At 45.2% G+C, this 115,343-nt stretch carries 108 protein-coding genes (2 of these 108 running past the window's edge); 36 read left to right on the top strand and 72 right to left on the bottom strand.

Going from position 1 to position 115,343, the window contains the following annotated elements:
- Positions 1-520 carry the 3' portion of a M23 family metallopeptidase gene (locus GVN20_RS16405; RefSeq protein WP_229599086.1) on the top strand. Its footprint begins 176 nt before the window's first position, so 520 of the gene's 696 nt are visible here — the last part of the coding sequence; its start codon lies beyond the left edge, outside the window; the stop codon is at positions 518-520.
- Positions 521-559: 39 nt separating this feature from the next.
- Here the strand turns inward: GVN20_RS16405 and GVN20_RS16400 are convergent, their stop codons facing one another.
- The 3 genes from GVN20_RS16400 to GVN20_RS16390 all read right to left on the bottom strand — a co-directional run bounded on the left by GVN20_RS16400 (position 560) and on the right by GVN20_RS16390 (position 6,090).
- On the bottom strand, positions 560-2,041 hold the full coding sequence (locus GVN20_RS16400) for a hypothetical protein (RefSeq protein ID WP_166559377.1): 1,482 nt from the start codon (positions 2,039-2,041) through the stop codon (positions 560-562).
- Between the two features lie 142 nt (positions 2,042-2,183).
- Positions 2,184-3,221 carry an AI-2E family transporter gene (locus tag GVN20_RS16395; RefSeq protein WP_166559376.1) on the bottom strand — a complete coding sequence of 346 codons (1,038 nt, stop codon included), beginning with the start codon at positions 3,219-3,221 and terminating at the stop codon, positions 2,184-2,186.
- Between the two features lie 148 nt (positions 3,222-3,369).
- Positions 3,370-6,090 carry a PQQ-dependent sugar dehydrogenase gene (locus GVN20_RS16390; protein WP_166559375.1) on the bottom strand — a complete coding sequence of 907 codons (2,721 nt, stop codon included), beginning with the start codon at positions 6,088-6,090 and terminating at the stop codon, positions 3,370-3,372.
- A gap of 499 nt (positions 6,091-6,589) precedes the next feature.
- On the opposite strand from GVN20_RS16390, the gene GVN20_RS16385 reads away from it, so the two are divergent.
- The 5 genes from GVN20_RS16385 to folD all read left to right on the top strand — a co-directional run bounded on the left by GVN20_RS16385 (position 6,590) and on the right by folD (position 11,473).
- Positions 6,590-7,300, top strand: coding sequence for a GNAT family N-acetyltransferase (locus GVN20_RS16385; RefSeq protein WP_166559374.1), 711 nt, complete (start codon positions 6,590-6,592; stop codon positions 7,298-7,300).
- A 213-nt stretch (positions 7,301-7,513) separates the two neighbouring features.
- A complete protein-coding gene (gene argG, locus GVN20_RS16380; protein WP_166559373.1) occupies positions 7,514-8,713 on the top strand; it encodes an argininosuccinate synthase in 1,200 nt (399 codons plus the stop codon).
- A gap of 80 nt (positions 8,714-8,793) precedes the next feature.
- The gene (locus GVN20_RS16375) at positions 8,794-9,819 is read left to right on the top strand and encodes an alpha/beta fold hydrolase (protein WP_166559372.1); all 1,026 of its coding nucleotides are present in this window, start codon (positions 8,794-8,796) and stop codon (positions 9,817-9,819) included.
- Positions 9,755-10,459, top strand: a complete 705-nt coding sequence (locus GVN20_RS16370; protein WP_166559371.1) for an NAD-dependent deacylase — start codon at positions 9,755-9,757, stop codon at positions 10,457-10,459. Before GVN20_RS16375 ends, GVN20_RS16370 begins: the two co-directional genes overlap by 65 nt.
- 132 nt (positions 10,460-10,591) lie before the next feature.
- Positions 10,592-11,473: a bifunctional methylenetetrahydrofolate dehydrogenase/methenyltetrahydrofolate cyclohydrolase FolD gene (gene folD / locus GVN20_RS16365; protein ID WP_166559370.1), complete on the top strand. Its 882-nt coding sequence runs from the start codon at positions 10,592-10,594 to the stop codon at positions 11,471-11,473.
- A gap of 92 nt (positions 11,474-11,565) precedes the next feature.
- Here the strand turns inward: folD and GVN20_RS16360 are convergent, their stop codons facing one another.
- Positions 11,566-12,318: an acyl-CoA desaturase gene (locus tag GVN20_RS16360; protein WP_166559369.1), complete on the bottom strand. Its 753-nt coding sequence runs from the start codon at positions 12,316-12,318 to the stop codon at positions 11,566-11,568.
- 118 nt (positions 12,319-12,436) lie between these two features.
- Between GVN20_RS16360 and GVN20_RS16355 the strand changes: the two genes are divergently transcribed.
- Entirely contained in the window at positions 12,437-12,724 is a 288-nt protein-coding gene (locus tag GVN20_RS16355; RefSeq protein ID WP_166559368.1) for a hypothetical protein, read from the top strand.
- Between the two features lie 49 nt (positions 12,725-12,773).
- Here the strand turns inward: GVN20_RS16355 and GVN20_RS16350 are convergent, their stop codons facing one another.
- The 5 genes from GVN20_RS16350 to GVN20_RS16330 form a co-directional block, all read right to left on the bottom strand.
- Positions 12,774-13,658 carry a PE-PGRS family protein gene (locus GVN20_RS16350; RefSeq protein ID WP_166559367.1) on the bottom strand — a complete coding sequence of 295 codons (885 nt, stop codon included), beginning with the start codon at positions 13,656-13,658 and terminating at the stop codon, positions 12,774-12,776.
- Positions 13,655-15,067: an OmpA family protein gene (locus GVN20_RS16345; protein ID WP_166559366.1), complete on the bottom strand. Its 1,413-nt coding sequence runs from the start codon at positions 15,065-15,067 to the stop codon at positions 13,655-13,657. The genes GVN20_RS16350 and GVN20_RS16345 overlap by 4 nt, the downstream gene beginning before the upstream one ends.
- 166 nt (positions 15,068-15,233) lie before the next feature.
- Positions 15,234-15,617, bottom strand: a complete 384-nt coding sequence (locus GVN20_RS16340) for a hypothetical protein (protein ID WP_166559365.1) — start codon at positions 15,615-15,617, stop codon at positions 15,234-15,236.
- Between the two features lie 19 nt (positions 15,618-15,636).
- A complete protein-coding gene (locus GVN20_RS16335) occupies positions 15,637-16,212 on the bottom strand; it encodes a hypothetical protein (protein WP_166559364.1) in 576 nt (191 codons plus the stop codon).
- A gap of 412 nt (positions 16,213-16,624) precedes the next feature.
- Positions 16,625-17,599: a rhodanese-related sulfurtransferase gene (locus tag GVN20_RS16330; protein ID WP_166559363.1), complete on the bottom strand. Its 975-nt coding sequence runs from the start codon at positions 17,597-17,599 to the stop codon at positions 16,625-16,627.
- Positions 17,600-17,854: 255 nt separating this feature from the next.
- On the opposite strand from GVN20_RS16330, the gene GVN20_RS16325 reads away from it, so the two are divergent.
- A complete protein-coding gene (locus GVN20_RS16325; RefSeq protein ID WP_166559362.1) occupies positions 17,855-18,469 on the top strand; it encodes a deoxynucleoside kinase in 615 nt (204 codons plus the stop codon).
- Positions 18,470-18,559: 90 nt separating this feature from the next.
- Here the strand turns inward: GVN20_RS16325 and GVN20_RS16320 are convergent, their stop codons facing one another.
- Positions 18,560-19,555 carry a ribonucleotide-diphosphate reductase subunit beta gene (locus tag GVN20_RS16320; RefSeq protein ID WP_114069460.1) on the bottom strand — a complete coding sequence of 332 codons (996 nt, stop codon included), beginning with the start codon at positions 19,553-19,555 and terminating at the stop codon, positions 18,560-18,562.
- A gap of 445 nt (positions 19,556-20,000) precedes the next feature.
- Here GVN20_RS16320 and GVN20_RS16315 point away from each other — a divergent pair, with 445 nt between their 5' ends.
- Positions 20,001-21,116: a D-TA family PLP-dependent enzyme gene (locus tag GVN20_RS16315; protein WP_166559361.1), complete on the top strand. Its 1,116-nt coding sequence runs from the start codon at positions 20,001-20,003 to the stop codon at positions 21,114-21,116.
- Positions 21,117-21,211: 95 nt separating this feature from the next.
- On the opposite strand, the gene GVN20_RS16310 is transcribed toward GVN20_RS16315, so the two are convergent.
- The 5 genes from GVN20_RS16310 to GVN20_RS16290 form a co-directional block, all read right to left on the bottom strand.
- Positions 21,212-21,628, bottom strand: a complete 417-nt coding sequence (locus tag GVN20_RS16310; protein WP_166559360.1) for an Hsp20/alpha crystallin family protein — start codon at positions 21,626-21,628, stop codon at positions 21,212-21,214.
- Positions 21,629-21,647: 19 nt separating this feature from the next.
- The gene (locus tag GVN20_RS16305; protein WP_166559359.1) at positions 21,648-21,851 is read right to left on the bottom strand and encodes a hypothetical protein; all 204 of its coding nucleotides are present in this window, start codon (positions 21,849-21,851) and stop codon (positions 21,648-21,650) included.
- Positions 21,852-21,877: 26 nt separating this feature from the next.
- Positions 21,878-22,132 carry a hypothetical protein gene (locus GVN20_RS16300; protein ID WP_166559126.1) on the bottom strand — a complete coding sequence of 85 codons (255 nt, stop codon included), beginning with the start codon at positions 22,130-22,132 and terminating at the stop codon, positions 21,878-21,880.
- 238 nt (positions 22,133-22,370) lie between these two features.
- Complete coding sequence (locus GVN20_RS16295; protein ID WP_166559358.1) at positions 22,371-22,712, bottom strand: hypothetical protein; 342 nt, start codon at positions 22,710-22,712, stop codon at positions 22,371-22,373.
- A 45-nt stretch (positions 22,713-22,757) separates the two neighbouring features.
- A complete protein-coding gene (locus GVN20_RS16290) occupies positions 22,758-23,309 on the bottom strand; it encodes an RNA polymerase sigma factor (RefSeq protein ID WP_166559357.1) in 552 nt (183 codons plus the stop codon).
- Positions 23,310-23,508: 199 nt separating this feature from the next.
- On the opposite strand from GVN20_RS16290, the gene GVN20_RS16285 reads away from it, so the two are divergent.
- Together GVN20_RS16285 and GVN20_RS16280 are read left to right on the top strand one after the other, a co-directional pair.
- Positions 23,509-25,221 carry an AMP-binding protein gene (locus tag GVN20_RS16285; RefSeq protein ID WP_166559356.1) on the top strand — a complete coding sequence of 571 codons (1,713 nt, stop codon included), beginning with the start codon at positions 23,509-23,511 and terminating at the stop codon, positions 25,219-25,221.
- Between the two features lie 54 nt (positions 25,222-25,275).
- The gene (locus GVN20_RS16280; RefSeq protein ID WP_166559355.1) at positions 25,276-27,075 is read left to right on the top strand and encodes an acyl-CoA dehydrogenase; all 1,800 of its coding nucleotides are present in this window, start codon (positions 25,276-25,278) and stop codon (positions 27,073-27,075) included.
- A gap of 511 nt (positions 27,076-27,586) precedes the next feature.
- Here GVN20_RS16280 and ald read toward each other — a convergent pair.
- Positions 27,587-28,717 (bottom strand): alanine dehydrogenase, encoded by a 1,131-nt coding sequence (ald, locus tag GVN20_RS16275; RefSeq protein WP_166559354.1) that lies wholly within the window; start codon positions 28,715-28,717, stop codon positions 27,587-27,589.
- Between the two features lie 240 nt (positions 28,718-28,957).
- Between ald and GVN20_RS16270 the strand changes: the two genes are divergently transcribed.
- Positions 28,958-29,416 carry an Lrp/AsnC family transcriptional regulator gene (locus GVN20_RS16270; RefSeq protein ID WP_166559353.1) on the top strand — a complete coding sequence of 153 codons (459 nt, stop codon included), beginning with the start codon at positions 28,958-28,960 and terminating at the stop codon, positions 29,414-29,416.
- A 116-nt stretch (positions 29,417-29,532) separates the two neighbouring features.
- Positions 29,533-31,257 (top strand): 2-succinyl-5-enolpyruvyl-6-hydroxy-3-cyclohexene-1-carboxylic-acid synthase, encoded by a 1,725-nt coding sequence (gene menD / locus GVN20_RS16265; protein WP_166559352.1) that lies wholly within the window; start codon positions 29,533-29,535, stop codon positions 31,255-31,257.
- Positions 31,258-31,259: 2 nt separating this feature from the next.
- Here menD and GVN20_RS16260 read toward each other — a convergent pair whose 3' ends face one another.
- From GVN20_RS16260 to GVN20_RS16235, 6 genes are all read right to left on the bottom strand, one after another.
- A complete protein-coding gene (locus tag GVN20_RS16260) occupies positions 31,260-31,907 on the bottom strand; it encodes a class I SAM-dependent methyltransferase (protein WP_166559351.1) in 648 nt (215 codons plus the stop codon).
- A gap of 18 nt (positions 31,908-31,925) precedes the next feature.
- Positions 31,926-33,449, bottom strand: a complete 1,524-nt coding sequence (locus GVN20_RS16255; RefSeq protein WP_166559350.1) for a sorbosone dehydrogenase family protein — start codon at positions 33,447-33,449, stop codon at positions 31,926-31,928.
- A 151-nt stretch (positions 33,450-33,600) separates the two neighbouring features.
- The gene (locus GVN20_RS16250) at positions 33,601-34,299 is read right to left on the bottom strand and encodes a DUF4097 domain-containing protein (RefSeq protein WP_166559349.1); all 699 of its coding nucleotides are present in this window, start codon (positions 34,297-34,299) and stop codon (positions 33,601-33,603) included.
- A 22-nt stretch (positions 34,300-34,321) separates the two neighbouring features.
- Positions 34,322-35,098 carry a DUF4097 family beta strand repeat-containing protein gene (locus GVN20_RS16245; RefSeq protein ID WP_166559348.1) on the bottom strand — a complete coding sequence of 259 codons (777 nt, stop codon included), beginning with the start codon at positions 35,096-35,098 and terminating at the stop codon, positions 34,322-34,324.
- Positions 35,099-35,223: 125 nt separating this feature from the next.
- Entirely contained in the window at positions 35,224-35,988 is a 765-nt protein-coding gene (locus GVN20_RS16240; protein ID WP_166559347.1) for a HEAT repeat domain-containing protein, read from the bottom strand.
- Entirely contained in the window at positions 35,972-36,490 is a 519-nt protein-coding gene (locus tag GVN20_RS16235) for an RNA polymerase sigma factor (protein ID WP_166559346.1), read from the bottom strand. Before GVN20_RS16235 ends, GVN20_RS16240 begins: the two co-directional genes overlap by 17 nt.
- Positions 36,491-36,718: 228 nt before the next feature.
- Between GVN20_RS16235 and GVN20_RS16230 the strand changes: the two genes are divergently transcribed.
- From GVN20_RS16230 to GVN20_RS16215, 5 genes are all read left to right on the top strand, one after another.
- Positions 36,719-37,231, top strand: coding sequence for an RNA polymerase sigma factor (locus GVN20_RS16230; protein WP_166559393.1), 513 nt, complete (start codon positions 36,719-36,721; stop codon positions 37,229-37,231).
- 9 nt (positions 37,232-37,240) lie between these two features.
- Positions 37,241-38,062, top strand: coding sequence for a zf-HC2 domain-containing protein (locus tag GVN20_RS16225; RefSeq protein ID WP_166559345.1), 822 nt, complete (start codon positions 37,241-37,243; stop codon positions 38,060-38,062).
- A 25-nt stretch (positions 38,063-38,087) separates the two neighbouring features.
- Entirely contained in the window at positions 38,088-38,321 is a 234-nt protein-coding gene (locus tag GVN20_RS30020) for a hypothetical protein (protein ID WP_310586827.1), read from the top strand.
- Positions 38,322-38,504: 183 nt separating this feature from the next.
- Positions 38,505-38,960: a DUF4097 family beta strand repeat-containing protein gene (locus tag GVN20_RS30015; RefSeq protein WP_310586826.1), complete on the top strand. Its 456-nt coding sequence runs from the start codon at positions 38,505-38,507 to the stop codon at positions 38,958-38,960.
- 4 nt (positions 38,961-38,964) lie between these two features.
- Positions 38,965-39,813, top strand: coding sequence for a DUF4097 family beta strand repeat-containing protein (locus tag GVN20_RS16215; RefSeq protein WP_166559344.1), 849 nt, complete (start codon positions 38,965-38,967; stop codon positions 39,811-39,813).
- 186 nt (positions 39,814-39,999) lie between these two features.
- Here GVN20_RS16215 and GVN20_RS16210 read toward each other — a convergent pair whose 3' ends face one another.
- The 4 genes from GVN20_RS16210 to GVN20_RS16195 all read right to left on the bottom strand — a co-directional run bounded on the left by GVN20_RS16210 (position 40,000) and on the right by GVN20_RS16195 (position 45,599).
- Complete coding sequence (locus tag GVN20_RS16210; RefSeq protein WP_166559343.1) at positions 40,000-41,514, bottom strand: sulfatase; 1,515 nt, start codon at positions 41,512-41,514, stop codon at positions 40,000-40,002.
- A gap of 105 nt (positions 41,515-41,619) precedes the next feature.
- Positions 41,620-42,792 carry an exo-alpha-sialidase gene (locus tag GVN20_RS16205; protein ID WP_166559342.1) on the bottom strand — a complete coding sequence of 391 codons (1,173 nt, stop codon included), beginning with the start codon at positions 42,790-42,792 and terminating at the stop codon, positions 41,620-41,622.
- A 256-nt stretch (positions 42,793-43,048) separates the two neighbouring features.
- A complete protein-coding gene (locus tag GVN20_RS16200) occupies positions 43,049-43,258 on the bottom strand; it encodes a heavy-metal-associated domain-containing protein (RefSeq protein ID WP_166559341.1) in 210 nt (69 codons plus the stop codon).
- 124 nt (positions 43,259-43,382) lie between these two features.
- Entirely contained in the window at positions 43,383-45,599 is a 2,217-nt protein-coding gene (locus GVN20_RS16195; RefSeq protein WP_166559340.1) for a cation-translocating P-type ATPase, read from the bottom strand.
- Positions 45,600-45,941: 342 nt separating this feature from the next.
- Between GVN20_RS16195 and GVN20_RS16190 the strand changes: the two genes are divergently transcribed.
- The 6 genes from GVN20_RS16190 to GVN20_RS16165 all read left to right on the top strand — a co-directional run bounded on the left by GVN20_RS16190 (position 45,942) and on the right by GVN20_RS16165 (position 53,673).
- Positions 45,942-48,230 (top strand): glycosyl hydrolase family 95 catalytic domain-containing protein, encoded by a 2,289-nt coding sequence (locus GVN20_RS16190; protein WP_166559339.1) that lies wholly within the window; start codon positions 45,942-45,944, stop codon positions 48,228-48,230.
- Positions 48,231-48,418: 188 nt separating this feature from the next.
- Positions 48,419-49,210: a 5'/3'-nucleotidase SurE gene (gene surE, locus GVN20_RS16185; RefSeq protein WP_166559338.1), complete on the top strand. Its 792-nt coding sequence runs from the start codon at positions 48,419-48,421 to the stop codon at positions 49,208-49,210.
- Between the two features lie 111 nt (positions 49,211-49,321).
- Positions 49,322-50,899, top strand: a complete 1,578-nt coding sequence (locus GVN20_RS16180) for a GH3 auxin-responsive promoter family protein (RefSeq protein ID WP_166559337.1) — start codon at positions 49,322-49,324, stop codon at positions 50,897-50,899.
- Between the two features lie 198 nt (positions 50,900-51,097).
- A complete protein-coding gene (locus tag GVN20_RS16175) occupies positions 51,098-51,589 on the top strand; it encodes a hypothetical protein (protein WP_166559336.1) in 492 nt (163 codons plus the stop codon).
- 90 nt (positions 51,590-51,679) lie between these two features.
- Positions 51,680-52,771, top strand: coding sequence for a sensor histidine kinase (locus GVN20_RS16170; protein ID WP_229599085.1), 1,092 nt, complete (start codon positions 51,680-51,682; stop codon positions 52,769-52,771).
- 92 nt (positions 52,772-52,863) lie between these two features.
- Positions 52,864-53,673, top strand: coding sequence for a LytTR family DNA-binding domain-containing protein (locus tag GVN20_RS16165; RefSeq protein ID WP_166559335.1), 810 nt, complete (start codon positions 52,864-52,866; stop codon positions 53,671-53,673).
- Between the two features lie 15 nt (positions 53,674-53,688).
- On the opposite strand, the gene GVN20_RS16160 is transcribed toward GVN20_RS16165, so the two are convergent.
- The 4 genes from GVN20_RS16160 to GVN20_RS16145 form a co-directional block, all read right to left on the bottom strand.
- On the bottom strand, positions 53,689-54,123 hold the full coding sequence (locus GVN20_RS16160) for a DUF2147 domain-containing protein (protein WP_166559334.1): 435 nt from the start codon (positions 54,121-54,123) through the stop codon (positions 53,689-53,691).
- 91 nt (positions 54,124-54,214) lie between these two features.
- Positions 54,215-55,285 (bottom strand): asparaginase, encoded by a 1,071-nt coding sequence (locus tag GVN20_RS16155; RefSeq protein ID WP_166559333.1) that lies wholly within the window; start codon positions 55,283-55,285, stop codon positions 54,215-54,217.
- Between the two features lie 49 nt (positions 55,286-55,334).
- A complete protein-coding gene (locus tag GVN20_RS16150; protein WP_166559332.1) occupies positions 55,335-56,120 on the bottom strand; it encodes a TatD family hydrolase in 786 nt (261 codons plus the stop codon).
- 121 nt (positions 56,121-56,241) lie between these two features.
- Complete coding sequence (locus GVN20_RS16145) at positions 56,242-57,240, bottom strand: glycosyltransferase (RefSeq protein ID WP_166559331.1); 999 nt, start codon at positions 57,238-57,240, stop codon at positions 56,242-56,244.
- A gap of 211 nt (positions 57,241-57,451) precedes the next feature.
- On the opposite strand from GVN20_RS16145, the gene GVN20_RS16140 reads away from it, so the two are divergent.
- From GVN20_RS16140 to atpH, 7 genes are all read left to right on the top strand, one after another.
- Complete coding sequence (locus tag GVN20_RS16140) at positions 57,452-58,438, top strand: ion channel (protein WP_166559330.1); 987 nt, start codon at positions 57,452-57,454, stop codon at positions 58,436-58,438.
- Positions 58,439-58,459: 21 nt separating this feature from the next.
- Complete coding sequence (locus tag GVN20_RS16135; RefSeq protein WP_166559329.1) at positions 58,460-58,678, top strand: AtpZ/AtpI family protein; 219 nt, start codon at positions 58,460-58,462, stop codon at positions 58,676-58,678.
- A 90-nt stretch (positions 58,679-58,768) separates the two neighbouring features.
- Positions 58,769-59,134, top strand: a complete 366-nt coding sequence (locus tag GVN20_RS16130; protein WP_166559328.1) for a hypothetical protein — start codon at positions 58,769-58,771, stop codon at positions 59,132-59,134.
- 38 nt (positions 59,135-59,172) lie between these two features.
- A complete protein-coding gene (atpB, locus tag GVN20_RS16125; RefSeq protein WP_114069479.1) occupies positions 59,173-60,270 on the top strand; it encodes a F0F1 ATP synthase subunit A in 1,098 nt (365 codons plus the stop codon).
- Between the two features lie 58 nt (positions 60,271-60,328).
- On the top strand, positions 60,329-60,592 hold the full coding sequence (atpE, locus tag GVN20_RS16120; protein ID WP_114069480.1) for an ATP synthase F0 subunit C: 264 nt from the start codon (positions 60,329-60,331) through the stop codon (positions 60,590-60,592).
- Positions 60,593-60,706: 114 nt separating this feature from the next.
- Positions 60,707-61,201 (top strand): F0F1 ATP synthase subunit B, encoded by a 495-nt coding sequence (gene atpF / locus GVN20_RS16115; RefSeq protein WP_114069481.1) that lies wholly within the window; start codon positions 60,707-60,709, stop codon positions 61,199-61,201.
- Between the two features lie 56 nt (positions 61,202-61,257).
- Positions 61,258-61,794 (top strand): ATP synthase F1 subunit delta, encoded by a 537-nt coding sequence (gene atpH / locus GVN20_RS16110; RefSeq protein WP_114069482.1) that lies wholly within the window; start codon positions 61,258-61,260, stop codon positions 61,792-61,794.
- A gap of 129 nt (positions 61,795-61,923) precedes the next feature.
- Here the strand turns inward: atpH and GVN20_RS16105 are convergent, their stop codons facing one another.
- The 5 genes from GVN20_RS16105 to GVN20_RS16085 all read right to left on the bottom strand — a co-directional run bounded on the left by GVN20_RS16105 (position 61,924) and on the right by GVN20_RS16085 (position 66,965).
- Complete coding sequence (locus tag GVN20_RS16105; RefSeq protein ID WP_114462161.1) at positions 61,924-62,163, bottom strand: 4a-hydroxytetrahydrobiopterin dehydratase; 240 nt, start codon at positions 62,161-62,163, stop codon at positions 61,924-61,926.
- A 143-nt stretch (positions 62,164-62,306) separates the two neighbouring features.
- Positions 62,307-62,705 (bottom strand): Dabb family protein, encoded by a 399-nt coding sequence (locus GVN20_RS16100; RefSeq protein ID WP_166559327.1) that lies wholly within the window; start codon positions 62,703-62,705, stop codon positions 62,307-62,309.
- A gap of 61 nt (positions 62,706-62,766) precedes the next feature.
- Complete coding sequence (glmS, locus tag GVN20_RS16095) at positions 62,767-64,605, bottom strand: glutamine--fructose-6-phosphate transaminase (isomerizing) (protein ID WP_166559326.1); 1,839 nt, start codon at positions 64,603-64,605, stop codon at positions 62,767-62,769.
- 208 nt (positions 64,606-64,813) lie between these two features.
- Positions 64,814-66,172, bottom strand: coding sequence for a DUF4270 family protein (locus tag GVN20_RS16090; RefSeq protein ID WP_166559325.1), 1,359 nt, complete (start codon positions 66,170-66,172; stop codon positions 64,814-64,816).
- Entirely contained in the window at positions 66,156-66,965 is an 810-nt protein-coding gene (locus GVN20_RS16085; RefSeq protein ID WP_013925918.1) for a glycogen/starch synthase, read from the bottom strand. The genes GVN20_RS16090 and GVN20_RS16085 overlap by 17 nt, the downstream gene beginning before the upstream one ends.
- Positions 66,966-67,118: 153 nt before the next feature.
- Between GVN20_RS16085 and GVN20_RS16080 the strand changes: the two genes are divergently transcribed.
- On the top strand, positions 67,119-67,370 hold the full coding sequence (locus GVN20_RS16080; protein WP_166559324.1) for a hypothetical protein: 252 nt from the start codon (positions 67,119-67,121) through the stop codon (positions 67,368-67,370).
- Between the two features lie 29 nt (positions 67,371-67,399).
- Here GVN20_RS16080 and GVN20_RS16075 read toward each other — a convergent pair whose 3' ends face one another.
- The 11 genes from GVN20_RS16075 to GVN20_RS16025 form a co-directional block, all read right to left on the bottom strand.
- Positions 67,400-68,254, bottom strand: coding sequence for a hypothetical protein (locus tag GVN20_RS16075; protein ID WP_166559323.1), 855 nt, complete (start codon positions 68,252-68,254; stop codon positions 67,400-67,402).
- 51 nt (positions 68,255-68,305) lie between these two features.
- Positions 68,306-68,830, bottom strand: a complete 525-nt coding sequence (locus GVN20_RS16070; RefSeq protein WP_114069490.1) for a thioesterase family protein — start codon at positions 68,828-68,830, stop codon at positions 68,306-68,308.
- 115 nt (positions 68,831-68,945) lie between these two features.
- A complete protein-coding gene (locus tag GVN20_RS16065; protein WP_166559322.1) occupies positions 68,946-70,121 on the bottom strand; it encodes a class I SAM-dependent methyltransferase in 1,176 nt (391 codons plus the stop codon).
- On the bottom strand, positions 70,111-70,560 hold the full coding sequence (locus tag GVN20_RS16060; RefSeq protein ID WP_166559321.1) for a hypothetical protein: 450 nt from the start codon (positions 70,558-70,560) through the stop codon (positions 70,111-70,113). Before GVN20_RS16060 ends, GVN20_RS16065 begins: the two co-directional genes overlap by 11 nt.
- Positions 70,557-70,829, bottom strand: coding sequence for a hypothetical protein (locus GVN20_RS16055; protein ID WP_166559320.1), 273 nt, complete (start codon positions 70,827-70,829; stop codon positions 70,557-70,559). The genes GVN20_RS16060 and GVN20_RS16055 overlap by 4 nt, the downstream gene beginning before the upstream one ends.
- A gap of 174 nt (positions 70,830-71,003) precedes the next feature.
- Entirely contained in the window at positions 71,004-74,489 is a 3,486-nt protein-coding gene (locus GVN20_RS16050) for a DUF4175 family protein (RefSeq protein WP_166559319.1), read from the bottom strand.
- Between the two features lie 274 nt (positions 74,490-74,763).
- A complete protein-coding gene (locus tag GVN20_RS16045) occupies positions 74,764-76,965 on the bottom strand; it encodes a penicillin acylase family protein (protein WP_166559318.1) in 2,202 nt (733 codons plus the stop codon).
- Between the two features lie 169 nt (positions 76,966-77,134).
- Positions 77,135-77,287: a DUF2256 domain-containing protein gene (locus GVN20_RS16040; RefSeq protein WP_166559317.1), complete on the bottom strand. Its 153-nt coding sequence runs from the start codon at positions 77,285-77,287 to the stop codon at positions 77,135-77,137.
- A gap of 3 nt (positions 77,288-77,290) precedes the next feature.
- A complete protein-coding gene (locus GVN20_RS16035) occupies positions 77,291-77,902 on the bottom strand; it encodes a DUF429 domain-containing protein (protein ID WP_166559316.1) in 612 nt (203 codons plus the stop codon).
- Positions 77,902-78,174 carry a TIGR03643 family protein gene (locus tag GVN20_RS16030; RefSeq protein WP_206023284.1) on the bottom strand — a complete coding sequence of 91 codons (273 nt, stop codon included), beginning with the start codon at positions 78,172-78,174 and terminating at the stop codon, positions 77,902-77,904. The genes GVN20_RS16035 and GVN20_RS16030 overlap by 1 nt, the downstream gene beginning before the upstream one ends.
- Positions 78,175-78,238: 64 nt before the next feature.
- Positions 78,239-79,261, bottom strand: coding sequence for a formylglycine-generating enzyme family protein (locus tag GVN20_RS16025; protein ID WP_229599084.1), 1,023 nt, complete (start codon positions 79,259-79,261; stop codon positions 78,239-78,241).
- Between the two features lie 96 nt (positions 79,262-79,357).
- Between GVN20_RS16025 and GVN20_RS16020 the strand changes: the two genes are divergently transcribed.
- Positions 79,358-79,750, top strand: a complete 393-nt coding sequence (locus GVN20_RS16020; RefSeq protein WP_166559314.1) for a hypothetical protein — start codon at positions 79,358-79,360, stop codon at positions 79,748-79,750.
- 45 nt (positions 79,751-79,795) lie between these two features.
- On the opposite strand, the gene GVN20_RS16015 is transcribed toward GVN20_RS16020, so the two are convergent.
- From GVN20_RS16015 to GVN20_RS16005, 3 genes are all read right to left on the bottom strand, one after another.
- Complete coding sequence (locus tag GVN20_RS16015; RefSeq protein ID WP_166559313.1) at positions 79,796-80,872, bottom strand: glycosyltransferase family protein; 1,077 nt, start codon at positions 80,870-80,872, stop codon at positions 79,796-79,798.
- Positions 80,873-81,075: 203 nt separating this feature from the next.
- On the bottom strand, positions 81,076-81,624 hold the full coding sequence (locus tag GVN20_RS16010; RefSeq protein WP_166559312.1) for a DinB family protein: 549 nt from the start codon (positions 81,622-81,624) through the stop codon (positions 81,076-81,078).
- A gap of 123 nt (positions 81,625-81,747) precedes the next feature.
- Complete coding sequence (locus GVN20_RS16005; RefSeq protein ID WP_166559311.1) at positions 81,748-82,950, bottom strand: exo-alpha-sialidase; 1,203 nt, start codon at positions 82,948-82,950, stop codon at positions 81,748-81,750.
- Between the two features lie 56 nt (positions 82,951-83,006).
- Here GVN20_RS16005 and GVN20_RS16000 point away from each other — a divergent pair, with 56 nt between their 5' ends.
- Together GVN20_RS16000 and GVN20_RS15995 are read left to right on the top strand one after the other, a co-directional pair.
- Positions 83,007-83,285 (top strand): hypothetical protein, encoded by a 279-nt coding sequence (locus GVN20_RS16000; protein WP_166559310.1) that lies wholly within the window; start codon positions 83,007-83,009, stop codon positions 83,283-83,285.
- Positions 83,242-83,517, top strand: a complete 276-nt coding sequence (locus tag GVN20_RS15995; protein WP_166559309.1) for a Txe/YoeB family addiction module toxin — start codon at positions 83,242-83,244, stop codon at positions 83,515-83,517. The genes GVN20_RS16000 and GVN20_RS15995 overlap by 44 nt, the downstream gene beginning before the upstream one ends.
- 59 nt (positions 83,518-83,576) lie before the next feature.
- Here GVN20_RS15995 and GVN20_RS15990 read toward each other — a convergent pair whose 3' ends face one another.
- The 15 genes from GVN20_RS15990 to pfkA all read right to left on the bottom strand — a co-directional run bounded on the left by GVN20_RS15990 (position 83,577) and on the right by pfkA (position 100,522).
- Positions 83,577-85,943 carry a TonB-dependent receptor gene (locus GVN20_RS15990; RefSeq protein ID WP_166559308.1) on the bottom strand — a complete coding sequence of 789 codons (2,367 nt, stop codon included), beginning with the start codon at positions 85,941-85,943 and terminating at the stop codon, positions 83,577-83,579.
- Positions 85,940-86,380: a hypothetical protein gene (locus GVN20_RS15985; RefSeq protein WP_166559307.1), complete on the bottom strand. Its 441-nt coding sequence runs from the start codon at positions 86,378-86,380 to the stop codon at positions 85,940-85,942. The genes GVN20_RS15990 and GVN20_RS15985 overlap by 4 nt, the downstream gene beginning before the upstream one ends.
- A 78-nt stretch (positions 86,381-86,458) precedes the next feature.
- On the bottom strand, positions 86,459-86,848 hold the full coding sequence (locus GVN20_RS15980; protein WP_166559306.1) for a hypothetical protein: 390 nt from the start codon (positions 86,846-86,848) through the stop codon (positions 86,459-86,461).
- A gap of 78 nt (positions 86,849-86,926) precedes the next feature.
- Complete coding sequence (locus GVN20_RS15975; protein ID WP_114069506.1) at positions 86,927-87,217, bottom strand: cupin domain-containing protein; 291 nt, start codon at positions 87,215-87,217, stop codon at positions 86,927-86,929.
- A 10-nt stretch (positions 87,218-87,227) separates the two neighbouring features.
- Positions 87,228-87,776, bottom strand: a complete 549-nt coding sequence (locus GVN20_RS15970) for a fasciclin domain-containing protein (protein WP_166559305.1) — start codon at positions 87,774-87,776, stop codon at positions 87,228-87,230.
- Positions 87,777-87,885: 109 nt separating this feature from the next.
- A complete protein-coding gene (locus tag GVN20_RS15965; RefSeq protein ID WP_166559304.1) occupies positions 87,886-88,653 on the bottom strand; it encodes an ABC transporter permease subunit in 768 nt (255 codons plus the stop codon).
- 24 nt (positions 88,654-88,677) lie between these two features.
- Positions 88,678-89,424, bottom strand: a complete 747-nt coding sequence (locus tag GVN20_RS15960; protein WP_166559303.1) for an ABC transporter ATP-binding protein — start codon at positions 89,422-89,424, stop codon at positions 88,678-88,680.
- A gap of 72 nt (positions 89,425-89,496) precedes the next feature.
- Entirely contained in the window at positions 89,497-90,768 is a 1,272-nt protein-coding gene (locus tag GVN20_RS15955) for a nitrous oxide reductase family maturation protein NosD (RefSeq protein ID WP_166559302.1), read from the bottom strand.
- A 161-nt stretch (positions 90,769-90,929) separates the two neighbouring features.
- Positions 90,930-91,964 (bottom strand): nitrous oxide reductase accessory protein NosL, encoded by a 1,035-nt coding sequence (locus tag GVN20_RS15950; RefSeq protein WP_166559301.1) that lies wholly within the window; start codon positions 91,962-91,964, stop codon positions 90,930-90,932.
- Positions 91,965-92,020: 56 nt separating this feature from the next.
- The gene (gene nosZ, locus GVN20_RS15945; RefSeq protein WP_166559300.1) at positions 92,021-94,024 is read right to left on the bottom strand and encodes a Sec-dependent nitrous-oxide reductase; all 2,004 of its coding nucleotides are present in this window, start codon (positions 94,022-94,024) and stop codon (positions 92,021-92,023) included.
- A gap of 110 nt (positions 94,025-94,134) precedes the next feature.
- Positions 94,135-94,602, bottom strand: coding sequence for a c-type cytochrome (locus GVN20_RS15940; protein ID WP_166559299.1), 468 nt, complete (start codon positions 94,600-94,602; stop codon positions 94,135-94,137).
- Between the two features lie 337 nt (positions 94,603-94,939).
- Positions 94,940-95,536, bottom strand: coding sequence for a Crp/Fnr family transcriptional regulator (locus tag GVN20_RS15935; RefSeq protein WP_166559298.1), 597 nt, complete (start codon positions 95,534-95,536; stop codon positions 94,940-94,942).
- Positions 95,537-95,807: 271 nt separating this feature from the next.
- Positions 95,808-98,237 (bottom strand): TonB-dependent receptor, encoded by a 2,430-nt coding sequence (locus tag GVN20_RS15930; protein WP_166559297.1) that lies wholly within the window; start codon positions 98,235-98,237, stop codon positions 95,808-95,810.
- A 436-nt stretch (positions 98,238-98,673) separates the two neighbouring features.
- The gene (locus GVN20_RS15925; RefSeq protein WP_166559296.1) at positions 98,674-99,072 is read right to left on the bottom strand and encodes a hypothetical protein; all 399 of its coding nucleotides are present in this window, start codon (positions 99,070-99,072) and stop codon (positions 98,674-98,676) included.
- Positions 99,073-99,547: 475 nt separating this feature from the next.
- On the bottom strand, positions 99,548-100,522 hold the full coding sequence (gene pfkA / locus GVN20_RS15920) for a 6-phosphofructokinase (protein WP_114070472.1): 975 nt from the start codon (positions 100,520-100,522) through the stop codon (positions 99,548-99,550).
- 613 nt (positions 100,523-101,135) lie between these two features.
- On the opposite strand from pfkA, the gene GVN20_RS15915 reads away from it, so the two are divergent.
- Positions 101,136-103,613, top strand: coding sequence for a YfhO family protein (locus GVN20_RS15915; protein WP_166559295.1), 2,478 nt, complete (start codon positions 101,136-101,138; stop codon positions 103,611-103,613).
- 34 nt (positions 103,614-103,647) lie between these two features.
- Here the strand turns inward: GVN20_RS15915 and GVN20_RS15910 are convergent, their stop codons facing one another.
- From GVN20_RS15910 to GVN20_RS15875, 8 genes are all read right to left on the bottom strand, one after another.
- Complete coding sequence (locus GVN20_RS15910) at positions 103,648-105,315, bottom strand: hypothetical protein (protein WP_166559294.1); 1,668 nt, start codon at positions 105,313-105,315, stop codon at positions 103,648-103,650.
- A 99-nt stretch (positions 105,316-105,414) separates the two neighbouring features.
- Positions 105,415-107,076 carry a hypothetical protein gene (locus tag GVN20_RS15905; RefSeq protein ID WP_166559293.1) on the bottom strand — a complete coding sequence of 554 codons (1,662 nt, stop codon included), beginning with the start codon at positions 107,074-107,076 and terminating at the stop codon, positions 105,415-105,417.
- Positions 107,077-107,305: 229 nt separating this feature from the next.
- Positions 107,306-108,859 carry a DUF4394 domain-containing protein gene (locus GVN20_RS15900; protein WP_166559292.1) on the bottom strand — a complete coding sequence of 518 codons (1,554 nt, stop codon included), beginning with the start codon at positions 108,857-108,859 and terminating at the stop codon, positions 107,306-107,308.
- A gap of 274 nt (positions 108,860-109,133) precedes the next feature.
- A complete protein-coding gene (locus tag GVN20_RS29700; protein WP_166559291.1) occupies positions 109,134-111,554 on the bottom strand; it encodes an exo-alpha-sialidase in 2,421 nt (806 codons plus the stop codon).
- 196 nt (positions 111,555-111,750) lie between these two features.
- A complete protein-coding gene (locus GVN20_RS15890) occupies positions 111,751-113,226 on the bottom strand; it encodes a capsule assembly Wzi family protein (protein WP_166559290.1) in 1,476 nt (491 codons plus the stop codon).
- A 149-nt stretch (positions 113,227-113,375) separates the two neighbouring features.
- Positions 113,376-114,272, bottom strand: a complete 897-nt coding sequence (locus GVN20_RS15885; RefSeq protein ID WP_166559289.1) for a pirin family protein — start codon at positions 114,270-114,272, stop codon at positions 113,376-113,378.
- 15 nt (positions 114,273-114,287) lie between these two features.
- Entirely contained in the window at positions 114,288-114,572 is a 285-nt protein-coding gene (locus tag GVN20_RS15880; RefSeq protein WP_166559288.1) for a GNAT family N-acetyltransferase, read from the bottom strand.
- 123 nt (positions 114,573-114,695) lie between these two features.
- Positions 114,696-115,343 carry the 3' portion of an NAD(P)/FAD-dependent oxidoreductase gene (locus GVN20_RS15875; RefSeq protein ID WP_166559287.1) on the bottom strand. It continues 261 nt past the right edge of the window, so the window shows 648 of its 909 coding nt (coding positions 262-909); the start codon falls outside the window, past its right edge — the gene reads right to left on this strand; it ends in the stop codon at positions 114,696-114,698.

Here is a 115,343-nt window from a genome sequence, read left to right as displayed (position 1 = left end):
TTCTATTCGTTTTGTTTTTCCCATAAAATCATACGATGCTGAGCAAATCGGTGGAAATGGTTCAGGATACCGTCCGTTTGGCTTTAATCTATTTGACCATTCGGTACAGGGTAGCCACCCAGCCCATGATATATTTGTTTATGATCGCAATCAGGATAATTTGGATGACCAAACCGAACAGCCCATTGATGTACTGGCGATGCGCCCTGGTATTGTAGTGGCCACCGAATCTAACTGGAGCCCCGAAAGCACCTATCGAGGCGGTAATTTCGTGTGGATTTATGATCCGTGTTTGGATGGGTTGTTTTATTATGCACATCACAGCAAGGTAACGGTTCAAGTAGGTGATCAGGTGACGGCAGGGCAAAAAATTGCGGAGGTAGGAAGAACGGGCTTCAATGCTGCCAAACGCCGTTCAGGAACTCATTTACACCTTATGTATCTTCAGCTTACGCCCGAAGCTTTGCCGATGCCGCTCAATACATACGATTGGCTGGCATCTGCCGAAGTGATAAAATAAAAGGAGTCAAAGTGAACCCTTAACTCCTTTTGCATTCCATTATTTTCTGATTAAATCTCTGAGTTCGACTTGTAAGGGTTTGTTGTCGGGGAACTCTTGTGGTATCCATCGCTCCACTATTTTTCCTTGCGCATCAATCAGTACAAAAGGGTAGCGCATAGTAGAAGCATAGGCTTCTTTAAGCATTCGTGCATCATCGTCGGAGGCCCATAGATGCAATACACCCGGGCGTTTTTCGGTGGTTGGCTGCCACATTTCATACGTTGTTGCTGGGGTTACGTTGAGGTAGACGAAATTCAAACGGCCACGGTATTTTTCTTCCAAAGGTTTAAAATCATTTTCGTGCTGTTTTAGATTATAGCAGAAAGCAATACAAACAGGCTTGCCCCGCAGACTTGACAAAGTTACGGTGTTGCCATCGCGGTCAATAAGCATAAACTCGGGTGCCAGTGCGGCTACCTCCATTTTCTCTTTTGCTTCGATAGTACGTTTAAAATAAGGTACCAGAGCTGATTCTGGATACGTTTGCTCGTACTTGGCCAACAATGCACGGGCCGTGCTCATATTGCTCCGAAATGTGGTAGAATAATTGAGCCAATGGGTCAACAAATATTCTTTTTGTTTGGGATAACTCTGGAGTTCGTCGCTGCTCAGTTGATACGCCATTTGCACCGCCTCCGGGGATAATACATACCGCTTCGCGGAGTCGGTAGGATATTTTTGGATGACGGGTACTTGAATAAAATTGCGCAGCTCGTTGCGATAAACCTCACTTAGCAGGGCCGCATCGGGCATAATTTTAAAATTCTGAAGTGCTAGCTCCTGAATTTCTTTTCGTTGATTGGGTTTTAACTGCACACCCTGACTCTCACGGATTTTTTTGTCGGAAACTACGAGTTTAAGCAGATAAGGTTCTGTATTTGTAATGGCCGTCACGTAGGTTTCAAATGCTTCGTCGATGGGTTGTTGGCCCTTCAAAGTTTGCAAGCGTTGTTGACGTGCACGTTGTAGGCTGTCAACCTTGGTGAGAATGTGGAAATTATCAATTTGGGAAGGATTATACCCAAATTGGGGCAAATAATCATACATATTTTCCCGAAAATAATCTCTAAGGTACTCTTGGTAGCGGGCATTGGTTCCCGTAAAAGTTAGTGTTTTGTTGGGAGAAATGCCGATTGTCAGGTTATCATTTGGGCTGATGAACAGCAAATAATTTACACTTTCTTGGCTTTTATTGGCATTTATCATGCGTTTGTTGACGATATTCAATCGAACAACCTGCGGTTCTTTCAGTTCAAATTCGGTCTTTGCCCATTGTTTTGTACTGTCATCAAATACACCGATGTTTAGAAATTCTACGTCGGTAAGACCGATGGAAGGCGCATCAAGATAACGGACTTTCTCGGCCGTTAAAGACACAATAAAATCATTGTTTTGGGGCAATTTGAGCAGAATTTGAGCTGTTTGGGCCTTTGCCGTTAAGCTTAAAAAAAGGCAAAAAGCGAACAATTTTTTCGTCATAAAGATTTTTGTTAGTTGTATAGTGAGTTATTTGTTAGTTGTATAGTGAGTTAAATGTAGATACTTGCCGAAGGTGTTAACCAAATGACCCAAGATAATAAAACGAATAAGTTGACTAAAACGTGTCTTTTTGTTGCGTCAATTAAGTTTCGGCAGGTCCTAAAAGAGTACTGATTGGTTTCCATGACGGAATGTGGTCGGCAATCACTTTCAGGATGGCTGCAAAAGGTAAGAACAAAACCATGCCAGACACTCCCCATATCACTCCCCCGATAAATAAAGCAATGATGGATGCGAGTGTATTTACTTTCAATTGGCTACCAACGACCATCGGAAAAATGACATTGGCTTCCAAATATTGCACGACCCCAAACACAGCTACCACCGCCAAAGGATACCAAAGTGAATCGTAAGAAATCCAAGCAATCGAAATAGGCAACAGCGCTCCAACCATAATACCCACGTAAGGAATGATGGTCAAAATGGAGGTAATGAACCCAAACAAAATGGCGTACTCAATCCCGATGATGGCCAGCCCGATGGAGTTTAGAATACCGACTGATAGATAAACCAGCAGCAGCCCTTTGATGTAATTATGATAAGTTTGGACCGTTTGATGTGTAACCGAGTAGACAAGCTTTTGGTTTGATTCGCCAAAAAGTTCGTATAAAAATTTCATGATTAAACCGCGATAGTACAGAAACAACGCCGTGAATAAAGGAATCATGAAGGCGTTGAAAAGCAGATTGGCTGTTACATTAAACGTTCCTACCAAAACAACCCCAATTTTGGAGCCTGCTTCTGAGCCTGTTTTAATCAACCAATTATCCAACATTTTTTCGGTGAGATGAAAACGGAATCTAAGCCATTCCTGTATTTGAGGCCAATTTTCTTTGAATTTGGTAGTGATTTTGGGTACTTCTTTTTGAAACTCGTCCAATTGCCAAACCAATAATGTCACCAATGCGGCTACAATCAGGAAGACGATGGCTAAGCAAGCAGTGATGGCTAAACTGCGGGGCCATTTCCACCTTTCTAACTTCTGACAAAAAGGTGCCATGACGATAGCAACCAATAAACCAAAAGTCATGGGTATGGTAATGGATTGCGTAAAGTACATAAAGACAGCTACAAAAAAGACGATTTGAAGATACCGGACGCTTTGTTGAGTAGTTGGCATAACGAATATTTTTTTGACAATATTGGTAAAAAATCAGCAGAAGCCCTCTGATGAATATCAATGTCAGGATTTGAAAGTACAAAAAACGAAACAGCCGTTCTGCAACGGCTGTTTCGTTTTTATAGCATGAAAAGAGCAAGAGAGACGATTACTTGCCTGTATTTACGACCCCTGTGGGATTAAATTGAATCCATTCTAAACCAAACAAGCCTTTGTTTTCGGGAACGGATTGGGCGGTGGTGAACACAAGATAAACGTTGTGAAGCTTTTCATCGGGTCGACGAATAGACGCATTTAATACCCCTACTTTATTGTCGGGTACTTCTACTTCACCAATCAAAGCGCCCGTTGGGCTATCGAGTCGTACTTCGATTTTGCCACCTACTGTACGGCTTGGCTCGGCATAGACCATAAATGAAAGCGTACTGATGTCGGTCAAATCTATGTCTTTGTAAACCGCATAGCTGCCATTTTTAACGGGTGCCAGTACCTCGCTTTTGGTTGGCAATTCTACCTTGGTAGCATCCTTAACTTCGTCATTTTGCACCGCCTTCACTTTGGCGGGGCGCAGGGCTACCGTGGTGGTAGAAGTCTGTGGGCCTAAGTTAGCGTTCCCTTTGTCAGTATAGCTTGCCGTAAAAATATAAGAACCTTCTTTTTGCTTGGCCGCCGTTACGTATTCTCCTTTGACGGGTTTTTTATCGGGGCCTTTTTCGTTGGCCAACGACATAATGTAACGCACTATCTCCTTGGCGTCGTCTTTCTTAATTTGGGGGTGGGCACTCATGGCTTGCTCGCCCCAAACACCGCCGCCGCCATTGATGATTTTATCGGCAAGCATACTTACCACGTCGCGCTCTCTTTGGTATTTTTTTGCTACATCGCGATACGATGGGCCAATTGATTTTTTGTCAATGCTGTGACAGGCCATACAATCAGAAAGCTCCATAAGGCGTTTTCCCGTGGCAAATCCCAAATTTGCTTGGTGGCCCTGGGCCAGAATGGTCTTGTCAAATCCTTCCAAATAATCGATTGTTACGATGACATCCTCGGGGCTGATTTTCTTATTTGCCAAGCTACCGTCTTCTTTATCAGCCACTTTTACTTCGTAACTAACGGGTTTGTTTTCCCAATAAAAAGATTTATTACCTGCTACGGCTACTTCTACTTTTGGAGGCTCGTTGCCCACTTTTACTTCTACATTGCTTGACGAAACATTTCCTTTTGCGTCGGTTACTTTCAGCGTAGCGGTATAGGTACCAGGTTTTGTATAAGTAAAAGTTGGGTTTGGCAGGGTACTTTTAGGAAGACCTTTACCAAAACTCCACTCATAGGTGAGTGCATCCCCGTCATAATCTACCGTTCCTTTAGAAGAGAAAACGGCTTTCATGGGCGCTGCACCTGCTTTTTTGTTGACAGTGGCGGCGGCCACTGGCTTACGGTTTCCGGCATTGTACGTAATCCGCGACAAACGCGAATCGTCATTCTGGGCAAACCAAGTGTTTCCGTATTCCATGACGTACAACGAACCGTCAACGGCAAACTGCATGTCAATCGGGTGGCTAAACTTAGTGTTTGGCATGAAGGTTTCCATGCTTACAAAATCGCCTTCTTTGGTCATCGTAACGGGGTGAATCCAATCACGAATCCATTCGTATGCAAACAGTTTTCCATCATAATGGCGGGGGAATTTTACGTCATTTTCTGGATAGTCATCATAATAGTATACGGGCCCAGCCATGGCGTTGCGACCGCCTTTTCCCACGATGGGGCCAAATTCAGGTGACTCGGCATAAGGATAATAAATAAAGGCTTTTTGGGCAGGAGGCAATTCAATCAAACCCGTATTGTGCGGGGAGTCGTTGATGGGTTTTGCGGGGTCAAATCTTTCGCCCGATATTTTGGTTCCCATATCATAACGATTGTAGGCTCTATTGTCGGCCACAAATAGGGGATACCCAAAATAACCTGCTTTACGGGCCTGATTGACTTCATCGTACCCGCGCGACCCGCGCGTTTCACTGTCGTTGCCAGCATCTGGACCTACTTCGCCCCAGTACAGAAAACCAGTACGCTGGTCTACTGAAATACGGTAGGGGTTACGGTTTCCCATTATGTAGATTTCGGGGCGGGCTTTTTCGGTGCCTGGAGCAAAAAGATTCCCAGACGGGATGTCATATCCACCTTCGGCGCGGGGTTTGATGCGGAGGATTTTACCCCGTAAATCATTGGTGTTTGAAGAAGTAGAGCGACCGTCCCAGTTGGCTCTTCCGGGGCGTCCGTCGAGTGCGCCGTAGCCATCATTGCCAAAAGGGTTGATATCGTCGCCAGTAGAGAGATACAAATTGCCTTGCTTGTCCCACGCAATGGAGCCTCCAGTATGGCAGCAATCATTGCGTTTGACGGGGACGCGAAGCAGCACTTGCTCGGTACTCAGCAACAAAGTATCGCGCTCGGTATCGTACTTCATACGTACCAGCCGTTGTGAAGTGTCGGCCTCTGAAGAGACGGGAGAGTAGTATAAGTAAACCCACTTGTTTTGTTTGAAATCAGGATCAACGTTGATACCCATCAGGCCGTATTCTTGTTTGATATAAACAGGGATATTGCCTACAACTTTATAAGTATTTGGCTTTTTAGGATTATAAAGCTTTACTTTCCCTTTTCGCTCAGTAAACAGCACGCGGTGGTCGTCTAGTACAACCAGCTCGGTAGGCTCGTCTAATTTTTCAAGTAAAATGTTTTTTGTAAAACGATTTTCTTCGGGAAGGGCAGGGGATTGGGCTGAAACGGTACTACTTAGCAATGCGGCTAGCAATAGCGAACTACTACCCATACACATTGTTTTTTTCCAAAATGGATTTTCCATGAGGTCACTTATGTTTGTTATAATTTTAATACTAAAGTACAAAAGCACCGAAAACTAATGATGTAGCTGGTGTACATATAACGTTGAAAGTCTAAATGGTACTATTGGGCGCGTACAACGGAAAACTATTTTTTTTAAAAACGGTTTGTTTGATGAATTGTTTGGCCGCAGAAAAACTGTAATAGGTTGTATACCAAGCATTCTGTCTTTGTTTGAACTAATGAAAAAAATAAATCGTTTATTTATTGGATTTAGAATACAATTTAACCGATATTTGTCACGTTTTTTTCAAAAACCAAATACAAAAGTGGCACACACTCTCTCACATACTCGCTGCGCGCACATTACGCCATTTTTTTGTAGGTCCGAAAGGACACACTAATACTGTTTGCCTACGCGGCGAACGCTCTCGCCAGATTCTCGAAAATCGTTTCCTTTTTTTCTCAACACCAAAGCGGATTTGTTGTCTCCGCAGAGGATTCAATTCCAATAAATGACAATGTCAAACATCGAAATAGTAGCCAACGAGTACATCGTAGAAACAGCCGAAGACAAACACTTCCATCTCGCCGAAACCATCTGTAAAGAGATGGAAGAAAGTGCTAAACAACGCGGAACCGGAATCGCCAAACGCTCACCTGTGTATATTCAGGAAAAAATGGCCGAAGGCAAAGCCATCATCGCCACAACGTTGCTTGGTGAATGGGTTGGTTTTTGTTATATTGAGACCTGGGAGCATGGTAAGTTTGTGGCCAACTCTGGGTTGATTGTTCACCCTGATTACCGCAAAAGTGGTATCGCGAAAGCCATCAAAAGAAAGGCTTTCGAACTCTCGCGGACCAAATATCCAGAGGCCAAAATCATCGGAATTACGACCAGCTTGGCCGTGATGAAAATTAACTCAGATTTGGGATATGAGCCCGTTACGTTCAGTGAATTACCCGCCGATGACGCCTTTTGGAAAGGCTGTTCGAGCTGCGTAAATTATGACGTACTCACCCGGACCAACCGTAAAAACTGTCTTTGTACGGGGATGATGTATGACCCATTGCAAGTACCGAAAACGGAAAAAAAGGCACCTTGGGACTTTCTGAAAGAATCTAAATTGTACGAGCGCTGGATGCGTATCAAACAGCGGATTCTGTTGCGTCGCGAAATACGTGAAGCCAAAGCCCGTAAACGTCAGAACGAATTGGAGTTGGTACACTAGACTCCCTGTAAAGTACATACGGTCCTAATTGGTAATTTAAACTGCCAGTTAGGACCTTTTTTTTTAGTAACCTTGTCGTTATTCTCCTAACTTTGCGCTAAAATAGTGAGTATAACCTACCAATTTGTCAAAGGTAATGGTTGTCCAGATGGCGTGATTTTTACAAAACCTGCTTAATGGGTGGCCGCAAACAAAATAACATTAAAGAAGTCCATGTCTGAAAGTAAAAAAGTTGTTTTAGCGTTTAGCGGAGGTTTGGATACCTCTTTTTGCGTCAAATATTTGTCGGAAGACAAAGGCTACGAAATTTACTCCGTATTGGTGGATACGGGCGGTTTTTCGGACGAAGAACTGAAAGCGATTGAAGCCCGCGCGTATTCGTTGGGCGTCAAAAAACACGCGACTATTTCAAAAACGCAGGATTATTATCAGCAATGTATTAAATACCTCGTGTTTGGCAATATCCTCAAAAACAATACCTACCCGCTTTCGGTGAGTGCGGAGCGTATTTTTCAAGCCATTGCGGCTGCCGAGTACGCCAAAGAGATTGGTGCTGAGGCCATTGCGCACGGGAGTACGGGCGCTGGAAATGACCAAGTGCGGTTTGATATGGCGTTCCGTATCATTATGCCAGAAGCCGAAATCATTACCCCAATTCGGGATTTAAGGTTGTCGCGCGAGGCGGAAATTGATTATTTGAAATCAAAAGGTGTGGATCAAGAATGGCACAAAGCGGCCTATTCTATCAATAAAGGACTTTGGGGGACGTCGGTTGGCGGTAAAGAAACCCTCACATCAGATAAATATTTGCCCGAAAGCGCTTTTCCGACGCAAGTGAGCAAAACAGAAGCGGAACGCGTAACCCTGCAATTTGAAAAAGGAGAATTGGTTGGAATCAACGATACGGCTTATTCACCCGTGGAAGCCATCCAAAAATTGGCCGAAATCGCGGCGCCGTTTGGCATTGGGCGCGATATTCACGTGGGAGATACTATCATTGGTATCAAAGGCCGCGTAGGCTTTGAAGCAGCCGCGCCTTTGGTCATTATTAAAGCCCACCATACGCTCGAAAAACACGTATTGAGCGAGCAACAATTGTATTGGAAAGAACAACTGGCCAACTGGTACGGAAGCCTGCTGCACAAAGGTCAGTTTATGGAGCCTGTAATGCGAAATATTGAGACATTCTTAGCCGATACCCAACAGCACGTAACGGGCAAAGTGCACCTTACGTTGGCACCTTATCGTTTTTATGTGGAAGGAATTGAATCAAGTTACGATTTGATGTCGCCAGTGTTTGGAAGCTATGGCGAGATGAACAATGCTTGGACGGGCGATGATGTGCGGGGATTTGCCAAAGTCGCCTCCAATCAAGTGATGATTTATCAGAAAATCAGTGAGTTGAATCAGTAGACATCAGTGAGGATTTCAGGATTGACAAGCCTAGAATGCGGTCAATCCTGAAATCCTCACTCAAGAAATATCCCGACTGAATGAGAAAAAGTATACTTCTTTTTGTTGCCCTATTCTTGGTGTCGTTTTTAGTAAAAGCCCAAACCGAAGGCTGGGCTATCTGTAACAGTGGCGCCAATTTATATTTCAAAATCGTCGGGAGTGGGAGCCACGTATTGGTTGTAGGCGATGTGGGCAATTCGTCGGCTTACCTAAAAGATTTGATTAAAAAATTGTCTGAAACAAACCGCGTGGTTTATTATGACCCACGTGCTACGGGTAAAAGCCGTTTTCCCGTTATCAATGATTCAACGATTAACTTTACGAAAGCGGTTGCTGACATTGAAGCCCTTCGCATGGTGTTGAGAATTCCTAAATGGTCGGTGATTGCGCACGGCTTCGGAGCCAAAATTGCCTGTGCTTATGCTTCGCAGGCAGGAAACCACCTAGCGCAATTGGTGCTTATCAACCCCACCGCCATGACCGAATCGAAGCCCATGATGGCCAATAGCTATTTTGATAATTACGAAGAATACGGTTTTTCGCGCATGTTATCACAGGAGGTCATCAATCGGCGTTTTGAAGGGTTGCAACATCAACTCCAAACGCAAATAATGCCCACGGATTCTGTGGCGAGGGCCAGAGCGATTATGGCATTTCAGGCCGCTACTTACGTGCATGATACACTACATGAACCTATTGCTGCCGATTTTTTATACGAAAAAGTGCGTAACGTAGGGATTAAAAGCCGGGTAAGCACTAAATTTGTTCCTAACCCGCTTGATTGTATTACTGCTTTACGACAAAGAAACGTACCTGTGTTGGTGGTTGTATCGCGACAGCGCTATGACCTCAATAAATTGGTAAATTTTTGGAAAAAATCAGTTCCTAATGTCACAATCAGTTTGATTGACCGGGCGCATCATTTCCCTTGGTTAGACAATCCCGCCGCATTTTATGCGCAGGTAACTCCATTTTTACAACGATTTGTAGAGGAAACTTATGCCGAACAAAAAAAAGCTAGTCGTCCTGTCGGGCGCGGGAATCAGCGCGGAAAGCGGTATTAAAACATTTCGCGATTCGGATGGACTGTGGGAAGGGCACAGCATCGAAGACGTAGCCACCCCAGAAGGTTGGCGTCGCAATCCGCAATTGGTGCTGGATTTCTACAATGAACGTCGTAAACAGGGATTGGAGGCCGAGCCTAACGCCGCCCATTTGATTTTGGCGGAACTGGAAAAATACTTTGACGTTCAAATCATTACCCAAAACGTCGATAATCTGCACGAAAAAGCAGGCTCAACGAACGTACTCCATTTACACGGCGAATTGTACAAATCGCGCAGTACCAAAGACCCCTCGTTGGTGTACGACGTGGAAGGCTGGGAGCTGAAATTGGGCGATACCTGCGAACTTGGTAGTCAACTTCGCCCCAATATTGTGTGGTTCAGAGAAGAGGTTCCGATGATGGTAACCGCCGTTGAACTGGCCGAACAAGCTGATATTTTTATTGTGGTTGGCACGTCGTTAGTGGTATATCCTGCGGCAGGATTGGTATATTACGTACCTCCTCGGGTGCCGATTTTTGTGATAGACCCCAAAACCCCCGAAATGTCGGGTAGCACGAAATACGTGAAGTTTATTCAGGAAAAAGCCACGGTAGGCATGACAATGCTGAAGGAGAAATTATTGAAGGAGTATTTATGAAACTACTCGGTTTAAGAACGGTTATTTTCTCCGCCGCTGATTTAGAGGCGACCAAACAGTGGTACATTCAGGCATCATTTTGTTATTTAATAAAGTAAGCAGAGCTCTTCTGCGTCTTCAATATATCTTCCAATGCAACTATTAGACGGTAAAAAACTTTCTGCTGAAGTAAAAGCAGAAATCAAGGTAGAAGTAGATAAAATCAAAGCCAACGGCGGAAAAACCCCGCATTTGGCGGCTATTTTGGTGGGCAATAACGGCGCAAGCGAAACCTACGTAGCCTCAAAAATCAAAAGTTGTGAGGAAATCGGTTTTAAGTCAACCCTCATTAGCCTGCCCGATACCACCTCAGAAGCGGAGTTGCTTTCGCACATTCAGGATTTGAATTTCGACGATGATGTCGATGGCTTTATCGTGCAATTGCCGCTTCCTGCGCATATTTCAGAAAATACAATCATGGAAGCGGTTGCGCCCGAAAAAGACGTGGATGGTTTTCATCCTATCAACGTGGGCCGGATGTGTAAGGGCTTGCCCGCCTACATTTCAGCTACTCCTTACGGAATTTTGGAAATGCTCGAACGTTATAAAATAGAAACGGCTGGTAAACACTGTGTGGTGGTAGGGCGCAGTCAAATCGTGGGCTTGCCCATGAGTATTTTGATGCAGCGAAATGCCTATCCGGGCAATTGTACCGTCACAATTTGCCACAGCCGTACGCATAATCTGAAGGAAGTTTGTCAAAGTGCTGATATTTTGATTGCGGCCTTGGGTCGCCCCGAATTTATCACCGCCGACTACGTCAAAGAAGGGGCCGTGGTGATTGATGTGGGCATTACCCGCGTGCCAGATGCATCCAAAAAAAGTGGATTTGCCATCAAAGGCGACGTGAAGTTTGACGAAGTAGCACCTAAATCTGGTTACATTACGCCTGTGCCGGGTGGCGTGGGCTTGATGACCATTTGCGGCCTACTGACCAACACGCTGCTATCGTCCAAGAAAGCTATTTATAAATAAAGCTTAGACTATTAGGGTATTTATTTCAAAAAAGGCTGATTGATTCATTCAATCGGCCTTTTTTGAAAACGTATTTGGAGAGCGGACTTTTATCAGCTTGGCATGTAGTTCAAGTCATTGTTCCGTTTTAGCTTGATAATTCCCGTGGCGTTGAGGAATAAAATAAACGGATAAGTAGGGTCAAATTCGTGCCATTTTACACCAAAATTGGCGCGACCTCCGAGTTTGTGGTGGTTGTTGTGGTACGATTCGCCCATCATCAAAAAGTCAAAAGGAAGGAGGTTGCGGGCGGTGTCGTTTACTTTAAAATTGGTATAACCGTATTTGTGGGCGTACCAGTTGATAATCACCCCGTGAACGGGCCCCATCAAAAAGTGGATTGGCAACAACAAAAACATCCACCAAGCCGTGGCAAATTGTATATAAAACAAGGTGTATAATACGCCCCAACCAATGCGGATAACCCAATAATCGCCCAATCGTTCCATAAATGCCCAGTGGGGAACATCTTTTTTGAATTTGGCAGGAATACTATCTTCGCGGTGCAGTATATTGTTGTAGTAATTCTTTGTTTTCCACATCATATCCACCAAACTCGACGAAAAACTTGGTGAATGTGGGTCTTCTTCCGTGTCGGCATAAGCGTGGTGGAGGCGGTGCATTACTCCGTATGCATAAGGACTCAAAAATGAGGAACCTTGAAAAATAAAAGTGAGGGTGTAAAAAAACTTCTCCCAAAAAGGGCTCATAGTAAACATTTTGTGGGCGGCATAGCGGTGCAAAAAGAAGGTTTGCATCAAGAGAGATAAATACCAGTGGGCTACGAAAAATACAAGAACGTACATAGTTTAAAGATTGTGTTATCGGTAATGTATAGCAAAAGTACTAATGCCATTTCTTAAAAAAGATGAGTAAAATCAGTTCAAACCTTTTTTTTAAGGGTAAACCTCTCTACTTTTTACCATGGATTTTATAACGTTTCAATCGAGCCTGAAGGATTCACAACCTCCCAAAGACTGCACGCCAGTAGTACAAGCGCTTTGGTACGATGCCAAAGGAAATTGGGAAAAAGCGCACGACATTGCGCAGTCGCGGGAGGGTACCCGTGATTACGACCGTTTACACGCGTATCTGCACCGCAGGGAAGGAGATCAATGGAACGCGGGCTATTGGTACCGCCGCGCCCGTGCCGAAATGCCTACTTATACGCTGGAAAAAGAATGGGAAGAATTGGTGAAAGGGTGGCTGTAAAATATAGAAAGGTAGAAATAAACTGGGCAGAGGCAAGCCCTATCTATCCCTACTTTCTGGCGTAAAAATATAGATTGACGCTGGGTACGTTGCGGCGTTCGCTGAGGGTAAAATAACCCTTACCGTCTTTGTCAAAACACACGGCCTCGCCCTGCGGCTCAAAAATATAAGGCAAACTTTTGGTAGGATTACGGAGCAGTACGTCGCCTACTTTTTCTTCAACCTTGCGTTTCCAATAATAAATCGCGGTGTATCCTCTCACAATAATCTCTTTACCATTGGTGGAAATACTGCCTCCCGTCAAATCGCCGCCCACGGTCAAATTTCCTACTTTTTCGGCCATTATGACTTCACTAGTCGATTGAGGATAGGCAAGACGATACAAATGTGCTTGGCCTTCCCATTTAGAAACGATAAATAGGTCGCGGGTGAGGGGGTCGAGCAGCAATGTTTCGGCATCACGGGAGCCGTCTGGATAGCGAAACTGAATGCGGTCGTAGTTGGTGATGGTCGAGGTAAGACTGGCAGGTTCGGGAAAACGATAAATGCGTTTTATGTCTAGATTGATGGCATTGTCGCCGATGTCGCCCAAATACAGGTAGGTTTCGTTGGCTTGTGGGCCTGGGCCGATGGCAATGTCTTCCCAATCAAAATTGGTAAATGGGGTTTTTATTTTACCCGCAATCTGCCCCTCTCGGTTTAGTAAAAAGAGCTCATCGGGCGAGGCGGCGTCTTCGTGTGACCATAACAAACCGGGTTGTTTGAAACTATCAGCCAGTCCAGAAGCTTCGTCAAGGTCGTCGGCGGGCTGAACGGTCTTGGAGGTTGGTGTATCGGCAAAATTCTCAGATTCAGGGTCTACGGGTTTTTCTTTTCTTTTGCAAGATAAAAAAAACAGGACGAGTAATGCGGATAAAAAGAGTGGATTTTTCATTTCAATTTTTTAATGACAAATTCTACCCGTCGATTCAGCTGACGGGTTTCTTCACGGTTGTTATTGGCAATGGGACGCGTTGAGCCAAATCCGCGCCCGCTGATGCGTTGACTGGCAATTCCTTTCGAAACCAAAAATGCTTTGACGGATTCTACGCGCTGCCTCGACAGGGCCAGATTGAGGTCAAAGTCGCCCAAATTGTCGGTATGCCCGTGCAATTCGATTTCGGCGGCGGGGTTATCGCGCATAAACATCCACAAACGATTCAAGTCTTCTTCCGATTCGGGAAGCAGTTCGGGCATTCCCTGCACGAAGCGAATGTTTTTCAACACAATACTTTCACTGATTGTAACGGGTTTTAGGGTAAAAATAGTGCCGTTTTTTGATTTTTCGGTTAATTCCTTGGCCGTATAATGAATACTTGTTGGGAAAAAACCATCGGCTTCTACCATAAAATACACATCTTGACCCACTTCAAACGCGATTTTAAACAATCCATCGTCGGTCCCTTTGAGTCGTTGTTTTTCGATATTATTTTTATCCAATACCACCACCGTTGGCTGTTTGACGGGCTTTCGGGTCGTTTCGTTCTGCACTTGCCCACTCAGCACCAATGAGGGCTCTTTTGAGGGTAAATCATTGGCACTAGGGGGCGTTTTTGCTTGGGGCAGTGTGGTGGCGGGTAGAGGAGAGGTGGCTACGGGCTGAACGGTCGGCTTTTTGAGTACCGACTCGTTCAGTTTGAGGTAGCTTTTTTTTACTTCGGTAGGTTCTACTACGTAGTCGAAGATTTTGATGATAGCTACGGCCCCTGCACTGGCTTCTTCTTTGACGATGAGGTCGTCATGAAAAAAGTTCAACACACCGTCTTCGTCAATAACACCTTCGTTATTTTGGTCCGTAAATTCCACTTTAGACTCCCCATCCACGTACATTTTAAGTTGTTTGGTTTTTCCATTGCGCGAAATCACGTAGTGGGTGTATTCGTTGGCGCGCACGGGAGCGCGGGTACCCAAGGCAAAATTGTAGAAGTTGAGTTTGCCGTCGTAGATGTAACAGCCATGGTCCGACTTACGGTTTTTGAAATCAATGACGCGTTTCCAGCTATCGAGTGCCGAAAATTTGAAATAAATTTCGATGGTGTACGAATCCCTCAGAAAGCCGTTGGCGGCTCGGTTGTCAAATTGAAGGCCGTAATTTTTTTCAAATACGTAGACTGAGCGCTTGGCATTTTTGAGTTCGGGAAGCACATCTTCTTGAAATATACCTGTTTCTTTCAGTACTTTCAGGGGTGGCAATTGCCCCGATTCTTCTTCCAGATTTTTCTCAAACTGATATACACCCACCCGTTGAGCGTAAGTGCCTTGAGAAATCACCCAAAAAAATAAACACCAAAGAAGTCGATTCATTCAATAAAAACAGTTGGTACAAATACCCTTTGCCATTAGTAACGAACAAAAATAGGGGTAAATTAGCTTCAAGGGCGTTTTTTTTATTTAATGAAACACTCCCAAACCGCCGCTGTGGAGTCAACGATAGCTTGGGAGTCAGGTTGTTCTAAAATTTAATGATAAATTATTCTTCGAGTAAAAACGGCAGGTCGTATTCACGGATGATGGGCGCTTTTTTGCTCCGCACTTTTACTTCAACCCGGGCTTTGGGTGTTTCGTCGATGATTAAATAATTCTTGATGTAGGTATCTTCGTAGGTTGTCCAAGAATTGTCGGCAATAAGGTATTCCTGAACGTTTTGTTTTTGGGCCTGATACGCCCAGCGCTCGACATGAAGCGGTTCAAAATTGACGATGGAAGTACCGCCCGCAATGGTATACCACACCTGAATGCCCGGCACGCCACGGTTGCCCATTTCGGTGTTATACTCTACATAAATACGTAGGATGCCGTTGTCTTCAAGGTCACGAACCTCAAATTCGTCTATTTTTGTTTTGATGTTTGACATGGCTATCGGGGTTTGATTATTAATGCTTAACAAATCGAATGTTTTCAAAAGGCATGAAATAATTGGGTAGGCAAGTAAGCGTGTCGTTGTCCAATGTAAAATCAACGCCTTTAAAACTCACCTTCTCCAACGAAGGGTTAAGGCCTACTTCAAAGTAGTTGTTGTCGTTGGTTTCAGATTTTATTTCGCTGGCGATGTCTGGAAATAGCTCGTGCTGGAGGTAAATTCGGTCAATGTACCCGTCGTTTAGGTGCAATTCTCCCTTTTTATTTACAAACTCTACTGATTTTTCCTGCCCTCTAAAAACAATCGCTTTTACATATTGCGCCAACATCGGATTTGGGGCTACTACTTTGATGGTGTAGCCTTTGCCAATCTTACTTTGTTTGGTGATATTAAAATCCTTGCCAGCCTCTTTGCTGCTTTTGAGCTTGATGGTTTTGCCATCTACGGTGTAGGTACCTTGGGCAAATCGGTCGACCGCACCATACACGTAGAAAAATTCAAACGTACCTTGCTCCGTTAAGGTAAATCCTGCGGCCATGTCATGAATACCCGTCAATCGGTATTCGCCCGCTACTTTTGTCTGTGCCATGCTGTTAAAATGGATAAATAATGAGATAAAAAAGAAAAAGAGGGTTTTCATGACTAAAAGAAATGCTTCGTAACGGTCATTTGTACCTATTTTTGGCTGTTTTGATGATACAAAATTGTATGATGAAATTCGGCTGCCGAAACGAATGAGTATGAGGTGCGTAAAAAAACAAGTGAAGTGCCGAAAATGAGGAGGTAAGGCGTAAAACCAGACGACAAAATGGAGAATGAACAGATAGAAGGCTGCTAAAAGTAAAGGCGCCGTAGATGGTGGCTAAGAATGCACTAAGAGGTTGAAGTAAGTAATCAACTCAAAAGATGGGTATATACTCTATTTAGGTGTCTTCACAGACCTGAGAAAGGATGCACGCAAAGACGCTGCTCTTGAGCGCCCTTGCGTGAACTTTGTATTTTTATGCTTCTTCTTTCTTCATCGACTTTTTGAAGCTTTTCAAGCCCTGCAATGGCGTATAATGATCGCTTTTTTTGGGATAATAGCCCGTGCCGTTATAGACCCGTTTGTTGGGGCTGCATTTACATTCTTCGGAGCATGCCCCTTCCATTTTCCAGCCGCAGTCTTCACACATTGCTACGTGGATGTTGCAGTCGTTGTTGGCGCAGTTGACCATACGGTCGGAGGCAGTGCCGCACACGTAGCATTTTGAAATCACTTTAGGATTGACGTGGTTGACATCTACCGTCAGGCGATTGTCGAATACGTAGCATTTTCCTTCAAAATCTTCTCCGCCTGCTTCCAAGCCATATTTGATAATGCCTCCGTGGAGTTGATAAACGTTGTCAAAGCCTTGGTCCAATAGGTACGCACTGGCTTTTTCGCACTTGATACCGCCCGTACAATAGGTTACGATTTTTTTGCCTTGTCCTTTGAGGTGCTCGATTTCCTGGATATGGTCGGGAAGCTCGCGCAGGTTTTCCATGTCAAACGTAATGGCTCCTTTAAATTTACCTACACTGTGTTCGTAGTTGGAGCGCATATCAATCACCACCAAATCAGGGTCTTCCTGCAACATCTGCTTAAATTCGGCGGGCTCTAAGTGGGTTCCCGTTTGTTTCAAGGGATCAACTGGTAGGTCTGAATTAACAATTTCTTCTTTTAGTCGCACGTGCAGTTTCTGGAACGCGTGCGCTTCGTGGTATTCCACTTTAAAGTCAACTGTGGCAAAACGTGGGTCTTCTTTCACCCATTTCATATAGGCTTCGCAATCGGCCACCAACCCCGATACGGTTCCGTTGAGCCCTTCGGGAGCGATGATGATACGGCCAAGCAAATTATTATTTACGCAAAACTCGTGCTGCGCATCACGATACGCCTCGGGATCTTCGATGGGCACGTATTGATAATACAAAAGGACACTGTAAGGCTTCATCACAAAAAAACGGTTGTTTGTTACGCAAACGGTTGGCCATTTGCTCTTTTTCAATCAGTTAAAAGAAAAATTGACCAGATAAGTTTCCTGCAAAAATACAAATTTATAACCAGTCAATAATTGACAACGGTCATATACGGCAGAAAAAGCGCAAAATCTCTTTATCTTCGCAGACTTTTCGTATATTTCTACGTTTCAAATAGCAAATCTCATACCCCAAATATATTACTACTAACGGTTAACTTTTTTACTTCAATGCACATTGCAATTACTGGAAACATTGGTGCGGGCAAAACCACACTGGCGCGTAAACTATCAGAACATTACAAGTGGGGCGTATTGTACGAAGCCGTAGAAGGCAATCCTTACTTAGCCGATTTTTACGAAGATATGGCCCGTTGGTCGTTCAATTTACAGGTTTTCTTTCTCAACAGCCGCTTCTCGCAGGCCCAAAAAATCCGCTCCATGCACTACCAAACCGTGGTGCAAGACCGTACAATTTATGAAGATGCGTTCATCTTCGCCAAAAACTTGGCCGACTCCAAATTGATGGAAGAGCGCGACTACCAAAATTACTTAATGCTCTACGAAACGATGATAAACGCCATCAAAGCCCCCGATTTGATTGTGTATCTACAAGCAGACTTGCCCAAACTCCGCAGCCAAATCCAAAAACGTGGTCGCGATTTTGAGCAAAGCATTTCTGACGAATATTTGTTGAACCTAAATGAGTTATACGAAAACTTTGCCCACAGTTATCTGGACGGGACGCTATTGACTATCAACGTCAACAGCCTTGATTTTGAAAACAATACCGAAGATTTTGACTTCATTATTCAGCAAATGAATAAGGCTTTGGGGTATCGGTAGTAGAAGTCAGAAGTCAGAAGTCAGAAGTCAGAAGTCAGAAAAGGGAGCCGAACGCTCCCTTTTCTGTTTTTATTAAACTGTAAATCTGACTTAAAAATCGGCGTCAAAGCTCAGTTGTTGTACTTCTCTTTCTTTGCTGGAGTTTTTCACACCTGCTTTCTGGTATTCGCCCACTTTCTTCTCAAAGAAATTGGTTTTTCCCTGAAGCGAAATCATGTCCATAAAATCAAACGGATTGACCGCATTATATACTTTCTGCAAGCCCAGAGACAACAACAAGTGGTCGGCTACGAATTCGATGTACTCGTTCATCAATTTGGAATTCATGCCAATCAACGACACTGGCAACGATTCGGTCACAAATTCCTGCTCAATGGCTACCGCATCTTTGATTAAACTATATACGGTTTCTTCAGGCAACTTATTGACAATGTGGTCGGTATAGAGCAAGCAGGCAAAGTCGCGGTGCAAGCCTTCGTCACGGGAGATAAGCTCGTTGGAGAATGAAAGCCCTTTCATCAAACCGCGTTTTTTCAACCAGAAAATAGAGCAGAATGACCCCGAGAAGAATATCCCTTCAACGGCCGCAAAAGCAATGAGGCGCTCTGCAAATGTGCCATTGCCAATCCAACGCAAGGCCCACTCGGCTTTTTTCTGCACGCAAGGGATGGTTTCAATGGCCCGCAGCATACGGTCTTTTTCGGTCGGGTCTTTGATGTAGGTATCTATCAACAAAGAATAAGTCTCGGAGTGGATATTTTCCATGGCAATCTGAAATCCATAGAAACACTTCGCTTCGGCGTACTGAACTTCTTTCAGAAAATTAACGGCCAAATTCTCGTTCACAATTCCGTCTGATGCCGCGAAGAAAGCCAGTACGTGCGAAATGAAGTGGCGTTCACCATCATTGAGTTTTTCCCAATCCTGCAAATCAGAGGCAAGATCAATCTCTTCTGCTGTCCAAAAGGCCGCTTCGTGGTTTTTATAAAATTGCCAAATGTCGTGGTGCTTAATCGGAAAAAGCACAAAACGGTGGGGGTCTTCAACCAATAACGGCTCTTCAGAAGCATCTAATAAATTTGACATACAATAGGTCTTTTAAAAAAGTGTGTAAAAAAATTTAATTATCAATGAATACTCAACTCCGTGTCTTAGTTCGACGTAACAAATTTATTAACTTTGGTGCTCAGGTAATTACTCTTTGGGGATTTATTGAGAATATTCCTATTGTGCATTTTACAACTCAAAGGTTATCAATACGTTCACCAAATAAATTCCTTTTTTTTTACCATTGATACGTATAAAGGTTATCCGTTGGCGGTCTTTGTTGGGTTACTATACCACATTTATTTTCTCCCAAATCGGCCGCTTTGCACCATAGAATAGGCTTTGTCAATCTGTTTAGTATAACCCGCGATAATAACTTTAGTTTCATTCATCCTGTTTAAAAAAATCACAACTCTCAGATTGTCTTTTATGTTGCCCCTAGACATCTAATGGAGATAAAAAACCTGATTAACCGTTTGCGTTTATGACCCTCAATCCTTGGTATATCCTTCAGAATGAGTCCAAAGCCGACTCTCCTTCTCTGCTGATTTATAAAGAGCGCGTTCAGCAAAATATCCTAAAAATGATTGACATTGCGGGCAGTGTCGACCGACTTTATACCCACGTAAAGACCAACAAAATGCCCAAAATTGTGGAAATGATGCTTGAAATGGGTATTTCCAAGTTCAAATGTGCCACCATTGCCGAAGCTGAAATGGCCGCGATAGCAGGGGCCAAACACCTCATTATTGCCCACCAATTGGTCGGGCCAAAAATTGAACGATTGGTTGCGCTGTGTCAAAAATATCCCGACGTATTTTTTGCCTCTCTCATTGATACAGAAGCCGTCGCCGATGACCACAATCAGATTTTTGAAAAACATGGCCTTATCAGCAACGTTTTTGTAGACGTCAACAGCGGCATGGACCGCTCAGGCCACCCGCTCGACAACACTATTTTTTCGTTATACAAACACCTACACGAACTCCCAAACCTCAAATGCCACGGCTTGCACGTCTACGACGGGCACCTGCGAACGCCTGATTTTGAAACGCGTAAACACGAGGTTGAAACGGGCTTTGTGGATGTACAGCATTTTATAGAATCCATTGAGGAAGCAGGCTTGCCCAAACCCATTATCATCGCGGGCGGTACTCCTACCTTTACTGCGCACGCCTTGCACCACGAAATCTATTGCAGTCCTGGCACGTGCGTATTGTGGGATTGGGGCTACGGCGACAAACTTCCCGAACAACCTTTTGAATATGCCGCCTTGGTCTTGACCAGGGTGATTTCAAAACCTAAAAAGGGAATTATTACCATTGACATGGGGCATAAAGCGGTAGCCGCCGAAAACCCGATTGATAAACGGATTCGTTTTTTAAATTTGGAAAACTATGAGCTCATCGGCCAAAGTGAAGAGCATGGTGTGATTCAAGTCAGTGATTGGGAAAGTATCAATGTAGGTGATGTTTTGTACGGAGTTCCGTATCACGTCTGCCCTACGGTCAACCTTTATGACGAAGCCTATGTCGTCGAAAATCAGTCTATTACCGATACTTGGCAGGTGTTGGGTAGAAAAAGGAGAATTACTGTTTAAAAATAAAAATCACGCAAAGGCGCTAAGACGTAAAGGGGTTTAAACTCTGCATCTCAGTGACTTTGCGTGGCCCGCCGCAGCGGTGATTAAATTGACTACGCCACAAAAATCTCCTGCGTGGGTTGTTCGGAGCCAGGAATAATCGGTAAGGTCACCTGCAAAATGCCGTTTTGATATTCGGCTCTAATCGCGGCCGAATCAATCGTTTCGTCGATAAAGAAACTACGCTCAAACGACGCTTTTTTAAATTCGGTCCGAATCCAATTTTTGTTTTGGTCGGCTTCTTCTTTTGCCTGATACGAAACGTTCAATTCATTGCCTTTCAGACTGATTTTGAAATCATCTTTGGCGCGGTCGGGCGCAATGACGAAAATTTCGTAGCTGCTGTCGGTTTTCAGTACATTGACAGGGACACGGAAAGAACCGCCTCCAAACGGCCGGCCAAATCGTTTCCCTGGGTGGCCGTATCCCATTCCGGGATGTCCATGGCCACATCTTCCTTGGTGATGCATATTGTTGTAATTTAGTTGGTTACTGATTTTTTTGAGGTTCGGTCTGTGGCTTTTCGGGGCCTTGGTGACCGTGTTTGGACCAACGGCTTTCGCATTGTTGATGACCTTCAGCATAATGATGATGGCCTCGCCAATGATGTTGATGCCCGACGGTAATGCGCAAACTCGCGGCGGTAATGAGCGCGACTGTCACGCCCAAGATCCATTTGGTTCTTCGGTTCATGTTGGTTCCGTAATTTTAGGGGATGTTTAGATTTTAATGGTCGGGCGTTGAAACTCGTCTTTCAAACCTTCTTTTCGGTACTGCGCCGTTACGTCTTCATAAGGCGCAAAATGGGTTTGGTATTGTTTCCAATAACGGCGGCGACGCCCCGCAAATAGACGGAAAATCAGCCCTGCAAAAAGAAAGAACAAAAAGGCCTTCAACAATAAAAAGGGAAGAATAAATAAAAATAGCCCCCCAAAAAGACCCGCAATAATCACTCTCGAAACTTGTGTTAACATAGCTGTAATTGGTTTAAATGATTCGTTTAAATGCGTACAAGTTGCTGTACATAAAGGATGACGAATGAAATCAAAAATTACTTTAAAGAATGTAGAGAAATTTTTAGTTTTTTGAATTAGTCTGGGCAGAGGCAGGCGAGACCGCGCGGGCGGCGCTACTTTAACATTTGTTATTTTTCAGTTTTTCGGTTCGCCCATTTCGGGCAGAGGCAAACGGTAGGCCGCCGCGGCCCCGCGGCTACTTTTGGCAGCGTTTACGCCATTCTTCTTTCAATTTGGCGCGTTCTTCATCAGTCATGTTTCGCCATTTTTCTCGCCACTCGCCCCCTCCCTGGAAGCGATTTTCTTGGTTCCATTGGTGATTTCCCCCCATAGAGCCGCGTCCAAAATTCCCGAATAAAATACGGCACAAAACGAGCAGACCCACCGCCTGCCAAAAAGAAATTATCCCCACCCCCAGCAAAGGTGGCAGAATAGCATTCCAAAGCCATTTTACAACCCCTCCCAATACCAGAGCCGCTATCGCTGCAAAAAAAGGAAATAGCCAAAAGCGAGGCCTGTAGTTACGTGGTCTGTTCATATCCTTACTGTTTATCAATCAAATTCATTATTAAATTCAAAACATTTATCCACCCTCGGTCAAATCCTGATACAGGCTTTCGAGGCGTTGGCGCAGGTGCTGAACGGCATAGCGTTTACGAGAAATTAGGGTTTTGATGTTTTCGCCCGTACGGTCCGCAATTTGCTGAAAGGTTTCGTCTTCCAACTCGTTCCAAATAAATACCTGTCGTTGATTTTCAGGCAGTTCGTCGAGGGCGTCAAACAATTGTTGCCAAAAGATTTCCCGCAAATATTCCGTTTCGGGCGTACCGTCGTCGGCGAGTAACAAATCTTTAAAATAGATATCCCCCTCATCGTCTTCGTAGCCGTAGTCTTCCAGCCGTTCGGGTCGCTGCTTACGGTAGCCGTCAACAATACGGTTTCGGGCCACCCGATACAACCAACTCCCCACTTGCTCAATGGCTTCCACTTCTGGTTGACTGCTCAACTGGTACCATACATCCTGCAAAATATCCTCGGCATCTTCGTCGCTGCTCACGCGCTGACGGATAAAGCCGAACAATTGCTTGCTGTACTTTCTGATGGTTTGTACGATATTGGATTTTTGTGATGCCAAAGTCAAAAATAAATGCTTTTCAAGGTAGACGTATCAAGGCAAAAATTACTTTATTTGGCTCAAATATTTTTTATTATAGCCTCCGCAAACAACCCCCATGAATATTTATTTACGAAAACCTTGTTGAAATCTTAGGGTGTTGTTGTTCGTTATTATCTTTGTAGTGTACAATTTTTTCTAAACATCAACCTAAATTCCTATGACAGTTACGATTGATTCTTTTCCATGGCTTAAATTCTATCCGCCAGGAATGGCTTACGAAGTTATTCCTGAGGTTTATCCATCCCTTTTGGAGATGATGGAAGAGGGCTTTACCAAATATGCTTCCAAACCTGCGTATGCTTGCATGGGCAAGCAAATTAGCTACGCACAACTTGATAAAATGTCGAATGATTTTGCCGCTTATTTACAATATATCGGGCTAAAAAAAGGCGACAGGATTGCCATTCAAATGCCCAACGTTCTTCAATATCCCGTAGCGATGTTTGGGGCATTGCGGGCGGGGCTTACCATTGTCAACACCAATCCGCTCTACACGCCTCGCGAGATGGAGCATCAATTCAAGGATTCGGGTGCCAAGGCCATCGTTATTTTGGCCAACTTTGCCGATAAACTCGAAAAAGTACTTCCTACCACCCAAATTCAGCACGTGTTTGTGACCCAAATTGGCGATATGCTGGGCTTTCCCAAAAAGCAAATTGTTAATTTTGTGGTAAAGAACGTCAAAAAAATGGTTCCTCCGTACCACCTTCCTAAGGCGGTTTCGTTCATGGATGCCGTGGAGCAGGGCGCTTCTATGTCGTACACAAAGCCTGCCGTAAACCAGTTGGATTTGGCATTTATTCAGTACACAGGCGGCACAACGGGCGTTTCGAAAGGGGCCATGCTGACCCATCGTAATATCATCTCCAACGTAGAAGCCAATTGCATTTATCTGGGGCCTCTGCTCGATACGATTCCTGAGGGGCAGCCTAATGTTCTTGTGGCCGCGTTGCCATTGTATCACGTCTATGCCTTGACTTGTAATGCCCTTTCGGCGCTCAAAAACGGTGGCATGAACCTCCTCATTACCAATCCTCGCGACATGGAGGCTTTCATAAAGGAACTAAAAAAATACCAAGTGACAGTTTTTACTGGACTCAATACCCTTTATAACGGGCTTATGAACCACCCGAAATTTGGGGAAATTGATTTCAGTCAATTGAAAGTTACTTCGGCGGGAGGCATGGCCTTGCAAAAGGTGGTGGCTGAGCGTTGGTATAAACTGACCGGCAATCTACCGACTGAAGGCTACGGTCTTTCCGAGACCTCTCCCGTTTTGTCGGCCAATCCACTCGACCCCAAGCTGAACCGCATCGGCACCATTGGTATCCCTTTTCCAAGCACCGAAATGCGAATTTTAAGAGAAGACGACACCTGGGCAGACGTAGGTGAGTCGGGGGAAATTTGCGCTTTTGGTCCACAGGTAATGCCCGGATACTACAACCGTCCTGACGAAACCGCCAAGGTGATGTTTACCGACCCCGTTGATGGACGTCAGTGGTTCAAGACGGGCGATGTCGGCATTATGGATTCCGACGGTTATTTCAAAATCGTTGACCGGAAGAAAGACATGGTATTGGTTTCGGGCTTTAATGTCTACCCCAACGAAATAGAAGATGTAGTGGCCCAATGCCCGGGGGTATTGGAAGTAGCCTGCGTGGGTGTGCCCGACGAAAAAACCAGCGAAGCCGTTAAAATATTTGTGGTCAAAAAAGATGAAAGCCTTACCAAAGAGCAAATTATGGCATTTTGCCGGGAAAATCTGACCGCTTACAAGTGCCCCAAACACATTGAATTCAGACAGGAACTCCCCAAAACCAACGTGGGTAAAATCCTCCGCCGCGCCTTACGCGATGAAACCGTAAAATAAGACTGTCGAGCCGCCTCATTGGCGGCTCGACGTTTGTTTTTAACGTCAACACAAATGTCTTCATTCTTCTCAAAACGCGACCTTCATTTCAATTTATACGAACTACTCAAGGTTGAGCAACTCACGGGTTATGACTATTTTAAGGACCATGACCGACAATCCTTTGACATGGTTTTGGACGCCGCTGAGCAGATTGCCGACAAAATGCTCCGCCCCCTCCTGACCGAGATGGACCGCAAAGAGCCCCAATTGGTGGATGGGGCTATTCGCGTACACGAAGGAATGAAAGTAATCACTAAACGTTTTGGCGAAGATGGCTGGATAAATGCCACGTTCAGCTACGATGAAGGCGGTCAGCAGTTGCCTGTTACGGTTCAAAACGCCGCCGCATTTATCTTTCAGGCTGCCAATTATTCTGCCAGTGTGTATCCTTTTCTGACCACGGGAGCAGCCAATTTGATTCGTAGCTTTGGTTCTAAGGCACTCATTGAATGTTATACGCCATTCATGTACAGCGGACGTTGGCAAGGCACCATGGCGCTCACCGAGCCCAACGCAGGAAGTTCTCTTTCCGACATCAGCACCGCCGCTGAGCCTACCAACGAAGAGGGTGTCTATAAAATCTATGGGCAAAAAATCTTTATTTCCTGCGGTGACCACGACGCCTGCGAAAACATTGTGCATCTTTTATTGGCCAAAATCAAAGGTGGGCCCGCTGGTACCAAAGGGATTTCCTTGTTTGTGGTTCCCAAAAAACGAATTACCGAAAATGGACTTACCAACAACGGGGTAACCACCGCGGGCGTTTATCACAAAATGGGCTACAAGGGAGCGCCCATTGCGCACCTGATGTTTGGCTCTGACGAAACTTGCTTAGGTTACTTGGTGGGGGAGCCCCACAAAGGACTCAATTATATGTTTCAAATGATGAATGAAGCCCGCGTAGGCGTGGGCATGAACGCTACCGCTATCGGTACAGCCGCATATTATGCATCGTTGGCTTACGCCAAAGAACGCCCGCAGGGCCGCCCCATCACCGCCAAAGACCCAACCCAACCCCAAACCCTTATCGTTCACCACGCTGATGTAAAACGAATGTTACTGTTTCAAAAATCGGTGGTAGAAGGTGCGCTTTCTCTGCTACTCCAGTGTGGATTGTGGGCAGACTTGGCCCACGTAACCGAAGGAGAAGCCAAAGAGCGTGCCGAGTTGTTGCTTGATTTATTAACGCCAGTTGCCAAATCATACCCTTCAGAAATGTGTTGCCAGACCACGAGTGCTGCGGTGCAGATTTTAGGCGGCGCGGGCTACACCACCGACTTTCCAGTAGAACAATATTACCGTGAAGCACGCATCCATCCCATCCACGAAGGCACAACGGGTATCCACGGCTTGGATTTATTGGGTCGTAAATTAACCCTACACGGAGGCAAAGCATTGCAATATCTGATGGAGGAAATAAAGAAAACGATTGCGGAGGCCAAGCAGTCCGCCCAGTCTCAGTTACTCGATTTAGCGACAAGGTTGGAAGGAGCTTTGGAGCGTGTTCAAACCGTTACGACCTCGCTCCTGAATCTTGCCAAACAGGATAAGGAATTATTTCTGGCCGATGCCACCCTGTACTTAGATTTTTTTGGCATCGTGACCATTGCTTGGCAGTGGTTAAAGCAGGCCATTCAGGCTCAAAAGGGGCTAATGATGGCTAATTCGGAAGAAAATCGTAATTTTTATCAAGGAAAAGTAGCCACGGCAAATTACTTTTTTGATTATGAGCTAGTCAAAATTTTCTCTTTGGCACTGCTTCTAACAAGTCATACCAAGGGTACGGTTGAAATGCAGCCCGACTGGTTTTAATCATCAATACTTGAATCCAAATAAAATTAAAAAAGCCGTGCAGAATGTCCGCTCGGCTTTTTGACTTTACTCAACGTTATGAAAAACTCTTTTTAGAAAAACTTAAATAGACATAAAAGTCATACTATTTTTGTTTTTCTATTTTTGGTATATTTTGTATCTCTTTTTAGAGAGAATTAACAATTTCTTAACTCTTAATCAAGTACGCAAAGTTAGCATTTTCATCGAAATGCTATTCTTTTTTTTATAAATTCTTATAAAATAAATATTTAAGACTCAATCTGTTACTTTTCAGGAATAAAAGTACAGCATTAATAATTTTCATTCAGTCCTTTCTATAATATAACATATATTTGATAAAATTAGTGTTATTGATGTGAAAAAAATAAAAAAACAAAATATTCTACTTTGATTCTCCATTTTTAGGCGTTATCAATTTTTGATGTAAGACATAAAAAAAATGACCAAGCGGTATAGCTTGGTCATTCCTACATCAATCTCAATTAAAAAATTAACCCACCAATTCTTCTTCTAGTACCTCTGTAACTGAGGTAAAATCAAGTCCAAAAGCGTCAGCAACGGCCTTATAGACCACTTTACCGTTTACTACATTTAAGCCTTTCTTCAAATCTTCGTTTTGAGCGCATGCTTTTTGCCATCCTTTGTTGGCCAATTGAATGGCGTAGGGTAGGGTGGCATTGGTCAACGCCAAGGTAGAGGTGTAAGGCACCGCTCCCGGCATGTTGGCAACGCAGTAATGCACAATTCCATCTATTTCATAAATTGGATCTTCGTGGGTCGTAGGCTTGCAGGTTTCGATACATCCACCTTGGTCTACGGCTACGTCCACCAATACTGTTCCTTTTTTCATCAATTTCAACATATCACGCGTCACCAAGTGGGGGGCTTTGGCTCCAGGAATCAGTACGGCACCCACAATCAAATCGGCACTTTTTACCAAGTCGCGGATATTATATTCGTTTGACATTACCGTGTCCACATTGGCGGGAAGAATATCTTCCAGGTACCGCAGTCGATTCAGATTAATATCAACAATGGTTACGTTGGCTCCCAATCCTGCCGCCATTTTGGCCGATTGCGCACCTACGATACCCCCGCCAAGCACTAATACATTGGCTGGTTTAACGCCCGCAACACCGCCCAACAAAATACCGCGTCCACCCATGGGTTTTTCGAGGTATTTGGCTCCTTCTTGAATCGCCATCCGTCCCGCTACTTCCGACATAGGCACCAATAAAGGCAACGAACGGTCGGCTTTTTCGACGGTTTCGTAGGCCAAACACACCGAGTTACTTTTCAGCATGGCGTGCGTCAGTTCTTCCGATGAAGCAAAGTGAAAGTAGGTAAACAGCAACTGGTTTTCTTTGATAAGGCCATATTCTGAGGCAATAGGCTCTTTTACTTTCACAATCATTTCGGCAACCGCGTATACTTCCTCAATCGTGCTCAAAATCGTGGCACCTACGGCTTCGTACTCACTGTCCTCAAACCCGCTTCCTTGCCCAGCCGTAGCTTGTACATATACTTTATGGCCGTTTTTACGAAACTCTGCTGCTCCTGCGGGCGTTAGGGCCACGCGGTTTTCGTTGTTTTTGATTTCTTTTGGTACGCCGATGATCATAGTAGTAATAGGCTTAATGTTCAGAAATTTATTGCGTTTAAGTCTTGGCTGGAATACGATACAAAATTACGTGAAAGAAAAATATTTCCTGTTATTTAATGATAAATAAGAAAATATTTCTTATTTTTAAAAATAAAAATGATTTATTCCTCTTTTGCCCTGATTTAAAGGTTACGAAACGAAAAAAATTCGGGTAAGCATAAAAATTAAAAATGTAGTACCTAAAAACGACTGAATCAGATGTACTTAGACGAAACCGACTACCGTATTTTGCAGTTGTTACAAACAAACGCGCAATTGACCATTAAGGAGATTGCCGCCGAAATCAATCTATCCATTACGCCCGTCCATGACCGAATCAAAAAACTTGAACGGGAGGGCGTCATTGAAAAATACGTGACCATTTTGAATAAAAAACGCCTCGGTAAAGGGCTTACGGTTTTTTGCAACGTAACGCTTGATAAACAGCAACGGGAGAATTTTCAGGAATTCAGCGAGGCCATGCTTCAAATGCCCGAAGTTGTGGAATGTTGCGTGGTTTCGGGCACGTTTGATTATCTAATTAAAATCATCGCTACGGATGTGGAGAGTTATCACACTTTTTATCAGGAAAAACTCGCCACCCTCAAAGCGATTTCGCACATAAGCAGTTTCTTTGTAATGTCGGAAGTAAAAAATACGACGTCGTTACCAATATAAATCAGGGATGAGGAGCGGCCGCTGCTGCGGATAGAAGCGAGGAGCGAGATTAGTAGTATACACTGCTGTCTTTTCTCCTGACTTCTCACTTCTCATTCCTCACTTCTAACAAAAAAATGCTTCTTCAACCTATCAACAATATTGCCGAAATATGTGCCCGCAAAGGCGTTAATAATGTGGTCATTTCACCAGGGTCAAGGAGCGCAGCCCTGACGTTGGCCTTTGCGCGACATCGTGGTATAAAAACAAAAGTCATCCCAGATGAGCGCGTAGCGGGGTTTGTAGGTTTGGGCATGGCCCAATATAGCCACCAAACCGTGGCGTTGGTCTGTACTTCTGGAAGTGCCGCTTACAACTTAGCCCCTGCCGTGGTCGAGGCGTATTTTCAGGAAATTCCGTTGCTGGTTTTTACCGCCGACCGCCCCAAAGAATGGATTCACCAACAAGACGGCCAGACCATTTATCAGAACGAGCTGTACGGTAAACACGTAAAAAAATCGTTTGACTTACCTGCTGACTACGCGCATCCCGACGCCAATTGGTACATAGAACGCGTCTTAAATGAAGCGATTAATTTATCACAAACGGTCCCCAAAGGCCCAGTGCATATCAACGTACCTATACGGGAGCCGTTTTATCCCGTAGCAGACGAAAAAATTACGTACGACCGTAACGTAAAGTTGGTCGAGCGACTTGCTACTGAACCAACCCTGAGCACCGACACTTGGCACCGCTTACAAAACGAATTTGAGAATGCCAGTCGCGTGCTCATCGCCGTGGGGCAATTGCCGCCTGCATCGGCACTGTGGACCGTTTTGAAAGAATTTAGCGAAGAAATGGGCGTGCCCGTCTTGGGAGATATTATATCAAATATTCCTGTTAATGAGGCATTTGTACGACAACACGATGTTTTTTTACGGGGCAAAAATGAAGAATTGCTCACCGCTCTTGCCCCCGACCTGCTGATTACGGTCGGTGATTCGTTCATCTCCAAAAACTTCAAGCTTTTTCTGCGCAAACACTCCCCTGCCCGGCATTGGCACGTAAAATCGACCGAACAGCTCATTGATACGTTGCAAACGCTCACCACGCAAATTCCCGTGGAGCCGTTGTATTTTTTTCAAAAATTATTGGAAGACTTAGATTATCAGCAGTTTGTCCAAAATGATTCTGATGACGATGGGCGCGGGGCCTTTCGGGAAGCGTGGCTGCAAGCCGACCGACAGGGAAAACGAAGCGTACACCAATTTTTACGGCAAGAACCTCGTTGGAATGAATTTGCATTGGTAAGCAATGTCTTGGAAAACTTACCCGAAAACAGCGTTCTGCACCTTGCCAACAGTATGCCTGTGCGTTACGCCAACCTTCTTGGGCTTTCGCGCCCAGCCGAGGTGTTTGCCAATCGCGGCACGAGCGGCATTGACGGCTGCACAAGTACGGCGTTGGGCGCGGCCTTGATGACCGACAAACCCGTTTTTATCATTACTGGCGACGTCGCTTTTTTCTACGACCGCAACGCGTTTTGGCACCCGCACATTCCTCAAAATCTCCGCGTAGTGTTGTTTAACAACGCAGGGGGGAATATCTTCCGACTTATCGACGGGCCATCGGCTCAGCCTGAATTGGAGCAGTATTTCGAAACGCGACATTCTACCACAGCCCGTCACACCGCCGAAGATGCTGGGTTGGGTTATTATTCCTTAAAGGAAGACGAAGATTTTAGCGCTGTTTGGCATGAATTCATTGCTCCAAACGGGCAAGCCAAATTGCTGGAGATTTTTACTGACCCAGTGCTAAATGGGGAGGTTTTTGAAGCGTATCGACAAATGGGAACTGCTTAGGTTCAGCGTTTAATGGCTTTCAAATAAGATAAAGTCCCAAACAGCGTGGACTGATTTCCTTTTATTTCTACATTTTCAAATCCCTCAATTGCCAGAAATTGAGGGATTTTACCTTTTATATTATCGTGGGTGGTATAGAAATTATCAATCACTTGTACCACAAAAAACAGAAACCGCATCAAACCGTTTTCTGCTTTGCCCCAATCAGCAATGTGCAGTTCACCTTTAGGCTTAAGCACACGGCGTATCTCACGAAAAGCATGAAGTTTTTGCTCGGTGGTTAAATGATGAAAAACCCAAGCCGACAGCACCTTATTAAAGGAAGCATCGGCAAAAGGAAGCGTTTTGCCGTCAAATTCTTTTAATTGAATCGACGAATTTTTAAGCTTTGCTTTTTTATTCGCAATAGTCAGTATTTGAGGGTCAACATCCAAACCTGCAATGGTACAATCAGGATGCAAGTCTTCTATCATAAGCGTGAGGGTGGCGGTTCCGCAGCCAAAGTCTAAAATAGCTTGCCCTTTTTTTATATCCGCCTGTTGAATCAACCGCTTTTTTACCTTTATCTCAGGCATAGTTAGCCAAATAAACCAATCGTAGATGGGCGTCAGAAAATGGTATTTTAGGGCGGGGATGTAGTCGGAAGGCATTGGCTGCGTTGGCGATTTTTACTCCACAATCGGCGTTATTTCAATTATTTTATCTGCATTACCGCCGTTGCTGGTACAAAGATACACTTTCCCATTTGGCGCAATGGCAATGTCGCGCAGGCGGCCGAACTGATTTACCAAATACAGATTGGCAGGACCTTCAATGGTGTTACCATTGGTACTTACTTTGAGACTATATAACGTTTGGTTTTTCAGAGAAACCAACAACAAATGGCCTTTCCAGCGCGGATAGGCATCATTGTTATAATAGTCCAACCCGCAAAATGCCCATGTGCCGCCCGTTCCTGACGAAAAAATGGGTTCAATCACCGAGTTGGCGTTACAAAATGTGATTTCGGAAGGGGTATCGCAGAAACCTTCTACGTTGGGCCAGCCATAATTGCCCGACTGTTGAATGAGGTTTATTTCGTCTTCAATCCCCGCCCCGTGCGACGAGCAGTATAATTTCCCATTGGCATAGACCAATCCCTGCGGATTTCGGTGTCCTTTACTCCATACCAAACTACCCGCCATGGGGTTATCGGCGGGAACGGAGCCGTCTAAGTTCATTCGCAGAATCTTACCATTGAGGTTCGTATCATTCTGAGGCGCACTAAGGTCTTGTGCATCACCCGTGGTGACAAATAATTTCAATTCGGGGGTAATGACCAGTCGGCTGCCGTCGTGGGTGGAATTGCCTAAAATATTCTGTACCAATATCAATGGACTGCCCAAGGTAGCAGTGCCGCTGTTGAAGGTAAAACGTACCACTTTTACCCTCATTCCCGAAACGGTATTGTCAATGCTGTAATTGTAAGAAACATACACGTAAGGATGGTTGGCAAAATCGGGATGCAACACCATACCCAATAAACCACCTTCTCCGTTAGAAAAAACATCCGAAATGGTAATCAAGGTTTGAACGGCGCTCGTTTGCGGATTCACTCGGCTGATTTTTCCACCCTTCTCGGTCATCCAAATAAAGTCATCAGGTCCCCAGAGTATTTCCCACGGCAATTGCCGCCCCGTCAGTACTTCTCTCGTTTGTAATTCTGTACATTTACCCGTAAAGGCTTTAAAAACACTCCCCGACTTTGCTTCAAATCCAGGGTTTAACTGTACGTAGTTCTGCGCCTTAAATTGTACACTTGCGTTGGCTTCAATGTCGCCTGTACCAATGATATAATTACTTGATTCGTAACGGTATCCTATATTTGAGAGATTGGAGGAAACCGACACGTTGCTGTTGCACGGGGAAGTGGTCAGCCCCACCTGCACAAGCACACTGTTGGAGGCACCACTTGTCTGCATTCCGCTCGTGCAGGTGGCCGTAAAACGGGCACTTTGTTTGGGAGAAACAGAAATCGACGCACCTGTTTGTCCAGTAGACCAGTTGACCGTTCCAGCACAGCCCGAGGCGGTTAGGGTAACGTTGGAACCATAATTAATGAAAGCGCTCGTGGGTGTAACGGAAGGCGGCGTTTGTCCAAAGCTATTCAACGCAAAAAAGGCAGGAATCAAGGAGAAGTAATGTGTTTTCATACGCTTGAGTTTTTAAGCTAAGATACGATTTTAACAGCCGTAAAGTTTTTGGCGCATCAAAGTAAATTCAAGCTTCTGCTTCATTCCTGCCTTTTAATCAAATCAATGACTATAGCTCTAAAAATCAATTTATTAGAAATCAATTGACACATTAATCTTTCCTGCGAACGTATACGTTGTTGCTGATGGATTCCAGTCGTACGTCAGGGCCGCCACCGTTGACGGTTCCTTCCAGCAAATAGCCTACGATCGGATTCTTTTGTTTTTTGGTCTTGAGATCAATATCCAGATCGGTATAAACCTCGCCCGTGATGGTCTTCATGGCGATGTTAGCACCTCTGGCTTTTGGCCAACTAAAATCCACATAGCCACTGATAGTTTTGGCAAATACGGGCCCCGAAGCGCCTTTGATGTCGATATTGCCATTGATGGTTTCCAGCTTCAACTTGGCATTTTTGGGCAGATAGACTTGATAATTGATTTTACTGCACACATAATGGTCGGCTCCGTTGTGTTCGGTCCGCCATTTGTTATTTTCGCCGGGGCAATCTTCGACATTCCCTTTTTTCAAAAGGTCTTTATCAAAGTCTGTTTTGAGCGTGATTTCGTCAGCGGTCGATCCCGATTCTACCGTAAATGCATCATTTAGCCGGCCGCTGTTGATGACAACCGCGATTCGTACCGATACTTCGGCTTTGTCCCAGTACCGTACCTGTATGCTGTCAGCAAATTTGAGGTTGAGATTTACGGTTTGATTGGTAGAGAACGGAAATTTTTTCTCAATGATTTTTTGGGCAAAAGCTGCGCTGGCCATAAAGCCTAAAAGCAAAAGGAGAGAAACAATTTTCATGGCTGTATGCGTTGGGGTTGGGTTATTTTTGTTTGCGTAGATAGATATTGCTGCTGATGCTTTTCAAGTGAACTGCCACACCACCGCCGTTGGTGGTGGCCTCAATGTCGTGTCCGCCGCCTACTTTAGGGAGGCCATCTTTGGATGCTTTTTGGCCGAGGTCAAAGTCGGTATACATTTCTCCCGTGATAGACCGCATGTTCAGATTAGCTTTGGCGTTGGCGGGTAGCGTTACGTCGATTGCGCCGCTAATGACGGAGATAGAAGTAGGTTTTTCTTGGCTCAAGCTCGAATACACCACTTTAACATCACCCGCAGTACTATTGGCCACGACGGGACCCGTTACGTTATTCAATTCTATTTTCCCATTATTGGTCTTTATTTCCAAATCGCCCTCCACATTATTGATGGTAATATTGGCTCGATTCCAATTGGTTTGCTCATAAAAAATAGCCGCTTTTTTGGGAACCCGTAACGTATATGTAACGTGCTTTCGCGAGGCTTTTTCAATTTTCAATACCGTAGCCTGGGAAGTAACCGCCAGTCCAATGCCCGTGTTATCAACTGCCGTATTGTAGAGTGCCTTTAGTCCTTTGGCCTGTTCGGGCGGAGCTTCAAAACCATTTCCTTTGATAATCACTTCATCGCCATCGTATCCTTCAATTTTTAGGTCGCCAGCGTCCATTTCTATGCTAATTTTGCGGTCTTTGGCGTTGGCTAATTTGGCTTTAAATTCTTGGGCAAAGACGCTCCCAAAGCACCCTAAAAACAGGGCACTTAATAACATGTTTCGTTTCATGGTTTGATGGTGAGTACTAAGGCACTCGTTAGTGGTTATTTGCTAATTCTAATTCGTTGGTAAGACTTTTTTGATTGCGATGTTTAACGACTCTCATTTATTATCAGGACTCTACACTTTTCCCCCTAGACTCTTTTTTTCTTCAATTGGGTTAAGTGGGTAAACCCTTCTTCGGCTTTCATACGCACTACCTCCATCACTTCTTTATTTTGGGCCAACCGCTGCATTTCTTCGGTTGCGCGTTTTTCTTTGATAGCAACCAAAATTTCAATCAAAGTCAGCTGCACGTTGGGATCGGTCTGAATACTGAGCGATTGAATGAATCCTTCACGCACCAAAGGCTCATTTTCAAAGCGCCGTAGTGCCTGACACGCTGCCAGACGCACGTTTACATTATCGTCAAAATTCATGGTGTTGATCAGCATTTGCGTAATATCTTCGTCGGCATGGTTGAGTTGGGCGCTCAAATTGACGGCCTGAATGCGTTCGCTGGCGGAGGTTTGCTCCCCTTGCTCAAACCGCAGCGCTTTTTTCATGACTACCACCTCTTTTGGGTCATTTTCAGCTGACTGAAAACCACGATTTGTATAGAGCATTCCTCCCCCAAACCCCACCAGAATCAGCGTAACTCCCGCCGCAATGCGCATTCCCCAAGAAGTCAAACGGCGTATGTTGCCTTGTTCTTTCAGATTTCTAACTATCCGAAAACTTGTTGTTGCCGAGGGCTGCTCCCTACGAGCCTTTTCAAAATATTGGAACTGCCCCACGTGTGATTGTAAATGCTCTGGAATGTTATTTCCTTGGAAGAATTCCCGCAATTCGCGTTCTTCTTCCAGCGTGGTATCGCTTTCGTAATACTTATCTAATAACTTTTCAATGTCCTGCTTCATAGTTGTTTACTTTTAAGTAACCAGTCCGAACCTCTTTTCTCGCCCTCGTCAAAATTACCCGTATATTGTTGACTGTCAGGCCTGTTACCTGTTCAATTTCTTCGAAAGTATACTCCTCTACATCCCGTAAGTGTAGAATCAATTTTTGGGGTTCGGGCAAAGCATCTATCAGTTGACGCATCAGAGCCGCGCTGTCTGCAAACTCTGTTTGCTGATACGGCGATGCACTCTCCACACCCAACTCATACAATTCTACCTCGCCCGTTGTGGTTTGAAATGCTTTTGATTTCAGTTTATCTAAACACAGATTTCGGGTCACTTGTACCGCAAAGGCCTCTATACTTTGATACGATTCCAATTGTTGTCGATTGGTCCAAAGCTTCAACAACACTTCCTGCAAGGTATCCTCGGCTTCTTCGCGATTGCGAAGAAACAGCTTGGCCAACCTAAAAAGTCGGCCCTGCGTGGGAAGCACGAGTTGTGTAAAGGCTTTTAAATCCATTTCAAGAGCATAGACGATTGAGTCGGAAAAACATTACAAAAAAAAACGCAACTTTTTTTGTACCACCGATTTTAGGTACATTTCATTAGCTACTTTCTCTTTAGCAAAAAATATTGCAACAATTTTCCCAAATCACTGTAACCTTCTTCTAAACTCGAAGTTACCACGTACAAATCACCTGACAAACCATTCTCTAAACGCTTGAACGCTCTAACGGATAACGCACTTATGCTCCGGGTCAAAGCCGGAGACATCGACAAGATGGGCCTGCTCTTTGAGCGCTACCATCGTCCGTTGTTTGCTTTTTTGTACCACATGACAGGCCAAGCCCAAGCTTGCGAAGACTTAGTCCAAAATGTGTTTTATAGAATGTTAAAATACCGTCATACATTCAACGGCGAAGGTGAATTCAGAACGTGGATGTATCATTTGGCGCGCAATATCCTGAATGATTCGTTTCGACAAACCGAACGTTGGGGAGGGCATCCTTTCGACATCGCTGATTTGACCGATAAATTGGGCGGAGGAATTTCGGCCGATGAACAACTTGAAAAACAGCAAGAACTGGATGCGCTCCACGCGGCACTTGGCAAATTAAGCCCCGAACACCGTGAAGTATTGGTACTGAGTCGGTTTCAGGAATTAAAATACGAAGAAATTGCCGCCATCTTGCATACCACCGAAGGCGCCGTCAAGGTGCGCGTCCACCGGGCCTTGGGGGAGTTAAAAAAAATTTCTTAAAGATTGAAAATGGAAGCAAAGCTCATGAACTGTGAACACGCAAAAGAACGGCTAACGGGCTGGCTAAATCACCAACTCTCAGAAACCGACCAAAAAGAAATAGAGCGACATTTGGAGGGGTGTGCTGATTGTCAGCAAGAATTTGAAGCCGACCGGCAGTTGTGGACACTATTGGGAGAAGTATCTGCCACGCCCAAACCGAGCGGAGCCATGCGCGAGGGATTTTATGCTATGCTGGATACCTACAAAAAGACTGAAGCTAAGAGAAACCGTAATACGTGGCAGGATTTTGTCCAAAAACTCCAACAATTATGGACACCTCAACTGGCTCTCCGCGTTGCTTATAGCGTGTGTTTGCTGAGTATAGGGCTATGTGTGGGCTATTGGCTCAACCGCCCGCAGGAAGTAAAAATGGAGGCGCTCTCTGCCGAAGTCCAGGAAATGCGACAAATGATGATGCTTTCAATGATTGATAATCCTTCGGCAACCGAGCGCCTCAAAGCCGTGAGTTATACGAAGGAAATCAACGAAGTAGACGATAAAGTTCTGAAAGCTTTGTTTACGACCCTCAACAATGACCCAAATGTTAATGTGCGCTTGGTGACATTGGATGCTCTGGCCGAACTGGCCCACGACCCGCAGGTGCGGGAAGGCTTGGTGCTTGCGCTCTCACATCAGGAATCGCCCTTGGTACAAGTGGCTTTGGCCGATGTGATGGTGAAATTACAAGAAAAACGCTCTATCAAAGCATTCCGACAAATGCTGCGCCGCGACGATTTGAACGACCTCGTCAAAACCAAAATTCAGCAGACCATCAAAGATTTATCTTAGAAACCAATCATCCATTTTAATAGCTATGAAACGTTCCCTTATCCCCTTTTTAGCGGGGGTGGTGCTGTCTTGTACCCAAGCCTCCGCCCAAACGCAGGAATTTAAAGAGCAAATTGTCAAAGAATATGCGCTCAAAAAAAATGCAACAAGTAGTACGCTGGCAATTTACAACATCAACGGTTCTATCAATGTGGAAGGCTATGCGGGTGATAAAGTAGTGTTGGAGGTAGCCAAAACGATTTCGGGTAAAACCAAATAAATACTAGACCAAGGCAAAGAAGAATTTAAGCTGATATTTGAACAAAATGAAGATAGCGTCATCGTCTACATTCTTGAACCTTATGATTCACGGCCCAATCGCAACAATTGGAAAGGCCGAAACGATAATCGCCGCATTGAGTATAAATATGATTTAGACTTCACAGTCAAAGTCCCATTTGCCATGAATCTGCACGTTTCGACCGTCAACGGCGGCGATTTATCGGTCAAGGATGTGACAGGTACTCTACATGTGTACAACGTAAACGGGGCCATTTCGCTAGTCAACGCCAAAGGTGCCACCGAAGTACGCACCGTTAACGGGAATGTAGAAGCCAATTATACCGCCATTCCTCCTGGAAAATCGGATTATAAAACCCTCAACGGCGACATCAAAATCAGCTACCCAGCCAATCTTTCGGCTGACTGCGAATTCAAGAGTTTCAGAGGAGAGTTCTACACCGACTTTCCCGATGTTGAGTCACTTCCCGTCAAAGTCATCAAAAACCAAGAATCCAAAGGCGACAAAAGCACTACCTACAAACTCAACACCGAGACTTCTATCAGAATCGGCAATGGAGGCAAGATATTTAGATTTGAAACATTTAACGGAAATATATACATTAAAAAGCAATCCTAACAAGATGAAAACCACCCACATAAGTATCGCAGTTTTAGCCCTGGCAATGACTTACGCTGCCCCATTGGTAGCCCAAAACGAGGCCAAAAATGAAATCAAAGAACAACTGGTCGTTCCGTTGAGTGAGCCAAACAAGTCTGGTTCTTTACAGGTAAGATTAATCAATGGTTCTATTCATGTGATAGGCTACGCTGGCAAAGAGGTCATTATTGACGCCGTTGCCGAGGCGTATAGCGGCAAAAAAACTGAGCATAAAAACGACGAACTCGCCGCAGGAATGAAAAAAATCTCTACCAACGGTGGTATTGACATTACGGCCGAAGAGCGCAACAACACCATCAAAGTAACGTCGCAATTCATGAAGCGTCCCATGAATCTCACTATTAAAGTACCGCAGCAGTTTGGCCTGAAAGTAAGTACAGTCAACAACGGCGATATTTTGATAGAAAATGTGAACGGAGAATTGGAAATCAGCAACGTAAATGGTACCATCAAGCTCGTAAATGTGTCGGGCTCGGCCGTGGCTACTACCGTAAACGGTGGCGTAAAAGCAAACTTCAAAAGTATCAACGCCGAATCGCCGATGGCGTTTACCTCCCTCAATGGAAGCGTTGACGTCACGTTTCCGCCTTCTGCGAAGTTTGACGTAAAACTTAAATCTGATCGGGGCGAGATTTACAGTGACTTTGACGTAGACGTGGACAAAACCCAACCCAAAACCAATCGGGTAAGCAAAGACGGTATGTACAAAGTCAGTGTGGATGACTGGGTTCAGGGAAAAGTCAACGGAGGGGGCAGTGAAATAATGATGAAAAACATGCACGGCAATATTTACATCCGCAAAGCCAAGTAAATTCGCACTCATCGTAACGTCGGCGAGGACTGCGCCGCACCGGCGGACCAGCCTACTGTTCAAAACCTTGCCGACGTTTTATCGACTGATGGTGGATGCCAATCCTAAAGTGATTTCAAGAGGAAATACAATAATATGTAATCACGCAAAGGCGCCGAGGAGCAACGCCTTTGCGTGATTACAACTTTAAACCCCTTCTTTCTGCAAAATCTCCGCAGCTTCCGTGTCCTCATATTGCTTGATAACCTTCTTTAAATCAGTCAATAATTGTTTTTGAATGGCTTTGTAGGCGGGATTTCCGTATTGATTTTTTAGCTCATCGGGGTCGGTTTTGAGGTCGTAGAGTTCCCAGTAGTCACCGTCTTTGTAGAAACGAATCAGCTTGTAACGGTCGGTGCGGATGCCGAAGTGCGCTTGCACACTGTGCTCGGCGGGATACTCGTAATAGTGGTAATACGTTGATTTTCGGGGTGTTTTACTGAAAAAGGATTGTCCCTGCATGTCTGCGGGGATTTTGAGTCCAGCTTCCTGCAAAATAGTGGGCGCAAAATCGGTATTGTTGTGAATGGCGCGGTCGATGGTTCCTGGTTTGATGCGTTTCGGATAGCGTATCAGCATCGGCATGTGGTGGGATTCTTCGTACATAAAACGCTTGTCAAACCAGCCGTGCTCTCCCAGATAAAATCCTTGGTCGGAAGAATAAATCACAATTGTATTTTCGGCCAAACCCGTTTTGTCTAGATAATCCAACACCCGGCCCACGTTGCGGTCAAGTGAGCGGAGCGTGCCGAGATAATCCTGCATATAACGTTGGTATTTCCATTCGTCGAGGGCGCGGCCCGTTAAATTCTGTTTTTTAAAGTCGGCCGTCACTTGGTCGTAATACGCCAACCACGCCTTGCGCTGGGCGGGATTCATACGCCTAACAAACTCATCATTTTCAGCGCCTACTTTCAAATCTTCTTTCAGGCGCATGGTTTTGGTCACGGTCATGTCTTGGCGTTTGGCAGCAATCCGACCTTCGTAGTTATCGTAAAAGGTTTTGGGCAATTGAAATTTGACGTTGTCAAACGCCCGCAAATCACCCGTGTCGGGCAACCAATTACGGTGCGGGCATTTGTGGCCGATGACCAAACAAAACGGCTTTGAATCATCGCGGTCGCTGCTCAACCATTTCAGGGCTTTATTGGTGATAACGTCGGTAGCGTACCCCTCGTGTCTAACAGTTTTGCCGCCCATTTCATTAAAGTCGGGATTATAATACGCCCCTTGGCCTGGCACCACGGACCAATAATCAAAATACTGCGGTGTGGCCTGTAAATGCCATTTTCCAATCCAACTCGTTTGATAACCAGCCGCTTGTAGGTATTTGGGGTACATATTCTGACCCGCGTCAAACTGGGTTGAGTTGTCTCTATGGCCATTTTTGTGGCTAAATTTACCCGTCAGTAGCGTGGCACGGCTCGGTGCGCAAAGTGAATTGGTACAAAACATATTTTGGTACAAAGCACCTTCCTTAGCCAATCGGTCGATGTTGGGCGTTTTGATATATGGACTGCCGTAAGCGCTGATGCCTTGCAGCGCGTGGTCGTCTGAAAATAGAATCAGGATGTTAGGGCGCTTGTCTTTGGGTTTGAACGACAATAGGCCTGCGCTTACCATTAAAACGAGGGCCGTAAGCGTAATGAATGTTTTTTTCATGAATTGAAAGGGTTTCAGAGATAATTACTTGCTATGGATAACGTCGTTGTGAACGTCGGCGAGGTTCAAAACCGCAGACCGGTGCGGCGCAGTCCTCGCCGACGTTTATTTTACTAGCCACTCATAATTGAATTTAGCGTACACGATTTGCGTATAGTCATTTTTCTCATACAATACTCCAATGACATTATCGCGTTGTACCACCAAATCCGAATATGCCGAAGGGTCTGAATATGCCTTGGCTACACCGTAAATTTCTTGACCGACCGACCAGCTTTTTCCATCATCATAGCTTACCCGAACGGTCAGTTTATCGCGTTGGGTTTGGCTGTTGTTGTTGGAAAAAAGCAACACTTTTTGTCCCTTTTTGGGTTGAAAATCAATCATGCTTCCTTGGCAAACTGGGTCGGGAAGGTCGGTCATGATTTTCACTTCATCCCAAGTTTCGCCCGCGTTTTTGGTAAAGGCTTGAATTCGGTACTTGGCGTCGCCCGATTGATTGCGGCAATTGAAAACCAAACTGCCGTCCGAAGTTTCGGCGGCGATGGCCTCGTTACTGCCTGGGTAGGCTACGTTGGGCGAAATTTTGAAGGTTTTGCCGTGGTCGTCGCTGTAAAAAGCGTGGGCAATATAATCCCGGGACTCCTTTTGGGGCGGTCCTGACGAGTGATTGGCGGGAATAAAAAGTCGACCTTTGTACTTTCCTTTTTGAATTTGCAGACCGTGGCCCGGGGTATTGGCGTATGAGCGCCAGTCTTCTTTGAAATTGTAGGCAGGATTTACGCTGGGTTTATTGGGTTTGGAAACCTGCGTTGTGATATTGACTGGCTCCGACCAAGTTTGTCCGCCGTTGGTACTGGTCTTATACCACACTTCCCGAATGGCTTTCCCCTCGCGGACTTCCTGCTCGTGGGCGATGCCCGTGTTGTAAAACAAAAACAACCGACCCTTGGGGAACCGCTTATCTGTCAGGTCAAAAACGGGGGCTTGATTGCCTGCTTGGTCGTTGCCGTTATCGGCCACGACTTGCAAATTTCCCCACGTCGTGCCGTTGTCGGTGCTGCGTTTCATCACGATTTCCACATCGCCAAAATCCCCGCAATTGTTGCGGCGGGCTTCAGCAAAAGCCAATAAGTGGCCGTTGGGGGCTTTGACAATGGCTGGAATACGGTAACATTTATAGCCGTTTTGGCCGTTTTGAAAAACCACGGTTTCTTTTGGCGATTGGGCATTTCCCCAAAATGGAATCAATAAAAGTAAAAATAGACGTAGATGCATCTTTGCGGTTGATTAGGCGGTGTTTGGTTGGGCCTTGAAAAGCGTTTATGTTTTTATTTAAAGAAGAGAATGCCTGCAAAGTACTACCAGAGGTGTATAAATCTGGGAGAATTTTGTCGAAAATGCGCAAAAAGTAAAAATTTGCCTAGGGGATGGCCCAAAATCATGCTGATGAAGAGTACAGGCGGTAAGCTTAAAAATAGAAAATCGGAGAACGGACGTGTGCCATTCTCCGATTTTTACTTCCTGAACAATATTATACTTCTGCTGCTTCAAACCCCGCCTTCTGAATGGCGCTTTCGATGAGCTCGCAGGTTAAATCTTCCCCCGATACGGTCAGAATTTTTTCAGGATTGTTGGTGTCAACTTTCCACGTCTCTACGTTTTCGAGTTGATTCAAGAAAGGAGTTACTTTTGCTACGCAGCCTCCACAATTGATATTGGTTTTGAATTTTAACGTTTCCATGATTTGAATAATTGATAATTGATAATTGATAAATTTTGATGGATGTGAGAGGTAAGAAATAAGAGGATTGTTTTCTGTGTACTTCTGGTTTCTTATTTCATGCCTCTTAATTCTTACGTCTTGATTATAAGTGCTTTAATTTAAGTCTCAGGCTATTTCCTACCACCGACACCGAACTTAGCGCCATGGCTGCCCCCGCAATCATCGGATTGAGCAGGAACCCGTTGATTGGGTACAACACGCCAGCGGCGAGCGGAATTCCGATAAGGTTGTAAATAAACGCCCAAAACAGGTTTTGATGAATGGCCGCTACCGTCCATTTAGAAAGGCGAATGGCCTGCGCAATTTTATGCAAATCACCAGAAATAAGCGTCATTTTGGCCACGTCCATGGCAATATCGGAGCCGCGACCCATGGCAATGCTCACATCGGCCGTGGCCAGCGCGTGGGAGTCATTGATGCCGTCGCCGACCATGGCTACCACTTTGCCCGTTCGTTGTAATTCTTCCACAAAAGCGGCTTTGTCGGAGGGTAACACTTGGGCTTTAAAATGGTTGATTCCCACCTGCTTCGCTACTTGTTGCGCCGTTTGGACATTGTCGCCGGTCAACATATAAACTTCAATTCCTTGGTTTTGAAGTTCTTCAATGGCTTTGGCCGACGTTTCTTTGATGGGGTCAGTAATGCCAAAAGCGGCGATTACCTTGGTTTCGTTGGCAAAAACGATGACTGTTTTGGCTTCCAATTGCCACTTTTCAATGGGCGATTCCGACAACGAAAGTTGTCGCTCGGTCATCCATACGGGGCTGCCGACGTAATAATTCTCTCCATCGACGGTTGCTTTTACTCCACGACCCGTTACGTTTTCAAACTGCTGAACCAAGCGCGTTTTGACGCCTTCCATTTTCAAATGATTCACCACTGCTTCGGCCAGGGGGTGAGCCGATTGACTTTCGATGGCGAGCAAAATGCTCTTTTGAGTTTCATGGTTTTCGATCCAAAAACTGTCGGTGAGCGTAGGTTTTCCTTCGGTAATGGTGCCTGTTTTGTCCAAAATGATGGCATTTACCCGATGGGCAAGTTCCAGGCTTTCGGCGTCTTTGATGAGAATCCCGTTTTCAGCGCCTTTGCCCACGCCCACCATGATGGCCGTTGGGGTAGCCAATCCCAGCGCACACGGACAGGCAATGACCAGTACCGTAACCGCCGCCAGTAAACCCTGCGACAGGGCGTTTTCGCCTCCTAAAATGAACCAAGCCACAAACGTAAGAATGGCAATGCCGATGACAATCGGGACAAAAATCCCCGCAATTTTGTCGGTCAATTTTTGAATAGGTGCTTTGCTACCTTGGGCATTTTGGACCATCTGAATGATGCCTGCCAGTAGGGTTTCTCCACCGATTTTTTCGGCAATAAATCGAAAACTACCCTGCTGATTGACCGTTCCTGCAAAGACTTTGGCCCCTTTGGTTTTCTCAACTGGAATAGGCTCGCCAGAAAGCATACTTTCATCCACAAATGAGGTGCCAGAAAGTACTTTGCCATCCACGGCAATCTTGTCGCCAGGCTTGACGATGATGCGGTCACCGATGCGGACTTGGGCCAATTCTACTTCTTTTTCTTCGCCGTTTTCGATAATCCACACGGTATGTGGTTGGAGGCCCATCAGTTTTTTGATGGCTGAGGAAGTATTGGCTTTGGCTTTTTCTTCGAGCAATTTCCCCAACATGATAAACACAATTACAACGGCCGCCGCTTCAAAATAGACGTGCGGGTGAAGTCCCCGGCTGTGCCAAAATTCGGGGTAAATGGTATTAAAAAGGCTGAATAGGTAGGCAATTCCGGTGCTTAACGCCACGAGCGTGTCCATGTTGGATTGCCCGTGGCGAGCTTGTTTCCAGGCGTTAATAAAAAAGCTTTTCCCAAATAGGGCCAATACGGGCGTGGTCAGGGCCAGCATAATCCAATTGGCGTAGGGCATTTCCATAAAAAACATGCCGATAACCACCACGGGAGCGGTTAGGATACTCGCCCAAACCACATTGTTTTTGAGTGATTGTACGTGCGCTGTTTTTAACTCAGCTTGCTTTACTTGGGCATTGGCGGTATCCAAAATCAAGTCATACCCCACGGCCTGCACCGATTTTTTGAGGGCTTCGGGGGAAGTTTGGGCGGTGTTGAAAGTGATTTGGGCCGTTTCGTTGGCAAAATTTACGGCACATTCCAATACCCCTTCCTGTTTGTTGAGGACATTTTCGACACTGCTCGCGCAAGCCGCACAGGTCATTCCTGTCACAGGAATCGTTATTTTTTGTTCATTCTCTATCGTGAGCGTTTCCATGCTATTGTTGATTTGACGGTACAAAGGTACAGTGCTGAGGTGAGGGAGTTGTTACACGATTTTTGGTAAAATTTATACTTTTATCGTTTCGGTCAATACTTTTGAACTTGAGTATCTAAAAACAATTATCAGCTTCTAAATACGCAACATCTAAACGCCGAGTCGGGTTCTCAAACTTCAGCGTATCAGCCAGATATTGGCTTTCTCGGCAATCTTATTTTACACCATGATGGCAGCAAAAAACAGCTTTCTGTTACTTTCTTTTTCAATTGCCTGAAATAATCAAATATCTTCGTACTAAGTAAGAATGTGTCAGTTCCTTTTAATACAAAACAACACGCCATGTTAAAACGCCTTCTTTACCTATTTTTGGGTATCTTCTTAGGGTTGACCGACGCAGCCGTTGCCCAAGTTTCTGCCAAACACGACTTGGTTTTTGACAAACTCCCAACGCGTTGGGACGAAGCATTGCCGTTGGGGAATGGTTTTATTGGAGAATTGATTTGGCAAAAAGGCAATAACCTACGCTTCTCCCTCGACCACGCCGAATTGTGGGATTTACGCCCGATGGAGGGCATGAAAAAACCCGAGTTTACGTATGCATGGGTGCAAGAGCAAATCAAGAAAAACAACTATGCCGCCGTACAGCAATACGGCGATGTACCTTATGAGCGCGAACCCGCCCCGAGCAAGATTCCTGGCGCTGCATTGGAAATAGAAAGCCAAACTTGGGGCGAAGTAAGCTCCGCTCGGGTGGATATACAAAAAGCCATCGCCGAAGTAAAGTGGGCCAACGGGGCCAAACTTACCTCTTTTGTTCATGCTTCCGCGCTGCTAGGTTATTTTCGGGTGGAAGGTGTGAAAGATTTTAAAATCAACCTGTTAGCGCCCAAGTACGAAGGAGAGGTAGACAAAACCGCGGGTGGGTCGGTAGCGGGTGACGACTTGGCGAGGTTGGGCTACCAACAGGGAAAAGTGCTTAAACAAGGAAACGCCTATACCTACCGCCAAAAAGGTTGGGGCGGGTTTGAGTATGAAGTAAGTGTACGCTGGAAAACCCTCGGTGCCGATGTATGGGAAGGAGTTTGGGCGATTTCGGCGCATTATCCCAACAAGCCTAAACCCGCCGCCACTACATTGACCGCTAAAATAGTTGCTTTTGAAAAAGCCGTCTTAACGCATCAGGCTTGGTGGAAAAATTTCTGGGCTAAATCTAGTATTGAGTTGCCAGATGCAGTGTTAGAAAAACAGTATTATTTGGAACAGTATAAATTTGGCAGCACGGCCCGTAGGGGTGCACCGCCGATTTCATTGCAGGCAGTTTGGACGGCCGACAACGGCCGATTGCCGCCTTGGAAAGGCGATTTTCACCATGATTTGAATACGCAATTGAGTTATTGGCCCGGCTACACCGCCAACCATTTGGAAGAAACCCTCGGCTACCTTGACCACCTCGACCAAAATCGCCCTGCGTACCGCGAGTATACCAAATGGTTTTACCAAAGTGAGGGAATCAATGTGCCTGGCGTGACTACCCTCACGGGAGTGCCCATGGGCGGATGGATTCAGTATTCGTTTTCGCCGACGGTCTCTTCGTGGCTGGCGCAGCATTATTATCTCCAATGGCGCTACAGCATGGACCGTGATTTCTTGCAAAAACGAGCCTATCCGTGGTTCAAAGAGGTGGCGACCTTCTTAGAAAAAAATACGTTTCTGAACGCACAGGGGCAGCGTCAGCTTCCCATCAGTTCGAGTCCAGAAATTAATGACAATCGGGTAACTGCTTGGTTTTCTGAGAATACGAACTATGATTTGTCGCTTATGCGTTTTACGTTTAGCAAAGCCGCTGAATTGGCGGCAGAATTAAAACTTACGCAGGATGCCGCCCATTGGCAGAAGATTCTCGGCCAGTTTGCCCCTTATGCTCTTTCTGAAAATGCCGAATTGAAATTTGCACCATCGTTGCCTTATAATCAATCACACCGTCATTTTTCGCACGTAATGGCCATTCATCCTTTGGGTGAAATTCGCTGGGAAAATGGAGAAAACGACCAAGCCATCATCAAAAATAGCCTTGCCTTGCTCGATAAAATTGGCCCTGATTGGTGGTGCGGATACTCGTATGCGTGGTTGGGCAGCCTGAAAGCCCGCGCCAAAGACGGCACAGGTGCGGCCAAAACGTTGCGGACGTTTGCCACGGCGTTTTGTTTACCCAACTCCTTTCATGCCAACGGCGACCAAACGAAATCGGGTTTGTCTAAGTTTACGTATAGACCGTTTACACTGGAAGGGAATTTTGCATTTGCCGCTGGAGTACAGGAAATGTTGGTGCAAAGCTATGCGGGTTTTATTGAAGTGTTTCCCGCCGTACCTGCCGATTGGAAAGACGTTTCGTTCAAAGAGTTACGAGCTGAAGGTGCTGTGTTGGTCAGCGGAAAACGCACGGGTGGCTTGGTGGACGAGGTTATTTTAAAATCTGAAAAAGGCGGTATCGCGCGGCTGAAATTGCCCTTCAAAACGCACTTTGTAAAGGAGAAAAAAGGGGCTGTGCTGGAGAAAATGGAGAAAGAATTTGTGGAAGTCAGTTTTGAGAAAGGTGGGTTCATTGTTTTTAAAAATGGATACGAATAACCAAAAAGGCAATTCTAGCCAATAAACGCATAAAGGCCAGTCATTCAGTAGAATAATTGCCGCTGAATCTCGTTTATTTTAGTGCTTTCCCGATAGAATGACTGCGGTAATGCAACGGTAAAAATCAAAAGTGAAAATCTGATGATTTGTCCGTAACTTTGCCCGCCTAAAATGAGAAATAACCCATTATGTATCCTCCAAAACCGCTAATATTAGTTAGTAATGACGATGGTATTACATCGTTAGGAATCAGGACGTTAGTAGAGTTAATGCAAGAGTTGGGCGACGTGGTGGTGGTGGCCCCGGACAGTCCTCAATCGGGGATGGGTCATGCGATTACGATTGGGGAGCCATTGCGGCTTCATGCAACGGAGATTTTTAAGGATGTAAGGGCCTACGAATGTAGTGGTACACCAGCCGATTGTGTGAAATTGGGCAAGCATTATGTGTTAAAAGACCGTACTCCCGACCTGGTAGTGAGTGGTATCAACCACGGGTCCAACAGTTCTATCAGTATTTTGTATTCTGGTACCATGTCTGCGGCCATCGAAGCAGCTATTGAAGGGATTCCAGCCATCGGATTCTCGTTGTGCGATTTTGCCCCCAATGCTGATTTTTCGCACGTCAAGCCCTATATTATGCAGATTGCAAAGGCTGTTTTGGAGAATGGTTTACCCAAAGGAGTGGCCCTTAATGTGAATTTTCCGAAAAAGTCTGGTGAGCCACTGAAAGGAACGCGCATTTGCCGACAAACCAACGGAAAATGGGAAGAAGAGTTTGAGAAAAGAAAAGACCCGCACGGACGTAGCTATTTTTGGATGGCGGGCAAGTTTGTCAATTATGATGAAGGCATGGAAGATACCGATGAGTGGGCATTGGCCAATAATTATGCCGCAGTAGTACCTTGCCAGTATGATATGACTGCCTATCAAACGGTTGAGTTAATGAAACAGTGGCAGTTGGAAGAAATTGAAAGTTAGTAATAAGGCAGAAAGGTAATTGAACCTTTACCGTGGTATCTTAAAAACTCTCTTGAAAATAGCCCTTTCAGCTTATGAAAAATCAACAATCATTTAAAAACCCCTGCTAGCATGGCACTTTTAGGAAACTTGTTAAAAGGAGGACTAAAGCTGACCGTAAGCATTCAGCGTGAGAAAAACAATCACGCAAAGGTGCAGCGAAAAACGTTGAGTAAGCTTCTTGCGAAGGCGCGTTACACGCAGTTCGGTGAAAAGTATAATTTTGAAGAAATACTTAATACCGCCGTTTTTGACGAAGGCAATACGTTTTACGAAAAATACAAACAGTTCGTTCCCGTTCATAATTACGAAAAAATTTTCCGTGAATGGTGGCATAAAGCGCACGCAGGAGAAAAAAATGTATGCTGGCCTGGGCGGGTCAAATACTTTGCGTTGAGTTCTGGCACGTCGGAGGCGGCGTCGAAGTATATTCCCGTTACCAAAGCCATGACCAAATCGTTTCAGCGCACGAGTATTCGTCAAATCCTGTCATTGGGGCGATATGAAGAACTACCGAGTGACCTATACGAAAAAGGCTTCTTGATGATTGGCGGCAGCACCGACCTGAGCTCTATTGATGAAGGGCGTTTTCAGGGAGATGTGAGTGGTATCAATGCGGCCAATATTCCTTTTTGGTTTGAGCGCTATTATAAACCAGGGCCTGAGATTGCCCGCGAGCGTGACTGGAGCCGGAAGCTAGAAAAAATCGTGGAAGAAGCTCCCAACTGGGACATTGGTTTTATGGCGGGGGTGCCGGCTTGGCTCCAAATCATCATGGAGAAAATCATTGAGCGCTACAAGCTGAAAAATATCCACGAAATTTGGCCCAACCTCAGCGTTTTTGGCCACGGTGGGGTTTCTTTCGAACCTTACCGTGCTGGTTTTGAAAAACTCCTCGGTCGTCCGCTTATTTACATTGATACGTATTTGGCGTCGGAAGGATTCATTGCTTTCCAAAATCGTCCGCACGCCGATGGGATGCGTTTGGTGCTCGACAATGGTATTTTCTACGAATTTGTGCCTTTCAACGAGAAAAATTTTACCGAAGACGGAGAGCTCGTTCCCAATCCACAAACCCTGATGATTGATGAAGTGGAAGAAGGCGTAGACTACGCGCTGCTGATTTCCACCTGCTCAGGAGCATGGCGCTACTTGATTGGTGATACGATTAAGTTTGCCAATAAACAACGCGCTGAAATCACGATTACGGGACGCACAAAGCATTATTTGAGTCTTTGCGGAGAGCACCTTTCCGTCGAAAACATGAACAAGGCCGTGGAGCTCAGCGCCGAAGAGTTGGGAATAACTGTGAAAGAATTTACGGTGGCGGGTATTCGCCACGATTCGCTTTTTGCGCACCAATGGTATATCGGCACCGACGACGAAGTAGACGCCGATGCCCTGCGCGATAAGATTGATGGCCACCTCAAAGTGCTCAATGATGACTACGTCGTGGAGCGGCGTCATGCCTTAAAAGATGTCTTTGTGACGGTTTTGCCTTCGGCTACTTTTTTGGGCTGGATGGCCAAAAGGGGTAAAATGGGCGGACAAAATAAGTTTCCACGTGTTCTGAAAAAGAACCTCATTGATGAATGGGAAGCGTATTTATTGGAACAAGGACTACAAGTTGAGACCGTTAATCTAAAATAAACCCCCTTTCTAAGCCTGCTTTATTCCGATTCATAGGCAGGAAATTACACTTCAGCGAGCTGCCAGTTGCTACTGCCCTTCGACAAGCGCCATCTTTGCGTTGTCGAAGGGCAGTATTTTTTTGCGTCGTTTATCGCATTAAGTTATTTCTCTCACGGCACATTCATACAACCACTTTAAAAAACAAAAAAGTAAGCCATGAAACGAATTAACTCTTTTATTGTGGCCGCAATGGCCTTTCTGTTGATGACCCTTGCAGGGTGCAAAAAAAATGAAATCGAAAGTGAGCCAGCAAATGGCCTCCCTTTTGTGGGTAAACGAATGGTACTTTCCTCCTTTATCATGGATCCCGCGGTCGACTTTGACGGGGATGGAAAAGTGGATCCCGATCTGATGGTTTTTTTGCCAGACTGCGAAAAAGACAACGTCATGATTTTTGAAAAGGGCGGCAGATTGTCGGGCGATAACGGCGCCAAGCGTTGCGATGATGACAGCCCTGGGCAGGGAAATACAGGTAGCTGGACGTATGATGAGCAGACTAAAATGTTACGTATTGTGGATGGCGACGACAATACCGATATTTCGGAGTTGAAAGTCATTGAGGCTTCCGCTAAAACCCTAAAAGCGCAGGTAGAAGTTGAAGAAGATGGTTTTGTGATTAAAGCCATCATGACTTGGAAAGCGCTATAAACGCGCTCCTCGAAATCTGAAAATTTGGAGTCGTTTGCCGCTGGCAGGAAAGGCAAAAAGAAGGTATTTTCAATCAAAACAACTACAAGATTGACCCGATTGAATGACAGATGGCTACGTATCATTGGCATCACATTGTTGATGCTGATGAGCGTATCTGTCAATAATTACCTCCAAATGCCATTCAGTTGGACGATTGCCGGGCGGTTGATGCTTACAATGACTTCTATTGTGGCTACTTGGCACCTCAATCGTTTTGTTATTTTTAAGTTTAGAGAACGGTATCCTCTGGGTAGCCAGATTATAAAACGGCTTGTTTTAACGTTTTTGACGGGGATGCTCGGGACTACGCTGGTGCTTTGGCTGACGGGTATTGCAAGGCACTGGCTTATTTATCAAACGCTGGATGATTCTACGGTCCAACACTATGCCACATTTACAATCAACAATCATCGGCTTTCACTGTGGTTTTATGGAGTCGATTTTGTAAAGGCAGCCATTATGTTTCTACTTTTTTTGCCGGTGTATGAGGCGCTTTTCTTTGCTGTCGAATCCCGAGAAATAAAAAACCGACTTCGGCAATCAGAGCGTGAAAAAGAAGCACTGGAGAAAACCAATCTTCAAAGCCAATTGGAAGCGTTAAAGCAGCAGGTGAATCCGCACTTTTTGTTCAATAGCCTGAACGCTCTCGGCACCCTCATTGAGGAAGACCCACCGCAAGCCTCCCTTTTTCTGGAAGAATTGAGCACGGTGTATCGTTATTTGCTGCGGAGCAATGAGCAGAATCTCACCACTTTGGGGGCTGAACTGGATTTTATTCATTCGTATACACATTTGCTCAAAACGCGCTACGGAGCAGGGTTAAAGATAACTATTCATGTCGATTCAGTTCACGAAGCATTTTTGCTACCTCCTCTGACGTTGCAATTGTTGGTGGAAAATGCCGTTAAGCACAACATTATTTTGCCCGAACAGCCGCTCTCTATTTCGGTTTTTACGAACTCCGACAATCAATTGGTGATTACCAATAACTTACAGCGAAAAAACACCAAAATACATTCAAACGGCCTAGGGCTCAATAATATCCTGACCAAATATAAAATGTTGGGACAGACTGTTCCCACCATTCTTGAAAATGAAAGTCAGTTCTCGGTTATGTTACCTTTGATAAGATATAATTGACGACTCAAAGCCCTTTTGTACCGTTTTAAAAACTCAATTCTTGAAAAATAGGCGTTTATGGCCGATTTTTAACCCATTAATCTTTGCTCACTATGAAAATTTTAATTATTGAAGACGAGGAACTGGCGGTTCGAAAATTGTCAAAATTGTTGTTGGATTTGGATGAAAGCATCCAAATCGTAGGAACCTGCGCCAGTGTGAGGGCGTCAGTGGCTTGGCTGAATGCCCATTCAAACGAATCAGCGGTGAGGCCTGATTTGATTTTGATGGATATTGAGCTGGCCGACGGGCAGAGCTTTGAGATATTTGAACAAACCACCGTGAGTGCTCCTGTCATTTTTACGACTTCGTACGATGAATACGCTTTGCGGGCTTTCAAAGTCAACAGCATTGATTATTTGCTCAAACCCATTAAGCGGCATGAGCTGGAAGCGAGCTTGGATAAGTACAAACGGACGCACTATAATCAAATCGGCCCCGTGGCTGGAAAAAACGAAGCCAGCAGTGGGGTCGACATTGATGCGTTAGTGCAGCAACTCCGTCAACATATTCAGCCAGCGGATTATCGGCGGCGTTTTTTGGTGAAACACCTGCAACAATGGGTGCCCGTTGAGGTGAGCGAAATTGCCTATTTTTACTCCGAAGAAGGCGTTAGTTTGTTTAAGACCGTTCATAATCAAAAGTTTTCACTGGATTACCCCTTAGATGAGCTAGAGGCGATGCTTGACCCCGCCCATTTTTTTCGGGCCAATCGCCAATACATCGTTCACATCAATACGGTGCAGCAGGTTCATCCCTATTTTAACAATAAACTGAAGCTAATTCTCAAACCAAACACCGACGATGAAGTGCTGGTAAGTAGAGAGCGGGCCACGGATTTTAAGCGCTGGATGGGCAAATAAAAATGGAGGGAAGCATTATTGGGCTTTGGTCCAAACCGTAGTTTTGCCAAATGCAGCAATGCCTACGTATCCCCTGATTTCTAACTTTCCGTCTTTTAGTTTCAGAAAACCGTCGTAGGTTTTGCCGCTTTTGGGGTCGTATACTTTTCCGTTTCGCCATTGGTCTTGATGGAATTCAAATTGTTCCAAAATGAGCAGATTTAACAAGGGGCGCCCTTTCAATAAAGCGTTGGCGTTGTTGGCATCTTTTCGGGATGTTTTGCCGTCGGCTTCGTAGAGTTCTTTTCCCCAAATCAGTTTTCCGAAATAAAGATTTCCTGATTTGTAAATTCGGATTTTACCGTCTTTTTCGGCGTTAAACCAATCGCCCAAAATCGCATCGGCATTTTGAGAAAAAGTGATGTTGCTGATTAAAAATAGGGATAATGCGGCAAAAAGTATTGTTTTCATAGTCTTGCTGTGAATGGCTGATTCAACTCACATAACTAAAAATTGACCATTTAGTTTTGCAAAGAAAATTTTTACACAGCACGATACTCAATCACAACAAGCTCATTTCACCCGCCAAAGGTTTTGCCAATTCTTCGCGGATGCGCTCCACATCGCTTTCTCGCGCCAAAATGCTCATCATCTTGGTAATGGCGGCTTCGGTAGTGATGTCGCCGCCGCCCACTACGCCGATTTTTTGGAACCACGTACTGGTTTGGTAGCGTCCTTGCATCACGCGCCCGCCGTCGCACTGCGATACATTCATGATGACTACGCCGCGCTCCGTGGCTTCTTTCAGTTCGTACAAAAACCAAGGTAGGGTAGGGGCATTGCCAGCACCGAAAGTCTCCAATACAACACCGCGCAATCCACTGATATTGAGGATAGAACGGAGTACATTTTGGGTGATGCCCGGAAACAACTTTAGAATGGTTACGTTTTCATTCAACGGCAGTTGGGTCTGAAAAGGGCGTTCTGGACGATATGGCGCGATGTAAGGGTAATTGTACTCAATCGTCACGCCGACTTCGGCCAAGGCGGGGTAATTTTCGGAGCGAAAAGCATTGAATTGTGAGGTCTCTTTTTTCTTGGCGCGGTTGCCCCGCAGTAGATAATTCTGAAAATAAATGCATACTTCGGGCACCAAGGGGCGGCCTTCCCACTGGGCCGCCGCGATTTCTAGGGCGGTAATGATGTTTTCGCGGGCGTCGGTTCGGGCAATCCCGATGGGCAGCTGCGCGCCCGTCAGGATAACGGGCTTGCTGAGGTTTTGGAGCATGAAACTCAACGCCGAAGCGGTATAAGCCATCGTATCAGTGCCGTGTAGAATCACAAAACTGTCGTAAGAATGATAATGACGCTGAATCAACCGCGCCAAGTCCATCCACACATCGGGGCGCATGTTGGACGAGTCCATGATTTCTTCTAAACTCGTGAACGTAATCTCGAAGTCTAACCGCTTGATTTCGGGGAGTTTGTCCAGGATTTGTTCGAAATCAAAAGGAACGAGCTGGCCTTTTTCAAAGACCATTCCGAGGGTTCCACCCGTGTATATCACCAACACGGAAGCACGCGGACGGTTGGGTAAAACGGGATTGATGGTGACTGATTTATACGCTGGCATGGGTTGAGAAGTGTTGATGATAAAGAAATCGTTTTAAACGGCGGTATGTTTAATAAACCATTTGGGTTGCATTCTGGGTTGTTATTCGGGCGAAGTCTTCGACCGTAATTTGCATTAAGTCAGCGACTTTCTGCGCAATAATCGGAATATACGCGACTTCGTTGCGCTTACCGCGATACGGTACGGGCGCCAAATAAGGGCAATCGGTTTCGAGCACAATATGTTCTACGTCTACGTAAGGCAAAACCTTGTCTAACCCACCGTTTTTGAAGGTAGCCACGCCCCCAATTCCTAGTTTGAAGCCCAATTCAATCGCTTTTTGGGCTTCTTCGAGCGTTCCAGTAAAACAGTGAAAAATCCCTTTTAGCAGGGGATTTCCTACTTGCTCAATCAGCTCAACGACTTCCCAAAAAGCACTGCGACTGTGAATGTCAATCCAAAGATTGTGTTTGAGAGCCAGATGGCATTGAACCAAAAACGCTTCTTTTTGCTGCTCAACAAAGGTTTTATCCCAGTACAAGTCCATACCAATCTCGCCAATTGCTACAAATTTCGGCGCGGGAGTTAGAGGCGATTGGGCTGCTTTATTGAGCCAATCTTCTACGATGTACAGTTCTTTTTGGAAATCTTCTTTGACATACGTAGGATGCAAACCCATCATGGGCAAACAGATATTTGGGTAGTGCTCCGCCAACGCCATCATGCCGTCGATGGTGGTGTGGTCACAATTGGGCATCCAGATTTGGGTAATTCCCGCCATAAAAGCGCGGTCCAGCATTTGGGTGCGGTCTTCATTAAATACTTCGTCGTAAATATGAGCGTGGGTTTCTATCATGATTCGTGAATGGAGAAAGATGAAGCGCTTTGAATACAAACACTTTTCAGTTTTTGCAGTTGGCTTGTACGGTTTTCAGTTTTCTATTTTTCGGTTTTCTATTTTTCGGTTTTCCCGTTTTTCAATACTCTCGCCCTTTCCAGACGGTGGTTTTTCGTACATAAAAATTAATCAGCATCACAAAGTTCATCAAGAGGTGGTAAAGCCAGAAAAAAGGGACGCCGATAAAAAGGTGAGGTTGTTGCAGCCAATTTAAAATACTGACCAACCAAGTACAAACCCACAGAACGTATAAGAATAAAATAACAAGGGCGGCTTTGGGTAAAAAAATGACTAGAAGCACTATAAATGGAAGGAATAATGCATTGACATACACCCCGATACGTTGCCCCCAAGGCAGGGTCATGGCGCCGTACATCCAGCGTTTTCGTTGAATCAATAGTTGAGAAAAGGTCGGAATCGGCTGGGAAAGGGTCAGGACGCGGCGGTCAAATAGTTGGGCGAATTTAAAACCTTGGGTTATGATGGCGTGAAAAAGAGCGTAGTCTTCGGTGATTGAAAAACCTACTTTTTCGTACCCTCCCACGGCCTGAAAAGCTTTACGACTTACGGCCATGTTGTTGCCCATTGCCGTAATAGGGACCCCAAAAAGTGAAAATAAACGCATAAATGAAAGATAATACAACCATTCGAGGGCTTGCATCAGTCCAAATACGCCTCCCCCTTTTATGGCCGTAATTCCCGTTACAATGCCTACGTTGGGTTTAAAATGCGAAAGCATGTTTTCAATCCACCGCTCTGGTACTTCAATATCGGCATCCGTAAAAAATAGAAATTCACCCTGAGCCCGCTGTGCCAATTGAGCCAACGCATTGGTCTTTCCTTTCAGGGTCGATGCACCGCCTGAATCAGGAGCGGGGATAATGTTAATAAGTTCAAAATGAGGTTTGTCCCGAATAAACTCCTGCACCAACGCCCCCGTCTCATCTTCCGAAGCGTCATTGCCGATGAGGATTTGCAGGTGTTCTGGTGGATAACTCAATGCCGCCACAGACTGCAAACAGGCGACGATATTATCCGCTTCGTTGCGAGCGGCGATTAGAACTGATACTTTTTTCACACCCTACTTTTTTGCAAAGGTAAGTGTTCTTGGGCTGTATTTTGAGTTTCAAAACTGGGTATTCGTCGGTATAAATGATAATGGAGCTGTCTTGCTATCTTAAAATGAGGCTTTTATCATTAATTTTAGTTATTGATTGAACGGGAAACGAAGGGGAAATTGTTAGGAGAAAATAGACTATTTACCCCCTTCATTGATTGCTCATTATCGTATGGCTACACATCGACTTATCACTGAGGTTAAAAACAGTAAACTTCTCGAAAAAGAGGAAGAACGCCGTGACGTAGGATTTGGAACCCGCATTACCAATGACCGCGGGCGATTGATGAAATCCGACGGGTCTTTTAATGCGCGCCGAGTCAATGGCTCATTTTGGGCGAGGCTTGATATTTTTCATCGCCTGACTGGGCTTTCTTGGCCGATGTTCTTTCTGGTCGTATTTTTAGTTTATTTTGTGGTAAACTGCTTTTTTTCAGTGCTTTACATGATGATAGGGGTAGAGCACCTTCAGGGAATTAAGGCTGTCAGTACAATGGAGCAGTTTTGGGGGGCGTTCTTTTTTAGCGCCCAAACATTGACCACCGTAGGCTATGGGCATGTGGCGCCTGTGGGGCTAGTGGCGAGCGGACTTTCATCTATTGAGTCGCTGGTGGGCGTGTTAGGCTTTGCGATTGCGTCGGGTTTGGTCTATGGACGGTTTTCGCGTCCCGTTCCCAAAATTCTTTTTAGCCGAAATGCTATCTTTGCGCCTTATTTGGACATCAACGGTTGGATGTTTCGGATGATTAACGAGAGCCCGACGGAGTTGGTGGATGTGCGGGTGGAGATTTCACTTTCACGATTGGAAACCTTACCCAACGGACAGCGTTCGAGGCGTTATTATCAATTAAAACTGGAACGTAGCCAGGTGAATTTTTTTCCATTAAGTTGGACCATTGTGCATCCTATCACTGAAGCGAGTCCTTTATACGGTGCCACGGAAGACAGCTTGGCCGAGTCGGATACGGAGTTTCTGGTGTATGTTCGGGCTACCGAAGAAACTTTTTTGCAATCGGTACATGCTCGGTATTCGTTTCGGTACGAAGAAGTGGTGTGGGGCGCAAAGTTTGTTCCCATGTTTGACAGCGGTAAGCGGGACGATATTGTGAGCGTAGATGTCCAAAAAATACACGATTATGAGCTCAAAGAGTTGAATTAAGTTCAAATCCTTTATTGTAAAATGACCGATAATGGCGATTCAATGCATAAAAAGACGACCAATTACGCCAAATATTCGAGCATTGGCTTGCAAATGCTCGGAACCATCGGACTGGGAACCTACGCGGGAGTAAAGCTGGACGAATGGCAGGGAAATAAAATTCCAGGTTGGACATTGGCATTATCTTTACTTTCTATCGCTGCCGCCTTGTATAATTTCATTCGGCAGGTCAAATCCTGATTTCTAAGGGAAAGATGACCCAATATATTTTTGTAATACTCGGTACTTACCTGCTGTTTGTTACCTATTTCGTTGATTAACTTTTATAAAATGCTTCGAACTATCCTTTTTACGTTCTTTTTGGGAATTGTACTTTTTACAGCCGATTACTTTTCAGTCGGTGCCTATATCCATCCTGAAAAATGGACTATTCTGGCCTTCTTTTTTGTGGTTTCGTTGCTTCAACACCGTTTGATGGAGCAGGGTTTTAAGGAGAATAGAGAAAGATTTGTTCAATTTTACCTAACCACGGTCGTCGTTCGCCTCTTAATGTGCTTGGTATTTGTAGGGGTATTTTTGTATTTCAAGGTGACCTCCCCCAATAGCTTCGTCGTTACCTTTTTTGCATTTTATTTATTTTATACTTGTTTTGAAATATACGGATTGTATCGTAACTTGCGCCGCGATTTGGAATAGGAGCGTATTCTTAATTTGTAATTCGTTAATCGTTAGTTATGTTTCAGACCTTACGTCATACATTTTTCGCGACATTCGCGCTACTTTTTGTTACTTTTTCCGTTGCTTTCGCCGAAGAACCGGCTCATGACCATGAAGCCAAAGAAAGCAAATTCAACATTGGTGAGATGATCATGCACCACATCGCAGATGCCCACGAATGGGAATTTGCGCATGGTTTGTCAATACCGCTTCCTGTCATTATTTATGACAATGGGGTGAAGGTATTTTCATCGAGCAACTTCTACCACTCGCCCGATGCTACCCACGAAGATCACGAAAATCACGTGTATCCCAACAAAGCCTTAGGCTACGTGTTGGAGCATGAGCATATCTACCCAATCGGGGCAGATGGCAAAGCCAATAAAGAAGCACACGTATTGGATTTTTCCATTACTAAGAACGTAGCTTCTCTACTTTTAAGTGCCGTTATTCTTTTGCTTATCTTTACCTCGGTTGCCAAAGGTTATTCCAAAAATAAAGGAAAAGCTCCTTCGGGCATTCAGTCGTTTTTGGAGCCTATCATTCTGTTTATTCGGGATGAAGTGGTGAAGCCTGCCATTGGCCCTAAGTACGAAAGATACTTGCCTTATTTATTGACCTTGTTTTTCTTCATTTGGGTAAACAACCTGCTTGGGTTGGTTCCTGGTGGCGCAAACTTAACGGGCAACATCGCCGTAACGTTGATTCTGGCGGTTATTACCTTTATCATTGTTCACTTTAGCGCCAATAAGCATTATTTCGCTCACTTGATTAAGCCAACGGGTGTACCTGTTGCTTTGTTGCCGATTATGATTCCGGTAGAAATCGTGGGTGTATTCATGAAGCCTTTCTCATTGATGGTTCGACTTTTTGCCAACATCACGGCGGGTCACATCATCATCTTGAGCCTTTTAGGTTTGATATTTATTGCCAACAACTTAGGCGGTGGCGGTACTGGTTGGGCGGTGAGCCCGTTGGTGCTCATCTTTACGTTGTTTATGAACGTTATTGAGTTATTGGTGGCGTTTTTGCAGGCCTTTATCTTTACGCTCCTGACTTCAATGTACATCGGAAGCTCTATCGAAGAAAGCCACGAAGCTGACCACGGACACTAATTTGCGCATAGTATTTTCAATTGAATTCTTTTGTTTCACTATATAATAAATTACAATCATGTTGCTTCAAATCTTACTCCAAGCTGCTGCTGAAAGCGGTGCAGGTCTAGCGGTATTAGGTGCCGGTATCGGTGCAGGTTTAGCTGCAATCGGTGCAGGTCTAGGTATCGGCCGTATCGGTGGTAGCGCAATGGAAGGTATTGCTCGTCAGCCTGAGGCTGCTGGTCGTATCCAAACTGCGATGTTGATTATCGCGGCTTTGATCGAGGCCGTAGCTCTTTTCGCTGCCGTTATTTGCTTGTTGATTTCTTTCAAGCTCTAATTGCAACAAAGGGATTTCGTACTGTGCGCATTAGGCGTCGGTACGAAATCCTCTCTTTTGTAGTAAACAAGAGGAATTCTAAATTATTATCTCAAAACTGTAAACTGTATTCAAATGGAATTGTTAACCCCCGCAATCGGCTTACTTTTCTGGATGTTGGTGGTATTTGTTATCTTGGTGGTGATCCTGCGCGTAGCCGCTTGGAAACCCATCATGAACGGCTTAAAAGAACGCGAACATCAGATTCAAAGCGCGCTTGATTTGGCCGAAAAGACCCGTGCCGACATGGCTAAGTTGCAGTCAGACAATGAAAAATTACTGGCTCAAGCCCGTGCCGAGCGCGACAGCATTTTGAAATCTGCCAAAGAATCTGCCGACCGTCTGATTGCCGAAGCAAAAGACCGCGCAGGTATCGAAGGAAAACGCATTATTGAAGATGCACGTGAGGCCATCAACAATGAGCGCGTAGCCATTGTTGCTCAAATGAAGAAAGAAATCGTCACGATTTCGCTTGATATTGCCGAGAAAGTGTTGCGCAAAGAATTAGGCGACAAGACCTCGCAGGAGAAATTGGTAGCTGATTTGGCCAAAGAAGCAAGACTTAACTAGTCAATTATCATTCAACATTGAACTGTTGATGTTCAATGGTAACTGTTCAATAAATTATGTCTGAATCTACCGTAGCATTACGATACGCCAAATCGCTTATTGACTTGGCACAAGAACAAAACGTGGTGGACACTGTTTATCAGGATATGCTTTTCTTCAAGCAGACAGCAGAAGAAAATCGTGGATTGATGTTGGCCCTTAAAAGCCCTGTGGTACGTCACGACAAGAAATTGGCGATTCTGGAAGGAGTGTTTAAGACCAGAGTAAGTCCGACTTCTTATACGATCTTTACCATCATCACGAAGAAAAACCGCGAAGGAATCATGTTTAGTATCGCGGAAGAGTTTATCAAGCTGTATGATGAGAAAAAAGGCATTGTCAAAGCGCTCATTACTTCTTCGATGCCATTGACCGCTCCATTACGTACACAATTTGTGAGCATAGTAGCAGAAGCTACTGGCAAAACAGTTGAATTAGAGGAGAAAGTAGATGAGAAACTCATTGGAGGATACGTGTTGCGCGTTGGAGACCGGCAAGTAGATGCGTCTATTCGCACGCGCTTAAACGACTTAAAATTGAAGTTGCTCAACTAAGATATTTTTTATCTGCTTAGAGTGACAGAAGCCCTCATTGCTTTGCGATGAGGGCTTTTTTTGCGAGTTATCAAAAAAATACCCCCTTCTTTTTAAGAGAAAGGGGGCTGAGTGTCGGTAGGGATGAGATTACATCGCCTCAAAAATCTCTTCGATGGCATCGGCCAAGGCTTCGTCTTTTTCGGTCACTTTATCGCCGGCATCGTGCGTAGAAAGCTCAAAAGTTACTTTGTTGTAAACGTTTGACCACCAAGGGTGATGGTTCATCTGCTCGGCTACTTCGGCCACTTTGGTCATAAAAGCAAAAGCTTCTTTGAAGTCTTCAAATTCGTATTCTTTTACGAGCTTATTGTTTTGTTCTATCCACATATATCAATTTGTTATGGTTAAGATTAACCGTTGGTATTTGTACTAACGATTAATCCTTCAGAACTGACATACTTTATTATTCAACGATGCGAAAGATGGGGGATAATTATTAGTCGACGTCATCGTTGAAAAAACGCCATTTATCAAGCTTCCATCGCATCATACACCACTACTTTGCTCCACAAATGGGAGTAGTTTTTGATGAATTCTTGGTGAATCGGATGGTCTTGGTATACCTTTTGCCCTGCCGTGTCGTCAAAAAACATCAACTCCGATACATCCCAACTTGTATCTACTACATCTCTTTTTTCGGTGCTTGCCAATACTCCCACGTGTAGTTTACGGATGGTCTCTATTTTTGAGAGGGTTTTCACGCCTTCTACCAGTTTATCACGGTCGGCTACGGAGCCTGGGTTTTTGAGCCAAAAGAAAACGTGGTGTACCAGTTGCTTTTTGGGCGCAGCTGCGATTACGTTGGCAACTGCCCCCGTTCCGACGAGGGTAGCGGCGGTTAAAAATGAACGACGACTTGATTTTTTCATAAAAGAATTAAATAGGTGAGTACCTGACAAAAATACCAAAAGAGGTTTGACTTAACTTCCGTTATTCTACGGTGACAGATTTTGCCAGATTTCGGGGCTGGTCCACATTGCGTCCGCGCATTACGGCCACATAGTACGAAAGTAATTGTAGCGGAATGGATGAAAGCAACGGAATCAGGATGTCGTGCGTTTCGGGTACTTCAATCACAAAATCAACCATGTTCGGAATCAGCTCATCGCCTTCGGTCACGATAGCAATCACGCGGCCTTTACGGGCTTTTACTTCCTGAATGTTGGAAACAATTTTTTCGTATGAACTGTCTTTGGTAGCAATAAAAACTACCGGCATGTCTTCATCAATGAGCGCAATTGGGCCATGTTTCATTTCGGCGGCGGGGTATCCTTCGGCGTGGATATACGAAATTTCTTTCAGTTTCAAAGCCCCTTCCAACGCAACGGGAAAATTCAGTCCCCGCCCTAGATAGATGAAATTGCGGGCGTAGGTGAAAATATACGCAATTTCTTTGATGCGGTCAGCGGCTTTGAGCACTTGTCCCACCTTCTGCGGAATCGCCGATAGGTCAAGGAGCAATTGTTGGTAGAGTTCTTCGGTGATGCTACCCCGTTTGTGGGCAATGGCAATGGCCATCTGCGTCAGAACTGTCACTTGTGCCGTAAAGGCTTTCGTACTTGCTACGCCGATTTCGGGGCCCGCGTGGGTGTAGGCTCCCGCGTGGGTTTCGCGCGCAATGGACGAACCGACCACGTTGCACACGCCGAAAATGGTCGCTCCTTTCGATTTAGCAAGCTGAATGGCCGCGAGGGTATCAGCGGTCTCGCCAGATTGAGAAATGGCAATGACGAAGTCGTCAGCGTTGATAATGGGGTTGCGGTAACGAAACTCTGAAGCATATTCGACTTCCACGGGAATTCGGGCGAGCTCTTCAAAGATGTATTCTGCCACCAGCCCCGCGTGCCACGACGTGCCGCAACCTACAATGATGATGCGTTTGGCTTCGGCGAGTTTGTCCATGTAGTCGCTCAGGCCGCCCAACTGCAAGGTTCCCTCTTCGCGGTTGACCCGTCCACGCATACTATCGGCAATGGAGCGCGGCTGTTCGAAGATTTCTTTCAGCATAAAATGGTCATAGCCACCTTTTTCAATGGCTTCCAATTCCAGCTCTAACTTTTGAATGTAAGGTGCCTGGCGCTCGTTTTCGAGATTAACGATTTTTAGCTCTCCCTGTCGTACCAAAGCCACTTGGTTGTCGTCTAAGTAAATGACATCTTTGGTGTATTCAATGATGGGGGTAGCATCAGATGCAAAAAAGAATTCATTTTCGCCCACGCCAATGACCAACGGGCTGCTTTTGCGGGCGGCAATCAGCTGCGTGGGGTCATCTTCGGAGATTAAAACGATGGCGTATGCACCCACTACCTCTTGCAATGCGAGACGTACAGCCTCTTCCAACGAACAATTGGTTTCTTGCTGAATGTCTTCAATGAAATGGACCAAGACTTCTGAGTCTGTTTGTGAACGAAATTCGTGGCCTTTTTTGAGTAATGCCTGTTTTAGACTGTCGTAGTTTTCGATGATACCATTGTGGATAATGGCCAGTTTTTTATGGTTTGAATAGTGGGGGTGAGCATTGATATCATTTGGCTCTCCGTGGGTGGCCCAACGCGTGTGGCCGATGCCGACAGTAGCGTGTAAATCTTTGTTTTGGAGTTCATTTTCGAGGTCAATGACTTTACCTTTCTTTTTGTAGATTTTTAGACCGTCTCCATTGAGCAGCGCTACACCGGCACTGTCGTAGCCTCGGTATTCGAGACGTTTGAGACCCTTCAGGATGAGAGGACACGCTTCGCGGTGGCCCACATACGCTACAATTCCGCACATAGTAAGTGATGTTTTAGATGAGTTGAGGGACTCTGTCGTTTTTAAAAAAAATTATCAACCTAAAGAGCCCTAAAAACTTTTTTAAAAAACTTATTTTAGTACAATAAATATACCTAAAATTCTCGAAATTTACTGAAATATTACAAAAACAAAAAGAGAGCGGAAGTTTTTCCGCTCTCTTTTTAAATCCGAGTTTATCGTTATTTTTTTACTTAGTCACGGTATAGAATATCCTTAACTTCACGTTTTCTGGGGTGGGGTTTATGGTAAAACGGTCCACCTTATTGTTGATAAACGGATAAAAACTTGTTAAGGCTTGGTTGCCCGATACGTACGATTGTAGGGTAGAACCTTGACTCGTTGGCATCAGCAACAAAGCGTTACTTTTCTTAAAACCGATAGAAACCGCCTGTAAATACGTGGTAAGTACGAAGTTATAATTACGGAATTTAGACGTGTACGGAACGATTTGGGGCAAAACGTACGACTGAAATGTAGCGCCATCTACTGGGAGGAGTAATTCGGTATCTCCTTTTGACCTTAAGACTCGGTTGGTTTCGTCGGTTTCGGCCATTGTAAGGGTACTAGGTAATCCGTATAAACCTCCAACATGCTCAGGCTGATTTGGCACAATATTTAACTCCGCACGATTGATGGCAACGCGCCCATCTCCGAATAATTTTGATAAATACGGAAACTCAACCTTGGTCACAATACCGAGGGCATCCTGAACATAATTCAGGCCTTTGGTTTGGGCGGCGGGCAAGGGTTTCAACGGTTGAATTTGGCTCAAGGCAGTTCCTTGGCGGTCTGCTTGCATTTGGTTAAAGCGTTTCAGCACAGGAACCCGAAATACGTACGCGATGGTGTCGTTGGTAATGTGATAATAGAGATTAAGGCTGATTCCCGAGGTTGCAGGAGAAAACCCTATCACCATTCCATTGCTTGCCGATGGCACCAACGTAAAACCTCGGAGCTGCTGCGCAAATTTAAGCGCCGTGCTGCCTTCCGTTTTTCCGCTCAAATCCAGCAGCTGCTGTCCTAGTGTATTAGGAAGTTTAAACTGGAACGTATTGTTGGTTGAAGGAGTCGGATTGAATTTGACACTGGCCAGCGCGGCCGCGTCGTACGGGATGCTGCTGTTGTTATAGTAATTTTTGCCCGTTCTGAGCGAATCACTCAAACGATGAAGTTTGACCTCAAAGGGTTGGAGCGTATCGCCATACAGGTAAGAATACGCAACATTCAGACGAAGTGAATCAAAGACGTAGGTATTGGTACTGCCGTCTGAATTGAGGTTGAGTGTTTGCCCCATCTCAAAGAAGGGTTGTGCCGAAACCCGACCAAAAATCGGGTCGCGGTAGTTCCCTACGAGCATTTGTTGCGCATTGGAAGTACGAACTGAATCCAAAAGAACGGTGCTGGTGCGAACGGTAACGGTGTCGGTAAACTGTACCTCTGCGATTACTTCGGGCGGGAGTCCGATTTCTTTCGGGGCTTCGCAAGCTGCCAGCAGAATAGCAAAAGCGATGACCAGGAAGCCGGCTGTTTTAGCCGGCCAATTCATTATATAAGTTGTAATAAGCGTCGGTATAGTTTTCGTCTTCTTCAACCAGTTCAAGCTTGCGTTCGGGCAATTCATCAAGGATTCTGTTTAAACTTTCACTAAAATCATCATCAGCTTTTACTACGGCATCGGCATACGCACATCCAATTTTGATAAAACCTTCAAAATCGGCAGAACGCAGATGCGCCAATGCCTCATCGCTGACGTCCATGGCTTTGGCTTTGTCTAAAATATCGCCTTCAAATTTGTAGTTGAAAGCGTTGTTGTAGACGGTGAAAACACACTTTGTATCCTTAAACATCGGATCGTTTTTGTAAGTGGTTTTCAGGTAAAGAGGAATAAGGGCGGTCATCCAGTCGTTGCAATGAACGATATCGGGAGCCCATCCCAATTTTTTAACGGTTTCGAGAACTCCCTTGCAAAAGAAAATGGCGCGCTCATCGTTGTCGTCAAAAAAGTTGTTGTCCTTGTCTAAGAAAACGGACTTTCGGTGGAAATAGTCTTCGTTGTCGATAAAATAAACTTGTAATTTGGCGCTTGGGATGGAAGCTACCTTGATTACCAGCGGTTTCTCATCGTCACCGACTGAAATATTAATACCAGAAAGGCGGACCACTTCGTGGAGGCGGTTTTTGCGCTCATTGATGAGACCAAAACGTGGTACTAATATGCGTATCTCCATGCCCCGCTCTTGCATCGCTTGGGGAAGTTTTCTTACGTAGTCGGCTACCTCAGTGATTTGGAGAAAGGGATTTATCTCGCTGGCTACATACAAAATCCGTAGTTTACTCATAGGCTTTGGTAAAGCTTGATAGGATTGGTTTTGAAGAAAAATTTTGCAAAATTATACAAAATTTTGGCGATTTTCAACCATATTCCCCGAGATTTATTTGATATGGCCGAAAGATATTACCTTTGTTGCCTAAAATTCTCCTTTATCGAATCTATGAAAACTCCTTTGGTTGAGAGCTTGGTTGGTTGGGCCACGTTGGGCTTTTTTATTTTGTGGGTTATGGAATTCCGTCGGACTCAATTTCAGGAAAGCTATTGGCTCTTAATGCTTAGCCTATCGTGTCTTCTGGGTTTTCAATACCTGCGCTATCGTCGGGGGGCAGTGCCACTTTTGGATAAATATGATCCCAAAAAAGAAGTGAAACCCAAGGCGACAGTGAAGCCTTCGCTTAAAAAGAAAAAATAAGGCTATCGGGTAGATAAAACGTTGATTTTTTACAATAACCAGAGGCTAATTAAAAAAATACCATCGCCCAACGGGCGATAACGTTCGTCGGGAAGTACTTTGGCCGAAGAGCGTTTCAGCACATGCATGCACCCACTCATCACAACTACGACGATTGCGGCCCTGACGCAGTACCGATAAGTAGTAAAAATAACCACGACTAATGCGCCGACTATAATCAATCCCAGCAGCCAATTCAGGACCGAGGAAACCGTTTCGGTACCCCACGCGATGGCGAGTGAAAAGCCTTCGTCCAACTCCAGGGACTCAAACCATGAGAACAGTAATAAATTCTGGAAAGCCAATAAGCCATATAAACCCATCAACACGGGACTTTCCCACGCGAGGGTAGTCTCGGTCAGGATAGCAGGCCCCCAGATGCCTGCGGTGTATACAATCGCTACCAGCGGCTCTTTAAAAACCTGCGCCGTATGTTTGGCAGAAATCCGGAAGGCAAACCCCAAATAGAGACCCACCAAACTGGCTAACCCGACGCCAAACCAAAGGACTTTTGAGGGTATCCAGAATAGAAGTACCAATGAAATCAAGCCCAACCCCAAAAGAATTTTAATCAACCAAACTTCGTTTTTAACGTGAAAATCGTGCCGAGGAGTAGGAGAGTGGTCGGATTTGCGATTGTCTAATAAACGGTCGGCGACGTAAATCATAAATACGGCAATTCCTACCAAAAGCGTGGAGGCCCACGAAACTTTCCCGTGGCCGTCGGGCAAACGACTCGCAATTATGTGGGTTACGACGGCTCCTGCTACCACGTCCAAACTAAGCCAATGCGCTCGTTTGAGGTAATAGTTAATGATAAAAGCCGTATCTTGAAGCCACTGCATATGGACAAAAATTGTTAGAATGAAGGATTTACGAGGTGAAGCGGAGACGGATTAGCCTTTCGCTTTCAGGCTGCCTTTTATTTCACGAATGCGTTCATTAAAGTTCCAATTGTGAAAATCGACGTTTGGGAGGCAGGTCGTTTCCAGATAGTCCATAACCGTAGGCGGGTGAATCACACGTTCTCCTTGCCGTACATCAATGTATTTGGAGGTTACCCACAGCACATTTTTGAGTTGGGTACGGGTGTCGTCGGTCATGTAATACTCCGTGACAGTGGTATCCTGATTAAAATAAATCAATCGGGACGTAATCCGAACCCATTCGCTTACCATGGCGGGACGCACATAGGCAATCTGGTGCTGATAAACCACCCAACTTTGGCCCAATTCCCGAAAAAGGCGTCCGAAGTTGAATTCGTAGAGTTTGGCTACTTGGTCTTCGCGGGCGTTGAAATAATAATCAAAGTATTTGGCGTTGTTGAGGTGTTGCAAGGGGTCGCAATCCTGAAAACGAATCACCATCCGCGATTCGGGCTCTTTGGGATATTCTTTGCCAGGTATACGTTCAAAAAACATGAGAGTAATGGTAAAACGTTGTAAAATAATTGATTGGTGAGGCGTTTTTAGGCCAGCACCACGGTTGAGCTAAACGTTAAAATGGGTTGCGTTGATTACGATTAATGGATGATGATTAATCTTTCACTTTACGGCAAACCAGCAGCCTTTTATCAGCGTTAGCGAGCGTTGTGGCCAGCAAATATACGTCACCCCCGTCTTTTAGTTTTAGTTTTTTGCGAAGTTCGTCGGTAGTGCCAGGAAAATTTCGGAGGGTAAGATTTGCTTTTTCGCTTGTTAGATAAGGCGTAAGCGCTTTATTATCAGCTTTTACCGTGGCAATTAGTTCAAAGGTTCTCCCGGGAAATGGGCGTACCAGACTTTCAGAAGTGTAAAGGTGACTGTGTGGGGCAATTTTAGCAATTTGGAATTTTGCAGCGACCGTTTTAAACGCTCCGGCTTTCAAAATGGCGGCGTTGGGTTCGTAAATGTACCGCAGAGGGGTACTGAATTCAACAACGGTATCTGGCTCCTCTGACCAGTAAAAATCAAAGATTTGTTGGCTGCCGTCGTTCTTGAAATTAATGGTTTTGATGACAACGTCGGAGGTGGGGGTTCCTATTTCTAATAACAATTCTTTGCACTCATTTTCAACCGCAACTACGTGAACCACGCTGATTTGCGGCATTTCCAACAACGTTTGTGTTAGGTCTAACAAAGGCGACACTTTCACAAGGATATGGTGCGCCTTCTCCCAAAATAACGCCAAGTGCTTAGTGACGTCGGGTTCGCAATCCCCCAATCCTACCACTCGACGTTGGTCGGCGGTGCGGCGGGCGGGGTCGAGATAAATCCAATCCACTTTGGCATCCAACCGTTGTAAAAAAGCGATTGAATCGTCGCAAATACATTCGATGTTAGTAGTGTTCAGGATGTCGAAATTGTGGCGTGCGTGCTCGACCAGTTTTTCGTTTTGCTCGATGTAAGTTACTGATTCAGAATGTTTTGAAAAATAGTAGGAATCGATTCCCATGCCACCGGTGCCGTCAACAATCGTTTTTGAGGCTGTTTGACTCATGATGTCGGCTTTGTAATGAGCGGTAGCTTCGGAAGAGCTTTGCTCGACCGACACGGCGGGCGGGAATATCAAACGAGGCTCGGCACACCAGCTCGGTAGTTTTGTCCGGGCCTTTTGCCGAGCCTCAATTTGGGCAATGACAAACTCTTTTTCTTTGCCGTATTTGAGCCGTAAAGAAGTCGGATTCGCCTGACTGTTTTGTTGAATAAAAGCGATTTGTTCGTTAGATAGCATTGTACTTGGCAACGGCAACGACGAGATCGCGCTCGGTTTTTATGTCTAATTTTTCCTGATCCATCAGTGATTTTAAGGCTTCTTCTTTGTCAGACAGAGCGCCAAGTACTGACTTTTTATTCTTTTTGATTTTCGTCAGGCTGCCGTCGGTTTTGAGTGAAAAATATTCGTTGGCATCCTCAAAGGTATCGTAGCGCAAGTTGTTGCTGTAAGGGTCTTTATAATCCGCTTTTTTTAAGGTCTTGCTGATTAACATTACCAAGCTGGTTTTTTCTTGGTATAAGGTCAAAAAATAGATGTCGCGCATGTCATATTTTGAGGTATGTGCCGAGGGGTATCTTTTAAATTCAAAATTTGATTTAGTGGCGGAGTCGTTGATAATGAATGAATTAACTTGGTACGGAAATACAATGATTGAATCTCCGCCAGGGCGTTTCATGACCCAGTCTTTGGAGTAAGCGTTGTATTTAGGGGGGACTTCTTCGAACACGCGTCCATCCACAAAGGCCATTTTACGCTAATCCATTCGGAAATAAAAAAAGGAGAGCCCTTTAATCCTTCATAGCGGCTGTCGAAAGACGAGGTCATGTAGTTTCCCATGTTGAGACGCCCATCTACGTCGCGGATGAGGTTATTGACGTTTTCGGTTTGGGCCAAAAGCGAAGTACAAGAAGCGGTGAAAAAGGCAAAAATTAGTATTTTTTTCATGGCTTTTTATTTAAAAAAATCTTCCGCAAAGTAATCGAAAGTAGGTTATCTTCAAAAGCTTACAGGCGCAAATTTAATGAATAGGGATGGGTGCTAGAGATAAATGGAAAACAAAAAAACGGGGAGGCCGACAATCTGCCCGCCTCCCCGTTTTTTATGTAGTCCCGATGAGGGTTATCTCTCGCCTGATTTCTTAAAATAATTATCGGCTTCGCGTTTGTAGAATGGGGCAAAACTTGGCGGTACGGTGCGCAATAATTCCGTTTGCCGCTGCTTGTCTTTCACGTATTGTTCAAATTCTGCGGGCGGGTTGCGAGGTTGTGGCTTGGCCGTTTCGGACTTGCGTTGGGTATCTTCTTCCTGTTGACGCAATGCTTTTTCGGATTCCAATAACCGCGTCACGATTTCTTCCTGACGTTTGATGACCGTCGGATTGATACGTTTGTTTACCAAGTCGGTTTCGGTTTCGTCCATCTTGTCCATCAACTCTTTGACCTCATTCCCCACTTTTCGACCGCCTTCCGAGCCTTTTTGCGAGTCCATCAATTCCTTGAGCATCTGACGAATACGCGCTTGCTCGGCGGCCATTTGTGCCAATTGCTCCGACATTTGTCGCCCGCCCATGCCGCCTTGGCCTTGCCCTTGACCTTTTTGCAATTGCTGGATGCGGTTGTTGAGCTGTTTTTGGAGCTCACCCAAATTGCCGGGGCTTTTTCCTTTGCCTTTGCTGCCTTTCTTGCTGCCGCTCCCTGGGCTGGCCATCGCCATCATCGCCGCCTGCATTTGTTGGAGTGTTTGGCTGAGCATCAACGACAGGTTATTGATTGAGGTCATGGCAAATTGCTGTTTGCTGGTCGCCATGTTGAGGCGGCGTTCGCGAATGTAGCGCGTGCTTTCGGTCATGTGAAACTTCATGTCGTTGAGCTCACGGGTTACAAACGTCTGGATTTGCATGACACGCTTAGCGAGGGCGTACAGACTGTCTTCTATCACCTTGGCATCGTCTTGAAGTTTGAGTTGTTCCTGCGCCAGTTTTACAAAACGCGGGTCTTGCAAATTAACACCTCTGAAATCCTTCATGACGCGCTCTTGGTCAAACGAAAGGTGAATCAGATTTTCCAGAATATCGCGCAGGTTGTCCATGTTTTCGTCCATTTCCTGCATTTCGGCGCTCTCCATCGACTCTTCCATCTGTTTGGCCATCTTTTTCATGGACTTAGCCGCTTTTTTCTGCGATTGAGAGGCGCTCTTGTTCTGCTTTTGCTGGAGTTGTTTGGAGCTGTTTTTTTGCTCTTTTTCCACTTCCTGCTGTTCCTCTTTGCCCGTGTCCATTTCCTGCTTATCGGCAAGTTCTTCGTTCAATTTTTCGAGTTCTTCGATGTCTTTTTTTGTTTCTTCAAACTCTTTATTTAGTTCTTCCTGCTCTTTTTTGAGCTCTTCTTGCTTAGCATCTTCTTTGCCTTCTTGCTCCTTGTCTTTCTGGTCCTTACCGTCTTGGTCTTTACCGTCTTTATCCTTCTGGTCTTTACCGTCTTTATCTTTTCCCTTTTGGTCTTTATTTTCTTTGTCTTTGGCTTCTGGCTCTTTGCTTTCTTTTTCGGTTTTCTCTGCTAGTTTTTCCTGTTTTTCGGCCATTTCGTTCAAATCCTTCTGAATTTGCTCCGCTTTTTGCTGAAGTTGAAGTTGCTTAAACATCTCCAATGCTTTTTCAATTTCTTTCTGAGCGTTGAATTCCTTGTTTTTTAGCTTATTCATCAACTCCTGCATTTTATCGTCCTGCTGTTGTTGTTGAAGGAGTTTTTCAAGTTGGTCATACAGTTTTTTGGTTTCGGGGTCGAGCAATTCTTTCATCAGTTTTTGCAACTGCTCCATTTTCTGCTTCATTTCTGGACTTTGTTCCGCAAAACGTTCTTGCTTTTCTTGGGCCGTTTGCGTTTGCTCCTGCATGCTCTTCATGTCGTTCATGAGCTCTTCGCGCTTTTTGAGCAAGTCCTCGATTTGCTTTTTATCCTGAAAATCCAGCTCTCGTTCGCTTTTTAGACGTTGGTCGAGTTTCTCCAACTCTTTCTGTAAGTTCTTGGCTTTCTGAAGGGTTTTGTTGATTTGGGCTTCGGTTTTCTCTGCGGCCTTATCAGCTTCAGCCCGCACTTCTTCTTTGGACGGAACCGCAAAATCAATCATCCGCGATTTGGCCGATTTTGGCCCGTTTACGCCGTCATTGTCCCACACCTGAACGTAGTATTCGATGCGGTCGCCAGGAGTAAGGCGTAGACTGTCTACGTACCATTGGAAGTAGAAAGTTTGGTTGGTCGTTGATTTGTTGAATGGAATCCCGAATCCTTTATAAACGGTTTTCTTCTCGTCGGTTTTGTCGCCTTTGCGGCGTAAATTATAAAAGACGCGTAGGTTGGAGAAGCCGTAGTCGTCGGCAATGTTACCGCCCAATACGAAGTAGTTGTATAAAGTCGTATCCTGATAATTTTCTAAAGTCAGGGTCGGATGTTTGTCGTTGATGACGTTGAGAAAATAGCTGATTTTTTCGCGGTTGTTTGACTCGTCGTTTTTGAGTTTAATTTCATAGTTGGCAGATTTCCGAACATTTTTTCTGAACTCATACCCGCCCGTCAGTTTGCTTTCGGCCGTATACGCGTTTTTGTCGCCTTCAAAGGCCAAGGCCATTTCTTCGGTGGCGTCGGTGTTGAAATCCCAGGTGATGGTTGTTCCTTCGGGTACTGTTAGGTTGCCTACATTGCTCAATTGTTCGGCTGGCTTGCCTAAATAAGCGGGATATTGGAGGGTAACATCAAACGACAACAGGCTGGGGCGCTCGGCCACGGTGAGTTTATAATCGCTCGATTTATAGCCAGCAGCTTCAAATTGAAAATCGATAGGCCGCTGTACATTTTTGAAGGTATAGCTGTAAGTGTCGGTGTCTTCGGGCTCGAGCTTAAACTTGGCTTTATTATGAACTACATAAACTGCTTCGGGCAAAGCACCGCCCGCGAGCGAAACCTTCAGCGTAAAATCTTCGTTGCGAAATGCTTTTAGATTTGTATTGTCGAGTTTGAAGGTAAAGGGTGCGTCGTTGTATTCTTTCTCAAAGTGAATAATGCGGTCAGAACTGTTGGCAAAAAAGCGTGGATTGATGAGCAATACCAAGCCAATAGCGGCCAATGGGTAAATGGCGTATTTGAGATAACGACGGTTTTGGTCAATTTTGACCGCGTCTGAAAACCGAACGATTAATAATTGTTTCGATTTTTGTTGAATACTGGCTTCAATCAGGTCGGTTTGTGCTCCTGATAAATTACGTAATTGTAAGGTATTGATGAGTTTATCGCCGATTTCAGGAAAAAAGTTTCCGATTTGCCCCGCTGCTTCTTCGTCCGAAAGCGATTTACGTAAACCGTACAAATGCACCAAAGGCGTAACTACCCAACGCGCCAACGCGTAGCCCAAAATGGCTAAAAATCCAAAGAAGAGGGTACCGCGCACCGCAGAACTAAAGCGGCCGAAATATTCGATGGTATTTACGAATAAGTATGCCGACAGCACAAACGCGGCCGCAAAAATCACACCTTTGACGAGTTGATTCAGGTAAAATTTCCGCTTATACTCACCAATGCGCTCCTGCATTACGGAAAGGGGTTGGGTTTTCATATAGTGGTGTTTTGAACGGTGCTTAAAGGGTTAGAATATAGCTTCTAAAGTTAACAATAAATTTAACGCAAAAATGATGCAAAAAGTAGCGAAGGCTAAGAAAGATTCTGATAATAACGCAAATTGGGGGAAATTTATAGGGCACGGGGTAGGGCAACCCTCATTATAAAACCGTAGAACCGCAAAATATTAATGGTAAACAACCGTAGGGGCAGGCTTCACGTCTGCCCGGTTTACAGGGGAGGGGGCAGACGCAAGGCCTGCCCCTACAAATTTATTCGCCAGGGCGATAAATGCGCTCCGCATTGTTTAGTACGTCTTTTTTGTAGAATAATATTTCTTTGAATTGCCCGTTGATGTAGCCTTTAACTTGGTCCGTAAAATGCGGTGAAGCGGGGTCTGTGCTGGCTCCGCCCGTCAGAATGGTCTTGGCTTTGAGGGTTTTGCCAAATTCGATTACGGCCACAAAGGTATTGCCATTGACCCCATAATGGGCTTTCGCCTGCGGAACTTTGCGGCTTGAATAGGCATTGAGCGAGCCCAGCGGGCCTGGAGTGGCGGTCACGGCCCAACTCGGGCGATTGTCGCTGAAGGTCTCGCCTTCTTTAACGCGTTGAAAACGATTGATGCTTCCCCACGGCACTTCCCAAGTGCCGAAATCTTTTTTCAATTCCTGAACTACTTGGGCTAACAGAGCAAGCTGTTCTTTTGGCGTGATAAAGTCGATGGAGAGGTTGGCGCCGTTGGTAACCGAATAGTTTTCTTCGTTGGCAATTGGTTTTTTGAGGCGGGCCACGTTCAACGGAATAATTTTCTCGACCCACATAACGCCCAATGTAGTGGCAACGGAGGTGGTATCGGCCCGAAAATTCCAGTTTCGTAATGCTTGAATCGGGCCAGAAAGCTGCACGGAAACCGAGTCAGTTTGGTTGGTTTCAAAGGCTTTGACCAAAGCTGGGATAAAGCGCTCGGCATTAGGCAAATAGGTGTCATGGGCGGCCGTGATAACGTCGTCAATTGTGGCGTTTTTTAGGTTATTTAGCAGTCGCACGGCGTTCATTGCGCGTGGGGTATGGCCATCGGGTAGCATGTAGGCAGGCTTGCGACTCATCAGGGTATCAAACGCCCCCGCGCCGTAGAGCGGGGTAGAATTACAGTTTTGTACCCAGCCGTTGGCGGGATTGATGTAATGCGGAATCTCGCTGAGGTCGTGCGTACCTTGCCATTCGGTGGCATTGGTGCTGCCGTCTACTGGGCGTTTCCAGTCGTATGCTGGGTTTCTCTTCGGAACGTAGTTGCCGTGCCAGTACGCGATGTTGCCTTTTCGGTCGGCGTAGATGATGTTGTTGCCTACCATGACACGCTTGCCAATGGTCGATTGAAATTCTTCAAAACTTTTGGATTTCATCTTCTGCCAATGCAAGCCCAAAAGTTCAATGTTAGCGTCGGTACTTTTTAGGGTAATCCATTTTTTATCTCTGACCGCTACGACTGGGCCGTGGTGGGTGCGGAAAACGGTGAAGGTTTTGGATAACAGTTCATTGCCTTTTTTATACTTGACCGTAATCCGTGAACTGTCAATGCCGCGCTGTTCGCCATTGTATCGGTAGGAGTACTTTCCGTCTTTCTTTTCGACGGTTTCGGCATACAGGTCTTTGGCATCGGAAAGGGTGATGGGGTGCATCCAACCGCAAAAATCATTGAAGCCCTGAAAGATATTAAATTGGCCCAGAAATGGCGCACCGTAAGAGTTCAAGCCCTGTTTGCTGACCAAATGTATCTCGATTCGTCCGTAAAATTCGGAGTGGGGATTGATGAGCAACATCGCGTTTTTACTCTGTGTTTTCGACGGGGCCAGTGCCCACCCGTTGGAGCCACCTGCTTCTTGGTAAAATTCATGATTGGTCTCTGGCACGTACGACAGCGAAAGCCCTGCCTCTTTTGAATAAAATTGACGAAATTCAAGTTCGGTAAGATTGCTACCTGCAATAGACGGAATATTATTCATCAAGACCATCCAAGGCTCCACACGGGTGATGAGTTTCGGCTTTTTGGCAGGATGCGAAATCATGTAAAAGTTGACGCCGGCCGCGTAGGCATCGCATAGTTTTCGGAGCCATTTGGGTGTTTGATGGTAGAGTTTTAGGGCGCGTGTCGAGTCAATAAAAGTCCGCGCCCACAGGTCCTGGTACAATTCCCGTTCGCCTTGTACTTCAGCCTGCCGCCCCAATCGTGTGATGAGGGTATTTTCCACTTTCTCAAAAAACTCCTCGCACTGCACGTACATCATGCCAAACACCGCATCGGCGTCGGTTTTGGTGTATACGTGCGGTACGCCCCATTTGTCTTTGACGATGGTGATGCGCTTGGCTTGTTTTTGGAGATGAGCGATTTCGTCTGGGGAGAAGGTTTGAGCCTGAAGGAGGCCCGTGCCGAAAATCATAAAGGCTAGGAGGGAGGTAAAGAGTTGTGCCATCAATATGGATTTTTAATTTGTTGATGATAAGGGGAGTCGTAGTATGGCAATTTAGAAGATTTTTTGTAAAAGCAAAAAAGGAGGCTCCTTAAAAAATAAATGCTAATTATAATCCAAAAAACGCTCTGTTGGCTACCCATGCTTCGCTTTTGGCGAAGCTTTTGGATTTTTACCCACTCGTTTTTTTAGAATTGTTTCGGCAACGGTCACTGCAATATTTCACTTCGTGCCACACTTTTTCCCATTTTTTTCGCCATGAAAATGGCCTGCCGCATACTGGGCAGGTTTTTTGGGGAAGGTTTTCTTTTTTAACGTTTTTCATCCCTTACACAATAATAATACCTTCCTGTATGTCTCCGAAAACTAGGTGTTGTTGGTTCATAAAGCGATAACCCGAAACCCAGGCCAACAGTGCATCAAATTGATGCTGAGTTTTGGGATACTCAGCTAAACAAAGTTCAGGAATAACTCTGGACAACCTTCTGCAAAGGGCTTCCATTTCGTTAGTAGTCAGTTTTTTATGATAATGGTCTGGAAGCAATATTTGGGCAATGGCTTTGGGATACACTTCTTGGGTTTCAACGTTCATTTTGTCTTGGAGGTGTTGTTTCAATTCCATGGCTCGGGCGGTTAGCCCGCCCAAAAACATCGGTGACATGGCCTTGAGTACCACGTCGCATCGGCGGTAGTGATAATTGGAAAAACCCGCAATGGATTGATAAACAGCGGGTAAAGAAAGAGGGGCATCCAGAAAGATAGTTCTGAGCGTCGGACGATTTTGAGCCAAATTATATTTGCTTATCCAGTCAATGATGAATAAGTCCGCGTCTTTTTTGTCGGCTTCATAAAAGTGAATGGCTTGACCGTCGTGGTAACAAACCACCGTATTGCCTGAGGTTTTGGAGCCATAGTCAATTCCTGCAAAGGTGCTCAACATCAGCGTTTCGCAATTTTGTTGAGGCTGATGCTGCGTTGTTGGGAACAATGAAAACGGTCAATGGTATCATTGCGGAGGGCCTGATGTTTGGTCGAGCGGCCGTTCATTCGTTTGCGCCACATTTCAAAACTGCTACGTTTCATCTGCGACCGCATGAGGGCAATCACTTCTTTTTCGGGCAGGCCAAATTGTGCCTCAATTGCCTCAAAAGGGGTACGGTCTTCCCACGCCATTTGTACAATGCGGTCGATGTCTTGTTCGGATAAATTCATTTTGTACAAAGCTTGTTTGTACATTTTAACACTTTTGAAGAGGTTTTGTTTATTTTAAAATCCCCTATTTTAGATCCTTCACGCACCGAAAGCCTACGTGAAACAGGCTGGTTTCGGACGTAGATGAAGAACGGCCCGATACGCGGTAGCCGTGGCACCAACCAGGTTCGCAAAGAAATGAGCCGCCACGTTGAGCGCGCTCAGGCGAGAGGTCGTCGTCGCGGGTGGGTGTGCGGAAGAGCGCTTCGTAGTTGAATTTTGGGTTGGACTGCCATTCCCATACGTTGCCGCTCATGTCGGTGAGGCCGAGGGGTGTTTTGCCAAACTTTCCTACGGGCGACGTATATGCAAAACCGTCTTCGTTGTAGTTCTTGACGGGAAATTTCCCCTGCCAGATATTAGCGTTGTATTTCCCCTTGGTTTGGATGTCGTTGCCCCATGAATAAATGGCGCGGCTGTTGCGGGCGTTGCGGGCGGCGTGTTCCCATTCCAACTCGCACGGTAGGCGCTTGCCCACCCATTTGGCGTAAGCGTTGGCGTCGTTCCACGAAACCTGCGTTACGGGATGGTCGTCGGCGGCGGCAGGAAAGTCAGGCCCCATAGGATGATGCCAGTTAGCTCCGTCTTTCAAAATCCATTGCTGGCCCGTAGATTCGTCGATGATTCCCGCATTGCCAAAGGTTTCGGCTTCGGTTTTGTAGTTGGTAGCTTTGATAAATTTCCGAAATTCAGCAACGGTTACGGGGTGTGTGTCCATCCAAAATGGCGCTATCTTGGCCCAAAAAGAAGGACGTTCCTGCTCCAAGCCTTCGTCAGAGCCAATCTGCACCAATCCCCCCTGAATGTAAACCATATCAGCGGGTACTGTTCCCGATTTTACATTGACTACTGTTGTGTCCTTGGGCTTCTCCAAACCGATATAGCTGACGGTCTGCGGAAAATTAAGTTTTTTTAGAAACTCATTATTAAGCTCAGTCGCTTGGGTAGTTGATGTGTCAATCTGTTGATTTTCAGTCTTTTCTTGACACGATAAAAAAGAAACCAACAATGCTGAGCTGTATAAAAGAGGGAGGAAGGTGCGTAACATAACCAAGTGAAAATAGTGGACAATTAAACCTTGGAAGGTTTGGTCCATCAAAGATAACGAAACAGGAAACAACCGCATTGACGGCATTAAAAAACCATGAAAAAAACACACATCATTCGCACCATTTTTGTAGTGGTGCTGGCCATTGGAGCCCAATTGTCATTTGCTCAACGCGAGCCCATGGACCCACAAAAGCGGGCTGAGCGCGTTTCGGCAGATTTAAAACAAGCGTTGACGCTCGACGACGCTACCACCAAAAAAATCTACGATTTGGAATTGGGACGCACACAGGAAGTTATGAAAATCAGGGAGACCAATGCTGGCGACCGTGAAGCTATGCGAGAGAGCATGAAAGGCATCAATGAAAAATTTCAAACGAGTCTGAAAGGTATTTTGAGCGAAGACCAATTCAAAAAATACCAAGAATGGCAAGCTGCCGAGCGTGAAAAACGCGGGCCTCGCGGCGGTGGAAATCGCCGAAGAAAGTAAGTCTCATCATAACGTCGGCGAGGGAGAGACCCTCGCCGACGTTTTTTATACAACACTCTCAAAATGCGCCAGCCATTGCTGTTTTCCTTCTCTACACCATTGACGGAAGGTTTCGCCTATGGGTTGATGCTGTGGGAGATAATCCGTCAAGACCGATAAATCAAAACGGTCGGCTGCTATGCCCGCCCCAACTCGCTCGGTATCAGCCGCATTGCAAGCTTGTTCGTAATGAATTGGGACCACCATCACGGGCTTGTCTAAATACATTGCTTCGCAGACGGACTCAAAACCCGCCGTCGTAACCAAGGCTTTGCAGCCCGATAGCTTCTCTAAAAATTTGGTTCCATCCAATCGGTATAGGGTGAGCGTTTCGTCAATTTTTTCTTCCGGCCGGGCGTCTGATTTGCTCCAAAAACAATGTAAAGGTACCTCTGGATACTTGAGGTGCCATTCGAGAATTTGGCCGTACAACGCAGGATGGTTGAGATAAATTAAAATGTATTCTTTTTGGGATATAACCAATGAATGAATATCCTGCCGCAACAGGGGCGATACTACAAAGAGCTGTTTGGAAGGTTGATCACTCAGCGCATCAAACGAAAGTGCCAGCATTTTTTTTGCCCCCAAAGCCGTAAGTCGGGAATTGAAATTGACCAAAAAACGGTCGATGTATCCTTTTTTTGGAATCGGGAAGCTGGAATGAAAAAATAAGTACTGGTGGCCAACGCACACCATCGGAACGGGCGGGCGGTACAGCCAATTGTAGAGCCCACCCAAAATTTCGTAAAAATTGACAATGAGGTCAGGCTGATAGCGTTTTACAGCTTGGTTGATTTGTTTTAGGCTTTTTCTGAAGTGAATGGTGTTGGGCAAATGATGCACAATGGTTTTTTTGAAGTCCACCTTTCCTTCGGTATTAAAGACCAGATTTGGACTGGAAAACGCCTCTACAGGGGCTTGAATTTGATTATAAAAAAAGGAGGGAATGGGCAGTTCGACCGCACCTCCCACCAATACCGCTACGACCTGATACCCCGAATCGCGCAATGTTTGACTCATCGAAATGGCTTGGGTCAAATGACCACGCCCTTCGCCCTGTACCAAAAAGAGAACTTTTTTCAACTGCTTTGGCTAAAATTTAATGCTATCCCAAAGCACCGAAAAAGATATTAGCTCTTCATTACCGAATAATTACCAATTTGTTGTTTTTCGTGAACTCAATAGTTGAAAAGAGACTTGCCACTACTCACTACTCACTACTCACTACTCACTACTCACTACTCACTACTCACTACTCACTACTCACTACTCACTACTCACCACTCCTACCAACCCACATAACCTTCGGGTGTGATGCCTTTGAGGCGCACATAACAAATGGCTTGTCCTCGGTGGTGGATTATGTGGTTTTCCATGGCGTAGAAAAATTGCCAAACTTGGATTTTGCCACCCGCAAATCCTTCCTCTTTGGCGAGCCGCTCGGGCGAAACTTCTCCTGCTACTTTTTCAACCCACGCGTAAAACCCTTTGAGTTCGTCGGAAAGCTGGGCTTTGGTCAGTTTTTCCCAATCTTTTTTATTTTCGTAAGGGTTGGAGATTTCCAACCGTCCCGCTAGTTGCATGGCCGTGAACGTAACACAATGCACAAATTGCGTCCGAAAACTCATAGACTCGGGTGTGTATTTAAAATCAATATGCTCTTCGGGCATTTGGTTAAACACCGTCAGCGTGTAGTCTTGTGAGCGTTTCCAAGCTACACCAAACTCCTGTTTAAAAGTCTGAAGTTCTTTTTTAGTGCGGGAAAGCCCCAAAAAAGGCATAGATACGAATGCGCCAGTGAGAGTATTGAGTGCGGCTTTGCGGCTGATTTTCATGGAATACTGATTTAGTTTATTAGGATGAAACTTGGTGTTTTTTAATACAAAGTCGTTTATGACCCTAATGTAAAACCTGCCAAGTTTCAAAACTACTCTTTTAGGAGAAAACTATCGAATCCTTTACAAATTCCCCACCCACTGCGACACAATCACGGCCTTCTCCGTGTCTTTGGCTTGCCATTCGTAGGCCAATAATAAGCCGTTAGGCGTAGGTAACAGCACTGGATAGGAAGCATTTTCATGGTCGGAGGTGAGGAAAGTGGTGGTTTCTTTGCCGTTTTTGTCAATGAGTCTCAGGGCAATTTTGGTAAAAAATTCGCCATCTTTCTCCACCGATTCATCCCAAACCACGGCTACATTACCGTTCCAATTGGCGATTTGAGGATGCTTGGCGCGTACCGTTAAGTTAGCGGAAATTAGTTTTTCTTCGCCCAATTTTACGATTCTGATACCTGCTTCGTGGGTTTCAGATTTTCCGCTAAACCATGTTACAAAGAAATCATTTCCTGATTGCGTCATGCTTGGGCCAGTGTGTGGGCAGGCGTTGATTTTCCAGCGGTCTTTGTACACCACTTGGGGCTGAGTAAACGTCTTGCCGCCATCGGTCGAAACGGCGTGGCTCATGTCGCGGGTGCCGTCGGCGAGCAGGTCGCGGTAGGTGAGGTGAATGTTTTTATTGGTGTCAACATACAGTGCCGTACGGCAGCATTGGCAGGCGTTGGAGTCTACCACCACTTCTTCCGAAAAGCCTCCCTGCGGTAATGTTTGCGTAAATTTCACACTGCGGCCTTCGTGTTTCCCCATTTTGTCATCCAGCCATATAAAGCCCAATTCGCCGTTGGGTAAACGAACCATGTCGCTGAAGGAGTGGCCTTTGCCCGGCGTGGTATCTTTATGGACGGTTTTAGGCGCAGACCAACTTTTGCCTTTATCGGTCGAGACAACGTACATTAAATCCGACGCGCGCGGGGCTTCTTTGGTTGGCTTTTTTATTTCAAAAGTGGCCCAAATGCTGCCGTCGGCTTTGAAGGCCACGCGCGGCATTCCTTCGGCGTGTACGGTTAATTCCGTGGGTGCATTGACTCTGATTTTCTTGCCAAATGTCTGTCCGCCGTTTTGGGAAACGGCGAAGTAAAAATAGGCTTTGTCACCGTCTTTTTCCACCCAACTTAGTACTGGATTGCCACGGTGGTCGGTGGTGAAACGGGGTGTAGCGCCCGTGAATTTTGCGTTGGAAAGGGGTGTTGTTTTGCGGTTGATTATTGTTGAAAATCCAAAAAGACTTAATGATAGAATCAATGAGGATACGAGGAGGTATTTCATGGTGATTTTATTTAGAATGAAAGGTTTTTGTTAGTTTTGTTAAAAAAATCAGCGATATGACTGTTACGTATCAATTGACCGAGGATGAATTTGACTACCAGCTTTTTCGTCGTATCAAGTCTCAGTTTGCCCGGCGGCCCGGTTCGTTCAAAATCAAAATTGAAATTGAAGAAACCGAATTGGACGAAACCGAAGCCATTATGGCTAATCCCTATTTATTTGAAAAAATTAAAGCAGGTATTAAGTCAGTTGAAAATGGCAATGTAATTTCTTTTACTCCTGAACAATTTGATGAGCTCGTCAAGAAACATTCTGTTCACGCCTCAGGCATTTGAGGATTTTATTAGTTGGGTCAATGAGAATAAAAAAGTCTTTTTCAAGATTTCGGAACTGATTGAAGAAGCACGCCGCAATCCATTTGAAGGGAAAGGCAAACCCGAAGCCCTCAAGCATGAGTTCAAAGGAATGTGGTCTCGCAGGATCACGGAAGAGCATCGAATGATTTATAAAGTGACTCATGATACGATAGAGTTTTATTCGTTTAGGGATCATTACGGCGACAAATGATTTTGTAACTAATTGATTCTGATAGGGTTTGTAGATTCATAAACCCTATCAGCGTTTTTTTATTTTCCCTTAAAATTATACTGCATCCCTACCGTAAACGTGCGCGGTGCGGCAGGCGTGAACGTGGTGCGGTCGGTGGCGGCGTTGCCTCGGGTGGCGTTGGTGGCGTATAAGGCGTCGGTTAGGTTCATGACATTGGTAAAGAGTTCAATGCCTTTCCACTGATACCCAGCCCGAAAGTTGACCAAATCATAGCCATCGTACACGACCGTATTGATTTGATTCTGATACCATTTGCTTACGTGCTGCCATTCTATCGACGTGCGGAAGTTTTTGAACCCTCTGGGATAGTAACTCACCTCGCCGTTCCATACCCAACGGGGTGCGGAGGGCATGTCCTTGCCGTTGACGTCTTTGAGCGCGTCGGAGGCGCGTTGGCTGAGGATAAATTCTACAAAACGGTGAATGGAATGAGTGCCGCCAAAACGAACAAATACTTCTTTGGAGGGCTTGTACGTGATGCCAAATTCGAGCCCTTTGTGCAGGGTTTTTCCCGCGGCTTGGTAGTCAGTGGAGTTGTCAGGCTGGCGGATGTTGAGCAGTTCGTTGGTGCCCTTCATTTGGTAATAAGTGGCATCAATGTAAACTTTGTTTTTCAGCAACGTCATCCAACCACCGATTTCGGCATTGGTAAAGGTAGCGGGGATGAGGTTGTAATAAAACAAATCGCCGTTGGCGGCTGGGGTAGGGCGTTTTCTGAAAATCGCCGTCAAGCCTGAGGGGGCAAAGCCTTTGGAATAATTGGCATAAATGCCTTTTCCACGCCCTAAATCGTAGGTTACGCCCAGTTTAGGTGTGGTTTGGCTGTATGATTTAGCCCCGCCCGTGGCCTGGCCCGTGGTTTTATCAACGTCGAGATTGTTGACAAAGTTGAAGGACATATTGTCGTAGCGCAGGCCTGCCGAAATGCGTAATTGGGGCAGAGGCTCAAGATCATATTGCGCATAAAAGGCCGTATTGCGAATATCTGCGCTGTAGTTAGCGATTTGAATATCAGGACGTTCTTTACTGATAGTGTATTTTTCTACCGATTTTTTGTCGGCCCGAAGCTGCGCGGCCAAATCTACCTGATACGACCAATATTCATTGGGCGAAAAGTCAACGGTAGTTCCCGAAGTCAGTTTGGAATTTAAAAACGTGAAGCGCTGGGTGTGTTGGGCAATGAGCCCTAGACTCTGGAAGTCACTTGAATTGATTTCACCCCGGGCCGTGGTTGCGCCTGATGTCCACCGAATTCCGTAGGAGGGGTTTTGACCGTGTTTGTTGTCCCGCGCAAAAACCGTGACGAACGACTGTGAGCCGTTGTTCCACTCTTTTTCAAACGTCAAACGTGAACGCAACGAGTAGGATTTACGGTAGGTAAAATCGGTCGTACTGAGGTATTGACGCTTATAAAACGCGACGCTGTCGACGCTGCCGCTGGTTTGGGAATCATACTTAGCGTACGAAAGGGTACAAATCAGGCGCGCTTTTGGGGTGAAATGATACTCCAACCGCAGATATTGAGCGTTTTTAGTATAATCAGAGCTAGTCATCCAAGCGTCTTTTTGCTCGGCTACCAAGCCGCCAACGTAGATGCCGAATTTCCTCAAAGTAGCTCCTGCGCCATATTGTATGCGGCGGTATCCCCACTGGTCGGCTTGAAGGCCAATCCGGGCTGTGGGTATGGCGGTGGGGCGTTGTGAGATGAAATTGATGGCACCGCCCACGGCTTCTGGACCATAAACCGACGAAACGGGACCTTTTACCACCTCAATCGAGCTGACCGTAAACTGGTTCATTTCTAACAGAGAATTGTGGTTGAACACACCCATAGGCCGAATCGGTACGCCGTCTTCCAAATACAGATAGTAGGCGTTGGTGGTCATCGGTTGGCGGATGGCCATCGAGTGCTGCTCGTTGTTGAGGTTGACCATCATTACGCCGGGTGTTTTGTTGATGACTTCATAGATAGAGCTTGCCTTTGCCTCATCAATCATTTTTGGCGTTAGTTTTGAGATGGCAATAGGCGTTTCAGTACGTAATGCGGCCTCACGGTTGCCCGTTACGACGATTGTCTGGAGGTTTTCTACCGAGGGTTCGAGCGATACCGTCAGCGGAGTGCTGTCCGATATTTCAACTTCCTGGCTTGCGTAACCAATGCTTGAAATGCTGATTTTTGCGCCTATTGCCACATTTGGAAGGACAAAAAGACCATTGTTATCGGTGATTGTTCCAGCGTCGTTTTTGAGGATTTGAACCGTAGCACCCACCACGGGTTCTTTGGTGACTACGTCAAAGATTTTGCCTTTGACGGCCTGTTGCGCCGCCGCTTGGGGGACAACTGCTCCCAGTAGAAGCAGCAGACATAGATGTATATTTTTCATTGTTGTTTCAAAAAATTTTGTGTGTCTTCGATGCTTTTGAGCATATCATCGCTTACCTGTTCAATCTTGATTTTTTCCTGCGTGAGGGCCTGAATCGCTTGCGAAGGAGGTAGTTTTTTGAGCGAATCGCCGTTGTAGTCGTGCATCCACTCCATCATGGAGCGGTCGGCTTCTTGGAGCTGCGACGCAAGAAACCGATATTGCTCCAACGCCTGTTGCAGCGTAGAATCATTGGGCTTGATTTTGAGCAAGCTGTCGGTCTGTGAGATGTGCTTTCGGAGGGTGTTTTCCAGTGCCACCAACTCGCCCATTTTGGGCATGACGGCATCATGGATCATCATCACTTCCTTCTCAAGGGTATTGATTTGGACCTGCTCCCCGTTTTGACAAGCAGCCACCATCAACACCCCACTGAATAGTAATGGGTTGAATTTCATTTGATTATAATTGCCTAGGTTTAAAAAAGCGTTACTCTTCCTTCGCGGTAGATGGGAATGGCTTTTTTGTACAAAAAATTAGGCAATCGGAGGCATGACGGGCTTGGATAAAAAGCCTTTTTGTACTGAAGAAGAAAACAAAGGGAAATAATCGAAGTCGAGGTACGAAACAGGAGCTAATGCAAAGTCGAGGGTGGTTTCTTCAAATACTTCTTGAATGACTTTTTTTGCCGTATCGCTTTGTTTTTGGGCTTCATTGCGGGCTTGTTCTTCGGCTACTTTGTGGAGTTGTTTGGCCAAATAGCATTTGCCATCGCAATGCAACTGAGGGGTAAAACGGTTTTCGCAAAGGTGTTGAATGATGTATTCTTTGCGCAATTCAAAATCCAGATACACAAACGGCACCACCAGTATTTTGAAACTGATTAGCAGCAGCAAAAAAAGTGATATATGCCGTTTGTGGTCCATGGATAGGTTTTTTCAACCCTGCAAAGGTAAAAGATTCTTGGCAGTGCCGATGATTAAAAGTGATTTTGTGGCGTTTTATTACCGAAAAAGCAGCATTTTAAAATCCGTGAGGGCATTGACGGAGTGCTCGACGTGGGCTTTGAAAGACATGCCGTCGCCGGGAGAAAGAAAAAAAGCTTCTCCTGCCAAGTTGAAGTTGGCGTTTCCCTCCAAAACGTACAAAAAAGCATCCGTCGGCGAAACGTGGGTGTTGAGCCGCTCGCCTTGTTGAATACTGATAAACACGGTTTTGAAGTGCTCATTCGAGTCGATTTTCTTGGTTTTGATGCCATCAAAAGGCAGTAAACCAGGGATGTTTGAGGTTTTCATATCTGTCTGATTAGTTGGGAACAATGACTCCGTCAATAATGTGTACAAACCCGTTGGAGGCCCGCACCGAGCCAATTACTTTGGCCTCACCGATGTAAAGCACGTCTCCTTTTTTGTGAAAAGTAACATTGGTACCGTCTACCATGCCCATGCTTTGGCCATCCTGAAAAAAGTCAACATCCAGCGCCGAGGTCATCACATGGTGCTCTAAGATGGCTTTCAGTTTGTCTTTGTTTTCGGGTTTAAGTAGGTCTTCTACCGTGCGAGCGGGCAGTTTGCCAAAGGCGGCATTGGTAGGGGCAAACACCGTAAAAGGCCCCGCGTTGGAGAGGGCATCCACCAAATCGGCGGCTTGTACGGCTTTGACCAGCGTGGTATGGTCGGGTGAGCCAACGGCTACCTTTACGACATCTTTTTGTGATTCATTGTCTTCCACGGCTGATTGGCCGCTAACAGCGGTAGTTTCAGTGGCGGCGGCTTGAGTACCAGATTGTTCGGCAGAAGATTGACAAGCAGCTAATGCCACGATAAATCCGAAGGCGATAAGGTTAGATTTCATCTTTTTGTTCGTTTTGGTTAAAAATTGGAAAATTGTGCACACGGGTTAGGCGTATGTTTTGTTCTGCAAACGAGTCATTCTGAGAATATTCAGACGCTTCACGTCTCCGCTACAAATCCTTTTTGTTGAAAATGCGGGTAGCCAAAGCTACGGGCCAAACCACCCATACCATCAGCACCGACAGCGCGATGATGAGCCCGTAATTGGTGCTAAAAAAATCCTGAAAAACGGCTCCCGTGAAGCCCATTAAGGCCGAAATGTCCATTTTCATCAAGACCATGATGCGTGCCAAATCGGTGGGATTAAGGGCGGTCAAGAAAAGCATGACTTTTTCGAGTGGATAATCGCTGAACGAAAACAAGATGCCCAGCACTAAACCGTCGTACACCAAGGCAAAGTAAAACCAGATGACCAAGGACAAGCCCATTCCTTTGGCTTTGTCGCGGGTGATGACGGCGGCCAAAAAAGCCAACGATACAAACGAAAGGGTTAAAAGTAAGCCGCTTATAATCAAGACAATGCCGCGTTCGGTTCCTTCAAAAAGCATTGTCGGAATACCAACCCCCACCAAAAAAGCTAAACTCAACGAGGCCGCTACCCCGATGTATTCGCTCAAAAAAATGCTTTTTCGGCTCAACGGTTGTGCCGAAAGTAGTTCGATAAATTCGTAGGAGTTATAAAAATGAATGGTCGAAAAAATAATACTGACCAGCGGCACCACCATCAGAATGATGTTGAGCAAGCTCAAAAGCCCTTTGTTGGGGTCGGGGTCGAAGCCAAAAAAACTGAAACTCACGGCCGCCAGCAGCAAGGTATAGCCCATGACAAACCGATTGCGGACGATGTCGTACAGAACGTATTTGGTAACTTTGTTCATAATTGCTTACCCACTAAAGGGCTTTTATATTTTTATTGCTTCTGCTCGTTTAGACAAAACTGCCGTTTTTGACATGATTTGTGCAATAGCCCGTCCCAGTTTTTGTTCGCCAGTTCCGAGTTTAAGGTCATCTACTGAGCTGTAAAATTGTACGCTGCCGTCTTGCAAATACAGCACATCGGTGGCAAGTTCGTCTAAGTCAGACATGACGTGTGAGGTAATCAGAATCAGCTTGCCGTTGCCGTGTTCACGTTGGATTTTTTCTTTCAACAACTCGCTCGAAAGTGGGTCTAGACCAGCGGTGGGTTCGTCCAAAATCAGGATAGGTGGACTAAACAAAAAGGCCAACGCGGCACTGACTTTTTGCTTGGTTCCGCCCGATAAGGTGCCCAGTGGTTTTTCAAACATATCGCGCAAACGAAATGCCACTACCAAGTCTTCGTCCAATGATTTGGGGGCGTTTTCTTTTCGTAAATCCGTCATCATGTCAAACAATTGCTTGATTTTTAGATGGGTAGGATAACGACCGATTTGGGGCATGTACCCGATGTGGGCGCGGTAATCGTGACGATTGGCGATAGACCGACCCTCTACGTATATTGTTCCGCTATCAGGGACTACCATCCCGAGCAATGTTTTGATAAAAGTTGTTTTTCCCGAGCCGTTGGGGCCAATCACCGCCACCACCCGCCCTTGGGGAAGGCTTACGCTGACATTGCGCAATACTTGCAGCTTGCCAAACGATTTGTTTATGTTTTCAGCGCGAATCATGGGAAGGGATGCTTGAGATATGGTTTAAGGTGTTGTTTTTCAGGTGTTTGTTTGAGAAATACGTTCTCCGCTTTACTTTTTCCGATAAACAATCGGTTTCATCATGGGTGATTCATCTTTCATGCTTTCGGGGGTGATGCTCGGGATGATTTTTTCGATGCGGTCCAACAGCGTCACGGTAAAACTTCGGAGCAGCATCATGGCTTGTGGTATGCGCTCAATCACGCTTGCGTAGAGACTCACGGGGCGGAAGGGCACATCGCCAATGCCGTCCCGGTTGAGGTCGTAGCCTTCGTATTTATCCCAATAGTTATGGGCTACTTTGGTTAAAACCACATTGCCGTTGGTGGCTACATCGAAGGTATTTCCTTTGAAGTTGTTGTAAACCAACGTATTGTCGTCGCAATTGGCCTGAACCCGAATGGCGTAGCCGTTTTTGATGAATTGATTATGGGAAAACACCGAGCGACTACATCCTTCCATGTATACGCCGATGGTGTTGATGTTGAATGTATTTTGCTCAATGTGGCTGTCGGAGATGTCTTTCAACAATAGCCCGTAGGCTGCGCCCCCCCAATTTTGCTCAAAAATGTTGTGCTTCATGGTCACAAACTTTGTGTACATGACGGCGACCCCTGCTCCGTTTTGGCGAAAGGTGTTGTAGAAATAGCCGTTTTTATGCGAAAACATAAAGTGTAGGCCATATCGAATGTTTTGATGGCTAAAATTGCGTTGGATGATAGAATTGGTCACAAACTCAAAATAGATTCCGTCGCGGTGGCCCGCTACTCGGTTGTTTTCAACCCGAATGCTGTCGCATTTCCAGGCGTGGATGCCGTTTCCAGTATTTTGCTCTTCTTTGGGATTGCCGCGCACGTCGTTTTCTTGCACCAAACAATGGTCGGAGGCCGAGAGATAAATGCCGAAGTAACTGTTTCTGACGCGATTGCCGATGATGCGTACATGTCTGGATTCCAGTACTTTAATGGCTGCCCAGTCAATCATGCTCGTCATGCCTACGTTTTCAAAATGGAGTCCTTGGATGGTAACGTCATTGGCGGTAATGGTAAAAATCTCATTCTTAAACTGCCCGTCGAGTACGGGAAAGTTTTGACCGATAAGGGTTAGAGGTTTGTCAATGATGATGTTATTGATGCGGTATAAACCCTTATGAATCAGAAGTGTATCGTAGGGAAGGGCTTGTTCAACGGCTCGTTTGAAATTTTGAGTAGGACTGATTTTCCAAGTACGGGCTTGCGCGGAGAAACTCGTTAGAAAGAAAGTAGCGTTTAAGCAAACAAAAAGAAGGAACGAAAAAGCAGGAGCGTATCCGTTTTCTGACACAGCTTTGCGCGGAGTTTTAAAACCACAGCTTTGCACAGAGAAATGTTGAGGATACTTCTTGTGACTCCGTGTAAAACTCGGTGAAACTCTGTGATCTAAGAGAAGAGAATGAAACAGTACGCTCATGGTTGGAATCGTTTGTGAGTACCCTATTTTGTGGCTTAAAAAATGGCAACTACTTCTTTCCAAGTCAGCATTTTTGCTTGAGCAAACTCGGCCTTGTTGGCAGTAGCGAAGGATTTGGGGCTGAATGCCGCCACATCGCCGCGCATCGGGCTACGAAAATCTTTGCTGCTTAGAAAAACCGCCGTTTTTACGTCAATCAATTCGCCGGGAGCGTTGTAATCATTGACCACCAAAAAAGCGAGCGTTGATTCGTCTAATTTGTTGATTTTCATGTACTTTACCATGCAACTTAAGTCGTCAAATTTAAAGGTCTTGCCCTTGTCGGTGACGATTTCGGCGGCGTATCGCTTGTCTACGATGGTCATTTTGCAAAACTCGCAAGCGTCTTTTCCGTAGCGAATCGGCTCGGTTGCTTGGGTACAACTTTGTGAAATCGTACCCAAACCGATGATGGCCCAAAGAATGGCTGGTTTTATGACCGTTTTTTTGACGAATATTTTTTCTGAAAAATAGAATTCGTAGATAAGGGCCATAACAACTACTACACCCAGCGCCACAAACACCCATCCGCCCACGTCGGGCATCGAATATGCCCCAAAATTGAGTAATTCTTTATAGCCGATAAGTGGTGGCTGATACGCCATGCCGGGTACTTTGATGGGTGCGTCGTCGCTGAGGTTATGGCCGTATTCGTAGCCCCATTTCCAGAAATCATACAGCGCCACAACGCCCGCCAATACAATCAATACGAAGTAACTGACCAGCATTTTTCGATTTTTTAGCAAAGCAGTGAGCAGCCCGAAGACGATGTAAAAGCCTACGGCATAAGGCAATATCTTAAATTCAGGAAACATTTCTTCCTTGATGTGGGCCATACCGATGTAGTGGTTCAGTCCGTTGATGATTTCTACATCGCCCGATAATTTGGAGAGCCAAATTTTCATAACTAAGCCTTCAGGATACTGCGGTGCCCATAGATCAATGCGCCAAAGCGGAACGAAATAGGTTGCAATCAATGCCAACGAAGCTACCGCTATGCTGGCCCTTGAGATGTTGTGGATTGGTTTCATCGAAGTGTGTTTTAATTGCGTCAGGGTCGAGAATGCCACCCTGACGCAACTATTTTTTAGCGTTTTGCTACTTTCTGTTCTGCTTCAGCTGTTGGGTTTTTGCCCGTTCCCCACGAGAGTGGGATTTTGCTACCAGCGGGTGATACGCGCACGTATCCCTGCATTTCTTGGTGGAGTGCCGAGCAGAAGTCGGTGCAGTAGATTGGCGTAACACCTACTCTGGAAGGTTTCCATTTGAGGGTACAAGTTTCGCCCGGCATGATGAGAATTTCGGCATTGTTAGCCCCGCGTACCGCAAATCCGTGGGGTACGTCCCAATCTTGCTCTAAGTTGGTGACGTGAAAATAAACGTCGTCGCCCATTTTTACGCCTTCGATATTATCGGGTGTAAAGTGCGACCGAATGGAGGTCATGTACACGTGTACCTCATTTCCTTTACGTACCACTTTGGCTTCTTTTTCTCCTTTAGCTACGTAAGGGTGGTTATTTTCTTCCAATTTGAAAATCTTTCGTGAGTTCTTTTCGACCAAAGAGGCGGGGATAGCTTCGGCGTAGTGTGGCTCACCAATGGTGGGGAAGTCAAGCAATAGCTTCATTTTTTCACCCGAAATATCGTACAACTGCGCCGATTGAGTCAATTCAGGGCCCGTAGGCAGGTAGCGGTCTTTGGTGATTTTGTTGTACGCTATCACGTATTTTCCGTGTGGCTTGGAGGTGGGTCCGCCCGGAATCGAGAGGTGGCCTACCGAATAGTAGGTGGGCACGCGGTCGAGTACTTCGAGCGATTGAAGGTTCCATTTTACCAATTCCGACGAAACAAAGAAGGAGGTAATGGCATTTCCTTGTCCGTCAAATTCGGTGTGCAGTGGCCCTAAACCTGGTTTTTTCACTTCTCCGTGCAACACAGCTTCGTATTTCAACACGGGAATTCCGTCAAAACTACCGTCAAATGTTTTTGCGGCAATCGCTTGTTGGATTTTATCAAAAGAAAATACGGGAATGACGGCGGCCAATTTGCCCGAGCCTACAATGTAGCTACCCGTTGGGTCAACGTCGCAGCCGTGCGGAGACTTAGGACAAGGCATAAAGTACAGCATGTCTGGGCACTCTTTGGGGTCGAGTGTCATTACTTCGTTGATGATTGTCGAAGTAGCGGAGTGCGTTTTTTCGTCGTAAACGTTGTGCGCAAACTTCGCGGCTTCTTTCTTGCCTTTGCCTTGGGCTAAATACTGTTCGGCTTTTTTCCAATTGACGGCCAAAATAAAGTCTTTGTCTTTTTGCGAAGCATTTACTTCCAGCAAAGAATTGGCTTGTTCAGTGTTGTAGCACGAGAAGAAAAACCAACCGTCGGATTTGCCTTTTCCGGCGCGGGCCAAGTCAAAACTTACGCCTGGGGTTTTCAATTGAAACTTAATAGCCATACGCCCCGTGGTTTTGTCGATGCTGACAAAGCTGATATAGCCTTTGAAGTTTTGTTTGAAACTATTGATAGATACGTCGGCGTTGGCATCGGGGGGCACCGAAAAGCGCGTTCCAGCCACGGCGTATTCGGAGTTGGCGGTGATAAACGGCGAGGAGTGATTGCCGCCCGAGTTGGGAATTTCGATGATTTCGTCGGTACGAAAAGTAGAAAGGCTGACGCGGGCAATGCGCGGCGTATTGTTGCCGTTGATAAATGCCCACTTGCCGTCGTGTTCACCGTTGGTGGTCGAAAGTGCCACGTGGTGAGAGTCATCCCAAGGTACAAATCCGTGTGAGGTATTAAGCATGGGTTTGGTTTCTTCGCTGTACCCCCAGCCATTTTCGGCAAATTGGGAGAAAACAGGAATAATGCGCAATACCCGGCCCGAAGGTAAACCTACGACCGAAAGCTGTCCGTTGAACCCTCCCGATACGATGTTGTAGAATTCATCGTGCTTGCCGGGGGCCACGTATACTTTTTGGGCGGCGTCACCAGCGAGCTCGGAGCCGCCAGATTTGCCAGCATTGTCGGGTTTGCAGGCAAAAAAGCCCCCTGCCAGCACCGCCAAAGCGATACTGCTGATATTAATGATTTTCATTGAGTTATTTGTTTTTGATGTTTATATTTTCGGTCTGGGCGACCCCGTCTGGGCGACCCCGTCTGACCCTATCCTGAATTACTGCAAACTGCTTACTACAAACTGCAAACTCACTTTTCCCCGTCGTTTTTGCGCATAAATTCAATGATGCTGCGGGCTTCTTCGGGGGTGATGTTTTGGTTGGGCATCCGCACGAGGCATTGCTCTAGGAGTTTTTGGGCTTCGGCGTCTTCGGCGAGCATCATGTCTACGTTGGTAATCATGTTGATAATCCACTCGGGTTTACGTTTTTTTGTAACTCCAGCCCAGCCAGGGCCTACAATGCGGTCTTCGGTGAGTTTGTGGCACGATGAGCATTTGAGGTCGTAGATATCACTGCCCACTTTGATCATTGTTTGGTCGAGCGGGTTGGTAAGCTTTACCTCTTTGACTTCGGTGCCGTGGGTTTCGGGCTGGTCCAGAATGGCCGTTGAGTCAACTTCGGGGGCTTCGGCACGTTGTTCGGCTCCCTTGCCCGAACAGCCATACCAGATCAGGGTGGTCAGGAGCAGCAGGAACTGAATGGAAATAGGTTTCATCTTTATAGTTGATTTTAGATTTGAAAACAATGGCTTAGTAGCCTTTTGGTTTTACAAACCTACGACCCGACCTACCCCGATTCTTATGGTTTCGGTCATAAAGAATAGCAGACTTTGAGCAGTAAAAATTAGTTATAAATACTAAGTATTTTTACTCAATAAATAATTAAGCAAATTTATTCACGCAAAGTCGTAGTGGCGCAAAGAGTAAAAAGGTTGATTATTTAAAACTTAGCGGCTTAGCGGCTCTGCGTGAAGTATAAATTAATTTTGCACATTTACTTATGTATAAAAAAAGCCCCAATTGGGGCTTCAAAAGTGACGAATATCGTTTTTTTTAGTGGCGTACTATCTTATGGTCCAAAAGCTCTAGTTCACCTAGAGCTGCTAGACGTAATACTTTTTTTATAACAGTCTCTACCCTCAAACCTGTCATATCGGCAATGGCCTGTCGGGTAAAAGGGACTTCATAGCACGGGGTAGCCCGGGGGGCTTTATCCTTGAAATAATCAATGATGGTCAAAATCCTTTTTTCAGGATTTTGGGTATTCATGGCGTTGAGTAGCTTGGTCTTGTGAAAAAGCCTGATGGCTAGCATTTTAGTGAATTCAAAATGAACCCCGGGGTTGTCGCGCAATAACCTTAAATAATCAGCTTTTTTAAGTACCCAAATTTTACAATTTGTGATGGCTTTGGCATTGGCTGGGTAGCAGAAGCCCGCGATTAGGGGAGGTTCGCCAAAACTTTCACCGTGCGAAAATAACCCTTGGATATAATCATTGTTTTCTCCCGCATTAAACAGTTTAACACTGCCTTCCTCTACTTGAAAATAGAAATGAGCGGGCCAACTTTCGTGAAATACGTATTCGCCTTTTGCAAAGCGATTAAGTGAAGCACCATATTGCTGAAGTAGAGAAGACGGAATCACTATCATAACGATATCGAGTAGTATATTTTACGAAAAATGAGTATATATACTAAGTATAGCTATGACTTATGTCAGTGTTTGTCCCTTAGACGCTACTTCGGTCTTATTAATTTCTGTGATGGAGAAGTTGGCACTCAAACAATCAGGAAGTCGGTTTATTTTGGAAAACACAATCCTTAAGATTTACGTTTTGCAGTTTTTGATAAGCTATCACCTCCATAAATTCGGGTACTTCTTTGGGTCTTGAAACCACAAAACCCAAAGAAGTATCATTCAATTAAAACTTAACTCCTGCCGAAACATAGAACGTACGACCGTCGGCAGGCATTAAGCCTGGGCCTGGGTAGCCACCCGCGCGTCGGGTAAAGTAGCGCTTGTCAGTTAGGTTATTCACCCCAGCTTTTAGGTTATAGTGTTTCAAAAATTTGAAACTTGCCGAAAGATCTTGTACCGTATAAGCGGGAATCACTCCCGTAGTAGCGGCAGAATTGGCTGCTTCCGTATTGGAGGCATCGGCGTAAGCCTTTCCAATATCGCTCAATTGCCAAGTTGCCGAAAATCCTTTTTTGTTGTATGTCACGCCAAAACGGTTGATTTTTCGGGGGGCGTTTTCTACCCTTTTTCCTGAAAGATTTCCTTCTACTACCTGCCCATTGACCACCGAAGTAGTTTTAAAATCACGGTAGGTTGCATCAATGTAAGCTACCGAAGCAAACACGCTTACATAACCTATTTTAGATTTTTTAAAGAATGCAGTTACGGGGTCAAACTCTACATATCCCTCAAAACCTTGACTCACTGATCGGCCCAAATTTGTACGGAATTGATAACGTTGATTTTCTGCGTTTGTTTGTGTGATGGTCCCTATGCGATTATCATAGTTTACGTAGAAATAATCAACATCAAAGTTTAAATAATTGCCTACTTTTCCGCGATACCCAAAGTCAAAATTATACCCACGAGCATCTTTTAAGTTTTCATCAATAATATCTGTAGTAGCGGGTGGTGTCAGGTCTGAAATCAAAACTGGGCGATACGCCTGCGAAATGTTTGAGTAAAACTCTGTTTGTGGGGTAATATGGTACTCGAGTCCACCGCCAAAAATCATAAAACTACGATTACGAGTGATGGGGCTCAGCAAAGTTGGGTTGCCATTGGTAAGACCAAATTGGCCTTCCATTGTAGAAGTAATATTTTCTACTCTAGCACCCAAAGTCATTAAAAATTTGTTGTTAAATCTGAAAATATTCTCCACAAAAGCCGCTTGATTGGTATTCGTAAAATCTAAATCTCTCGGATAGACCCCTTCTGAAAGGTCAAAATCCATCGTTGTTTTGCTGGTGCCTCTTCCTTGTTGTTTACGGTCAATGTGGCCACGGAAGTAACGCAAGCCCGTTGCCAATGTATTTTCTTTACCGAGAAATTTATAATCACTCAAAAGCCTGAGTTCCGAGCCGAAAGTCGTATAAAAATCTCGGTCTACTTGACGAAGAGAAGTTAAGTTATCGTCCTCAGTAATGGCTCTAACATTGCCCACACTATTACGCTCTGCGATGGTTGAAAAGGCTTTGAAACTAAGTTTAGTTTTGGGACTAAAAATATACTCAGCGTTTATACTCGGAATAAACCAGGGCGTGCTGAACCAATTTCTCGAACGTAAACTCTGACGAGAATCTTGGGCAAACTGAGCATCAGTCAAACCGCCCGCCTGCTGGATTTCGGTCATCATATATGTGGCTTCAACGCCCACCTTCAGTTTGTTTGATATTGCATAGCTCAACTCAAGGTGAGCATGATCGGTATCAAAACGACTATTTTCACGCCAGCCATTTCCCATACGCTTCTGATAATAAGCCGTATAACTTAAACGGCCCTCGGTACCACCGATGTAATTAAATGTACTGAAAAGCCCATTGCTGCCCGTAGTATTCTGCGACTCAACCGTAAAACGCGTAGAAATATCTGGCTTACGAAGCACAAAGTTCATCAAACCCCCAAACTGAGAGCCGTATTGAAGTGAAGAAGCTCCCCGCACGATTTCTATGCGGTCAACTACCTCCATGGGTGGGGTATAATAAGCTTCGGGATAGCCCATTGGGTCGGGAGTAATGTCGTAACCATTCATTCGTGTATTGAACTCCCAAGAGCGATTAGGGCTCAAACCCCGTGATGCTACCCCAAGCTGCACACCCGAGCCGTCATTTTCCCATACCGAGATGCCTGGTGTACGGCTAAAAATCTGGCGGCTATTGTTCATTGCTAAATTGGCATTGATGTTGTCAAGTTTTATCACCTCATTCTTCTTTGTAGCATTAATTGTATAGCCATCCACCTCAGCTAAATGTTCGTTGCCTCTTACACCTTTACTACCAGCGACTTTAACGTCTTTGAGCGTGTATATTTCCTCTTCTACGGTAAAATCTAGGGTTTTTGATTCGTTTTCTTGAAGAGATGTCGCTATTTCTTGATTTTTTAACCCAACCCCCGAAACTACTACTACGTAATTCCCAGCTTTTAATCCTTTAATGATGTACTCACCGTTTGAATTGGATTGAACCCCTCTCACTGTTCCTTTTAATGTTACACTCGCTCCGATGATGGCTTGTTGCGCTTTATCCCTAACCTTCCCTATAATCATAGTTTTCTGTCCAAAAGCGGTTATCCACACAACCAAGAGAAGTAAAATTGTACTAATTGAAGACTTCATTTTTGTATTCTTATCTTTGTTTAGACTTATTATAAATGAAGTCACAAAGGTATAGGACAGATATTGTTGTGCAAATATTTATTTAGATTAATTTTAAATAAAATGAAAAACTAAGTTATCACTTTAAAAAGAGCACTTTAAAGGCGGTGTGCAAATCATAGGAGAGGAAGTCTTAAATTCTATCTATCAAGTAGCTCAGCAGAAAAAATAAATATATTGATTTTTTTTCAAACATCTGACTACCAGTTCAATAAAGTCTCATCCTGCAGGGCTGTGACGGTGTACTGTGATATTTAGCAGGGGTTACTTGGCCTATAACTTTTCATCAACTACGTAAGCTGACTCCTGTGTAGCAAGCAAAATTCGGGGCTCGTTTGAGTTTTACAAGTGCTAGAAGCAGCATCTACGGCATCTCTGTGGTAGAAAAAATGGCCTCTTATTTTTTTGAAGATAATTTAGCGGAGTTTTTCTGTAAATTCTGGGCTTTTCTGAGCAGGGCGGCTTTGTGTAAGGCTTCCTCTTTTTCGGTCACCAACGACCAACCGAGCTTGAAAGCAATGCAAATAAATACGCCTAACATAACAAACAGAAAAAAGGACGCTTTTACATTTGACCGATGGACAGTCGATTGAAGAGTTTGGGAAATATGGAAAAGTAAATATAGCTGGGATAAAAACATTGCCGTCACCATGCTTATTACGGAAATTGGCAGCTCTTTCAGGATGGCTTTTGCTGTTTTAAAAACATGCTTCAGAGGTGGGTCGACCAAAACCAGCTTCCCATTGGTACTAACATAAGATTTTGAAAGTTCAGAAGCCGCGTTTGAAGGTTTCATAGGTCAGGTAATAGAATGAGCTGAAAACAAAATGAGTAGGTTTTCTATTCCTCTATTTATGCCAAAAGTAGAGAATAGCCAGCCGAAACCTCCACAAAACTAGATTGGCTACCTGCAATAACTGAACGACAGACTATTACATTTCACAAATGTAACGATATGGTATATTTAAAATAATGATTTAAGTCATTATTAATGTACAAACATCTATTTGAGCATACAGATTTTCGTTGATTATCAGTATTCTGAATGAAAAACTTGAGGAAAAGCCACATAGATTATTTTATACAACAATGTTGTTATCACTTCAATGGGCTGCTTAGAAGACACGAGGTTATTGTGGGTAAAGGACATAACCACCGAAAAATTGAAAAGAATAAGTTTTTGGGCGCGCCCTAAAACTTATTCTGTAGGGTTGTGTGTATTTGAAGCACGGGTATTTTGTAGTGGTTCATGCTTCAATAATATACGAGAACTAGGTGCTCAGAATTTTTACCATTCGAAGCATATCTTCGTTAATGGGTTTTGGTAATCGAATGGTATCCCTGAAAGGAGTATAAACGATTTCGTTGTGGATAATTCCGACCATCACGTTTTTGTGATCGTTCATGAGGCCTTCCACGGCTCCTAACCCTAGACGGCTTGCCAAAATCCGGTCATAAGCCGTCGGAATACCGCCCCTTTGGATGTGCCCTAGCGTGGTTACTCTAATATCAATGTCGATTTCAACCCTTGATTTGATTTTTTCGGCTACTTCGGCGGCGTTGCCTTCTTCATCTCCTTCGGCAACCACAATGATAGACGAAGATTTTGACCGGTTCCAGCCCTGCTTAAGGGTTTCGACAACCTCCGAGATTGGCGTCAGTACTTCGGGCACCATTACGATTTCGGCCCCGCCCGCAATTCCTGATTGGATGGCAATGTAGCCAGAGTCACGGCCCATTACTTCAATGAAGAACACGCGGTCGTGTGAATCGGCCGTATCTCTGATCTTATCAATGGCTTCCAACGCTGTGTTTACGGCGGTATCGTAGCCAATGGTGTAGTCGGTGCCATAGAGGTCATTGTCGATGGTTCCTGGCGCGCCTACGGTAGGAATGCCGTATTCGTCGTAAAAAATAGTGGCACCCGTAAACGTTCCGTTTCCGCCGATGGCAACGAGTCCTTCAATTCCGAATTTCTGTAGTTGTTCAAACGCTTTTTGACGACCTTCTTTGGTCATAAACTCTTTGCTGCGGGCCGATTTAAGAATGGTTCCGCCACGCTGTATAATATTACTAACAGAATGAGAAGTCATCTGATAAATATCGCCGGCAATCATCCCATTGTAACCGCGACGGATACCGTATACTTCTATTCCGTAGTACATAGCAGTACGGACCACAGCGCGGATACAGGCGTTCATACCGGGGGCGTCACCGCCGGAGGTAAAAACCGCAATTTTTTTAATCATAAGTTAGGCATTAAGGTGGTTGCTTATTTTGGCAGGGCGCAGTATATACCAAACCGCATTCTACTAAAAACACACAAATTTATTTTCTATTTCGATGAAAAACCGAATATTTTGAAATTTTCTTGAAAATTTAACTTGCTTTCCTTTGGGATGAACCCCAGCACAGTGCTGTGAAGCAGGATTTTATCGTCTTGTTTTGCCCATTTTTGGGCTTTGTATATTCATCAAATCCAACGAAAACTTTTTTGGTATTAAACAAACCCAATTCGTAAAATTACTACTTTTGCCTGAATGCTATAAACTTTAAATTATGTAGAGAAACATTGCTAAACTACCTCTGATTAGGCAATTATTGCTGATTTATACCGTAGTAGGGTGGGGCAGAGTTTTGTAAATATCTCGCCATCATGTGGATTCATTTCAATACCAAACTTTACGAATTTGCGTTAAAAACAAATTGCAAGTTTTTTTATTTTCATAAAGTTCGCCCAAATCATTGGTCCCTAGGGGTAATTATTACCTTGGCTTTTGAGCAAACCAAACCGTTTACTAAACCTCTTTAACAAATCACTATTTTCGCCCTTCAAATCGAATAAGGAATCATAATCACATGAAAAAAGGAATAAATTTTAAATCATTAGTGCCGCACCTGTTGGTTATTTTGGGCTTTGCCATTTTGTCGTGGGGATACATGAGCCCAGTTTTTAAAGGAAAAGTACTGATTCAGACTGACCCACTACAAGCCGCCGCTTCGTCGCATGAAGTAGCAGACTATTTCAAAAAAACGGGTGAATGGTCGGGGTGGACCAACAGCACATTTGGTGGAATGCCAACGTATTTTATTTGGGGGCGACTTTCAAAGGGGGCAGTGGCACCCATCGGGATGTTTACCAGTCAATTCGGACAAGGCAGCTATATCTTCTTTTATCTGTTGGGGGCGTATTTGCTGCTTATTGCCCTCGAATGCGGTCTGTGGGCGAGTGTTTTGGGGGCTGTTGCCTTCGCTTTTTTTTCGTACAATATCCAAATCATTGAAGCGGGGCATATTTCTAAAGTAAATGCACTCTCTTTTGCACCTATCATGATTGCGGGTATGGTGTGGGCCTATCGGGGGCGTAGTTGGCTGGGTGCTTCGGTATTTAGTTTTGGATTGGGGCTGGATTTATGGGCAAACCACGCGCAAATCACCTTCTATTCGGGGCTTTTAATGGTTATTTTAGGGCTGTTTGAACTGGTAAGGGCTTTTCGTAAAAATTACATTGGTAAGTTTATCCTCGCTACGGTTTTTATCGCGGTATTCGGCCTAATCATTGTGGCAAACAACACTTCTACGTTGTGGACGACATTGGAATATACCAAAGAAACTATCCGGGGCAAATCGGAATTAAGCCCTAAACCGGGCCAGAAAAGTACCAGTGACGGCCTCGACCGTGACTATGCCTTCAACTGGAGTTACGGCAAATTGGAATCGTTGACGTTGCTCATTCCGAATTTTTCGGGGGGAGCGTCGGGGGGCGAGCTAGACGAAAAATCGGAAGTATATAAAACCCTCGGTCGGTACAATATCCCTCCCGAAACCGCTTCGCAATTTGTGCGTCAAATCTCTACGTACTGGGGCGACCAGACATTTGTTGGCGGAGGTATCTACGCTGGGGCCATCATTTGCTTCTTGTTTGTGCTGGGGCTTTTCATTGCCGACAACCGCTACAAGTACCCTTTTGCGGTAGCTTTTGTGTTCTTCCTGTTTATTTCGTGGGGTAAAAACCTTGCCATTTTCAATTATACCCTGTTTGACTACGTTCCGATGTTTAACAAATTTCGGGCGGTGAGCATGGCTATGTCGTTGGTGCAGCTGTGTGTGGCGGTTATTGCGGCCTTGGGGGTAAAAAGTTTGTTGGCAAATAAGCCCAATTGGTCGGAGCTAAAGCGTCCTTTTTATATTAGTTTAGGACTGACAGGAGGCGTCGCGCTCTTGTTTGCGCTGATACCTGGCTTGTTTGATTTTAGAAGCGAAAACGACCCCCGTTTTGTAGAAAATCTTACGCAGCAGTTTGGCAATAACCGGGCCGCTGCCAATGAAATCTACACGGCATTATTGGCCGACCGTAGTGATATGTTGAGAGCAGATGCCTTTCGGAGCCTCATTTTTATTCTCCTCGGGGCGGGTTTGGTGTGGGCGTATGCCAACCAAATGCTCAAAAATGTGACTGCCGTGGCGGTGCTATTGGCAGGCTTGGTTTTGATAGATATGTGGGCCGTTGACCGTCGTTATCTGAATAACGATAGCTTCCAACAAAAATATTATTCATACGACGACCTGTTTCAGCCTAGCCCTGCCAACCTTCAAATCATGCAGGATACTGACCCTAACTACCGTGTCATTGACTTGACAACGAGTCCGTTTCAGGATGCAAAACCCTCGTATTTTCATAAATCTCTGGGCGGCTATCACGGTGCTACACTGCGCCGGTACCGCGAGGTAGTAGATGCCCAGATGTCTAAGAATAACATGGCGGTGTACAATATGCTTAATACCCGCTATTTTATAGTACCAGCTCAGGATGGGCAGCCTACTGTACAGCGCAATCCCGACGCCTTGGGGAACGCGTGGTTTGTGAAAGAAGTGAAGCAGGTAAACAATGCCGATGAAGAATTGAAAGCACTGGATGCCTTTAATCCTCGTCAAACGGCATTTGTTGATAAGCGTTTTGCGGATCAATTAAAAAGCGTGAATCCGCAGGTTGATACCTCCGCCACCATTCGATTGACCGATTATAAGCCCAATCATTTGACCTATGAGTCAGATTCAAAAGTGGCGCAGGTGGCGGTCTTTTCCGAAATTTATTACCGGGGAGGAATTGATTGGAAGGCTTACGTAGATGGGCAAGAAACCCCGCATTTTAGGGCCAATTACATTTTGAGAGCCATGACAGTGCCCGCTGGTAAGCACAAGATTGAGTTTAAATTTGATCCTCCTGCCGTCAAAATGGGGCAACAGATTGACCGCTTTGCGGCTGCTGCCTGGATATTGCTGTTGGTAGGGGCTATTTTTATGGAATATCGCCGTAAACCTACTGATGATTTATAGGAGGTAGACAATGTTTAATTTTAAGGGAATCTGGTTATTGGGCCAGATTCCCTTTTTTGTTTCGGGCATAGATGCGTACGTCTTCCAATTCTTCTTTAAGCGTGTAGTTGTCGGCTATGTATTTTGCTAAAATCGGGAAACGTTCGTGGCCGTATTTTGAGCGGTCATTGATCCAAATGGCTTTTTCTCCTACCGCATCCACAAAGACTGACGGCTCGGTTCGCTTCAAATCGTTTAGGTATCTTTCCAGATAAATAGGTTGCAGAGGTTGCTTTATGGCACTTCGGGTGGTATGGTTTTCATTGACTCCCTGCGGCATTTGGGTATCGACATAAAACGTACACGACCAGCCCCATACGGCTAAATAATCCCCCTTATTTCCATATTTTAAAATAGCAGAAGACACTTTTGCGTTACTGACGTCTTCATTGCGTGGATAATGCGTGTAAGTATTTGTAGGTTGATGAAGAAGTGTTTTTTGCACTAAAATAACCAAAAAAACAACCTGAGTAGAAAGAACAATCCATCGTGCCTCCGTTGGGATATACTTCATAAATAGACTCATCAGTAGCAGAAAAGGCAGAAATAAGAAGTGGTTATAATGGTCGTAAAAACTTCCTGTGCGGGTTATGGCAATGTCGGCCATGACTAAATAAGCGCCAATCATCAACCAAAAAAAAGAATCTAACGAAAGAGAACGAAGGCTTTTTTTTCGAAAAAAAACAATGACCACAAAAACGAAAGCCAGCAAACAAAAAGGAAGAAATAGCCATTCAAAACCACTGCCTCCCCGAATGATGACCCACGGAAGTCGGAAAAAATTGAGGAGTGGACTTCTACTGTTGGCGGTAGCTAAGGCATCTTTATATTGAAAATTGGCTTGAATATAAAAAGTCACAAAGTCGTCCAAAACGTTATGGCTCAAAAGAAACAGACACCAAACGCCCCACACCGCTACAACACTACCCATAAGCACTGCCCCGTAGCGGAGCATTTTTGATTTCTGAAACAGAAATAGTTGAATAAAAGCAAACACTCCCACCACAAAAGCCATGGGTAACACCTGAATTTTACAGAGCGGAAGCAGCCCGAGCAAAAAACCAAAAAGGATGAGTTGGAGGGTAGTGAATTTTTTATGGGTTGACCAATAGGCTAAAAACCAAAGACTTATGCTCAATAAAAAAAGGGAGGTCGTTTCACTGTAAAAACTGACAAAATCGGCTAATTGGATAAAACCTGTAAAAGCGATAAATGGCAGCATAGCCCACTGAGCGGTTTTTTTGAGGCCCAAAAAAGTGGCGGCGTGATAAGTGAAAAACAACGAAATCAGGGTAATCACCCAACCCAATAGATGCGCTAAATGAAAATTGAGGGTAACGCCAGCGTACGCCAAAACCGCCAAAAAATAGCTTGTCAAGGGACCGCCCGTGGTGGGGTCGACGGATTGATAAATGATGGGGTCAACAGCCAGCGTCAATCCCTGTGCTAACACTTGACTCTCGTCGGGGTCGAGTTCGTAATTGAATAGAAAAACAGGTAAACGCATAAACCCCGTCAATAAAATCGTAATTGTATAAAAAAGCCCATTTGAAAGCGGTTGCCGTCGTAGCAATAACCAAACACTAAAAATGGCTAAAAGTACATGTCCTGTTATCCAAAAATAGGTAGGTGAAGAATCAAACTGCATCCAAATTGGCGTCATAAAACGAAGGGGATTACTAGGGTTTTGGGTATTAGAAAGAGTTAAAAGTACTGCATAGTATGCTCAATTTCGCAGCCAAAAATCGAATTATTACCCAATTTATAAGGTTGTTTTAGAATTTCGCGCATAAATTCTTACCCCGTTTACGGTGGCTTTTAGGGTATAATGGGTTGAAATTTCTTTGGCTAATGCTGGATAATTTTGGTGACCGTACTTATCAGGGTCTTCCATCCAGAGGGTCTCGGTGGTAATGGCATCCACAAAAATAGCTGGTTTGGTGCGCGTCATATCGCGAACATACCGCTGTAAATACACATCTTGAAGCGAATGTTCCATCGCGCTTCTGACGCTGTGATTTTCGTTTACACCCTGTAGCATCTGCGTTTCAACATAGTATTGACAATCCCAACCCCAAACCACAAGGTATTCACCAGGCTTAGCATATCTTAAGATAGTACGGCCAACGGGACTTAATTCTTCCATTTCGGAAATAAAGGTGGGATATTTATTTATGCCTTTTTTAGTGATGGTACCGATAAGCAAATGCGAGAAATAGATGCCTTGGGTCAGTAAAACAATCCAATTCCATTGAGTAGGTAACGAACTCAAGAAAAGGCCTGCTAGGAGGCAGCAAGGCAAAATAAAATAGGTAAAATGGTGGGGATAAAAACTGCCCGTGCGGATAACTGTGATGATGACCATGACCACATAAGCTACAATAATGGTCCAAAAATAGTGTTTGATTATCAGGGTTTTCCAATGCTTTCTTTTGAAAAATACAAAACTTAGAAAACCTACCCCCAAGAGGAGTATAGGCAAAAAGAAATATTCGATTCCTTTGCCGTTTGTGTAAATGATGAGGGGAAACATAAGCAATAGCCTGAGCGGAGACTTGGGCGAATTGGCCACGAAATTCTTTTTTAGCAGGGCATTGGCCTTGATGTAGTAAAAATAAAAATCTTCCAGCACTCCGTAGCTCCACATGTGCGCCAACCACGCACCCCATACACCGAGTACGCTCAACGTCAGTACAGATGCGTAAACGAAAAATTGCTGTTTGTGAAGGGTGTAAATAAAGAAAAGACAGCCCACGCCTAGCACAAAAGCCAACGGAAGAGCCTGAATTTTACACAGCACAATCAGCGCGGTAGATATACCAAAAACGGTAAGCTCAAATAAACGTACCTTTTTTTGTTGGTGCCAACAACTCATTAAATACACATTCAGACTTAACAAAACGATGGAGAGGCTTTCGCTGTAATAATGCAGATAGTCTTCATCCTGCCCAAAACTCACAAAAACCACCGCTGGCAACAAGGCCAATTGGGCGTAGAGGCGTAATTGCAGTCGTTTGAGGGATTGATAAATCAACACCAAAGAAGCAAATGTAAGCGCCCAACTAAGCACATGGGCCAAATGAAAATCAAGTTTGAATCCCAGTAGATATAGAAAAGTGAGTAAAAAGCTATTACATGGTCCACTCGTGGTAGGGTCGACGGAACGGTAAAGAATAGGATCGTATGCCAACGTTAGGCCTTGGGCTAAGAGCTGGCTTTCGTCGGGATTGAGTGGTAAATTATATAAAAAGACAGGAAGTCGCATCAGCCCAGTGACGGCCCCGATAGCAAGTAAGAAAACCCAATCGGGAAGGGCTTGCTGGCGGCGAATCAACCAAAAACTTACGACCCCCAGTGCCAAATGGTTTAGCAGCCACCACGTGGTAGGAGAGGTATCAAAATAAATCCAATTCGTTGGAGTCATAGATAAAGGGACTGTAGCAGACAAAAACAGTGCGTATTCAACAATTAGCCACAAAAGTAAGAATTTATTGCAGGTTGTGATGTTACATTTTGGGTGGAGAAAACCCCGCAAAAAAAGGGCAGACCTAAAGCCTGCCCTTATCAAATCAAATTCTAAATCGTTGATGTTATTTTCCCAAAAAGGCTGTCTTGCAAGAGACTTGACGGAAAACAATCCCTCCATTGTGGGGTTAAAAACCTAATCCTACCGCCATGGCGCGCACGGTTGGATTGCCTTGTAGGGTAGAGCCTAGGGTTGCAGCTCCCGTGGTCAAGTTAATGGAATAAACGCCCGTTGTTCCTCCCGCACGAAGCAACGCATAAGCCGTGTTGCTGGCGCCGCCTATGTCAAAACCATTGGCACTTTCCACTTGGATGCCCAATGAGCCTACCAAGTTTAGTGTTCCGTTATTGGGTGGATTTTGGGTATAAAGCATGGCGTTGCCTCCCGCAGGCGTATCAATGTCATACAAGGTGGTGGTCATGGTGCCCGCAAAGTTGTTGGTGTAAGCGGCGGCGCTGACGTTGGCCGACATGATGCTCAATTCCGTGTCTACATTATTGATAGCGCCCGTTACGGGGCTTACGCGCAAATTTTGCCGTGTATTGCTCACTACCCGAATCAAGTCGGGTACGGGGTTAAAATCAAACCCAAAACTTGTTCCTGATAAAGCAGGCGTGAAAGGCCCTGCCCCTAAAGCCGTAGCGGTATAGGTGGCGGTATTGGCGGCATTGACCGTAAGTGTATAGATTCGGCTCGTGCTGCCCAACGCGTACAACTGACCGTTGGAAGGACGGAAATCAATGCCAAGGATGCTCTCACCCATTTGCAATCCCATAATGGTTTTGGTGGTGGGAGTGACGGGGGAAGCAGCGATTGGGTTGAAAATGAGTAGGTTGTTGGCGTCGTCAATGGCGTAGGCAACAGGCTCCGTTGGAATGGCGATACCAATGATGTTGGCTGGAAGGTCGCCCAGCTTTTGGAGGCGGCCCGTTGACAGATTCACCTGATTCAATTCGGATTGCCCAAAGACAGTTACGGCCGCGATGGCGTCGCCGTTGGGGGAAATGTCAAATCCTGAGGTTCCCGTGATGTCCAGACCAAGGGTACCTACTTCTTCCAAGGTTCCATTGTTAGGCGGATTTTGGCGGTAGAGGCGGTCATTGACGGGGTCGATATTGAATAGTGTCGTACTAGTTACGCCCGCTCTGTTGTTGGTGTATGCTCCCCCAGTAATCATCGCGCCAGGTGCGCCATTGATAGCTCCATCTACTACGGCAACAGCGCCTGTTTCGGGGTGGAGGCGTAAATTTTGGCCCGTGTTGGTTACTAAGCGAATACGGTCTACGGTTGGATTAAAATCAAAAGCAATCATGGTGCCATTGATCATTGGATTCAAAGGGTTCATTCCTACCATGCGGGCTGCGCCAGACGTAGGATTAATGACGTACAAACGGCTGTCGCTACCAACGCCATACAACTGGCCCGTAGCGGGGCGGAAATCAATGGCGCGTATTTTTTCTCCCGTTGGCAGTCCCGAAATGGTCACCGTTGAGGTGGGAGTACTCGTGGCCCGTACATTGATAAACATCAATTGGTTGTTGTCGTTAAGGGCATAAAACGAAACATCTGGCAGTGTCTGAGGCGACGGCGGTAAGCGGTGATCAGTGCAAGAGTTGAGCGCAAGCAGCGACGTAATGGCTGCAACGGCAAACAAACGTAGATGTTTTTTGACGTGGAACATGATACAAGGTTGTTAAATAGTGTTAGTAAGATACCTATTGGACAACCGTACCTACGTAGAAAATTTACGCCTGGATTTTAAGCATTGGACTCGCTCAATGGCATAAATGGGCGAATGTATGATAAATAGTTGAAGAGAATAGCAGGTTAAAATAACCTTTTGATTTATAAATAGCCCGATATAGGCGATGGATAGTAGAAGAAACGTTGTTTGTTTTTTATGGCTGTTACGATTTGTTTTTTTTCATCGTAACAGCCATAAAAAGCAGATTTTGTTAATAAACTTCAACCGCAGAAAGCACTGGAGAGGCTTTTGAAGCGGTAATATTCACCCGGATTTTACTGGTTTGTACGGGCGTTAATTTTAATATACGCTTATAACCAATGGTGGTGGCTTGGGCAACTTTTTGCCATGCACCGTTTTGCCATGCTTCTATTTCAAACGATTTAACGCGCTGACCCATGGCGATATACTCTTTTAACGTAACGTATTTTATCGTTTGGGTTTTGCCCAAATCAATCTCCACGCTTCCAGTAGTGACGTCGTCGTTGGTAGTCCAGTAGGTGTCTTTGTTACCATCGGTGAGGTTGGCAGAAGCATAATAAACGGCATTGCCCCGGAAAGAGCTGGCTTTGGTCTTGGCGTTGGCCGCCAGATTGGTTTTGAATTCGCGGTCAATCATGGCGCGCCAGCCTTGCAGGGCTTTTACGTCATTTTCGTGAATCAATCCCCGGCGATCGGGTGGCACATTTAGAAGCAGCGTTGACCCGCGTCCTACCGATGTCAGGTAAATATCAAAGAGATTTTCGGGGGTACGCACTTTTGAATCTTCCTTGGCGTGGTAAAACCAGCCCGGACGAATCGATACATCGACCTCGGCAGGAATCCACTGGGTGCCATCTTCTGAGCCGGTATTCAACAGTTTTTCAATGCCGCCTTTGCCCGCAAAGAGTGTATCGGGCGTAATGCTGTTCCAGTTGGTTTCGCCTGCTATGCCGCGCTCATTTCCCACCCAACGTACACCTGGCCCAGCATCGCTAAAGAAAATGACATTGGGCTCCATTTGGCGCACCAGATCAAGCGTTTTTGGCCAGTCATAGTAGGTAGAGCCTTTGATTTGGCGTTTTTCGCGGGCACCGCCGTAGTAGCCGTCGCCGCCGTTGGCCCCATCAAACCACATTTCAAAGGCAGGGCCGTAATTGGTAAATAGCTCTTTGAGCTGATTGCGGTAATATTCCACGTAACCTGGTTTGCCGTATTCGGGGTGGTTGCGGTCCCAAGGTGACAAATAGATACCGAATTTGAGGCCATGTTTTTTGCAGGCATCGGCCACTTCCCGAACGATGTCGCCTTTGCCGTTTTTATACGGACTGTTTTTGATGGAATGTTCGGTGTATTGACTAGGAAACAGACAGAAACCATCGTGGTGTTTGACCGTCAGGATAGCGCCCTTAAAGCCTGCGTCTTTGAGGGTTTTTATCCATTGGTCTACATCCGTTTGGGTAGGGTTAAAAATAGAGGGTTTCTCGTCGCCGTAGCCCCATTCCAAGTCGGTGAACGTGTTGGTAGTGAAGTGAATAAATGCATTTTGCTCCATTTCGTGCCAGCCCATTTGGGCTTTTGAAGGAGTGGGCCCAACGGGTTTTGGTGGCAACACATCGGGCACTTTCAACACTACGTGTTTTACGTTTTTGCGCTCGTGGGTGTACGTAATATGCACCAATCCGTCGGTGGTTTGAATCACGGCAGGGTAGCTAAATTCGCCCTTGCCTTCGTCTTCCAACGAATAAATGTCCTGCCAATTGATACCGTCTTTGGAGGCCGCTACGCGCAGTTTATTGCGCCCTTTTGCCCAGTCACTTCCGCGAATGAGGGGGTTATAGATCAAAATTTGTGTACCGTTTTTGAGGGTTACGGCATCGGTGCCCGAGTTCGGATTAGGCAGGCTAGTTGCACTGACCGGGCTCCACGTTTTGCCGCCGTCGGTCGACCATGTTTCTACTACCACATTTTGACGACTGCGGCAAAGCATCTGCATTTTGCCGTTAGGGTAGGTCAAAATACTGGGCTGAATAGCACCAAAATTGCCGTTATCGATGCTAATTTTTTGCCAGTTGTTGCCGTTTTTGTCCGTTTTTTCTAAATGTACATGCCAAACATTTCCCGTCACACTTTCGGTGCTGGTCGGGTGCAAAATATCCCCGTTAGCGAGTTGAATAGGTTTGTTTTTTATCGGGCCCAACATGCCATCGGGCAGCTTTTCGGGGGCCGACCACGTTTTTCCGTTGTTGGTAGAATAACGCACCATTCCCCACCATTCGCGCGGGTTAGGCCCTATTTTGTAGTAAAGCATTAGCTTTCCTTCGCGTGTTTTGAACAAAACGGGATTCCAGCAGGGATACCGCTTGTTGGCATCGATGATACCGTCGGCCATTTGCTTAGGTTGACTCCATTTTCCTTTTTGGTATTCTGACAACCAGATGGTTACGTCGGGTTTTCCTTCGGCAGTACCGCCAAACCAAGTTGCCATCAAATGTTGGTCGCCCACTTGCACAATGCTGGAGGCATGGCAGGAGGGAACGGGCGGATTGTCAAAAATAAACTCTTCCTTGACCAACAAAACAGCCGGCGTCTGCGCTCGAAGCACCGTGCCTACAAAAGTGAATACAAGTAAAAAGAATGATTTTAGATTCATAGTGTGAGGGTTGGGATTTGTTAAAATCGGGATAAAATGATGTACCACAAAAGTAAAAATAAAAAATATTAATAATTTAAGGTAGTGAAGTAAAAAAAATTAAAAATAAGGTAAGCAATTCATAAAGTACGTTCAGAAAACGCATTCGTGAAAATGAAAGAAGTTTTTTGGAGCTATATACCGCTTGAGTTGAAGATTACCACTGTTTTTTTACACCAATGAATCCCCCGAAAGCTTCAGGAAATAGGGTGCCGTGGTCGAGGGCGGCGGAAGCACTAAAAGTGAACCCAGTGATTATTGGAAGGATGATTTGGGCAGAAAGTGAATGTGAAAACTGATGTATAACTGGAGAATAAGCATAGGAAAAAGAGCCAAAATTACGGCTGAACGAACTGCGGGTGGTGATATTGAGTCGGTGGCCAAAGTGCCAATCGCTCCCCAAATACCAGACTTTGACCTGATTATTAGGGAAGAAGAAACCTTTAAACTTTTCCTGAACTTCTGGTTTTAAAGTTGTTAGGGGAGCAATAAATGGATTGCCAAGCGTTTGATTCTGATACGACCAACCCTCTTTGTACTGTCCGTGGTTAAAATAATTGTCGGTGCCTTGGTACTGAGCGGTGGGGTCAAAAATGGCTCCACTTTGGTTGGTTGTAGATAAGTATTCAATGGTTAGTTTGCTGATTGATAATGACTTGTGATTTTTTTTGCCGCGTCGAGAAATGCTCAAGCCTGTTAGCCCATCGGGGAAATTTTGAAACGCCAAGCCCGATGCATCTTCGTAAATATGTTGATGATAAAGCAAAAAAGTATGGGTAGTTTTGCGCCATTCCAAAGCAAAATCATAGCTTCCCAAATGGTTGCCAATGCGATTGCTGCCGTCGAAAATGGTGTAACGGTCATTGATGAGGTCGTCTGGGTAGCGGCCCGTGATGAGTGAAATATAATCCCGAAACGTAGATGGCAGTTGCCCGTTTTGCGCCAACAACGTCCCCTTTAGATAATCGGCTTTTCCGCCCCATTGGACCTGGTGGTTGAGCCCTGCATAAAACCGAACCCCCCAGTGGGGTTTGCCAAAACGTGCGTAAAAGGTTTTTTGATGGAGATAAGCCCCCTGAATGTAGGGCACGGTGAACCACGCATGGGCGTAGCTTGCTTTAAAAGCTAAAATACTTTTCAGAAATTTGAGGGGAATAAAGTCAATGGTTTGCAGTTGAATTTTGGGAAAGGTCATTGCATTGCCCGACCACGCCACAAAACCCGATGTCAGGGTACTGTCGCCGAGTCCAAAAATTTCCCGTCGGTTGCCCGCAAAGATTTCAAACTTGCCCCATTTTGCTTTTAAGAACAGGTCAGGTGTCCAGATTTTGTGCCTGTTTACCGTAAAATTGGCCACTCCCATCGCGCCGAATCCCCAGTCAAACGTTGATTTTTGGGTAGAATCGACGCGGTATTCGCGGTAGCTACCCACCCGGGCGGTTCCAAAAGAGCTTTCTAACGGAACGAAACCGAATTGATTGGTTCGTAACCAGAAGGGTGTTTGGGAAGACGTAGCGGCGCCGCCGCCGATTTCAACGTAATAATGGTACGGACTAACTGACTTACCAGACTGTGTCCAAGCTGATTGGGAAAAAATACCAACGGTCGCTGCCAATAAGTAGCGGAGCTTCATACGGTTGAAAAAGGGGGTTGGAACTACAAATACATACGTGGAAATGCATGTTTTGGACGTGGGTATCGAATAATTTATTGGTAACTGAAAAATGATAAACCGCGAAACCGCAAAAATGTAAAAGGGGCGTTTTCTTGCCACTTAAACCCTTAACTTTTCATTTTGACATTGGGAATTTCGGGCGGTAGGGGCACCAAATCGGTTTCGCCTTCGATGCGGGGAAAACGGTCTTCTTTCCAATCTTGTTTGGCTTGTTGGATGATTGCCTGACTTGTGGCCACAAAATTCCAATAAATGAAACGTTCTTCAGGAAAAGGCTCGCCACCAAAGAGGTAAATCGTGGTGTTGGCATGGATGGTAAATTGGCAGAGTTGGCTATCTTGGGCGACCAAAATGCGTTTGGGCTCGTAGGTATTGCCGTCACTTTCAATGCTACCTTCCAAAATATAAAGGCCCGCTTCGCCAAATAAGTCATCGCCGATGCTAATGGTCTGGGTGGTAGGACTCTTGATTTCCAAAAGAAATAATTTGCTATAAACGGGTACGGGCGATTTGTGACCAAATGCTTCACCTGCAATGAGTTTGTACGAAATTCCGTCGGTTTTCCACGCGGGAATCTCGTCGGCTTCGGCGTGGTAAAAAGCGGGTGGCATATCTTCGAGTTCTTTGGGCAGCGCCACCCAAATCTGAAGCCCATGAAGTCTTTTGTCGGAGTGCCTAAGGTACTCGGGCGTTCGTTCTGAATGTACGATGCCCTTGCCAGCGGTCATCCAATTGACCTGGTTCGGGAATATTTCGACAGCCGTGCCCAACGTGTCGCGGTGCATAATGCTGCCTTCAAACAGATACGTGAGGGTTGAAAGACCAATGTGTGGGTGCGGGCCTACGTCAATATTTTGGTGCTCTTTGAGGAGAGCAGGCCCCATGTGGTCAATGAAAATAAAGGGGCCAACCATGCGTTTTCCGCGAAAAGGAAGTAACCGACCCACTAAAAAGTTCCCGATATTGGCGGGACGTTCTTCGATGATAACATTGATGTTTGACATGGTCGATGGGAGAGTTTACGCAAGAACATCCTGCCATTCAGGGGTTTTCTTAAACGTCGCGTTGGCGAAGGGGCACAATGGCATCACTTTAATGCCATTTTTTCGTACATAATCTACCAACTCGGCCTGTAATTTTTTGCCGATGCTTTGGCCCTTTAGCGAAGGGTCAACTTCGGTGTGGTCAATGATGATTTTGTGCTCGCCGGCCAGTATGTACGTCATGGCCGCCAGTGATTTACCTTCTAATTCGTAAAAAAATGAGCCGCCTTTTTCGGTCTGACTGTGCTTGATTTGTCCCATAAACTGTTTATTTGATTTTTAGTAATGCGAATATAGGTTACTCAAACCGAATGTACGGCATCCTTTTTGCCCAAAAATCTCCCAAACAGTTCATTTAAAATAGTTTGGAGCGTATTAATTGCGCTAAAAACTTTCTTGAATCAGCGCTTTATTGATAGATGCACCTGCTTTCGTGCCCGCCGCTGTTGCCTCCGACACGGCTCTCATCGGAGAGGTATTATCGCCTGCGGCATACACACCCGCCACGGTAGTTTGATTAAAATGGTCAATTTTGAGGTAACCGTTTTCGGTGAGCTCACAGCCCAAGTCTTGGGGAATAGCACAGTGTTGTTGGAAGGCAACCCGCGCAAAAATCGCCGAAACTGCCTGTTTTGTGCCATTTTTAAAAATGACCTGCTCCAGTTTTCCAGCGGTATGCTCCAAGTGGTCAAGTTCCTCCTCAATGATTGCGATATGATGCTGTTGGAGTTTTTGGGTTTGTTCTGCGTTCAGCGTTGACGGGCCGTTGGTAAACAATGTTAAGTGGGGTGTCCATTGGCTGATTAATTTAGCAAATTCAAATCCCACTTCTCCGTTGCCAAGGATGCCCAGCGCAGTGCCGTGTACTTCGTATCCGTGGCAATAGGGGCAATGGATGACGGAAATTCCCCAACAATCGGCAAAACCGGGCAAATCGGGGATTAAATCACGAATACCCGTGGCAAATAATAGCTTCGTAGCCGTAAATTCTACATTTGTCCCGGTCCTAATCCTGAATAAATTCTCCTCTTT

Source organism: Runella sp. CRIBMP (assembly GCF_009905605.1).
Taxonomy (GTDB): Bacteria; Bacteroidota; Bacteroidia; order Cytophagales; family Spirosomataceae; genus Runella.
This window is presented reverse-complemented; position numbering and strand designations above follow the sequence as displayed.

What these genes read in the sequence shown, in the direction of transcription:
- GVN20_RS16400 (WP_166559377.1), bottom strand. Translation starts at nt 2,041, where the DNA reads ATGACGAAAAAATTGTTCGCTTTTTGCCTTTTTTTAAGCTTAACGGCA.
- GVN20_RS16395 (WP_166559376.1), bottom strand. Translation starts at nt 3,221, where the DNA reads ATGCCAACTACTCAACAAAGCGTCCGGTATCTTCAAATCGTCTTTTTT.
- GVN20_RS16390 (WP_166559375.1), bottom strand. Translation starts at nt 6,090, where the DNA reads ATGGAAAATCCATTTTGGAAAAAAACAATGTGTATGGGTAGTAGTTCG.
- GVN20_RS16385 (WP_166559374.1), top strand. Translation starts at nt 6,590, where the DNA reads ATGTCAAACATCGAAATAGTAGCCAACGAGTACATCGTAGAAACAGCC.
- argG (WP_166559373.1), top strand. Translation starts at nt 7,514, where the DNA reads ATGTCTGAAAGTAAAAAAGTTGTTTTAGCGTTTAGCGGAGGTTTGGAT.
- GVN20_RS16375 (WP_166559372.1), top strand. Translation starts at nt 8,794, where the DNA reads ATGAGAAAAAGTATACTTCTTTTTGTTGCCCTATTCTTGGTGTCGTTT.
- GVN20_RS16370 (WP_166559371.1), top strand. Translation starts at nt 9,755, where the DNA reads ATGCCGAACAAAAAAAAGCTAGTCGTCCTGTCGGGCGCGGGAATCAGC.
- folD (WP_166559370.1), top strand. Translation starts at nt 10,592, where the DNA reads ATGCAACTATTAGACGGTAAAAAACTTTCTGCTGAAGTAAAAGCAGAA.
- GVN20_RS16360 (WP_166559369.1), bottom strand. Translation starts at nt 12,318, where the DNA reads ATGTACGTTCTTGTATTTTTCGTAGCCCACTGGTATTTATCTCTCTTG.
- GVN20_RS16355 (WP_166559368.1), top strand. Translation starts at nt 12,437, where the DNA reads ATGGATTTTATAACGTTTCAATCGAGCCTGAAGGATTCACAACCTCCC.
- GVN20_RS16350 (WP_166559367.1), bottom strand. Translation starts at nt 13,658, where the DNA reads ATGAAAAATCCACTCTTTTTATCCGCATTACTCGTCCTGTTTTTTTTA.
- GVN20_RS16345 (WP_166559366.1), bottom strand. Translation starts at nt 15,067, where the DNA reads ATGAATCGACTTCTTTGGTGTTTATTTTTTTGGGTGATTTCTCAAGGC.
- GVN20_RS16340 (WP_166559365.1), bottom strand. Translation starts at nt 15,617, where the DNA reads ATGTCAAACATCAAAACAAAAATAGACGAATTTGAGGTTCGTGACCTT.
- GVN20_RS16335 (WP_166559364.1), bottom strand. Translation starts at nt 16,212, where the DNA reads ATGGCACAGACAAAAGTAGCGGGCGAATACCGATTGACGGGTATTCAT.
- GVN20_RS16330 (WP_166559363.1), bottom strand. Translation starts at nt 17,599, where the DNA reads ATGAAGCCTTACAGTGTCCTTTTGTATTATCAATACGTGCCCATCGAA.
- GVN20_RS16325 (WP_166559362.1), top strand. Translation starts at nt 17,855, where the DNA reads ATGCACATTGCAATTACTGGAAACATTGGTGCGGGCAAAACCACACTG.
- GVN20_RS16320 (WP_114069460.1), bottom strand. Translation starts at nt 19,555, where the DNA reads ATGTCAAATTTATTAGATGCTTCTGAAGAGCCGTTATTGGTTGAAGAC.
- GVN20_RS16315 (WP_166559361.1), top strand. Translation starts at nt 20,001, where the DNA reads ATGACCCTCAATCCTTGGTATATCCTTCAGAATGAGTCCAAAGCCGAC.
- GVN20_RS16310 (WP_166559360.1), bottom strand. Translation starts at nt 21,628, where the DNA reads ATGCATCACCAAGGAAGATGTGGCCATGGACATCCCGGAATGGGATAC.
- GVN20_RS16305 (WP_166559359.1), bottom strand. Translation starts at nt 21,851, where the DNA reads ATGAACCGAAGAACCAAATGGATCTTGGGCGTGACAGTCGCGCTCATT.
- GVN20_RS16300 (WP_166559126.1), bottom strand. Translation starts at nt 22,132, where the DNA reads ATGTTAACACAAGTTTCGAGAGTGATTATTGCGGGTCTTTTTGGGGGG.
- GVN20_RS16295 (WP_166559358.1), bottom strand. Translation starts at nt 22,712, where the DNA reads ATGAACAGACCACGTAACTACAGGCCTCGCTTTTGGCTATTTCCTTTT.
- GVN20_RS16285 (WP_166559356.1), top strand. Translation starts at nt 23,509, where the DNA reads ATGACAGTTACGATTGATTCTTTTCCATGGCTTAAATTCTATCCGCCA.
- GVN20_RS16280 (WP_166559355.1), top strand. Translation starts at nt 25,276, where the DNA reads ATGTCTTCATTCTTCTCAAAACGCGACCTTCATTTCAATTTATACGAA.
- ald (WP_166559354.1), bottom strand. Translation starts at nt 28,717, where the DNA reads ATGATCATCGGCGTACCAAAAGAAATCAAAAACAACGAAAACCGCGTG.
- GVN20_RS16270 (WP_166559353.1), top strand. Translation starts at nt 28,958, where the DNA reads ATGTACTTAGACGAAACCGACTACCGTATTTTGCAGTTGTTACAAACA.
- menD (WP_166559352.1), top strand. Translation starts at nt 29,533, where the DNA reads ATGCTTCTTCAACCTATCAACAATATTGCCGAAATATGTGCCCGCAAA.
- GVN20_RS16260 (WP_166559351.1), bottom strand. Translation starts at nt 31,907, where the DNA reads ATGCCTTCCGACTACATCCCCGCCCTAAAATACCATTTTCTGACGCCC.
- GVN20_RS16255 (WP_166559350.1), bottom strand. Translation starts at nt 33,449, where the DNA reads ATGAAAACACATTACTTCTCCTTGATTCCTGCCTTTTTTGCGTTGAAT.
- GVN20_RS16250 (WP_166559349.1), bottom strand. Translation starts at nt 34,299, where the DNA reads ATGAAAATTGTTTCTCTCCTTTTGCTTTTAGGCTTTATGGCCAGCGCA.
- GVN20_RS16245 (WP_166559348.1), bottom strand. Translation starts at nt 35,098, where the DNA reads ATGAAACGAAACATGTTATTAAGTGCCCTGTTTTTAGGGTGCTTTGGG.
- GVN20_RS16240 (WP_166559347.1), bottom strand. Translation starts at nt 35,988, where the DNA reads ATGAAGCAGGACATTGAAAAGTTATTAGATAAGTATTACGAAAGCGAT.
- GVN20_RS16235 (WP_166559346.1), bottom strand. Translation starts at nt 36,490, where the DNA reads ATGGATTTAAAAGCCTTTACACAACTCGTGCTTCCCACGCAGGGCCGA.
- GVN20_RS16230 (WP_166559393.1), top strand. Translation starts at nt 36,719, where the DNA reads ATGCTCCGGGTCAAAGCCGGAGACATCGACAAGATGGGCCTGCTCTTT.
- GVN20_RS16225 (WP_166559345.1), top strand. Translation starts at nt 37,241, where the DNA reads ATGGAAGCAAAGCTCATGAACTGTGAACACGCAAAAGAACGGCTAACG.
- GVN20_RS30020 (WP_310586827.1), top strand. Translation starts at nt 38,088, where the DNA reads ATGAAACGTTCCCTTATCCCCTTTTTAGCGGGGGTGGTGCTGTCTTGT.
- GVN20_RS30015 (WP_310586826.1), top strand. Translation starts at nt 38,505, where the DNA reads ATGAATCTGCACGTTTCGACCGTCAACGGCGGCGATTTATCGGTCAAG.
- GVN20_RS16215 (WP_166559344.1), top strand. Translation starts at nt 38,965, where the DNA reads ATGAAAACCACCCACATAAGTATCGCAGTTTTAGCCCTGGCAATGACT.
- GVN20_RS16210 (WP_166559343.1), bottom strand. Translation starts at nt 41,514, where the DNA reads ATGAAAAAAACATTCATTACGCTTACGGCCCTCGTTTTAATGGTAAGC.
- GVN20_RS16205 (WP_166559342.1), bottom strand. Translation starts at nt 42,792, where the DNA reads ATGCATCTACGTCTATTTTTACTTTTATTGATTCCATTTTGGGGAAAT.
- GVN20_RS16200 (WP_166559341.1), bottom strand. Translation starts at nt 43,258, where the DNA reads ATGGAAACGTTAAAATTCAAAACCAATATCAATTGTGGAGGCTGCGTA.
- GVN20_RS16195 (WP_166559340.1), bottom strand. Translation starts at nt 45,599, where the DNA reads ATGGAAACGCTCACGATAGAGAATGAACAAAAAATAACGATTCCTGTG.
- GVN20_RS16190 (WP_166559339.1), top strand. Translation starts at nt 45,942, where the DNA reads ATGTTAAAACGCCTTCTTTACCTATTTTTGGGTATCTTCTTAGGGTTG.
- surE (WP_166559338.1), top strand. Translation starts at nt 48,419, where the DNA reads ATGTATCCTCCAAAACCGCTAATATTAGTTAGTAATGACGATGGTATT.
- GVN20_RS16180 (WP_166559337.1), top strand. Translation starts at nt 49,322, where the DNA reads ATGGCACTTTTAGGAAACTTGTTAAAAGGAGGACTAAAGCTGACCGTA.
- GVN20_RS16175 (WP_166559336.1), top strand. Translation starts at nt 51,098, where the DNA reads ATGAAACGAATTAACTCTTTTATTGTGGCCGCAATGGCCTTTCTGTTG.
- GVN20_RS16165 (WP_166559335.1), top strand. Translation starts at nt 52,864, where the DNA reads ATGAAAATTTTAATTATTGAAGACGAGGAACTGGCGGTTCGAAAATTG.
- GVN20_RS16160 (WP_166559334.1), bottom strand. Translation starts at nt 54,123, where the DNA reads ATGAAAACAATACTTTTTGCCGCATTATCCCTATTTTTAATCAGCAAC.
- GVN20_RS16155 (WP_166559333.1), bottom strand. Translation starts at nt 55,285, where the DNA reads ATGCCAGCGTATAAATCAGTCACCATCAATCCCGTTTTACCCAACCGT.
- GVN20_RS16150 (WP_166559332.1), bottom strand. Translation starts at nt 56,120, where the DNA reads ATGATAGAAACCCACGCTCATATTTACGACGAAGTATTTAATGAAGAC.
- GVN20_RS16140 (WP_166559330.1), top strand. Translation starts at nt 57,452, where the DNA reads ATGGCTACACATCGACTTATCACTGAGGTTAAAAACAGTAAACTTCTC.
- GVN20_RS16135 (WP_166559329.1), top strand. Translation starts at nt 58,460, where the DNA reads ATGACCGATAATGGCGATTCAATGCATAAAAAGACGACCAATTACGCC.
- GVN20_RS16130 (WP_166559328.1), top strand. Translation starts at nt 58,769, where the DNA reads ATGCTTCGAACTATCCTTTTTACGTTCTTTTTGGGAATTGTACTTTTT.
- atpB (WP_114069479.1), top strand. Translation starts at nt 59,173, where the DNA reads ATGTTTCAGACCTTACGTCATACATTTTTCGCGACATTCGCGCTACTT.
- atpE (WP_114069480.1), top strand. Translation starts at nt 60,329, where the DNA reads ATGTTGCTTCAAATCTTACTCCAAGCTGCTGCTGAAAGCGGTGCAGGT.
- atpF (WP_114069481.1), top strand. Translation starts at nt 60,707, where the DNA reads ATGGAATTGTTAACCCCCGCAATCGGCTTACTTTTCTGGATGTTGGTG.
- atpH (WP_114069482.1), top strand. Translation starts at nt 61,258, where the DNA reads ATGTCTGAATCTACCGTAGCATTACGATACGCCAAATCGCTTATTGAC.
- GVN20_RS16105 (WP_114462161.1), bottom strand. Translation starts at nt 62,163, where the DNA reads ATGTGGATAGAACAAAACAATAAGCTCGTAAAAGAATACGAATTTGAA.
- GVN20_RS16100 (WP_166559327.1), bottom strand. Translation starts at nt 62,705, where the DNA reads ATGAAAAAATCAAGTCGTCGTTCATTTTTAACCGCCGCTACCCTCGTC.
- glmS (WP_166559326.1), bottom strand. Translation starts at nt 64,605, where the DNA reads ATGTGCGGAATTGTAGCGTATGTGGGCCACCGCGAAGCGTGTCCTCTC.
- GVN20_RS16090 (WP_166559325.1), bottom strand. Translation starts at nt 66,172, where the DNA reads ATGAATTGGCCGGCTAAAACAGCCGGCTTCCTGGTCATCGCTTTTGCT.
- GVN20_RS16085 (WP_013925918.1), bottom strand. Translation starts at nt 66,965, where the DNA reads ATGAGTAAACTACGGATTTTGTATGTAGCCAGCGAGATAAATCCCTTT.
- GVN20_RS16080 (WP_166559324.1), top strand. Translation starts at nt 67,119, where the DNA reads ATGAAAACTCCTTTGGTTGAGAGCTTGGTTGGTTGGGCCACGTTGGGC.
- GVN20_RS16075 (WP_166559323.1), bottom strand. Translation starts at nt 68,254, where the DNA reads ATGCAGTGGCTTCAAGATACGGCTTTTATCATTAACTATTACCTCAAA.
- GVN20_RS16070 (WP_114069490.1), bottom strand. Translation starts at nt 68,830, where the DNA reads ATGTTTTTTGAACGTATACCTGGCAAAGAATATCCCAAAGAGCCCGAA.
- GVN20_RS16065 (WP_166559322.1), bottom strand. Translation starts at nt 70,121, where the DNA reads ATGCTATCTAACGAACAAATCGCTTTTATTCAACAAAACAGTCAGGCG.
- GVN20_RS16060 (WP_166559321.1), bottom strand. Translation starts at nt 70,560, where the DNA reads ATGAAACGCCCTGGCGGAGATTCAATCATTGTATTTCCGTACCAAGTT.
- GVN20_RS16055 (WP_166559320.1), bottom strand. Translation starts at nt 70,829, where the DNA reads ATGAAAAAAATACTAATTTTTGCCTTTTTCACCGCTTCTTGTACTTCG.
- GVN20_RS16050 (WP_166559319.1), bottom strand. Translation starts at nt 74,489, where the DNA reads ATGAAAACCCAACCCCTTTCCGTAATGCAGGAGCGCATTGGTGAGTAT.
- GVN20_RS16045 (WP_166559318.1), bottom strand. Translation starts at nt 76,965, where the DNA reads ATGGCACAACTCTTTACCTCCCTCCTAGCCTTTATGATTTTCGGCACG.
- GVN20_RS16040 (WP_166559317.1), bottom strand. Translation starts at nt 77,287, where the DNA reads ATGAAAAACGTTAAAAAAGAAAACCTTCCCCAAAAAACCTGCCCAGTA.
- GVN20_RS16035 (WP_166559316.1), bottom strand. Translation starts at nt 77,902, where the DNA reads ATGTTGAGCACCTTTGCAGGAATTGACTATGGCTCCAAAACCTCAGGC.
- GVN20_RS16030 (WP_206023284.1), bottom strand. Translation starts at nt 78,174, where the DNA reads ATGAATTTATCCGAACAAGACATCGACCGCATTGTACAAATGGCGTGG.
- GVN20_RS16025 (WP_229599084.1), bottom strand. Translation starts at nt 79,261, where the DNA reads ATGTTACGCACCTTCCTCCCTCTTTTATACAGCTCAGCATTGTTGGTT.
- GVN20_RS16020 (WP_166559314.1), top strand. Translation starts at nt 79,358, where the DNA reads ATGAAAAAAACACACATCATTCGCACCATTTTTGTAGTGGTGCTGGCC.
- GVN20_RS16010 (WP_166559312.1), bottom strand. Translation starts at nt 81,624, where the DNA reads ATGAAAATCAGCCGCAAAGCCGCACTCAATACTCTCACTGGCGCATTC.
- GVN20_RS16005 (WP_166559311.1), bottom strand. Translation starts at nt 82,950, where the DNA reads ATGAAATACCTCCTCGTATCCTCATTGATTCTATCATTAAGTCTTTTT.
- GVN20_RS16000 (WP_166559310.1), top strand. Translation starts at nt 83,007, where the DNA reads ATGACTGTTACGTATCAATTGACCGAGGATGAATTTGACTACCAGCTT.
- GVN20_RS15995 (WP_166559309.1), top strand. Translation starts at nt 83,242, where the DNA reads ATGAGCTCGTCAAGAAACATTCTGTTCACGCCTCAGGCATTTGAGGAT.
- GVN20_RS15990 (WP_166559308.1), bottom strand. Translation starts at nt 85,943, where the DNA reads ATGAAAAATATACATCTATGTCTGCTGCTTCTACTGGGAGCAGTTGTC.
- GVN20_RS15985 (WP_166559307.1), bottom strand. Translation starts at nt 86,380, where the DNA reads ATGAAATTCAACCCATTACTATTCAGTGGGGTGTTGATGGTGGCTGCT.
- GVN20_RS15980 (WP_166559306.1), bottom strand. Translation starts at nt 86,848, where the DNA reads ATGGACCACAAACGGCATATATCACTTTTTTTGCTGCTGCTAATCAGT.
- GVN20_RS15975 (WP_114069506.1), bottom strand. Translation starts at nt 87,217, where the DNA reads ATGAAAACCTCAAACATCCCTGGTTTACTGCCTTTTGATGGCATCAAA.
- GVN20_RS15970 (WP_166559305.1), bottom strand. Translation starts at nt 87,776, where the DNA reads ATGAAATCTAACCTTATCGCCTTCGGATTTATCGTGGCATTAGCTGCT.
- GVN20_RS15965 (WP_166559304.1), bottom strand. Translation starts at nt 88,653, where the DNA reads ATGAACAAAGTTACCAAATACGTTCTGTACGACATCGTCCGCAATCGG.
- GVN20_RS15960 (WP_166559303.1), bottom strand. Translation starts at nt 89,424, where the DNA reads ATGATTCGCGCTGAAAACATAAACAAATCGTTTGGCAAGCTGCAAGTA.
- GVN20_RS15950 (WP_166559301.1), bottom strand. Translation starts at nt 91,964, where the DNA reads ATGAAACCAATCCACAACATCTCAAGGGCCAGCATAGCGGTAGCTTCG.
- nosZ (WP_166559300.1), bottom strand. Translation starts at nt 94,024, where the DNA reads ATGAAAATCATTAATATCAGCAGTATCGCTTTGGCGGTGCTGGCAGGG.
- GVN20_RS15940 (WP_166559299.1), bottom strand. Translation starts at nt 94,602, where the DNA reads ATGAAACCTATTTCCATTCAGTTCCTGCTGCTCCTGACCACCCTGATC.
- GVN20_RS15935 (WP_166559298.1), bottom strand. Translation starts at nt 95,536, where the DNA reads ATGATAGTGATTCCGTCTTCTCTACTTCAGCAATATGGTGCTTCACTT.
- GVN20_RS15930 (WP_166559297.1), bottom strand. Translation starts at nt 98,237, where the DNA reads ATGAAGTCTTCAATTAGTACAATTTTACTTCTCTTGGTTGTGTGGATA.
- GVN20_RS15925 (WP_166559296.1), bottom strand. Translation starts at nt 99,072, where the DNA reads ATGAAACCTTCAAACGCGGCTTCTGAACTTTCAAAATCTTATGTTAGT.
- GVN20_RS15915 (WP_166559295.1), top strand. Translation starts at nt 101,136, where the DNA reads ATGAAAAAAGGAATAAATTTTAAATCATTAGTGCCGCACCTGTTGGTT.
- GVN20_RS15910 (WP_166559294.1), bottom strand. Translation starts at nt 105,315, where the DNA reads ATGACGCCAATTTGGATGCAGTTTGATTCTTCACCTACCTATTTTTGG.
- GVN20_RS15905 (WP_166559293.1), bottom strand. Translation starts at nt 107,076, where the DNA reads ATGACTCCAACGAATTGGATTTATTTTGATACCTCTCCTACCACGTGG.
- GVN20_RS15900 (WP_166559292.1), bottom strand. Translation starts at nt 108,859, where the DNA reads ATGTTCCACGTCAAAAAACATCTACGTTTGTTTGCCGTTGCAGCCATT.
- GVN20_RS29700 (WP_166559291.1), bottom strand. Translation starts at nt 111,554, where the DNA reads ATGAATCTAAAATCATTCTTTTTACTTGTATTCACTTTTGTAGGCACG.
- GVN20_RS15890 (WP_166559290.1), bottom strand. Translation starts at nt 113,226, where the DNA reads ATGAAGCTCCGCTACTTATTGGCAGCGACCGTTGGTATTTTTTCCCAA.
- GVN20_RS15885 (WP_166559289.1), bottom strand. Translation starts at nt 114,272, where the DNA reads ATGTCAAACATCAATGTTATCATCGAAGAACGTCCCGCCAATATCGGG.
- GVN20_RS15880 (WP_166559288.1), bottom strand. Translation starts at nt 114,572, where the DNA reads ATGGGACAAATCAAGCACAGTCAGACCGAAAAAGGCGGCTCATTTTTT.